The following is a 112,509-nucleotide window of genomic DNA, read 5'->3' on the forward strand; positions in this document are numbered from 1 at the left end:
GGGCGGGCACTGTTCGGGGTGTTGAAGCAGAACCGCTGGGCGTGTCAGTCAGGCGGGTTGGCCGTAAACCACCGGGTGCGGGTAGCAGGCGGGACGGCGGGGCTGGGTAAGCGTGACCGCAGTATAGCTACCGGGTCACGGTCCATACCAGTACCTTGCTGGCGCAGTTGTCTTCTGTTTCGAGGATTTCCAGGCGGTAGCGGCCGATTTTCAGGCACACCGCGCTGGCCGGTATGCTTTCCAGGGCTTCGGTGACCAGCCCGTTGAGGGTTTTCGGCCCGCCATCGCAGGGCAGGTGCCAACCCAGGGTGCGGTTGATCTCGCGCAGGGAGGCTACGCCGTCGATCACGCAGGTGCCGTCGGCCTGCTTGTGCACATGGGGGTTGTCCAGGCTCTGCTCGTCTTCGAACTCACCCACGATCTCTTCAAGGATGTCTTCCAGGGTGACGATGCCCAGCACCTCGCCGTACTCGTCCACCACCACGCCCAGGCGCCGTTGCTGCTTGTGGAAGTTGAGCAGTTGCAGGTTCAGGGGCGTGCTTTCGGGGACGAAGTACGGCTCGTAGCAAGCGTCACGCAGCGCTTGCAGGGTCAGGCCACCGTGGGGCAGCAGGTGGCTGATCAGCTTGGTATTGAGGACCGCCTCGACCTGGTTGATATCGTTGTGATAGACCGGCAGGCGGGTGTGACGGCTGACAATCAGTTGTTCGCTGATACGTTCGATCGGGTCATCGAGGTTGATGCCGTCTACCTCGTTGCGCGGCACCAGGATGTCGTTGACGGTGATCTTGTCCAGTGACTGCATGCCGTCCAGCAGGCCCCGGCGAGGTGCGTCGTGTTCGTCGTCTTCATCGAAGAGAGCCGCTTGCTGCGGGTGCAGCGCCACGGCGGCGGGTTGCATGCGAAACGGGCGCAGCAACAGCTTTGCGCAGCCATCGAGTAGCCAGGCCAGTGGCTGTAGCACCGCCAGTGGCATCTGCAGCAGGCTGGCACCCAGGCTCACGAACGCCTGCGGGTTGCGGCGGGCAAGCCGGCGCGGCAGGTATTCGGCGAACACCAGCAGGGCAGCGGCGGCAGCCAGGCCTGCCAGCCAGAAGCCATGGTCACCGCCCTCGCGCAGGCCGATCAGGCAGGCGAGGGCGAGCACCAGCAGCTTGCCCAGGCTGGCGCACAACACCAGCGCCGGGCCGGGCAGGGCGGGCTGCCCGTCCCCCTCGGCCTGCTGTGTGGCCGGGTGTGTGCGGGCGGCCTCGACGGCAGTGAACAGGGCGGACCACAGCAGTGCCAGTGCCGAAGTGCCGAGTAGCGGTGCGTACGGCAGGATGTTCATGGGTGGCCGTCAGATGTGCAGGATGAATTCACGGACCAGCTTGCTGCCGAAATAGGCCAGCATCAGCAGGCAGAAACCTGCCAGCGTCCAGCGAATGGCCTTGTGGCCACGCCAGCCCAGGCGGGTTCTGCCCCACAGCAGCACACTGAACACCACCCAGGCCACGCAGGCCAGCAGCGTCTTGTGCACCAGGTGCTGGGCGAACAGGTTGTCCAGGAACAGCCAGCCAGAAATCAGCGACAGCGACAGCAGGCACCAGCCTGCCCAGAGAAAGCCGAACAGCAGGCTTTCCATGGTCTGCAAGGGCGGGAAGTTGCGAATCAGCCCGGACGGGTGCTTGTTTTTCAGCTGGCGGTCCTGCACCAGCAGCAACAGCGACTGGAACACCGCGATGGTGAACAGCCCATACGCCAGGATCGACAGCAGGATGTGCGCAAGAATGCCGGGTTCTTCGTCGATCAGCGGCACCGTGCCGGGTGGCGCGAATTGCGCCAGCAGCGCGGTCACAGCCCCCAGGGGGAACAGCAGCACCAGGAGGTTTTCCACGGGGATGCTGATGCAGGCCAGCAAGGTCAGGGCGATGACCGCCACTGCGATCAGGCTGGCTGCGCTGAAGAAGTCCAGGCTCAGGCCCAGCGGCGTGATCAGCTGGAAGAACAGCGCGCCACCCTGGGCGAGCACGGCAATTGTGCCCAGCAGGGCAGGCAGGCGTTTGTCGGCCTTTCGGCCCTTGGCCAGGGCCGAGCCCTGGTAGATGGCCGCAACGGTGTACAGCACGGCAGCGATCAGGTTGGGGATGAGGCTGGGAGAGGAGAACATAAGTCCTGGTTGGCGAGCCCTAAAGAGACGGAGTTTGGCATAGCCCGCTGCAAGCTGCACCTTTGAGCTGCAAGCTTTGAGCTACAAGCTGCAAGAAAAAGCAGCCGTCACGCGCGCCAGCTCCTTCTTGTGGCTTGTAGCTTATCGCTTGCGGTTCGCAAGCCAGACGGGCGAGCGGCAAGCTTTAAGCTGCAAGCTGCAAGCTGCAAGAAAAAGCAGCCGTCACGCGCACCAGCTCTTTCTTGTGGCTTGTAGCTTGTGGCTTGCCGCTCGGAAGCCGAGGTGTGCGGCGGCGCTGCACTTCGCTATAATCGCCGCCTTGCTGCGCCTGGCGGGTCTGTATTTGCTCTCCCGGCGCCTGACAAACCTCGGCTTCTACTGGGCCTGAAAGGATCACCATGTTCGAAAACCTGACCGACCGCCTGTCACAGACGCTGCGCCATGTTACCGGCAAGGCCAAGCTGACCGAAGACAACATCAAGGACACGCTGCGCGAAGTGCGCATGGCCCTGCTCGAGGCCGACGTTGCCCTGCCGGTGGTGAAGGATTTCGTCAACAGCGTCAAGGAGCGTGCGGTCGGCACCGAGGTGTCGCGTAGCCTTACCCCGGGGCAGGCCTTCGTCAAGATCGTTCAGGCCGAACTCGAAAGCCTGATGGGCGCAGCCAACGAAGATCTCGCGCTCAATGCGGCCCCGCCCGCCGTGGTGCTCATGGCTGGCCTGCAGGGCGCGGGCAAGACCACCACCGCCGGCAAGCTGGCGCGTTTCCTCAAGGAGCGCAAGAAGAAGAGCGTGATGGTGGTGTCTGCCGACGTTTACCGCCCGGCAGCGATCAAGCAGCTCGAAACCCTGGCCAATGACATCGGGGTGACCTTCTTCCCCTCCGATATCAGCCAGAAGCCGGTGGCTATCGCCGAAGCGGCCATCCGTGAAGCCAAGCTGAAGTTCATCGACGTGGTCATCGTCGATACCGCCGGCCGCCTGCACATCGACGCCGACATGATGGGCGAGATCAAGGCCCTGCACGCTGCAGTGAAGCCGATCGAGACCCTGTTCGTGGTCGACGCCATGACCGGCCAGGACGCCGCCAACACCGCCAAGGCCTTCGGCGAAGCACTGCCGCTGACCGGTGTTGTACTGACCAAGGTGGACGGCGATGCCCGCGGTGGTGCGGCGCTGTCGGTGCGCGCCATCACCGGCAAGCCGATCAAGTTCATCGGCATGGGCGAGAAGAGCGAAGCGCTCGAACCGTTCCACCCAGACCGTGTGGCTTCGCGCATCCTCGGCATGGGCGACGTGCTCAGCCTGATCGAGCAGGCCGAACAGACCATCGACAAGGCCAAGGCCGACAAGCTGGCCAAGAAGCTGAAGAAGGGCAAGGGCTTCGACCTCGAAGACTTCCGCGACCAGCTGCAACAGATGAAGAACATGGGCGGCCTGGGTGGCCTGATGGACAAGCTGCCGAGCATCGGTGGCGTCAACCTGTCGCAGATGGGCGGTGCTCAAGGAGCGGCCGAGAAGCAGTTCAAGCAGATGGAGGCGATCATCAACTCCATGACCCCTGCCGAGCGTCGTGACCCCGACCTGATCAGTGGTTCGCGCAAGCGCCGCATCGCGCTGGGTTCCGGCACCCAGGTGCAAGACATCGGCCGCCTGATCAAGCAGCACAAGCAAATGCAGAAGATGATGAAGAAATTTTCCGCCAAGGGCGGTATGGCCAAGATGATGCGCGGCCTGGGCGGCATGCTGCCAGGCGGCGGCATGCCGAAGCTGTAAACCCTGTTCAGAGCGCCTGGCCCTCATTGGGCAGGCGCCCAGAACCTCCGCCTTGGCGGGGGCAACGGCCGCGCAAGGCGCGGCTTATAACGGCAAATCCGGACGGCGTGGCAAGGCCAGGCCGAAAAAGGCATTTGCAAATGTCCGTGTATTCCCTGAGAATATGCGGCCTTTTGGGCACCCGTGTGCCTATTTGGCATTCAGATTTGCAGTACAAACTGCAGCACCGACTATAGGAACGATGTTCACATGGTAACCATTCGTCTGGCCCGTGGCGGCTCGAAAAAGCGCCCTTTCTACCACCTGACCGTGACCAACTCGCGTAACGCCCGTGACGGCCGTTTCGTTGAGCGCGTTGGCTTCTTCAACCCGATCGCATCGGGCGCCGAAGTCAAGCTGTCGGTCAACCAAGAGCGTGTCACCTACTGGCTGAGCCAGGGCGCACAGCCGTCTGAGCGCGTTGCTCAGCTGCTGAAGGACGCTGCCAAGGCTGCCGCCTGAGCAGTATGAACGCGACGCCAGAAAAGGCTGACGACCTCATCGTCGTTGGCAAGATTTTTTCGGTTCACGGCGTTCGCGGCGAGGTGAAGGTGTACTCCTTTACCGATCCGATTGAAAACCTGTTGGATTATCCCGGCTGGACGCTTCGGCACGAAGGCAAGGTAAAGCAGGTCGAGCTGGTCAGCGGTCGTGGCTCCCAAAAGGGCCTGGTCGTGAAGCTTAAAGGCCTCGATGATCGTGATGAAGCCCGGCTTCTCAGCGGTTACGAAATCTGCATTGCGCGGAGCCTTTTGCCCAACCTGGCTGCCGACGAGTACTACTGGTACCAGTTGGTAGGTCTGAAGGTCATCAACCAGGACGAACAGCTGTTCGGCACGGTCGATCACCTGTTGGAGACCGGTGCGAACGATGTAATGGTGGTCAAACCCTGCGTAGGCAGCCTGGATGATCGCGAGCGTCTGTTGCCCTATACGGCGCAATGCGTGCTCAACGTCGACCTGGAAGCAGGCGTGATGCGGGTTGAATGGGATGCGGACTTCTAGACGATGGGTAACCTTCGCGTAGACGTCATCACGTTGTTCCCCGAGATGTTCTCGGCCATCACGGAGTACGGCATTACCAGCCGCGCGGTGAAACAGGGGTTGCTTCAGGTGACTTGCTGGAACCCGCGGGACTACACCACAGATCGTCACCATACGGTAGATGATCGGCCGTTTGGCGGTGGTCCGGGCATGGTGATGAAAATCAAGCCTCTGGAAGATGCACTGGTCAACGCCAGGCAGGCAACCGGAGCAGCGGCGAAGGTGATCTACCTCTCGCCACAAGGCCGCAAGCTGACTCAGCAGGCGGTCAAAGGCCTGGCCGAACAGGAATCGTTGATCCTGATCGCCGGTCGTTATGAAGGCATTGACGAGCGCTTTATCGAGGCTCATGTCGATGAGGAGTGGTCGATTGGCGACTATGTGCTTTCCGGTGGCGAGCTGCCGGCCATGGTACTGATCGATGCGGTTACACGGCTGCTGCCCGGAGCTTTAGGGCATGTGGACTCGGCGGAGGAAGATTCTTTCACCGACGGTCTGCTGGATTGCCCGCACTACACCCGGCCTGAGGTGTATGCGGATCAGCGTGTTCCCGACGTGTTGCTAAGTGGCAACCATGCACACATCCGGCGTTGGAGAATGAAGCAGTCCCTTGGTAGGACCTTCGAACGACGCGCCGATCTTCTGGAAAGTCGCTCACTTTCTGGAGAAGAGAAGAAGCTGCTCGAGGAATACCTCCGCGAGCGGGACGATAGTTAAACGTATCGATGGTGGATCGCGTATCCATCTTAGGAGCACAGCATGACCAACAAGATCATCCAGCAGCTCGAAGCAGAGCAGATGAGCAAGGAAATCCCGACCTTCGCACCAGGCGACACCGTTGTCGTCCAGGTTAAAGTGAAGGAAGGTGAGCGTTCCCGTCTGCAGGCGTTCGAAGGCGTTGTTATCGCCAAGCGCAACCGCGGCCTGAACAGCGCCTTCACCGTGCGCAAGATCTCCAGCGGTGTGGGTGTTGAGCGTACTTTCCAGACCTACAGCCCGCAAATCGACAGCCTGGCCGTGAAACGTCGTGGTGACGTGCGTAAAGCCAAGCTGTACTACCTGCGCGACCTGTCCGGCAAAGCCGCTCGCATCAAGGAAAAACTGTCCTGAGTACAGTTTGCCCGGTGGCAAACGCCGCCTAGCGAGAAAAAAGCAGCCTTCGGGCTGCTTTTTTGCTTTTTGTAATCCTGTTGGCTCCCTGTATCGACGGGTGAAGACAACCCGCCAGCCGCTGTGAAACACTAGCCCCTTCTTTGTAACCCAGCAGCCCCCGAATGCCCGCCCTGGACCACCCCCTGATCGACGCGTTTCTCGATGCCTTATGGCTGGAAAAAGGCCTGTCTGATAACACCCGGGTTTCCTACCGAAGCGATCTGGCCCTGTTCAACGGCTGGCTGCAGGAGCGTGGCATCAGCCTGCCCGACGCTGGGCGCGAACTGATTCTCGACCACCTGGCCTGGCGCCTGGACCAACGCTACAAACCGCGTTCCACTGCACGCTTTCTGTCTGGCCTGCGAGGCTTTTACCGGTACTTGCTGCGGGAGAAGCAGGTGGCCGTGGACCCGACGCTGCAGGTGGACATGCCGCAGCTGGGCAGGCCGTTGCCCAAGTCTCTGTCCGAGGCAGATGTCGAGGCCCTGCTGCAGGCCCCCGACCTGGGGGAGGCCATCGGCCAGCGCGACCGGGCCATGCTTGAGGTGCTGTATGCCTGTGGCCTGCGTGTGACCGAACTGATCAGCCTGGCCCTGGACCAGATAAACCTCCGCCAGGGTGTGCTGCGGGTGATGGGCAAGGGCAACAAGGAGCGCCTGGTGCCCATGGGGGAGGAGGCGGTGGTATGGCTTGAGCGCTACCTGCGCGATGGCCGCGACGAGCTGCTCAATGGCCGGCCCAGCGATGTGCTTTTCCCGAGCCTGCGCGGTGAGCAGATGACTCGCCAGACCTTCTGGCACCGTATCAAGCACCATGCTCGGGTGGCCGGGATCGACAAGCCGCTGTCGCCCCATACCCTGCGCCACGCGTTTGCCACCCACCTGCTCAACCACGGTGCCGACCTGCGTGTGGTACAGATGCTGCTGGGCCACAGCGACCTGTCCACCACCCAGATCTACACCCACGTGGCCAAGGCACGCCTTCAGCAGCTACATGCCCAGCACCACCCCCGTGGATGAATGTTTTTCATGTTCCGCTGGCCGGCACCCTGCAGGGCCCTTAAACAGGGGCGTGATGTGGTAGGCTTGGCCGGTTTGCACCAAGGACCGCACGGTCGCCGCGTTTTCCCGCAGGTGACGCCCTCCGGTCCCTGTCCGCCCTCAGGAGTTCCCATGCGCGTGACCCAGTTTTTTGCCGCCGCCGCGATGGCGCTGGCCAGCACTTTCGCCGCTGCTGCGGCCACCGACAGCAATGCCGGTGCCGAGCAGGCTATTCGCAAGTCGTTGCAAAACCTTGAATTGGAAGTGCCTGTAGAAAGCGTTGCCAGCAGCCCGCTCAGTGGCCTGTATGAAGTCAAGCTGCAGGGTGGCCGTGTGCTGTATGCCAGTGCCGATGGCCAGTTCGTGATGCAGGGCTATCTGTTCCAGATCCAGGACGGTAAGCCGGTCAACCTGACCGAGAAAACCGAGCGCATGGGCATTGCCAAGCTCATCAATGGCATTCCGGCTGCCGAGATGGTGGTTTACCCCGCCAAGGGCGAAACCAAATCGCACATCACCGTGTTCACCGACACCACCTGCCCGTACTGCCACAAGCTGCACGCCGAGGTGCCCGAGCTGAACCGTCGGGGCATCGAGGTACGCTATGTGGCGTTCCCGCGTCAGGGGCTGAACTCGCCAGGCGACCAGCAACTGCAGGCCGTGTGGTGTTCCAGTGACCGTCGTGCGGCCATGGACAAGATGGTGGAAGGCAAGGAAATCAAGGCGGCCAAGTGCGCCAACCCGGTCAGCAAGCAGTTCCAGCTGGGCCAGTCGATCGGTGTCAATGGCACACCAGCCATCGTGCTCGAGAGCGGGCAGGTCATTCCGGGCTACCAGCCGGCACCGCAAGTGGCCAAGCTGGCACTGGCCAAGTAATTCAGTTCAATGCGCCGTCGTCATGGGGTGACGGCATGTTTCACGGTCGGCAAGGGTGTCGACCGTTCTATGGGGAGTTCACAGTGAAACCGGTCAAAGTAGGCATCTGTGGGTTGGGGACCGTCGGTGGCGGAACCTTCAATGTACTTCAGCGCAACGCCGAGGAGATTGCCCGCCGTGCCGGGCGCGGTATTGAAGTGGCACAGATTGCCATGCGCTCGCAGAACCCGAACTGCCAGATTACCGGTACCCCCATTACCGCTGACGTGTTCGAAGTTGCCTGCAACCCGGAGATCGACATTGTCATCGAACTGATCGGCGGCTACACCGTGGCCCGTGACCTGGTGCTCAAGGCCATCGAGAACGGCAAGCACGTGGTCACCGCCAACAAGGCGCTGATCGCTGTCCATGGCAACGAAATATTCGCCAAGGCCCGCGAGAACGGTGTGATCGTGGCCTTCGAGGCCGCCGTGGCGGGTGGCATCCCGGTGATCAAGGCCATCCGCGAAGGCCTGTCGGCCAACCGCATCAACTGGCTGGCCGGCATCATCAACGGCACCGGCAACTTCATCCTCACCGAAATGCGTGAGAAAGGCCGCGCCTTCCCCGACGTGCTGGCCGAAGCCCAGGCCCTGGGTTATGCCGAAGCCGACCCCACTTTCGATGTGGAAGGGATCGACGCCGCGCACAAGCTGACCATCCTGGCGTCCATCGCGTTCGGTATTCCGCTGCAGTTCGACAAGGCCTACACCGAAGGCATCACCCAGTTGACCACTGCCGACGTGAACTATGCCGAAGCCTTGGGCTACCGCATCAAGCACCTGGGCATGGCGCGCCGCACTGCAGAAGGCATCGAGCTGCGGGTGCACCCCACGCTGATCCCGGCCGACCGCCTGATCGCCAACGTCAATGGTGTGATGAACGCCGTGATGGTGAACGGTGATGCTGCCGGGTCCACCCTCTACTACGGCGCCGGCGCCGGCATGGAGCCGACCGCTTCATCGGTGGTCGGCGACCTGGTGGACGTGGTGCGTGCCATGACGTCCGACCCGGAAAACCGCGTGCCGCACCTGGCCTTCCAGCCAGATTCGCTGTCGGCCCACCCGATCCTGCCGATCGAAGCCTGCAAGAGCGCCTACTACCTGCGCATCCAGGCCAAGGACCACCCGGGCGTACTGGCCCAAGTGGCCAGCATCCTCTCGGAGCGTGGCATCAACATCGAGTCGATCATGCAGAAGGAAGCCGAGGAGCAGGACGGCCTGGTGCCGATGATCCTGCTGACCCACGGTGTGGTCGAGCAGCGCATCAACGACGCCATTGTCGCCCTGGAGGCGCTCCAGGACGTCGTTGGTAACGTGGTACGTATCCGCGTCGAACAGCTCAACTAAGCGGCAAGCCTCAAGCTGCAAGCTGCAAGTAAAAGCAGGGCGGTGTTGAGGCTTCAATAGAGTACATTTGCGGTAAAGGTGAGAAGCAGAGCTAGGGAGCAACGCCGGTCGGCTTGTTCTTGCAGCTTGCAGCTCACAGCTTGCCGCTCAAACTTTGCGGTAAAGGTGAGAAGCAGAGCGAGAGAGCAAAGCCAATCGGCTTGTCTTGTAGCTTGCAGCTCGCAGCTTGCCGCTCGTCAGAGTACATTTGCGGCAACGATGTGAAGCACAGCGCGAGAGCAACGCCAATCGGCTTGTCTTGCCGCTTGCAGCTCACAACTTGCCGCTCAAACCAAAGGTTTGCCCCATGCGCTATATCAGTACCCGTGGCCAGGCACCGGCCCTCAACTTCGAAGACGTGCTGCTCGCAGGCCTCGCCACCGACGGCGGCTTGTATGTGCCTGAGAACCTGCCACGTTTCACCCAGGAAGAAATCGCTTCCTGGGCCGGCCTGCCGTATCACGAACTGGCATTCCGCGTAATGCGCCCGTTCGTCCAGGGCAGCATCGCCGACGCCGACTTCAAGAAGATCCTCGAAGAAACCTACGGTGAGTTCGCTCACGCTGCCGTGGCACCACTGCGCCAGCTGAACAGCAACGAGTGGGTGCTGGAGCTGTTCCACGGCCCCACCCTGGCGTTCAAGGACTTCGCCCTGCAACTGCTTGGTCGCCTGCTCGACCATGTGCTGGCCAAGCGCAACGAGCGTGTGGTGATCATCGGCGCCACCAGTGGCGATACTGGCTCTGCGGCCATCGAAGGCTGCCGCCGTTGCGACAACGTCGACATCTTCATCCTGCACCCGCACCAGCGTGTGTCCGAAGTGCAACGTCGGCAGATGACCACCATCTTTGGCGAGAACATTCACAACATCGCCATCGAAGGCAACTTCGACGACTGCCAGGAAATGGTCAAGGCAAGCTTCGCCGACCAGTCGTTCCTCAAGGGCACTCGCCTGGTGGCTGTGAACTCGATCAACTGGGCGCGGATCATGGCCCAGATCGTCTACTACTTCCATGCAGCCCTGCAGCTTGGCGGCCCGGCGCGTTCGGTAGCGTTCTCTGTGCCCACCGGCAACTTCGGCGACATCTTCGCGGGTTACCTGGCACGCAACATGGGCCTGCCGATCAGCCAACTGGTGGTGGCTACCAACCGCAACGACATCCTGCACCGCTTCATGAGCGGCAACCAGTACGTCAAGGAAACCCTGCACGCCACGCTGTCGCCGTCGATGGACATCATGGTTTCGTCCAACTTCGAGCGCCTGCTGTTCGACCTGCACGGTCGCAACGGGGCAGCGATTGCCGAACTGATGGCCAACTTCAGGCAGGGTGGCGGTTTCTGCGTGGAACAGGACCGCTGGACCGAAGCGCGCAAGCTGTTCGATTCACTGGCCGTGACTGACGAGCAGACCTGCCAGACCATCGCCGATGTATTCGCCAGCACCGGCGAAGTGCTTGACCCACACACGGCCATTGGTGTGAAAGCGGGCCGCGAGTGCCGTCGCAGCCTGGACACGCCGATGGTGGTGCTGGGCACGGCGCACCCGGTCAAGTTCCCCGAGGCTGTCGAGCAGGCCGGCGTCGGCAAGGCGCTGGAGCTGCCGGTGCACCTCAGCGACCTGTTCAGCCGCGAGGAGCGCTGCACGGTACTGGCCAATGACCTGAAGGCTGTCCAGGCCTTCGTCAGCCAGCACGGCAACCGCGGCAAGCCGTTGTAACCCTCGGCGCATCGGGGCTGCCAGTCAGCCCCGAAGCCTCAGGTATTTCCTGGGGTGGTTTCAGACGCGTCCTATTCTGGCTGGCCTTCGTCCAGCCTAGATTAGCCGGTCCTCTCAACAGGAGCGGCTCATGTACCAGCCCCATGTGTTGATTCACCAGGCACGCCCATCGCATCAGATTCTTCTGCACCAGGCGCTCAATGCCCAAGGCATCTTCCAGGTTCGCATCAGCGAGAACACTGCCGAACTTAACGCTTGTCTGTCGGCCGTGCGGTGCCCTGACCTGGTGATCGTCGATCACGCCATGCCCACCCGCACCGGCTTGGCCCTGCTCAAGAAACTGCCCGCCTCCTGCCCGGTGGTGTTTGTGGGCAGCGCTGGGCCAAGGCGGCGCGACCTGGCCCAGGAAGCCCGAGGCGTGGGTTTGCGGGTGCTGGCTGAGCTGCCATGGCCGGTATCGACGCCAGCCTTGCAAAACGCGCTGCAAACCCTGCAGCAGCGCCCATGGCGGGGTATTCAAACTGTCACAAACACACCGCATGCTCACTGAAACGGCCACGGCGTGACGAACTTTACGCTGCGCGCGCTGGTCTGCTTTCAGTACCCCCACCACCCAGCGAGTGTTCCGGATGGAAAGAATCTGCAGACTGCTCAACCAAGCACTGGCCCCTTACCAGGCTCAACTCAGCCTCGCCGATGAACGCGGCAACCGCCAGCTGACTGTTCACGATCACCTGGCCGGCATTACCTTGCAGCGCACGGTCAGCGAGTTCCAGTTGCAGGAACAGCGCCTGCTGGTGGACCTGGTGGATGGCCTGCACCGTGACCTGCAGATCGCCGAAGGGCGTTTGCAGCCCTGTGTGATTGCAGCCCTGCAGCAACGTCAGCAGCCCCAGGGAACCTTTGCCTGAGGTGTTCATCGAATGTTTCAGTGCAGCCAGCCAATGCTTCGCTCCCGTGTTGGCTGATACTGCCCCGTAAAGCCCAAGGGCTTTCGCTTGACCCCGGACGTACCTCCCCCGCGTCCGGGGTTTCTTTTTGCCTGCGGTTCACCGGGCTTCAAGGGGTGGCTGATGCTCAGTGAAGAACTGCCTGCTCTGTTCGAGATAGTCTTCCTGTTCCACAGGGGCCAGCCATCGAGCGTACGCACGGGGCAGCACTTCGCGGCGCAATGCTGGTAGCAACTGGTCGATACGCGCCACCGCAGCGCGTCCCAACGGGGTATCCGAACAGCCTACATGCAGGAACTGATAGGGGTTCACCCCCTGGATGGGATGGAACTGATAATCCGCCAGCGACCCGCCTTGCTGCTGGATCAGGTAGCGCACTTCAGGCCAGTAACCCAATACCAGGCGCAACCGCCCCAGGTGTTGCATCTGCAACAGGTTGGCGGTGGCTTCGGTGCCGTAGTGTCGGCTAAGGGCCGCGTCGGGCAACTGGCGTAGCGTGTGGTCGATCAGCGTGCCATAGCTGCGCTCGGCAACCACGCCCAGCTTGAGTGAGGTGCGGCTCATCAGCCCCAGCAGGTCCACGGCATCGCCGTCGAGGTAGGGCGCAATCAGCGGTTGGCTTTCCTTCAGTGACACCAGGCCACTGGTACGCACGCCTAGCATCGGGATGGAGAAATGCACGTAACGGGCACGTTCGGCTGTCCACAGCAGCATCGGGTCGCAAGTGAAGGTGGCTGGGTCCTGCAGCATCTGGATGCCACGGGCACGGTTGACCCGCAGAACATCATGGTCGTATTCGGGCATGTGTTCGATCAATTGCGGGAGCAGCTGGTCGATAACGCCGTGGCCTGTTTCCGGGCCCTCGAATACGGTAAAGGGCGGCAGGTCGCGCACCAGCCACAGCAGGCGCTCACGCGCTGCGGCCGGCTGGCAGAGCAGCGTGGGCAGCAAGCCGCACAGCAGGGCGAGCCTGGCCAGGCTGCCCCTGCAGCAGGGGCGGGCCAGGATCAGACCGCGCCTGCCTGGCGCAGGCCGGCGATGGCTACCGCGTCGTAGCCCAGCCGGACAAGCACTGCATCAGTATGTTCACCCAGGGCAGGCCCCACCCATTCGGCAGCGCCTGGGGTGTCCGACAGTTTTGGCACGATGCCCGGCATACGGAACGCCTTGCCGTCGGGCAGTTTGGCCTGCAGAAACATCTCGCGCGCCAGGTATTGCGGGTCGTTGAACATGTCTTCGGCCGAATAGATGCGGCTTGCCGGCACCTCGGCGGCAGTCAGCACCTGCATCAGCGTATTCAGGGGCAAGCCGTTGGCCCACCGGTCGATTACCCCATACAACTCATCGCGGCGCAGGTCGCGGCCATCATTGGTCGCCAATGCAGGGTCTTCGGCCAGGTCGTTACGGCCAATGGCCTGCATGAAGCGCTTGAAGATCGCATCGCCATTGGCGCCGATCTGCACGTGCTTGCCGTCTGCGCTGGTGTGGATGGAGGAGGGGGTGATGCCCGGCATGATGTTGCCGGTCCGCTCGCGGATAAAACCGAATATGTCGAATTCCGGCACCATGCTTTCCATCATGGCGAAAATGGCTTCGTACAGCGCCACATCCACGACCTGGCCTTCGCCGCCATTCACTTCGCGGTGGCGCAGGGCCATGAGCGCGCCGATCACGCCCCACAGTGCCGCGATCGAATCGCCAATCGAAATACCCGTGCGCACCGGCGGGCGGTCGTCGAAGCCAGTGATGTAGCGCAAGCCACCCATGGATTCACCCACCGCGCCAAAGCCGGGCTGGTCTTTCATCGGCCCGGTCTGGCCAAAGCCGGACAGGCGCACCATGACCAGCCGAGGGTTCAGCGCATGCAGCACATCCCAGCCCAGGCCGAGCTTTTCCAGTACGCCCGGGCGGAAGTTCTCGATGAGGATGTCTGCGTCGGCCAGCAGTTGCTTGAGAATATCGAGGCCCTGAGGGTGCTTCAGGTTCAGGGTGAGCGACTGCTTGTTGCGTGCCTGCACGAACCACCACAGCGACGTACCCTCATACAGCTTGCGCCACTTGCGCAGCGGGTCACCGCCATCGGGCGATTCCACCTTGATCACTTCGGCGCCGAATTCGGCGCAGATACGCGAGGCGAACGGCCCGGCGATCAGGGTGCCGAGCTCGACCACCTTGAGGCCGGCGAGGGGTTTGCTGGGCGTCGACATGGGGCATCCGTGGCAGCTGAAAACAGCCGTGGTTTTATCACAGCTCCTGAGCGGCAGATACTGCCGCGGCACAACAAGGTGTCGGATCGGTTAGACTGGGCAACTTTTATTTCGAGCAAGAAGCCCTGCGACCATGGCCCAGCCGTCCACCACCTACAAATTCGAACTGAACCTGACCGACCTCGACCGCAACGTCTACGAGAGCGTCAAGCAGACCATTGCACGGCACCCTTCGGAAACCGAAGAGCGCATGGCGGTTCGTTTGTTGGCGTACGCGCTGTGGTACAACGAGAACCTGGCGTTCGGCCGTGGCCTCTCGGATGTAGACGAACCGGCGCTGTGGGAAAAAAGTCTGGACGACCGCGTGCTGCACTGGATCGAGGTGGGCCAGCCCGACGCCGAGCGCCTGACCTGGTGCTCGCGCCGTACCGAGCGCACCAGCCTGCTGGCCTACGGCAGCCTGCGCGTGTGGGAAGGCAAGGTGGTGGGCGCGGTCAAGAACCTGAAAAACCTCAGCATCGCTGCGGTGCCCCAGGAAGTGCTGGAAACCCTGGCCACCGACATGCCGCGCAGCATCAAATGGGATGTGATGATCAGTGAAGGCACCGTGTTTGTCACCGACGACCGTGGCCAACACGAAGTGCAGTTGCAGTGGCTGCTCGGGGAGCGTGGCTGAACCACCCCATGCGTATCGAACCTCGCCCGCTGCCGCCCGCCCTGCCTTTTCTCGGTAACCTGCCGCCGTTGCTCACCCGCCTGTACGCCGCCCGTGGCGTGCAGAGCGAGGCCGAGCTGGACAAGAGCCTGGCGCGCCTGTTGCCTTATCAGCAGCTCAAAGGCATCGAGGCCGGTGTCGATTTGCTGGTGCACGCCATCGACCAGCGCCAGCGTATTCTCATCGTCGGTGACTTCGATGCCGATGGCGCCACGGCCAGTACCGTCGGCGTGCTGGGCCTGCGCTTGCTGGGGGCCGCCCACGTCGATTACCTGGTGCCCAACCGCTTCGAGTACGGCTACGGGCTGACCCCGGAAATCGTCGAAGTGGCACTGCAACGCCAGCCTGAATTGCTGATCACCGTAGACAACGGCATTTCCAGTGTCGAGGGTGTCGCTGCCGCCAAAGCCGCTGGGCTGAAGGTACTGGTCACTGACCATCACCTGCCCGGTGAGCAGTTGCCAGAAGCCGATGCCATCATCAACCCCAACCAGCCCGGCTGCACGTTCCCCAGCAAGGCGCTGGCCGGTGTGGGGGTGATCTTCTATGTACTCATGGCTCTGCGTGCACGGTTGCGCAGCCTCGGGCGTTACGCAACGCAGCCGCAGCCCAACATCGGTGAAATGCTCGACCTGGTCGCGCTGGGCAGCGTGGCTGATGTGGTACCGCTGGATGCCAACAACCGCATCCTGGTTTACCAGGGCCTCGAGCGTATCCGCGCTGGCCGTGCCCGGCCGGGGTTGAAGGCCATTCTCGAAGTGGCCCGCCGCGACCACCGGCGCATCACCTCCACCGACCTGGGCTTCATCCTCGGCCCACGGCTGAACGCTGCCGGGCGCCTGGATGACATGAGCCTGGGGATCGAATGCCTGCTGTGCGAAGACGCGGCCCTGGCCCAGGACATGGCCCAACAGCTGGACGGCCTGAACCAGGACCGCAAGTCCATCGAACAGGGCATGCAGCGCGAGGCCCTGGCCCAACTGCGGGACCTGCCGGTGGAGTCGATGCCTTACGGGCTGTGCCTGTTCGATGCCGAGTGGCACCAGGGCGTGATCGGCATCCTGGCGTCACGCCTGAAGGAGCGCTACCACCGGCCTACCATCGCCTTCGCCGATGCGGGGGAGGGTGTGCTGAAGGGGTCTGCCCGTTCGGTTCCAGGCTTTCACATCCGCGATGCGCTGGATGCCGTTGCTGCCCGCCATCCGCAGTTGATCAGCAAGTTCGGCGGCCACGCCATGGCCGCTGGGCTGTCTCTGCCAGAGGGGAATTTCCCGGCGTTTGCCGAAGCGTTCGATGAAGAAGTACGGCGCCAGTTGTGTGAAGACGACCTCACCGGCCGTTTGTTGTCCGATGGCAGCCTGGCGGTAGAGGAGTTCCACCTGGACCTGGCCAAGGCCCTGCGCAATGCCGGCCCTTGGGGGCAGCATTTCCCCGAGCCGTTGTTCCATGGGGTGTTCCAACTGGTGGAGCAGCGCGTGGTGGGTGAGCGCCACCTGAAAGTGGTGCTCAAGAGCGAGTGTGGCACCGTGCGCCTGGATGGCATCGCCTTTGGCATTGACCGCGAGGTCTGGCCGAACCCGACCGTTCGCTGGGTGGAACTGGCCTACAAGCTGGACGTGAACGAGTTTCGTGGCAATGAAAGTGTGCAGTTGATGATCGCCCACATGGAGCCGCGCTGAGGGTTGCTGGGGTTGCCGTGGTTTTTTTGGGGGTGCTCGATCTGGAAAACGACATCCCTCTCAAGCCAGGCACCCATGACCACCCAAATCCCATGGAACCTACCCCCCACCCAATCTGGTCTAGTCTGAACATTGACCGGCATCGGGCCAAGGATCGATCTGCGAGTGCCCGAGCCGGATCACCCTAGGAGTCCTTGGGAGGTGCCCTCATGAGCCTGCTGCTCGAGCCTTACACCCTGCGTCAGTTGACCTTGCCAAACCGCATTGCGGTATCGCCGATGTGCCAGTATTCCTCTGTCGATGGCCTGGCCAACGACTGGCACCTTGTCCACTTGGGCAGCCGTGCCGTGGGCGGGGCGGGGCTGGTGTTCAGCGAAGCCGTGGCGGTCACGGCGGATGGCCGCATTACCGCCGAAGACCTCGGCCTGTGGAACGACGCCCAGATCCCCCCGCTGCAACGCATCACGCGTTTCATCACCGCCCAAGGCGCCGTGCCGGGTATTCAACTGGCCCATGCCGGGCGCAAGGCCAGCACTCACCGGCCGTGGTTGGGCAAGCACGGCAGCGTCAAACCTGAAGACGATGGCTGGCAGCCCGTGGGGCCATCCCCCATTGCCTTTGACCCCGAGCATACCGCCCCCCGCGAACTGAGCCGCGATGAAATCCAGGGTGTAGTTGACGCGTTCGTCGCCGCGACCCAGCGTGCCTTGGAAGCGGGTTTCAAGGTCGTTGAGGTTCACGCCGCCCACGGTTACCTGCTGCACCAGTTCCTGTCACCGCTGAGCAACCAGCGCCAGGACGACTACGGCAGCTGTTTCGAAAACCGTATTCGCCTGACCCTGCAGGTCGTAGAGGCGGTGCGCAAGGTGTGGCCTGCGGAGCTGCCGCTGTTCGTAAGGGTGTCGGCCACCGACTGGGTGGAGGACGGCTGGAACCCGGACGAGACGGTCGAGTTGGCCCGCCGCCTGCGCGTGCTGGGCGTAGACCTGATCGACGTGTCATCTGGCGGTACCTCGAGCCATGCCGAAATCCCGACCGGCCCGGGTTACCAAACCCGCTTTGCCGAGCGCGTGCGCAAGGAATCGGAGATGGCAACCGGCACCGTCGGCATGATTACCGAACCCGCCCAGGCCGAACACATTCTGCGTACGGGCCAGGCCGATATCATCTTCCTCGCCCGTGAACTGCTGCGTGACCCCTACTGGCCACTGCACGCCGATGACGACCTGGGCGGCAACAAGGCCACCTGGCCCGCCCAGTACCAGCGGGCCACCAGCCGTGCGAATCCGATTCATGAGTCGGACTTGCGTGATTAGCACTGTTGCCCTCGCTCGCGTGTCGTAGGAGCGACCAAAGGTCGCGATGGGCTGCACAGCAGCCCCTGCAATGTCGGCTGTAGGGCCGAGTTGCCGGGGTTGCGTTGCGCCTTCATCACGAATTCAGTGCTTGATCATCACATGCCGCACGCAGGTGTAATCCTCCAGCCCGTACATCGACATGTCCTTCCCATACCCTGAATGCTTCTGCCCGCCGTGGGGCATTTCGCTGACCAGCATGAAGTGGGTATTCACCCACGTGCAGCCATATTGCAGCCGCGCCGCCAGGCGGTGGGCGCGGCCGGTGTCGCGGGTCCACACGGATGAGGCAAGCCCGTAGTTGGAGTCGTTGGCCCATGCCAACGCCTGCGCCTCGTCAGTGAAGCGGGTGACCGACACCACTGGGCCGAACACCTCGTGGCGCACGATCTCGTCATCCTGCTGAGCATCGGCCAGCACCGTTGGCTCGAAGAAGAAGCCATCCCCGGCAACGACCTTGCCGCCCGTGACCAGGCGGATGTGCGGCTGCGCGATGGCGCGCTGTACCAGGCCGGCTACCTTGTCGCGATGCTGGGCGCTGATCAGCGGGCCCAGCTCTGTACCCTCCGCATCCTGCAGACCCTGCTTGAGGCTGGCCACCGCCGCACCCAGGCGTTCGACGAAACGCTCGTAGATACCGTCCTGCACATACAGGCGGCAGGCCGCGGTGCAGTCCTGGCCGGCATTGTAGAAGGCGAACGTGCGGATGCCGTCGATGGCGGCGTCGATGTCGGCATCGTCGAACACCAGCACCGGGGCTTTGCCGCCCAGCTCCATATGGGTGCGTTTTACGCTGTCGGCGGTGGCTCCGATGATGTGAGCCCCGGTGGCGATCGAGCCCGTCAGCGAAACCATGCGCACCAGCGGATGAGTGACCAGCGGGTTGCCCACCGTCTGGCCGCGGCCAAACACAATGTTCAGCACCCCTGGTGGCAGCAGCGTCTTGGCCAGCTCACCCAGGCGCAAGGCCGTAAGCGGGGTCAGCTCCGATGGCTTGATCACCACGGTGTTACCCGCAGCGAGTGCCGGGGCGACCTTCCAGGCCAGCATCATCAACGGGTAGTTCCACGGCGCGATCGAGGCCACCACCCCCAGTGGGTCACGGCGGATCATCGACGTGTGGCCTGGCAGGTACTCGCCGGCAGCCAGGCCACCCAGGCAGCGCGCGGCACCGGCAAAATAGCGGAATACGTCGGCAATCGCGGGGATCTCGTCGTTGCGGGCAGCGCCCAGCGGTTTGCCGCAGTTCTGCGATTCCAGCCCGGCCAGCTCGTCACCGTTGGCCTCGATGGCATCTGCCAGTGCCAGCAGGGCCTGCGCGCGGTCCTTGGGGCAGGCCTGCGACCAACGGTCGAAAGCCTGATGCGCAGCACGCACCGCGCTATCCACCTGGGCTTCGCTGGCTTCCTGGATTTGCGCCAGGGCTGTGCCCTTGGCAGGGTCCAGCACGGTCCAGGCCGGGCCTTCGCCGGCAACCAGCTGGCCATTGATCAGCATCTGGGTTTGCATGGGGGTTCCTCCGGGTTCATTTGCCGCTGCCCGCTACGGCGTCGCCGCCCCGGGTCAGGTAGTAGGCGCCAAGAATGGGCAGCATGGTCACCAGCATCACCAGCATGGCAACCACGTTGGTCACGGGTACGTCACGTGGGCGGCTGAGTTGGTTCAGTAGCCAGATGGGCAGGGTTCGCTCATGGCCCGCGGTGAAGGTGGTCACGATGATTTCGTCGAACGAGAGGGCAAAGGCCAGCATGCCGCCTGCCAGCAGCGCGGAGCCCAGGTTGGGCAGGATGATGTAGCGGAACGTCTGCCAACCGTCCGCGCCCAGGTCCATCGAGGCTTCTATCAGGCTTTGCGAGGTGCGCCGCAGGCGCGCGATCACATTGTTGTAGACGATCACCACGCAGAAGGTGGCGTGGCCGACCACGATGGTGAACACACCCGGTTCGATACCCAGGCTGCGGAACGCCGAAAGCAAGGCGATGCCGGTGATGATGCCGGGCAGGGCGATAGGCAGTATCAGCACCAGCGAAAGGCTTTCCTTGCCGAAAAAGCTGCGCCGGTACAGCGCCGCCGAAGCCAGCGTGCCAAGCACCAGCGCAATCAGCGTGGCCAGGCAGGCCACCTGCAGGGAGAGGCTGATTGCATCCAGCACGTCGGGCCTGGCCAGCGCCACGGTGAACCACTTCAGGGTCAGGCCCCGGGGCGGAAAGCTGAACGCTGCATCTTCGGTATTGAAGGCGTACAGCAGAATGATCAGGATGGGAAAGTGCAGGAACAGCAGCCCGCCCCAAGCGGCCAGGCGCAGGCCCCAGGGCGCCTTGTCAGAGTGCATCGAAGGCCCCCATGCGCTTGACCACAGCGAGGTAGACGGCGATCAGCACAATGGGCACCAGGGTGAACGCCGCAGCCATGGGCATGTTGCCGATGGCACCCTGCTGGGCATAGACCATGCTGCCGATGAAGTAGCCGGGCGGGCCCACCAGCTGTGGCACGATGAAGTCGCCGAGGGTGAGCGAGAAGGTGAAGATCGAGCCGGCGGCGATGCCGGGTATCGACAGCGGCAGGGTCACCTGCATGAACGTTTGCAGCGGCCTTGCCCCCAGGTCGGCCGAGGCTTGCAGCAGCGACGGCGGCAGGCGCTCCAGCGCGGCCTGGATCGGCAGGATCATGAATGGCAGCCAGATATAGACGAACACCAGAAAACGCCCCAGGTGGGACGTGGACAACGTGCTGCCACCTACCCCTGGAATGCCCAGGATGGCCTGCAGCAGGCCGTCCAGAGCCAATTGCTGGGTGAACCACTGGGCCACACCGCCCTTGGCCAGCAGCAGGGTCCATGCGTAGGTCTTGACGATGTAGCTGGCCCACATGGGCATCATCACTGCAATGTAAAAAAACGCCTTGGTCTTGCCGCGGGTGTAGCGGGCCATGTAATAGGCAATAGGGAAGGCCAGCACCGCACTTGCCAGTGATACGGCGACTGCCATGGTCACTGTGCGCACGATGATGTCGAAGTTGGACGGGTTGAACAGCGCTGCGAAATTGGCCAGGGTCAGCGTGGGCGTCACTGCCATGGTGAAGTCATCGAACGTGTAGAAACCTTGCCACAGCAGGTTCAGCAGCGAGCCTAGGTAGATGGCACCGAACCACCCCAGGGGCGCAACCAGCAGCAGCGCCAGGTACAGGTTGGGTCGCTGGTACAGCACGTTGGACAAGGTGCGCAGTGGGGTCATGTCAGTACGCCTCGGTGTCCTGCAGCTGGGTCATGGCCTCTTGCGGCCAGTGCGCTTGCACGCGTTGCCCCGGCTGCCAGGCCTGGGGCGTAGCCTGCCAGCTGTCATTGGCCTGGCTGACCGCCAGCAGCTGGCCGCTGTCCAGCTGTACTTCGAAGCGCGTGGCACTGCCCTGGTACTGGATATCGCGCAGCAAGCCTTCGACCTGAACATGGCGGCTGTCGGGCCCGGCGGCGCCCAGGCGGATGTGTTCGGGGCGGATGGAGAAGGGCGCAGGGCTGCCGCTGAGGGCTTCGGCCAGCGGGCCACGCACCACGTTGGAGGTGCCGACGAAGGACGCCACGAAGGGGGTGGCCGGGTTCAGGTAGAGGTTGCGCGGCGTGTCCACCTGTTCGATACGGCCACGGTTGAACACCGCCACCCGGTCGGACATCGACAGCGCCTCGGTCTGGTCATGGGTCACGAACACGAAGGTGATGCCCAGTTGCCGTTGCAGGTTCTTCAGCTCGACCTGCATCTGTTCACGCAGCTTGAGGTCCAGCGCCCCCAGCGGCTCGTCCAGCAGCAGCACCCGTGGGCGGTTGACCAGCGCCCTGGCCAGCGCCACCCGCTGGCGTTGGCCGCCCGACAGCTGGGCAGGCTTGCGTGCGCCGTAGCCGGCCAGGGCGACCATGGCCAGGGCGTTTTCGGCACGGCTATGGCGCTCGGCCTTGGGCGTGCCCTTTACCTTCAGGCCGTAGGCCACGTTGTCCAGCACGTTCATGTGCGGGAACAGGGCGTAGTCCTGGAAAACCGTATTGACGTCTCGCTGGTACGGCGGCACGCCAGCGGCTTCCAGCCCATGGATGCGGATGGAGCCGCTGCTGGGCTGTTCGAAGCCCGCAATCAACCGCAGGCACGTGGTCTTGCCAGAGCCCGAGGGCCCGAGCAGGGAGAAAAATTCCCCTTCGGCGATGTCGATGCTGACCTGGTCGACTGCCTTGACCTCGCCGAAGGTGCGGGAAACCTGGGTGAACTGGACGGCTAGGGGCATGCGTGGGCTCCCGGCATCAATGTTTTCTGTGCTGTTCCCTTCGCGGGCTTACCCGCGAAGAGGCCGGCACAGGCATTCAGAAAACCTCAGCGTCCGCCCATGATCGCGATGTAGTCCTGGGTCCAGCGGCTGTAGGGCACGAACTTGCCGCCCTGCGCCTGTGGGGTTTTCCAGAAGGCAATCTTGTCGAAGTTATCGAAACCATTGGTCTTGCAGCCTTCAGCGCCCAGCAGCTGGCTGCCGGTGCAGGCAGCCGGTACGGCGGGTAACGAGCCGAACCAGGCGGCCACATCGCCCTGCACCTTGGGTTGCAGTGACCAGTCCATCCACTGGTAGGCGCAGTTGGGGTGCTTGGCCTCGGTGTGCAGCATGGTGGTGTCCGCCCAGCCGGTCGCACCCTCCTTGGGAATCGTCGAGGCGACTGGCTGGTTGTCGGCTTTCAGGCCGTTGACCATGTAGCCCCATGAGCTTGAGGCGACCACGCCTTCGTTTTTCACGTCGCTCATCTGCACCGTGGCGTCATGCCAGTAACGATGCACCAGCGGATGCTGCTGGCGCAGCAGTTCCAGCACCGCCTGGTACTGCGGTTCGGTGAGTTCGTAGGGGTCGGCGATGCCCAGTTCGGGCCTGGCTGATTTCAGGTACAGCGCGGCATCGGCGATGTAGATAGGCCCGTCGTACGCTTGCACGCGGCCTTTGTTGGGCTTGCCGTCAGGCAGGTCCTGCGGGACGAACACCACCCCCCAGGTAGTGGGCGGTTGGGGGAAAACACGGGTGTCGTAGAGCAGCACGTTGGGGCCCCACTGATAGGGTGTGCCATAGACCTGCTTGTCGACCACGTACCAGCCACCGTTCTGCAAACGCGGGTCGATGTGCTTCCAGTTGGCAATCAGTGCGGTATTGATCGGCTGTACCCGCTTGCCGGCAATCAGGCGCAGCGAGGCATCACCGGAAGCGGTCACCAGGTCATAACCGCCCTTGGTCATCAGGCTGACCATTTCGTCCGAGGTGGCGGCGGTCTTGACGCTGACCTTGCAACCGGTCTGCTGCTCGAAACCGGTTACCCAGTCGTAGGCCTTGTCGCTTTCACCGCGCTCGATGTAGCCAGGCCAGGCGACGATGTCCAGGCGCCCTTCGCCCGGGCCCAGCGCCTTGAGCGGTTCGCCGGCCTGCAGGCCGGCGCTGGCGAGCAGGGCGGTCGACAAGGCGCCGAGCCATGCGGTCTTGTGCACTGACATGGTGTTCCCTCTTGTGGAGTTCTTGTTCGGGAGGTGCTGGCGATATCGAGTCTAGTTGGCTTTTTGCCGGTCAATGCAACATCCGGATGCAAATCCGCTGTGGCGAGTTGTAGGGCAAGTCTTACTCTGGCTGTTCATTTCCTTTATGTGGAGACGCACCGATGAATACTCGGGGCCTGCTGGATCAACTGCTCAAATCGGGTCAGCAACTGCTCGAAAAACAGGCGGGCGGTGGTAAGCCTGGGGCTGGCGCCGGTGGCCTGGGCGGGCTGCTGTCGGGCGCCGGTGGCGGGTTGCTGGGCGGGGGCGCGCTGGGGGTACTGCTGGGCAGCAAGAAGGCCCGCAAGTTCGGTGGCAAGGCCCTGACCTATGGTGGCTTGGCTGCGCTCGGTGTACTGGCGTACAAAGCCTACGGCAACTGGCAGGCCAGCCAGCAGGGTGCTGCGGTGCAGCCGCAGACCGTAGACCGTGTACCACCCGCTGAAGTGGAGCAGCACAGCCAGGCGGTGTTGCGGGCGCTGGTGGCAGCCGCCAAGTCCGACGGCCACGTGGACGACCGGGAGCGGGCGCTGATCGAAGGCGAGTTCACCCGCCTGGACAATGACGGCCAGCTGCAGCAATGGCTGCATGCGGAGCTGAACAAGCCGCTGGACCCGGCAGAAGTGGCCAGCGCCGCGCAAACGCCGGAGATAGCCGCAGAAATGTACCTGGCCAGCCTGATGATGGTCGACCAGGAGAACTTCATGGAGCGTGCCTACCTGGACGAGCTGGCTCGCCGTCTGGGCCTGCAGCCGGGGCTGCGCGAAGAGCTTGAAAAGCAGGCCCGGCAGGCTGCCGCCCAGGCCTAGGCAACACGGCCGCCTCAGTGAGGTGGCATTTTGCGGCCACTGCCCGCATTTGAGCCGCAAAACTGTAGGGCGCCTGGGCTATACTTCGACGATTTTTCCCGCTCGTAGTGAATTCCTGAGGGCTGAATGTGAAGAACTGGACGTTGCGCCAACGGATCCTGGCAAGCTTTGCCGTGATCATCACCATCATGCTGTTGATGATCGTGGCAGCCTACTCGCGGTTGGTGACCATCGAGACTGCCGAGGAAGCGGTGGGCACCAACAACATTCCAGGCGTCTACTACAGCTCGATGATCCGCAGTGCGTGGGTGGACAGTTATGTCACCAGCCAGCAACTGGTGGGGCTTTCCGACCGCCGCGAACTGTCTTCGGCCGACCTCGAGCTGTTCAAAAGCTTCGAAGACCGGCTCAAGCAGCACATGGCCAGCTATCAGAGCACCATCCGTAGCGGTGAGGACCAGGCGCGCTTCGAGGCCTTCGTCCAGCTGGAGCAGACCTACGTCGGTGAAATCGGCCAGGTGCTCGATGCTTACCGCCAGCGCAACTACGCCGAGGCCCAGCGCCTGATCACCGACGTCCTGACCCCGACGTGGGTAGAGGGTCGCAAGCACCTGAACGAAGTGATCGAACAGAACCGCTTGTCTGCCGATGCGGCAACCCGCGAGATCGTCAGCGCCGTGGCCACCGCCAAAGGCAGCATGGTGGTGTCGCTGTTGATGGCCATTGCGGCCGCCGGCATTTGTGGGTGGCTGCTGCTGCGTGCCATCACCGCCCCCATGAAACAGATCGTCACCGCCCTGGACAAGCTGCGCTCGGGTGACCTGAGCATGCGCCTGAACCTGGCGCGCAAGGACGAATTCGGCGCCATCGAAGGCGGCTTCAACGAGATGGCGGAATCGTTGGCCAACTTGGTCGCCCAGGCTCAGCGCTCGTCGGTGCAGGTCACCACGTCGGTAACCGAAATCGCTGCCACTTCCAAGCAGCAGCAGGCCACGGCCACCGAGACGGCCGCCACTACCACCGAGATTGGTGCCACGTCCCGTGAAATTGCCGCCACCTCGCGTGACCTGGTGCGCACCATGACCGAGGTGACCTCCGCCGCCGACCAGGCATCGAGCCTGGCCGGCTCCGGCCAGCAGGGGCTGGCGCGCATGGAAGACACCATGCACCAGGTGATGGGGGCGGCCGACCTGGTCAACGCCAAGCTGGGCATTCTCAACGAGAAGGCCAGCAACATCACGCAGATGGTGGTAACTATCGTCAAAGTGGCTGACCAGACCAACCTGCTGTCGCTCAACGCCGCCATTGAAGCGGAAAAAGCCGGCGAATACGGCCGTGGTTTTGCGGTGGTAGCGACCGAAGTGCGGCGCTTGGCCGACCAGACAGCCGTCGCCACCTATGACATCGAGCAGATGGTGCGCGAGATCCAGTCGGCAGTGTCGGCTGGGGTCATGGGCATGGACAAGTTCTCCGAAGAAGTGCGCCGCGGCATGTTCGAAGTGCAGCAGGTGGGTGAGCAGCTCAGCCAGATCATTCACCAGGTGCAGGCCCTGGCACCCCGCGTGCTGATGGTCAACGAGGGCATGCAGGCCCAGGCCACGGGCGCCGAGCAGATCAACCAGGCACTGGCCCAGTTGAGCGATGCCAGCACCCAGACGGTGGAATCGCTGCGCCAGGCCAGCTTTGCCATCGATGAGCTGAGCCAGGTGGCTGCCGGCCTGCGCGGCGGCGTATCGCGCTTCAAAGTCTGACCGCGATGATCGACATGCAACCGCGCGCGGCGCAGGCGGACCACGACAAGGGCACGTTGTATTTGCTGTTTCACATCGATGACCAGCGTTTTGCCCTGAACGTGCATGAAGTGGTCGAGGTGCTGCCGCGCCTGCCGCTCAAACCGGTGCTGCATGCGCCAGCCTGGGTTGCCGGCATTCTTGCCCACCGGGGGCGGCTGGTGCCGGTGGTCGACCTGACCGCCCTGTGCATCGGCCGGCCTGCCGTGCAGCGCACCAGTACCCGCCTGGTACTGGTGCACTACCGTGCCGGCCTGCAGCTTGGCCTGGTGCTCGAGCACGCTACCGAAACCTTGCGTTGCCACCCTGGCGAGTTCAAACCCTATGGCGTACACAATGCGCCAGCGCCCTACCTGGGCCCGGTCCGCCAGGATGACCAGGGCATGCTGCAGCGCATCGAGGTCGGTGACCTGCTGCCTGAGACCGTGCACCAGTTGCTGTACGTGGATGAGCCAAGCGGGGCGTCGACATGAACGAGCAACACTTCTTCAACTTCCTGCGCGAACGTATTGGCCTGGACGTGGACTCGGTGGGGGCGCCGATGGTGGAGCGAGCCCTGCGCCAACGGTGCACTGCACTGCAGGCCAACGGGCTGGATGACTACTGGCTGCGCTTGCAGCAGTCGCACGACGAGCAACAGGCGCTGATCGAAGCGGTGATCGTGCCGGAAACCTGGTTTTTCCGTTATCCGGACTCTTTCACCGCCCTGGCCAGCCTGGCCCATAAACGCCTGGCCGAACTCGCCGGGGCACGGCCCCTGCGGTTGCTGAGCCTGCCGTGTTCCACGGGTGAAGAACCCTACTCGCTGGCAATGGCGCTGATCGATGCCGGTGTGGCGCCCCCGTCATTTTTGATCGACGGCATGGACATCAGCCCTATTTCGGTGACCAAAGCCAACCAGGCGACCTATGGGCGCAATGCCTTCCGGGGCAATAACCTGGGCTTTCGCGAGCGACACTTCGAAGCCCAGGAAGACGGCCATCGCCTGCACGAGCGCGTACGCCAGCGGGTAAGCCTGCAGGTAGGCAATGTGCTGGACCCCGCGTTGGCCAGCCGCGACGGGCTGTACGACTTTGTTTTCTGCCGCAACCTGCTGATCTACTTCGACGTGCCGACCCAGCAGCGGGTATTCGAAACCCTCAAGCGCCTGCTGCACCCCCAGGGCGTGCTGTTCATCGGCCCCGCTGAAGGCAGCCTGCTGGCGCGCATGGGCATGCGCCCCTTGGGCATACCCCAGTCCTTTGCTTACGTGCGCCAGGAAGAAACCCTCCCGGCGCTGCCATCCGTCGCTGATGGAAAAAGCGCGCGGAGCGTTCCCGTGCCCCCTCGCAGCCCCTCGGCGCTGTACATGCCCGGTAAGTCGCCGCCCTCGGCGCCCCTGCCTCGCCCGCTGCGTGCAGCCGTCGCTGGCGCGCCGGCACGCTCCCTTCAGGGCGAAGCCAGCACAGATACCGAACGCGAGTTGCTGGCCAGTATCGCCCGCTGCGCCAACGCCGGCGACAGCCAGCAGGCCCGCAGCGAATGCCAGCGTTACCTGCGTCAGTTCGCCCCAAGCGCACAGGTGTATTACTGGCTGGGGCTGCTCAGTGACACCGAAGGCGATGCGCCGCAAGCCCTGACGCATTATCGCAAAGCCCTGTACCTGCAACCCCAGCACCCGGAGGCCTTGGTGCACCTGGCCGCGCTGCTGGCCGCCCAGGGTGACCTGGCCGGCGCCAGGCGCCTGCAGGACCGCGCCGTGCGTGCGGGTCGGGAGCCTGGCCAATGAACAACGAGTCCTCGATCAACCTGCTCGCTGAAACCGATGTCACCATCGATGATTGCTGGAACCGCATTGGTGTGCACGGCAACAAGCAGTGCCCGCTGCTGCAGCGGCACATTCACTGCCGCAACTGCGAAGTGCACGCTGCTGCGGCCACACGCTTGCTGGACCGCTATGCACTGCTGCAAGACCGTGAGGCTGCCCAGCCTGCCCCTGCTGAAGACCGCGCCGGCCGGTCCATGCTGCTGTTTCGCCTGGGCGATGAATGGCTGGCATTGCCAACCGCCTGCCTGGCTGAAGTTGCGCCCCTGCAAGCCATTCACTCGCTGCCCCATCAGCGTTCACGGGTGCTGTTGGGGGTGGCCAACGTGCGTGGTGCCCTGGTGCCTTGCCTGTCACTGGCCGAGTTGCTGGGGGCATCGGCGGGTGCGGGTGAGCAGCGCGGTAGCCGGGCTACCCCGCGCATGCTGACGCTGGCGGCAGACGGCGGGCCGGTGGTGATGGCCGTCGAAGAGATCGACGGCATTCACCGCCTCGACCCTGGCCTGCTGGGCAGCGCCCAGGACGCAGTACGCTTCACGGCTGCGGTACTGCAGTGGCGGGGGCGCAGCGTGCGTGTGCTGGACGAACAACAATTACTGTCTGCGGTGCAGCGGAGCCTTTCATGACCCCAGAGCAAATGCGCGATGCATCGTTGCTCGAACTCTTCAGCCTGGAGGCCGATGCCCAGACGCAGGTGCTGAGCGCTGGCCTGATGGCCCTGGAACGCAACCCCACCCAGGCTGACCAGCTCGAAGCCTGCATGCGCGCCGCCCACTCCCTAAAGGGCGCGGCGCGTATCGTCGGGGTGGATGCCGGCGTCAGCGTTGCCCACGTGATGGAGGATTGCCTGGTCGCTGCCCAGGAAGGCCGCTTGCGCCTTACCGCCGAGCATATCGACGCCTTGCTGCAGGGCACTGACCTGCTGATGCGCATCGCCACGCCTGGCGATGCCGGGGCGCAGGGCAGCGTACCGGGCTTCCTGGCGCAGATGGCCGCGTTGCTTGACCCGGGGGCTGCCCTGCCGGTGGCGGCGGTTGCACCGGTTACGCCGCCCCCTGAGCCATCGCCTGCGCCACTGGCTGTGGCCATGGAACCGCCGGTGCCCGAAGTCGCCCCGCGGCGCAAAGCCGGGCGGCGTGAAGGTGAGGGCGCAGAGCGGGTGCTGCGGGTAACCGCCGACCGGCTCAACAGCCTGCTTGATCTGTCCAGCAAGTCGCTGGTGGAAACCCAGCGGCTCAAGCCCTACCTGGCCACTCTGCAACGCCTCAAGCGCCTGCATGGCCAGGGCATGCAGGCCCTCGACGGCCTGCGCCTGCAACTGGAAGCCAGCGGCCTGGGCAGCGAGGTACTCGACGCCCTGGCGCAGACCCAGCGCGTGCTGGGCGAAACCCAGCAGACCCTGCGCGAGCAGGCAGCGGACCTGGATGAATTCGGCTGGCAGGCCAGCCAGCGCGCACAACTGCTGTACGACAACGCCCTGGCCTGCCGCATGCGCCCGTTTGCCGATGTGCTGGCCGGCCAGAGCCGCATGGTCCGCGACCTGGGCCGCTCACTCGGCAAGCCGGTGCGCCTGGTGGTGGAGGGCGAGAAAACCCAGGTTGATCGCGATGTGCTGGAAAAGCTCGAGGCACCGCTGACCCACTTGCTGCGCAATGCCGTGGACCACGGCATTGAATCGCCCGAACGCCGCCTGCTGCTGGGCAAGCCCGAGGAAGGTTTGATTCGCCTGCGCGCCTCACACCATGCCGGCATGCTCAGCCTGGAACTGCTGGACGACGGTGCCGGCATCGACCTGGACCGCCTGCGTGCCAGTATCGTCGAGCGGGCCTTGTCACCGGTTGAAACCGTACTGCGCATGAGCGACGACGAACTGCTCACGTTCCTGTTCCTGCCCGGCTTCAGCCTGCGTGACAAAGTTACGGAAGTGTCGGGCCGCGGCGTCGGGCTGGACGCTGTGCAGCATATGGTCCGTGAGCTTCGTGGCGCCATCGAGCTGACCCAGACTGCGGGGCAGGGCTGTCGTTTCCACCTGCAGGTGCCCCAGACCTTGTCGGTTGTACGCAGCCTGGTGGTAGAAGTAGGCGGCGAGGCGTACGCCTTCCCGCTGGCCCACATCGAACATGCGCTGGAAGTGACCGCCGAGGAGATCGTGCAGATCGAGGGCCGGCAGCATTTCTGGCACGAAGGCCGACACGTTGGCCTGGTGGCGGCCAGCCAATTGCTCAACCGCCCGCCGGCCCAGGCCGACCAGGGCAGCCTGCGCGTGGTGGTGATCCGCGAGCGTGAACAGCTCTACGGGGTGGCGGTGGAGCGCCTGATTGGCGAGCGGGTGCTGGTGGTAATGCCGCTGGACCCGCGCCTGGGCAAGGTACAGGACATTTCTTCGGGCGCTCTGCTGGACGATGGTTCAGTGGTGCTGATTGTGGACGTGGAAGACTTGTTACGCTCCGTGGACAAGCTGCTGAGCACCGGCAGTCTCGAACGGGTCGAACGCGGTAGCGGCGGGGCGGCAGGGGTGGCTCGCAAGCGTATTCTGGTGGTGGACGATTCGCTGACCGTGCGCGAACTGCAGCGCAAGCTGCTGGGCAACCGCGGCTATGATGTCGACGTGGCAGTGGACGGCATGGACGGCTGGAATGCGCTGCGCGGCGACGACTTCGACCTGCTGATCACCGATATCGACATGCCGCGCATGGACGGCATCGAGCTGGTCACCCTGGTGCGGCGTGACCAGCGCCTGCAGTCATTGCCGGTGATGGTGGTGTCGTACAAGGACCGCGAGGAAGACCGACGGCGTGGTCTGGATGCCGGGGCCGACTACTATTTGGCTAAGGCCAGTTTCCACGACGATGCGTTGCTGGATGCTGTGGTCGAGCTGATTGGAGGTGCTCAGGGATGAAGATCGCCATCGTCAATGACATGCCCCTGGCCGTTGAGGCCTTGCGCCGGGCGATCGCCCTGGAGCCTGCCCACGAAGTGGTCTGGGTGGCCAGCAACGGTGCCGAAGCTGTCCAGCACTGTGCCGAGCGCCTCCCCGACCTGATCTTGATGGACCTGATCATGCCGGTGATGGATGGCGTGGAGGCAACCCGGCGGATCATGGCCGACACCCCTTGTGCCATCGTCATCGTCACGGTCGACCGTAAGCAGAATGTGCACCGGGTGTTCGAGGCCATGGGCCACGGCGCGCTGGATGTGGTGGACACGCCAGCGCTTGGCGCTGGGGACGCGCGCGAGGCGGCAGCACCGCTGTTGCGCAAGATCCTCAACATCAGTTGGCTGATCGGCCAGCAGCGCCCGCCTGCACCGCGGCACGTGGCCGCACCGCTACGGGAAGTGTCCCAGCGCCGCGGCCTGGTGGCCATTGGCTCCTCAGCCGGTGGGCCGGCTGCCCTTGAGGTGCTGCTCAAGGGCTTGCCGCCGGCGTTTCCGGCCGCCATCGTGCTGGTTCAGCACGTGGACCAGGTGTTTGCTGCAGGCATGGCCGAATGGCTCAGCAGCGCGGCCGGGCTGCACGTGCGGCTGGCACGCGACGGCGAGCCACCGCAGCCCGGTGAAGTGCTGTTGGCCGGCACGAACCACCATCTGCGCCTGCTCCAGAACGGCCAACTGGCCTACACTGCCGAGCCGGTGAATGAAATCTACCGCCCTTCCATCGACGTGTTCTTCGAGAGCGTGGCGCGTTACTGGTCTGGGGATGCGGTGGGGGTACTGCTCACAGGTATGGGGCGCGACGGTGCGCAAGGTTTGAAAATGATGCGCCAGCAAGGGTTTCTGACCATCGCCCAGGACCAGGCAAGCAGTGCGGTCTATGGCATGCCCAAGGCTGCTGCGGCAATTGATGCCGCAGTGGAAATCCGCCCGCTCGAACGCATCGCCGGGCGCTTGATGGAAGTTTTCGCAAAATGACGAAGTGTATTGAATCACGCCGCCAGGCCGGCAGTGATCGGGTGAACAGGCATGAATGATTTACCGATCGAAGGTTTCGCGAGCACCGACGAGAATTCGGCGATGGTGCTGTTGGTGGACGATCAGGCAATGATCGGCGAGGCCGTGCGGCGGGGGTTGGCCAATGAGGACAATATCGACTTCCATTTCTGTGCCGACCCGCACCAGGCGGTGTTGCAGGCGATGCGGATCAAGCCCACGGTCATTCTGCAGGACTTGATCATGCCTGGCCTGGACGGGTTGACGCTGGTGCGCGAGTACCGCAGCAACCCGGCCACCCAGGACATCCCGATCATCGTCCTGTCGACCAAGGAAGACCCGTTGGTCAAGAGTGCTGCATTTGCCGCAGGCGCAAACGATTACCTGGTCAAGCTGCCAGACACCATCGAGCTGGTGGCGCGTATTCGCTACCACTCGCGCTCCTACCTCACGCTGCTTCAGCGCGACGAAGCCTACCGTGCCTTGCGTGTCAGCCAGCAGCAGCTGCTGGATTCGAACCTGATGCTGCAGCGGTTGATGAACTCCGACGGTTTGACCGGGCTGTCCAATCGCCGGCACTTCGATGAATACCTTGAGCTGGAATGGCGCCGGGCCATGCGCGAGCAGCAACAGCTGTCGCTGCTGATGATCGACGTGGACTATTTCAAGGCCTTCAACGACAGCTTCGGCCACCTGGCAGGTGACGAGGCCTTGCGCCGGGTGGCCGAGGCCATTCGCAGTTCGTCGTCGCGCCCCAGCGACCTGCCGGCCCGCTATGGCGGCGAGGAATTTGCGCTGGTGCTGCCCAACACCTCACCGGGCGGTGCAAGGCTGGTTGCCGAGAAGCTGCGCCAGACGGTGCTGGCCCTGGGCATTCCCCACACCGCACCCGAGGCCGGCTCGCACCTGACCGTAAGCGTGGGCCTGGCCACCCAGGTACCGGCAATCGGCAGCCATTGCCGGCAGCTGATATCCGCCGCCGACAAAGGCCTTTACCAGGCCAAGAACGGCGGCCGCAACCAGGTTGGTATCGCCTGAACCCGCGCGCCTGCCGCCCGGTAGGCGCAAGCAGACGCGCGATGCGCCGCAACCGCGGCGCCTGGCCCACCACCGCTACCCCGTTACGGCAAACCGCATACTCGGTTATACTCGCAGGCTTTTCACCGAATTCGCACGAGTAGCCCGCCCATGGAAATCCAACCGATCCTGAACACCATCAAGGACCTCACCGAGCGTTCCCAGTCCATTCGGGGGTATCTTTGACTACGATCACAAGCATGACCGCCTGATCGAAGTCAACCGCGAGCTGGAAGACCCCAACGTCTGGAACAAACCCGAGTACGCGCAGGCCCTGGGCCGCGAGCGCGCCATGCTGGCCCAGGTGGTGGAAACCCTGGACAAGATGGCCAACGGGCTGTCCGACTGCAAGGACCTGCTCGACATGGCCGTCGAGGAGGGTGACGAAGGCGCCGTGAGCGATGTCGAGACCGAGCTGCAGGCCCTGGAGGAATCCCTGGCGCAACTTGAGTTCCGTCGCATGTTCAGCGGCGAGATGGACATGAACAACGCCTACCTCGATATCCAGGCCGGTTCTGGCGGTACCGAGGCGCAGGACTGGGCCAACATCCTGCTGCGCATGTACCTGCGCTGGGCCGACAAGCGTGGGTTCGACGCCACCATCATCGAGCTGTCCGAAGGTGAAGTGGCGGGCATCAAGGGCGCCACCGTGCATATCAAGGGCGAATACGCGTTTGGCTGGTTGCGTACCGAAATCGGCGTGCACCGCCTGGTGCGCAAAAGCCCGTTCGACTCCGGCGCCCGTCGCCATACGTCGTTCTCGGCCGTGTTCGTGTCGCCGGAAATCGACGACAAGGTTGAAATCGAAATCAACCCGGCCGACCTGCGTGTCGACACCTATCGCTCGTCCGGCGCCGGCGGGCAGCACGTGAACACCACCGACTCGGCGGTGCGTATCACCCACGTGCCAACCAATACCGTGGTGGCCTGCCAGAACGAACGCTCCCAGCACGCCAACAAGGACACCGCCATGAAAATGCTGCGGGCCAAGTTGTACGAGCTGGAGATGCAGAAGCGCAACGCCGCCTCGCAAGCACTCGAGGACAGCAAGTCGGACATCGGCTGGGGGCACCAGATCCGCTCCTACGTGCTGGACGACTCGCGCATCAAGGACTTGCGCACCGGTGTCGAGCGCAGCGACTGCCAGAAGGTGCTCGATGGCGACCTCGACCAGTACCTCGAAGCCAGCCTCAAGCAGGGGCTGTAAGCCGAACACCACCGCCGCGATACCCGGCCACTGGCCGGGGTCGCGTGCCCTGCCCGACAAGGGCAACGAATACCTGATGGAAAGACTGACGACATGAGCGACCTGAAGACCGAATCGCAAGACCTGCAACAGGAAGAAAACGCCCTGATCGCCCTGCGCAAGGAAAAACTTGCCGCGGAGCGCGCCAAAGGCAACGCCTTCCCCAACGACTTCCGTCGCGACAGCTACTGCAACGACCTGCAGAAGCAGTACGTGGACAAGACCAAGGAAGAGCTGGAAGCAGCCGCGATCCCGGTCAAGGTAGCTGGCCGTATCATGCTCAACCGCGGCTCGTTCATGGTTATCCAGGACATGACCGGCCGTATCCAGGTCTACGTCAACCGCAAGACCCTGCCTGAGGAAACCCTGGCGGCGGTCAAGACCTGGGACCTGGGCGACATCATCAGCGCCGAGGGTACCCTGGCCCGCTCGGGCAAAGGTGATCTGTACGTCGAAATGACCAACGTGCGCCTGCTGACCAAGTCGCTGCGCCCGCTGCCAGACAAGCACCACGGCCTCACCGACACCGAGCAGCGCTACCGCCAGCGCTATGTCGACTTGATGGTCAACGAGGAAACCCGCCACACCTTCCGTGTGCGTTCCCAGGTGATCTCGCACATTCGCAAGTTCCTCATCGAGCGTGACTTCCTCGAGGTGGAAACGCCGATGCTGCAGACCATCCCAGGTGGTGCGGCCGCCAAGCCGTTCGAAACCCACCACAATGCCCTGGACATGGCCATGTTCCTGCGCATCGCGCCTGAGCTGTACCTCAAGCGCCTGGTGGTGGGTGGCTTCGAGAAGGTCTTCGAGATCAACCGCAACTTCCGCAACGAAGGCGTCTCGACCCGGCACAACCCCGAGTTCACCATGCTCGAGTTCTACCAGGCATATGCCGACTACCGCGACAACATGGACCTCACCGAAGAGCTGTTCCGCGAGCTTGCGCAGCTGGTTCTGGGCAGTACCGATGTGCCGTACGGTGACAAGGTGTTCCACTTCGGCGAGCCGTTCGTTCGCTTGTCGGTGTTCGACTCGATCCTCAAGTACAACCCTGAGCTGACTGCAGCAGACTTGCAGGACGTGGACCGCGCCCGCGACATTGCCAAGAAGGCCGGCGCCAAAGTGCTGGGCCACGAGGGCCTGGGCAAATTGCAGGTCATGATTTTCGAAGAGTTGGTCGAGCACAAGCTGGAGCAGCCGCACTTCATCACCGAATACCCGTTCGAGGTGTCGCCGCTGGCACGCCGCAACGACCAGAACCCCGCCGTTACCGACCGCTTCGAGCTGTTCATTGGTGGCCGCGAGATTGCCAACGCCTACTCCGAGCTGAACGACGCCGAAGACCAGGCCGAGCGCTTCCTGGCCCAGGTGGCGGAAAAGGACGCCGGTGACGACGAAGCCATGCACTACGATGCCGATTTCGTGCGCGCGCTGGAGTACGGCATGCCGCCGACTGCAGGTGAGGGCATCGGTATCGACCGCCTGGTGATGCTGCTGACCAATTCGCCATCGATTCGTGACGTGATCCTGTTCCCGCACATGCGCCCGCAGGGCTGAGTCTGCTGCATACAGGTATGTCATTTGGGGCCGCTTTGCGGCCCCATTTGCGTTCTATGACGAGCCAACGGCATGTTCCCACCGAACATTTGGTATTGTCTGCGACACCCCAGTTCCCGAGGTTATCCCGTGACACCTGCCATGCCTGACCAGGGCGCCGCCGGCATCGCCACCGCCGTCGCCGAGAGCGTGCAATACCAAGGACGCAAAACTGCCCGCCTGGGCAGCGAACAGCGCCGTCAGCGCATCCTCGACGCTGCCATGCGCATCGTGGTGCGCGATGGCGTGCGCGGCGTGCGTCATCGCGCCGTCGCCGCAGAAGCCGGTGTGCCCCTATCGGCCACGACCTACTATTTCAAGGACATCGAAGACCTGCTCGCCGATTCTTTCGCCCAGTATGTCGAGCGCAGCGCCGCCTACATGGCCAAGCTGTGGGCCAACACCGAAGGGGTGCTGCGCCAGTTGCTCGCCCAGGGTGATGGCAGCCCGCAGGCACGCGCGCGGCTGGCCAACGAAGTGGCAGCCATGACCGCTGACTACGTGCAGCGCCAGTTGCTCAACCGGCGTGACTTTCTCATGGCCGAGCAGGGGTTTCGCCAAGAGGCGCTGCTGTGCCCCCGGCTGGCCGCGCTGGTGCGCGCCCACGAGCAGATCCTGCTGCACGGAACGCGGCAACTGCTGCAGGTTGTTGGCTCGCGCCAGCCCGAACAGGATGCGCAGATGTTGACGGCGATTATCGAGCAGATGGAATATCAGGGCCTGCTCAAGGGCGCTGATGCGCAAGCCGATGGGCAGATGCTCGCTATGCTTACCCGATACCTGCAACTGGTGCTGGCATCGGCCTGAGCATGGGTCGTCACTCAAGGAGAACCTGATGAAAGCCTGGCGTGTGGTGCTGTTGACGCTGTCATTCCTGATGCTGGGCGGTTGTCTGGTGACATTCCCACAGCCTTTGCCTGGTAACCAGGCGGCGCCCAAAGGGCTGCTGGGCAAGTGGCACAGCAAGGATGCCTGGGGTGAGCCATTGCAACTGGTGATCAGCCGCAGCGGTGCGGATGCCTACAAGGCGGTGGCCACAGCCAAGGGCAAGGCCCCCGAGGAGTACATCTTTACCGTGTCGCGCCACGGCAACCGCTGGTACCTGTCGGCCCGTGTGCCGCACACGCTGGGCGGCAACTTCGTCATCGGCGGCTTCGATATCGTCGATGGCAAACAATTGGTGGTCTATGACCTGGACCTCCAGCAGGTTCAGCAGGCCGTGGACAGCAAGGAGCTGAGCGGCCACAGCACCGAGGTGCCGCAGGATAATGGCGAGGGTGTGTTGGTCGACAGCCCGCCGGCCCGCGTGTTTGCCTACCTGGAGGACCCCGCCAATTCCGACCTGTTCGTGGAAGCCGCGCGGTTCCAGCGATCCGGCAAGTGACGCGTTGCCCTCTTCGCGGCTAAAGCCTCGCGCATCTGCCAGCAGTGTCACCCCCGGCCCCGCAGAAGGAGTACCCGTTGGACGAATACCAACAAACCATACGTACCCTGTCCGATCGCATCGTCGCGGCACAAACCCCCATCCGGGTGCTGGATGCGGTGAAGTGGGACGACGGCATCCGCCAGGGGTTCTTCGAAGCCAAGGGCAAGGAGCCCCCAGCCGTTGACCGTGCCTACTACCACGCGCGGCCGCTGGGCTTTGACTCTAGCGCGGTCAAGGCAGAGTTCCAGGCCATCGAGCGTGACATCATCCGTCAGCTCGGCCAGTTCAGCCCGGTAGGGCAGATCATGAAGCGCATGTGCCGCGAGTACCGCATGGTGGTGCGAATGCTCGAGGCCCGTGGCACCGAGGACTTCGGGCTGATTTCCCAGGAGTTGTACGGCGCGGCGTCCGACGTGTTCCACGCCGGCGACCCGACCTTGGCCGACCTCGGCCTGATGCTCTCGGATTACCTGAACAACATTGATGGCCGTGGCGACCTCAAGGACGAACCCAAGAACCTGACCGCCAAGGAAGCCGTGGCCATTTTGCAGCGGCGCTTGAACACCGTGTTTGGTGAGGCCGAGAGCACCATCCGGGTATTCGAGTCCGATGGCATCGTCGCCGACGCCGCAGCGGGCGCCGACTATATCAAGGTGCGCGCCGACGCCATGTTCAATGCCCGTGACGTGCGGGCGCTGGAAGTGCATGAGGGGCTGGTGCATGTGGGCACAACGCTCAACGGCCTGAACCAGCCCATCTGTACCTTCCTGGCCAAGGGCCCGCCTTCTTCGACGGTGACCCAGGAGGGCCTGGCCATTTTGATGGAGGTGATCGCCTTCGCATCCTACCCCAGCCGCCTGCGCAAGCTCACCAACCGCACCCGGGCCATCCATATGGTTGAGGAGGGCGCCGACTTCATGCAGGTGTACCGCTTCTTCCATGAGCAGGGCTTCGACATGGCGCAGAGCTACAGCAACGCCAGCCGTGTGTTCCGTGGCTCGGTGCCGGATGGGCTGCCATTCACCAAGGACTTGTCCTACCTCAAGGGCTTCATCATGGTTTACAACTACATTCAGTTGGCCGTGAAGAAGGGCAAGCTGGAACAGATCCCCTTGCTGTTCTGCGGCAAGACTACCCTCGAAGACATGCGCACCTTGCGCCAGCTGGTCGAGGAAGGCCTGGTGGAGCCGCCCAAGTACCTGCCGGAGCAATTCCGCGACCTTAACGCGTTATCGGCCTGGATGTGCTTTTCCAACTTCCTCAACCACCTGAGCCTGGACCGTATTGAAACCGACTACGCCAACATTCTGTAGCGTGCGCCGCCTGCTTGCCGTGGTCATCGCCATGCTGGCCCTGAACGGCTGCAGCAGCCTGCTGTTCTATCCCGAGCGTGGCCAGGCATTCACCCCGGAGCGTGCCAAGCTTGCATACCAGGATGTCACCCTGGTTGCGGCCGACGGTGTGCGGTTGCACGGTTGGTGGCTGCCTGCCAAAGCGGGTGTGCCGGTCAAAGGCACGGTGCTGCACCTGCACGGCAATGGCGGCAACCTGCCCGGGCACCTGGGGGGCAGTTACTGGCTGCCGGAGCAGGGCTACCAGGTGTTGCTGATCGACTACCGCGGCTATGGCTTGTCGGAAGGCAAGCCCCGGTTGCCGGAGGTGTACCAGGACATCGCTGCTGCCATGGCCTGGCTCGACCAGGCGCCGGAGGTCAAGGGCAAGCCGTTGGTGCTGCTCGGCCAAAGCCTTGGCGGCGCCATGGCCATTCACTACCTGGCCGCGCACCCCGAGCAGCGCCAACGCTTCAGTGCACTGGTGTTTGACGGCGTGCCGGCCAGCTACCGCGCGGTGGGCCGTTACGCGTTGAGCACGTCCTGGATGACCTGGCCGCTGCAGGTGCCGTTGTCGTGGCTGGTGCCGGACAGCGACAGCGCAATCAACGCCATCGAGCAGCTGACCAGCCCGCCCAAGCTGTTCTTCCACAGCATCGACGATGACCTGGTGCCGATGGACAACGTGATCCGCCTGTACCAGCACGCGCCGCCACCCCGGGTGTTGCAGCTGACCCGGGGCGGGCACGTGCAAACGTTCGCCGACCCCACCTGGCGCGAAGTGATGCTGCGTTTTCTGGATGACCCCAGCCACTTCAGCAGCCTGAGGCGGCTGGCCGAGCTACCGAATTCCCCTGACGAGAAGGCCCCGCAATGAGTGAAGAACGCAACGCCATACCGCTGATCCTTACTGGTGTTGGCACGATCATCGTGACGGTTGGGGCCTTGTGGTACTACGGTTACCTGCACTTTGCCAAACCGCAGGATGCCTTGTTGCTGCAGGATTTCACCATGCTCAAGACCGTACCCGGCGAAGACTACAAAGTCTCGCTGGAGCCGGCGTTGCAAGTAGCGCAGTGCGTAGATGGCGTGCTGGTGCTGTTCGATACCCAGCAGAAGGGCCTGACGGGCGTACTGGTGGATAACCGCAAACGCGCGGTGAGGTGCATGGGCGAAGAAACGCCTCAGCAGGTGCAGTGAAAGTGTGGCGGTGGTCAAGCGGTTGTGAGCGTGTTCGCAACAAAAGGTAAGAAGAGGCGGACTTTTTCGAGATTCATCGCTTCGTGAGGGTACGCCCTTCAGGTGTTTGACACCGTGGGCGGCGTTGCCAGCTCAACCTCTGCCCCTTGTGATCGCATTAGTTCGATGACCTTTACGAGCTCATCGTGGGTCAATGCGAGCATGGCGGCCATGTAGAAATGCATCTGCATACCAAGCTCTCGTGGCGTGGCCCCGCCCGTATACTTGCGCCACTGAGCACCCTGTGCCAAGCCAGCGAGATCGGCCATCTGAGGGCTGGTAAAATTCAGCTCACGCTTGATCCGTGCAAGATCGCCTGCAGATGGCGGACCGTATTTTTGAATTCGTTTCATGGGTATATAGATAGACGCGAGGCGCTGAGGCCAGCATCGTTCAGGAGAACAGAGTGAAGGCCAGCCAGCTCATCGCGAGCGCAAATACAGCGCCAGCCGTGGCGGACACGATCATCTTGAGGGTGTCATGTTGAGCGCTCTCGCGAATTTCACTGCTCAATAGGGCCAAATTTTCCCGCATTTGCCGGATAGCTTGATCGTGGCTCATATTCTTCCTCGCTTGGGGTTCAACGCCTTGCCTGTTGCAAGCCCCAGGGTTAGCGATACTTTCGCCCGGATGAGCATAAAGCTCAAGCCCGATAGGCGGAAGTATGGGTGAGGGAAGCCCGTTTTTCAGAGCTTGTGAACAAATGCAGCAGCGGTGACTATCACCGTCACCAAGCCGCCGACTGCTACGAACGGGTAAAAAATTGTTTCCCGCTTGATTTTCTGCGTTTCGGCTATCAGCTTTCTTGCTTCAGATGTCAGTTTGTGGACTTCGGCCTGCAATCTATCAAACTCTAATTCTTCTCTGTCATTCATAAAACATCCGCCCGAGCCCAAGGTCGCACGCAGTGCCAACGGTAGCTATCATGATGTACCCTTAAGGTACGGCTTGCAACTGCTGCGGGCCTGAATGAAAAAATCCGATACCAGTAAGCTGATATCGGATTTTTTGAAGCCCGGCCGGGGCCCTGTGCTCAAGCGGCGGGCATCAGCGCTCAGCGAGGCTGGTTCCCACAGCCGAACGCGTGTTAGCGCATCGACGAGCGCGGTGCTACCGGCTGGTTGTCGTTGGAGATGGTGACTTCTACGCGACGGTTCTGGGCACGGCCAGAGTTGCTGGAGTTATCCGCTACCGGGTACTCCTTGCCATAGCCCTGCGACACGATGCGAGCCGGGTCTACGCCTGCGCGAACCAGTGCCATGCGCACGCTGCCAGCGCGGCGCTCGGACAGCGACTGGTTGTAGTTGGCCGAACCGACGCTGTCGGTGTAGCCCTCTACGATCACCTTGCGCTCAGGGTTTTCCTGAAGGAACTGGGCCAGCTTGGTGATGTTCGGGTAAGCGTTGCTTTTCAGCTCGGCCTTGTTGAAGTCGAACAGCACGTCGCCGAAGGTCACCAGGGTGCCACGGTCGGTTTGCTTGGCGTTCAGGCTCTGCTGCAGCTTGGCGATCTGGGCGTCACGGGCGTCCAGTTTGGCCTGGGCGCGCTGGGCAGCGGCGTTTTTCAGGTCACCTTCTGCGGTGCGCAGGGCGATGGTCTGCTTGGCCACTTCGACGCGCTGGTTGGTCAGGTAGGCCAGCTGGTCGACCTTCTTGTCGTCTTCACGGTCCATGTAGGCCTTGTCGGCCTTGTTCAGCCAGTCCTGGGCATCCTTGGTTTCAAGGGCTGCCACTTTGCTGGCTTGCGGATCGCTCTGCAGCGACGAGAAGTTGGTGCGTGCCGCTTCCAGGTTGGCGTTCGGGTCGTGGGAGCAGGCTGCCAGACCAACGCTGAGGGCCAGAAGAGCGGGAATCATGACGTGTTTGCGCATAGTGTTCATCCTTTGATCGAATACGAAGGCTAGGGTTGGCGGGGCAGGGCTCACTGAGCGCTGCGCAGGCCTTCCTCACGTACGTCCTGAACGCCCTGACGGGCATCCTGCACGGCCTTCTGGGCCTTGGCCGCCTGGGCCTTGCGTTCGGCGAGGCGAGCGTCCCATTCGGCCTGCTCGGCCAGACGCTTGGCTTCGTCGTACTTCTTGTCATGCATGGCGATTTCGGCCTGCTTGAACTTGTCCTGTGCTGCTTTCATTTCGACAGCAGCGTACTCGGTGCCCCCTGCGCTCACGGCAGCGTTCACGGCGGACTGGGTTACCGCGTACTGCTCGGTCGGCGGGTTGCCTGCACAGCCGGCCAGGACCAGGCTACTGCCCAGGGCCAGCGCGGCCAGCTTGAACCCGCGCACGTGAGAGGATGACGGTTTGAAAGTGCGGGTTTTCATGGTGGTCAGCTCCATTGGATCACTCCTGATAATGACGATGTCCGTAGCAGTCCATCGCTCATCCCCCCCAACCGTTTCCGTACGCTTCAGCTGAATGACGCACAAGTACCGGTGTGCAGGGTTTTAGCGTGATGGCTATTGGCTCCGACTGGAACATTTTTCGAATAGTTCAGAAAAATCTCCCTCGGTTGGCCAACAATTTCTGACTGGTTGGTCAGCGCCCAGGCCCGGGCAAGTCCCGCCTGGGCGGGTGCGCTCGCCAATTTCCGGTACAACGGGCTGTGTCATTGCTCGCCGTCGCCAGGCTTGGCGCGTGCGTGCAGGTGATGGCGTGATAGCGCCAGAAACCTGGGGGTAGGGCCCACATCCTCGTACAGCGGGTCGCCTTCCTCATCGGTGGCGATCACCTGGTGGCCCTGCACGTAAGGGAAGCTGGCTTCCAGTTCCTCAAGGGCCGCAGCTACCAGTTCGCCGAGCAGTTCCTCGGCGGTGCGTTTGGGGTACATGTCGATCAATGCGGCCAGACGCGCTTCGGACTCCAGGTCCAGGTGCAACACATGTTCTGTGCGGCTGAGGGCGCCGGCGGCATTTTGTTCCCAGTGCTGGGCGAGTTCACGTATTTTCATGGTGGCCTCTGGTAACGCCTGTCAAAAGGCATGCAGTGCATGGGAGTGTCGTGGCTTCACTTTAGTTTGCTTTGGCCGAAGGTGGCTTGCCTTTGCGCCCTGGCTGTAGGCACTCTTGATGCAACCACGGCCTTCACCGGCTGTGCGCGAAGCCTTACCAGGGATGCAAGGCGCCTGAGCTGCGCCACAGAGAGGGCCAATGACCGATATCGATGTGCGTTTGCGTGAAGATGTCCATGTGCTGGGCGAGCTGCTGGGTGAGACCATTCGCCAGCAGCATGGCGAAGCGTTTTTGCAGAAGATCGAAGCCATTCGTCACAGCGCCAAGGCCGATCGCCGCAGCGCGGGCGAACAGCTCAGTTCAACACTCGGCGACCTGGCAGAGGATGACCTGCTGCCGGTGGCCAGGGCCTTCAACCAGTTTCTGAACCTGGCCAACATGGCCGAGCAGTACCAGCTGATCCGCCGTCGTGATGGCGACCAGCCCGAACCCTTCGAGGCGAGGGTGCTGCCAGAGTTGCTGGCCCGTCTGAAACAAGCTGGCCATGGCAACCAGGCCTTGGCCGACGAGGTCGCTGCGCTGGATATCCAGCTGGTGCTGACCGCGCACCCTACCGAGGTGGCACGCCGCACCCTCATCCAGAAATACGACGCCATTGCCGGGCAACTGGCTGCTCAAGACCACCGTGACCTGACCCCTCAGGAGGCCGAGCAGGTGCGTGAACGGCTGCGCCGGCTGATTGCCGAGGCCTGGCACACCGAAGAAATCCGCCGCACACGCCCTACACCTGTCGATGAAGCGAAGTGGGGCTTTGCCGTCATCGAGCATTCGCTCTGGCAGGCAATTCCCAGTCACCTGCGCAAGGTCGACAAGGCCTTGCACGATGCCACAGGCCTGCGCTTGCCGCTCGACGCCGCGCCAATCCGCTTTGCGTCGTGGATGGGCGGTGACAGGGATGGCAACCCCAATGTCACTGCCGCGGTTAGCCGCGAAGTGCTGCTGCTGGCCAGGTGGATGGCCGCCGACCTGTTCCTGCGCGACATCGACGCGCTGGCAGCGCAGTTGTCCATGCAGCAGGCCAGCAATGCCTTGCGCGAGCGTGTCGGGGACAGCGCTGAACCTTACCGTGCACTGCTCAAGCAACTGCGCGACCGCCTGCGGGCCACGCGCGCCTGGGCACATGCCGCCCTTGCGGGCAGCCAGCCGCCCGGCGCCGAGGTGCTGGTTGATAACCGTGACCTCATTGCGCCTTTGCAACTGTGCTACGACTCCCTGAACGAATGCGGCATGGGGGTGATTGCCGATGGCCCGCTGCTGGATTGCCTGCGCCGGGCCGTTACCTTCGGCCTGTTCCTGGTACGCCTGGACGTGCGTCAGGACGCTGCCCGCCACCGCGATGCCTTGAGTGAAATCACTGAGTACCTCGGCCTTGGGCGTTATGCGGACTGGGACGAAGACCAGCGCATCAGCTTCCTGCAGGATGAACTGAAGAATCGCCGGCCGTTGCTGCCCGGGCATTTCACGCCTGGGGACGACACCGCCGAAGTGCTTGCCACTTGCCGGGAGATCGCAGCCGCGCCAGGCGCTTCGCTGGGGTCTTACGTGATCTCGATGGCTGGCGCAGCCTCTGATGTGCTGGCCGTGCAACTGCTGCTCAAGGAAGCCGGCCTGACCCGCCCGATGCGTGTGGCGCCGCTGTTCGAAACCCTGGCGGACCTAGACAACGCCGGCCCGGTGATACAGCGCCTGCTGGGGCTGCCCAGTTACCGTGACAGCCTGCACGGCCCACAGGAAGTGATGATCGGTTATTCCGATTCAGCCAAGGATGCTGGCACCACGGCCGCCGCCTGGGCGCAGTACCGCGCCCAGGAGAGCCTGGTGCGCATCTGCGCCGAGCATGAGGTTGAGCTGCTGCTGTTCCATGGCCGAGGCGGCACGGTAGGGCGCGGTGGTGGCCCTGCACACGCCGCCATCCTGTCGCAGCCGCCTGGCTCGGTCGCCGGCCGGTTCCGTACTACCGAGCAAGGGGAGATGATCCGTTTCAAGTTCGGCCTGCCGGGCATCGCCGAGCAGAACCTCAACCTGTACTTGGCCGCGGTGCTGGAGGCGACCCTGCTGCCCCCGCCGCCGCCGCAACCCGCCTGGCGCGAGGTGATGGACCAATTGGCCGCCGACGGCGTCAAGGCCTACCGCGCAGTGGTGCGCGAGACGCCGGACTTCGTCGAGTATTTCCGTCAGTCCACCCCAGAGCAGGAACTGGGCCGCCTACCGCTGGGCAGCCGCCCGGCCAAACGCCGCGCCGGGGGTATCGAAAGCCTGCGGGCCATTCCGTGGATTTTCGGGTGGACCCAGACCCGCCTGATGCTACCGGCATGGCTGGGCTGGGAAACCGCCCTGAACAATGCACTGGCCAGTGGGCAAGGGGCGATGCTGGCGCAGATGCGTGAGCAATGGCCGTTTTTCCGCACCCGCATCGACATGCTCGAGATGGTGCTGGCCAAGGCCGATGCGCAGATCGCCGAGGCCTACGACGAACGTCTGGTGCAACCTGAACTGCTTCCTTTAGGTGCGCATTTGCGCGACCTATTGTCGCAGTCGTGCCAGGCGGTACTGACCCTGACCGGGCAACCGGTGCTACTGGCACACAGCCCGGAAACCCTCGAATTCATCAGCCTGCGCAACACCTACCTGGACCCGCTGCACCGGCTGCAGGCCGAGCTGCTGGCGCGCTCGCGCGCCCGCGAAGCCGCGCTGGACAGCCCGTTGGAGCAGGCCTTGCTGGTGACAGTGGCGGGGATTGCAGCGGGGCTGCGCAACACCGGTTGAGGCTGTAGGGGGAGTGCCCACGCGCACATTGCTGCGCCTTGTGCGCGGGTGCTGGCAGCCGGGTTGCGACGGGCGCAACCGCCTGCAGGGTTGGCCTCAAGTGGCGCATTCCTGCAACTTTGGGACGCTTGTCTGGCTGCCGGGCGCTGTGTATCTTGAGCAGCCCTCTGGCCGCTTTATGGCCATACCGATATTTCCGGACTTGGCCCTGGTCGCCGAATCCATTGAATTCCATAAAAAAATTTGAGGAGCACAAGATGCGCGTAATTCTGCTGGGAGCTCCCGGGGCCGGTAAAGGTACTCAGGCAAAGTTCATCACCGAAAAGTTCGGTATTCCGCAGATTTCCACCGGTGACATGCTGCGTGCCGCCGTCAAGGCGGGCACCCCACTGGGCCTGGAACTGAAAAAAGTCATGGATGCGGGCCAGCTGGTGTCCGATGAACTGATCATCAACCTGGTCAAGGAGCGCATCGCCCAGCCTGACTGCGCCAACGGCTGCCTGTTCGACGGCTTCCCGCGCACCATCCCGCAGGCCGAGGCCATGGTCAAAGCCGGCGTGGCCATCGACGCCGTGGTCGAAATCGCCGTGGATGACGAAGAGATCGTTGGCCGCATGGCTGGCCGCCGTGTGCACCTGGCTTCGGGCCGCACCTATCACATCCAGTACAACCCGCCGAAAGTGGAAGGCAAGGACGATGTGACAGGCGAGGACCTGATCCAGCGCGACGACGACAAGGAAGAGACGGTGCGCCATCGTCTGTCGGTCTACCACAGCCAGACCAAGCCGCTGGTGGAGTTCTACCAGAAGTTGTCCCAGGCAAACGCCGGCAAGCCGAAGTACAGCCACATCGAGGGCGTGGGTTCGGTCGAGGCAATCACTGCCAAGGTGCTGACCGCGCTGAGCTGAGCCGATCAGGTTGGGCGCCCCGTGCGCCCAGCCTCACCATAACGTTCCCCCGCCCGCTGTCGCTGCTTTATACTGCTGCGTTCTCCCAAGCACCTGGAAACCCGTTCGATGACCACCCTGTTGGCCCTGGATACCGCTACCGAAGCCTGTTCCGTTGCGCTGCTGCATGACGGCAAGGTAACCAGCCACTACGAAGTCATCCCCCGTATGCACGCGCAAAAGCTGCTGCCGATGATCAAGCAGCTGCTGGCCGAGTCCGGGGTAGCGCTTGGCGCGCTGGATGCCATCGCCTTTGGCCGTGGCCCGGGTGCCTTTACCGGTGTGCGCATTGCCATCGGTGTGGTGCAGGGCCTGGCGTTCGCACTCGAGCGCCCGGTGCTGCCGGTGTCCAACCTCGCCGCCCTTGCCCAGGGGGCCCTGCGCGAGCAGGGCGCACAACAGGTGGCGGCCGCCATCGATGCGCGCATGGATGAAGTGTACTGGGGCTGCTACCAGGCCTGCGCAGGTGAAATGCGCCTGGTGGGCGCCGAAGCGGTGTTGCCGCCCGAGCAGGTGGCATTGCCTGAGGGCAGCACCGGCCAATGGTTCGGCGCCGGGACCGGGTGGGGTTATGCCGACCGGCTGGCTGTGCCCGTGCAGGCCAGCAACGCCACTGCCTTGCCCGGTGCGCAAGACGTGCTGAGCCTGGCCAGCTTCGCCTGGGCGCGTGGGGAGGCCATTGCAGCTGACCAGGCGCAACCGGTGTACCTGCGCGACAATGTGGCGACGCCCAAGAAGGCCTGATGCTACTCGTCGGTTATTACCGATAGCGCTATAACTCTTTGCTCGAAATGTGGTCAAGTTATCAATCGGGCATTAGTAACAAGTGCCCGATGCTGCTAGATTGCCATCACTGGCCCTGAGTGCTCTCCCATGCGTATCGACGGTTTCTCCTCGCAGTCTTACCCAATCAAGCGCCCGCCGCGCAAGGCTGGGGTGCGCGAAGCATCCGTGGATGATGCGGAAGTGGTTGAGGAGCAACTTGCCCAGGAGCCTACCCCCCGCCGTCGTTCTGCATTGCCTGCCCGCCAGCAGGACATGGTGTTCCCCCGCGCCCGTGACAGGCGCACCGCCACGGCGCTGGCCAGCTACCTGAGTACTGCCGGTTTCACCGATTGGGACATGGAAGTGCTGGGGCTGGACCTGTACATTTGACGGATGATTCCGTCGCCATTGCCTTACTACCTGGGTTGCCCGTCGTGGAGCGAAAGCGCCTGGCGTGAGTACCTGTACCCTGCCGATGCGAGCAGCAACGAGATGCTCGGCCTGTACAGCCAGGTATTCAACGCCGTTGAGGGCAACACCACGTTCTACGCCAGGCCTGCGCCCGCGACTGTCGCCCGCTGGGCCCAGGTGATGCCAGAGCATTTCCGTTTTACTGCCAAGTTCCCACGGGATATCAGCCACGAGGGTGACCTGCGTGACCAGCTGGAGCCTGCGTTCGACTTCACCCGGCTGATGGCCCCGCTGGGGCGTCGCGTTGCGCCGTACTGGTTGCAGTTGCAGGCCTCCTTCGGCCCAGCGCGGCTGGCGGAACTGGACCAGTTTCTGCAGCAGATCGGTGTGCCCGTGGCGGTGGAGGTGCGTCACCCCGCGTTTTTCGCGAAAGGCGAGGAAGAACGCGCACTCAACCGGTTATTGCATGCCTGCGGCGTGGAACGTGTGTGCCTGGACCCGCGAGCCTTGTTCAGCTGCACCTCCCGCGACCCCGCGGTGCTGCATGCCCAGGCCAAGAAGCCCAAGGTACCGCCGCGCCCGGCAGCCTTCAGCCAGCATCCCCAGGTGCGCTTCATCGGCCACCCGCAACTGGAGGCCAATGAGCCCTTCCTGACGCCGTGGGTGGAAAAGGTTGGCGCCTGGATCGAAGAAGGGCGCAGCCCGTACATCTTCCTGCACACCTCGGACAACCGCCTGGCTGCGGCGCTGGCGCAGCGTTTTCATCAACGGCTGATGCAGCGCCTGCCGGGGCTGGCGGCACTGCCGGAATTGCCACGCGCACCTGAGGTCGAACAACTGGGTCTACTCTGACCCTTTCTGACTGCCGGAGTGTAACCATGGATGTACAAACCCTGCGAGCCGAAGCCTTCAAGGCTCTGCATGAGCGCGATGGCGCCTTCGTCATCCCCAACCCCTGGGACGCAGGTTCGGCCAGGTTGTTGGCCAGCCTGGGTTTCGAGGCGCTGGCCACCACCAGTGCAGGCCTGGCCTTCAGCCTTGGGCGGCCCGACGCAGAGGGGGCGCTGGGCCTGGATGAGGTGCTGGATAACGCCGGCGAGATCGTTGATGCCACCCCGTTGCCGGTGGCTGCCGACCTGGAGAACGGCTTCGGTGACCTGCACGAAGCCTGTGCCCTGGCCATCCAGCGTGCCGCCGAGGCCGGCTTGGTGGGGGGTTCCATCGAGGATGCCAGTGGCCAGCAGGCGTCGCCCATCTACGACATGGGGCTGGCAGTCGAACGGGTGCGCGCTGCGGTGCAGGCGGCCCGCGGGTTGCCGTTCCCGTTTACCCTGTGTGCTCGTGCTGAGAACCTGCTGCACGGGCGCCAAGACCTGGATGACACCATCCAGCGCCTGCAAGCCTATGCCGAGGCGGGGGCCGATGTGCTCTATGCCCCGGGCCTGCGTACCGCCGAGGAAATACGCGCGGTAGTGCAGGCCTTGGCGCCGCGGCCTGTCAACGTGCTGATGGGCATGAGCGGCGTGTCGCTGAGCGTCAACCAGTTGCAGGACCTGGGGGTACGCCGCATCAGCGTAGGCTCGTCCATGGCCCGGGCGGCCTTCGGCGCCTTGCACCGCGCAGCGGTGGAGATTCGTGAGCAGGGCATGTTCAGCTACGGCGAACACGCGTTGCCGTTCGAACAGCTCAACGACCTGTTCCGCCGCTGATGCGCCTGTTGCTGGGGTTGCTGGCCGGTGGGCTATTGCTGGCAGCCCTGGCCTGGCAACTGGGCTGGCGCCTGCCGGCCCAGTGGAACCCTTTGGCACCGCTGGATGTGCGCCAGCCGCCCAATTTGCTGACCGCCTACAAACTGTCGCGCCTGCGCGATGACCCGGTACTGTGCCGCCAGGCGCTGGAAACCAGCCAGTTGCGCTACCGTGCGCAGGCCGACAGCCCCGCGCCGGCCAACTGCCCCTTGCGCAACGTTTGGCGTATCGAGGGTGGGGAAGCGCGGCTGAGCAGCAGCTTTCTGGCCACATGCCCTTTGGCAGTGGCTTATGCGCTGTTCGAGCGCCATGGCTTGCAGCCGGTCGCGCAGCGGGTACTGGGCCAACCCGTGGCGCAGGTCGATCACTTGGGCAGTTTTGCCTGCCGCAACGTTTACCACCGCAAGGAAGGCAGGCTGAGCCAGCATGCCACGGCCAACGCCTTCGATATCAGCGGCTTTCGCCTACAGGATGGCCAGCGCATCGTGCTGGCCCGTGACTGGCAGGCGGGCGGGCAGAAGGCAGCGTTCTTGCGCGAGGTGCAACAGGCTGCCTGTGAGCAGTTCAGTACGGTACTGGGCCCGGAGTACAACGCGGCGCACCGTAATCATTTCCATGTAGACATGGGCCGCTGGCAGATCTGCCGCTAGCCTCAGGCGTGGGCGCGAACGTTGTTGAGCACCACCGGGCGCGCCCAGTGGATATCGAACGCCAGGTCGCTCTGCTGAATCGCCAGGGTGGATTCGTCGTAGGGCTCGGGCGCCGGGTCCAGTAGATGCGTTTCGAATTCGGCGATGGGCAGGAACAGCGGGCGCGGTGCAGGCCCCGGGCGGGGCTCGGCAACAGGGTGGCCCTGGCTCATGACCACCGGGCGCAACCAGCTGTTGTCCATGTCCAGCTGGCGCTGCTGCTCGATCAGGTCGATAGCGCTGTAGGGCTCGGGTGCAGGTGGCAACAGCTTGGCTTCCAGTTCGGCCTTGGGCAGGAACAACGGCTCTGGCGGTGCCACTACAGTGTCTAACACCGGGCAGGCGCGCTGGGCATCGATCAGGGCCAGGGCACGGGCACCCCCCACAGGTTCTCCACTGTCCTTGTCGTGCTGTTCCAGCGCCTGGCTGAAGCCATCAACCGGCAGCGCTTGCTGTTCGGCCATGGCCCGGGCAAAGAAATCCTGCCACAGGTGGCTGACGCCCCCGAGTGCCTGGGTGTTGTGCTGACTGTAGTTGCCGACGGGCGACAAATAGGTCAAGCCGATGGGAAGAGTTTCTGACATGGCAGCCGCGCGCGTTGTGCTCTGGCAGAATAGCGGGATATTGCCTGTATCGGCCGTGGTGGCCGGTTCATTAAGGGTAGCGTTGGTTTTTTCAGGTGTAGACGATGCAAGAGCAAGGTGTGGTGATAAGGGTCGAGGCAATGGCTGGCGAGTACGCCGAGCAGGCCCAGGTGTGGGCCGAGCGCCTGGGCCTGCCGCTGCAGCAGGATGAGGCCGAATTTGCGGTGCAAGTCGGGGCCGATGGTTTGCAGATCCAGCAATTGGGCCCCCACGCGCCCGGACCGGTGCGGGTGGACTTTGTAGAGGGCCAGGCCGCCCATCGGCGCCAGTTCGGCGGTGGCAACGGGCAGATGATTGCCAAGGCCGTAGGCATTGCCCAGGGCATACGGCCGCAGGTACTGGACGCCACTGCTGGCCTGGGCAAGGATGCGTTCGTGCTGGCCAGCCTGGGCTGCCGGATGACCCTGATCGAGCGCCAGCCACTGATCGCCGCGTTACTGGAAGATGGCCTGGCGCGGGCGCAGCGGGATGAAGAGGTGGGGCCGATTGTAGCGCGCATGCGCCTGCTGACGGGCAACGCCATCGAGCGCATGCGCGGCTGGGAAGGCGAGCCGCCACAGGTGATCTACCTCGACCCCATGTTCCCGCACCGCGACAAGAGCGCGCTGGTGAAGAAGGAAATGCGCGTGTTCCGCCCATTGGTTGGTGACGACCTGGACGCCCCGGCCCTGCTTGAAGCCGCCTTGGCGCTGGCCAGCCACCGGGTGGTGGTGAAGAGGCCGCGCAAGGCGCCCATCATTGAGGGGCCAAAACCAAGCCACAGCCTTGAGGGCAAGTCCAGCCGGTATGATATTTATCCAAGAAAGGCCTTGAAGGCCTGACCATGACAGGGGGGGCTCGCGTCAGCTTTCAGGCCGATACGCCCGCAGGAACAAGCCCACCACCCCGCGTACATGTGCCTCGGCCTCATCAGTATCCAAGGGGCCTGAGCAGCCCAGCAGTAATCGGTAATCCGGCGCACCTTTGATCAGGCAAAAGAAGTGTTCTGCTGCATGCATGGGGTTGTCGATGTGCAGCAACCCGCGTTCGTGTATGCGCCGCAGCAGCGCTTCCATCTCCGCCAATACCCGTTTGGGCCCGGCCTCATAGAAATACTGGCCAAAGCTCGGGTCCAGGCTGCCTTGGGCCACGATCAGGCGGCTGAGTTTGACCGCTTCGTCACTGCTGATCAGCGCCTGGAAGCCGCGGCCGATCGTCAGTAGCACATCGTCTACACGTGCGCCCTCGGGGTAGTCAAACAACTGGTCGGGCAGTTGTACCTGGCAGGTAGCCATAACGGCGGACGTGAACAAGGTCTGCTTGTCGGTGAAATGGCTATAGACGGTAAGCTTCGAAACGCCTGCTGCCGCAGCCACCGCATCCATGCTGGTGCTGGCGTAACCAAGGCTGAGGAACAGCGCCTTGGCCGCCTCGAGGATCGCCTCGCGCTTGGCCAGGTCCTTGGGGCGACCTGGGCCGGTGGGTGCGTCATTGGACATGGTGGTCTGCATCTGCTGAAAAGTTGCCTATCTTAATACGTCTGAGGGGCCGACAGCCCACTCATCCCGTTCGTTCAAAAAGCCTCCCTGCCTCTTCCCGGTGAACATCCGCTGATTTAATATACTCGCCAGTACAAATATTCGATCCTGCACGCCGCGAAAGGATTCCAGATGCTGCGCCATGCCATCCCCCTCGCCATGCCCGTTGCCTTGCTGCTGCTTGCCGCGTGCAGCCAGGAGCCCGCCCCGCCACCCGCTGTGCGCCCAGCACTGGTCACCCAGCCGCAGCCGGCTGAAGCGGCAGCCGACAGCTACCCTGGCGAAGTCCGGGCCCGGCTGGAGCCTGCGCTGGCCTTTCGCATCGGCGGCAAGGTCAACCGCCGGCTGGTGGAGGAGGGGCAGCGGGTCAAGGCCGACCAGCCGCTGGCCGAGCTCGACCCCCAAGACGTACGCCTGCAACTGGAAGCCAACCGTGCCCAATTAGCCGGGGCCGAAGCCAACCTGGCGCTGGTGCGCACCGAGCGTGACCGTTACCAGAAATTGCTGGACCGGCAGATGATCAGCCATTCCCAATACGACAATGCGGAAAACCTCTACCGCGCCGGCCTTGCCCGCCTCAAGCAGGCCAAGGCCGAGGTCGATGTGGCCGGCAACCAGGCGGACTACGCCGTGCTGCGCGCCCCCCAGGCGGGGGTTGTGGCCAGGCGTCAAGTGGAAGTTGGCCAGGTGGTCGCTGCAGGCCAGACCGTCTTCACCCTGGCCGCTGACGGTGAGCGTGAAGTGGCCATCGCCCTGCCTGAACAGCAGTTCGCCCGGCTGAAGGTGGGCCAGCCGGTCAGCGTGGAGCTGTGGTCGAACCCCGGCCAGCGCTTTGCTGGGCGCATCCGGGAGCTGTCGCCTTCGGCCGATGCCCGCTCGCGCACCTTCGCCGCGCGCATCGCGTTCACCTCCGCTGCCGTGCCCGCCGAGCTGGGCCAGAGCGCGAGGGTGTTCATCGCGCACCCGGGGCAAGTGCCGTTGTCGGTGCCACTGTCGGCCGTTACCGCAGAAAACGGCCAGGCCTACGTCTGGCGGGTGAACAGCGAAAGCCGGCTGGAGCGCGCCGTGGTGCAGCTGGGGCCCTACGGGTCAGAAAGCGTGCCGGTACTGGCGGGGCTTGCGGCGGGTGACTGGGTGGTGGCAGCGGGTGGTCATGTACTGCGCGAGGGCCAGCAGGTCCGCCCGGTGGACCGTAATAACCGGGTTGTGAACCTGACGGTCAAGGAGTAAGTCCCCATGGGGTTCAACCTGTCTGCATGGGCGTTGCGCAATCGCCAGATCGTGCTGTTCCTGATGATTCTGCTGGCCGCGATCGGCGCGCTGTCCTACACCAAACTGGGGCAAAGTGAAGATCCGCCCTTTACCTTCAAGGCCATGGTCATCCGTACCCTGTGGCCGGGCGCGACCGCCGAAGAGGTCTCGCGGCAAGTCACCGAGCGCATCGAGAAGAAGCTGATGGAAACAGGCGAGTACGAGCGGATCGTCTCGTTCTCGCGCCCCGGTGAGTCACAGGTCACCTTCATGGCGCGGGACTCGCTGCATTCCAAGGACATCCCTGAGCTGTGGTACCAGATCCGCAAGAAGGTCGCGGACATTCGTCACACCCTGCCACCGGAAATCCAGGGGCCGTTTTTCAATGACGAGTTCGGTACCACCTTCGGCAATATCTACGCACTGACCGGTGAAGGGTTCGATTATGCGGTGCTCAAGGACTATGCCGACCGCATCCAGATTCAGCTGCAGCGGGTGAAGGATGTGGGCAAGGTCGAGCTGCTCGGCCTGCAGGACGAAAAGGTCTGGATCGAACTGTCCAACCTCAAGCTGGCCACGTTGGGTATACCCCTGCAGGCCGTGCAACAGGCTCTGCAGGAGCAAAACGCAGTCAGCACCGCAGGCTTCTTCGAAACGCCCAGCGAACGCTTGCAGTTGCGCGTGAGTGGGCGTTTCGACAGCGTCGAGCAAATCCGCCAGTTCCCTCTGCGCGTGGGTGACCGCACCCTGCGCATTGGCGATGTGGCCGAGGTGCACCGGGGCTTTAACGCCCCCCCCGCGCCGCGTATGCGCTTCATGGGTGAGGATGCCATTGGCCTGGCCGTGTCGATGAAGGACGGCGGTGACATCCTGGTGCTGGGCAAGGCCCTGGAAAGCGAGTTCGAGCGGCTGGCGCGCAGCCTGCCGGCGGGCATGGAGCTGCGCAAGGTTTCCGATCAGCCTGCGGCGGTGAAAGCCGGTGTCGGAGAATTCGTCCAGGTGCTGATCGAGGCATTGGTCATCGTGCTGCTGGTCAGTTTCTTCTCCCTGGGCCTGCGTACCGGGCTAGTGGTGGCCCTGGCCATCCCGCTGGTGCTGGCCATGACGTTCGCTGCCATGTACTACTTCGGCATCGGCCTGCACAAGATATCCCTGGGCGCGCTGGTACTGGCGTTGGGGCTGCTGGTGGACGACGCGATCATTGCCGTGGAAATGATGGCGATCAAGATGGAGCAGGGCTACGACCGCCTCAAGGCCGCCAGCTATGCCTGGACCAGCACCGCGTTCCCGATGCTCACCGGCACACTGATCACGGCGGCGGGTTTTCTGCCCATTGCGACGGCCGCCTCCAGCACTGGCGAGTACACCCGTTCGATCTTCCAGGTGGTCACCATCGCCCTGCTGGCTTCGTGGGTAGCCGCCGTGGTGTTCGTACCGTATCTGGGGGAGCGCCTGCTGCCGGACCTGGCCAGGCAGCGTGAAGCGCGCCATGGCGAGGATGGTTTTGCGCCCGACCCCTACGCCACACCCTTCTATCGGCGGGTGAGGCGGGTGGTGGAGTGGTGCGTGCGCCGGCGCAAGACAGTTATCCTGCTAACCCTTGCCGCCTTCGCCGGAAGCATCCTGCTGTTCCGTTTCGTGCCGCAGCAGTTCTTCCCCGCGTCGGGGCGCCCAGAACTGATGGTCGACCTGAAGCTGGCCGAGGGGGCGTCCCTGGCCAACACCGCCGAGAAGGTGAGGCAGCTCGAAGCGCTGCTGCGCCAGCAGCAGGGCATCGACAATTACGTGGCTTACGTGGGCACCGGCTCGCCGCGCTTCTATCTGCCGCTGGATCAGCAGCTGCCGGCGCCGAGCTTTGCCCAGTTCGTGGTGCTGGCCGAATCCATGGAGGCCCGCGAGCGCCTGCGCAACTGGCTGATCGACACCGTGGACCAGCAGTTCCCGGACGTGCGCGCCCGGGTCACGCGCCTGGAAAACGGCCCGCCTGTGGGCTACCCGGTACAGTTTCGGGTCACCGGGGAGCATATCGAGACCGCGCGCGAGCTGGCACGGCAGGTGGCCGAGAAGGTGCGCGAAAACCCCCATGTGGTCAATGTGCACCTTGATTGGGAAGAGCCCAGCAAGGCGGTGTTCCTGGAAATTGACCAGGACCGCGCGCGGGCACTGGGCGTGAGCACTGCGCAGCTGTCCAGCTTCCTGCGAAGCTCGCTGACCGGTACCACGGTCAGCCAGTACCGCGAGGACAACGAACTGATCGAGATCCTGTTGCGCGGCACCGCGCAGGAGCGTGGCGAACTGGGCAACCTGGCCAGCCTGGCCTTGCCCTCTGAAAATGGCCACAGCGTGGCGCTGTCACAGGTGGCGACCCTGGCCTATGGCTTCGAGGAAGGCATCATCTGGCACCGCAACCGCTTGCCGACGGTCACCGTGCGTGCCGATATCTACGACAAGCAACAACCCGCGACCCTGGTGAAGCAGATTGAGCCGACGTTGCAGGGCATCCGGGCCAGCTTGCCCGAGGGTTACCTGCTGGAGGTGGGCGGCACGGTCGAGGATGCTGAGCGTGGGCAAAAGTCGGTGAACGCGGGTATGCCGTTGTTCATCGTGGTGGTGCTGAGCCTGTTGATGATTCAGCTGCGCAGTTTCTCGCGCACGGTCATGGTGTTTCTCACCGCGCCGCTTGGGTTGATCGGGGTAACCCTGTTCCTGCTGGTGTTCCGCCAGCCGTTCGGCTTCGTCGCCATGCTCGGCACCATTGCCCTGGCGGGGATGATCATGCGCAATTCGGTGATTCTGGTGGACCAGATAGAGCAGGACATCGCCGCCGGCCTTGGCCGTTGGCAAGCAATCATCGAGGCCACGGTGCGACGTTTCCGCCCCATTGTGCTCACTGCGCTGGCGGCCGTGTTGGCGATGATTCCGTTGTCGCGCAGCGTGTTCTACGGGCCGATGGCGGTGGCGATCATGGGGGGGCTGATTGTGGCTACTGCCTTGACCTTGCTGTTTCTGCCAGCGCTGTATGCGGCGTGGTTCAGGGTCAGGAAAAGCGACTAGGCAACATCGCTACAGTTCGTGATGACGAAGCGCAGCGGCGAAGGGGCTGCAAGGCAGCCCCGACACTTCGGAATCACAGTGCGCCAAACACCTTCTTGGCCAGGCTGGTGGCCGCCTGTGCAGGGTTCTGGCGGATGCTCTGCTCTTGTTTGCCGATCATCTCGAACAGGCCGTCCAGTGCCTTTTCCGTCACGTAACTTTCGATATTGGGGTCGTTTTTTACCAGGCCCAGGCCTTTGGCCTGCGCAGCGAAGGCGTTGTACTGCTGGACCACACCCACCTGGTCGGTGGCTTGCTTGACGATGGGCAGGAACTTGGCACGGATCTGCTCGCGGCTACTTTTGTTCAAGTACTGAGTGGCAGCGTCTTCACCACCGCTGAGGATGCCTTTGGCGTCGGTCACGGTCATGTTCTTCACCGCGTTGACCAGAATGGCCTGCGCCTGTGGCACGGCGGCCTCGGCGGCCTTGTTCATGCTGGTTTCCAGGGCCTCGACCTGCTCACCTTTGCCGAACATCTTCATGGCCTTGGCCGCTTTGCCCAGGTTGCCGGGCAGTTCGATGCGCACATCGGGGTTGTTGTTGAAACCGCCGGATGCGCTGAGCTGCTTGACGGCCAACTGTGCCCCTTGGGTGAGCGCATCTTTGAGGCCGCCGGTGGCGTCCTTCTGGCTCAGGTCGGACAAAGACAGCGCCAGGGCGCTGGCCGACAGCAGCAGGCCGGCGCACAGGGTGGTTAGACGCAGTGGGGTACGCAACATAGGGGGCTTTCCTTACACAGAGAATGAATGTTCATAGCGCCGAGGTGCTCAAGCCGTCATCGCGGTGCAGTGCCACCTGGCGGATCGAAAGGCGCAGTTCGGCCGATAGCACGCGCTTGGCCACCGCTTCGGCCACGTCGCCCAGCTTGTCGTGATAGCCCAGTTTGCCTTGCCCATCGGCGCGCAGCACGCCTTCCGTGATAAGGGTCTGGATGAAATGGCGGAACAGCGTCTTGTCGAAAAACTCCGGCGCGTTCAGGCCATGCAGAATCGACAGCCGCTGGGCCATCATCACGCACAGGTCTTCCAGGGCTTCGGCGCTCAAACTGTGCTGGCCGCTGTTGAGCAGCAGCGAAGTGGCCATGTAGAAGCGCTGCAGGGTCTGGGTGATGCTGCGCGCCAGCAGGGTCAGCAAGACGAACTGTCGCGAGCTGGGCGACGGGCGTATGTACACGTCATTGTCCTGGCGCAGCAGGCCTTGCTCCACCAGCGCCGCAAGCCACTGGTCAAGCGCCTCGTCCAGCTGTTCAGGCGACCAACGCAAGAACAGCTCGGCCTGCAGGTAGGGGTACAGCGCGTGCACATACTGGCCCAACAGCTCGCGGTTCATCCGTGAGTTGCTGAGGAAGAAGCTTGCCAGCAGGGCCGGCAGGGCAAAAATATGCAGCACGTTGTTGCGGTAATACGTCATCAGTACCGCGTTGCCTTCGTCCAGGTAAAGGATGCGGCCCAGTGCGTCCTTCTGCTCGGCCACCAGGTCCATGCCGCGCACGTGCTCGATCAAGGCCTGGCCATCGCCCTCGGGCAGCGTGGTATGGGGCGAGTAGGGCACCTGGCGCAGCAGTGCCAGGTACAGGTCGAGCACGCGAACCAGCGCCCGTTCGTCCAGCGCCAGGCGGCTGGTAGACAGCAGCGCCAGCGCCACCAGGTTGACCGGGTTGATGGCCGCCGCGCCGTTCAGGTGCCTGGCCACGGTTTCGCCCAGGCGGGTGGTGGTTTCGTTGAGCCAGGCCGGGCGGAATTGCGGCGCATGGTCCTGTTCGCGCCAGCCGGGCTGCTGCTCATCCAGAAAACCTGCAAGCTTGATAGGTTCGCCGAAGTTTACCGATACCTGGCCGAAGCGCTGACGGAGTGCGCCGAACACCTTGAAGATGTCGAATATCGACTCTTTTTTCTTGCTGGCGCCGCGCAGTTCGCCCAGATACGTGCGGCCCTCGAGCACGCGTTCATAGCCGATGTACACCGGGACGAACACGATCGGCGTACGGGATGACCGCAAAAAGCTGCGCAAGGTAATGGCCAGCATGCCGGTGCGGGGCTGCAGCATGCGCCCGGTGCGTGAGCGCCCGCCTTCGACGAAGTATTCCACCGGGAAGCCCTTGGTGTAGAGCGTATGCAGGTATTCGTTGAACACGGCGGTGTACAGCGGGTTGCCCTTGAACGTGCGGCGCATGAAGAACGCGCCGCCCCGGCGCAGCAGGTTGCCGACCACGGGCATGTTCAGGTTGATGCCGGCGGCGACGTGGGGCGGCGTCAGGCCGTTGCGGAACAACAGGTACGACAGCAGCAGGTAGTCGATGTGGCTGCGGTGGCAGGGCACGTAGATCACCTCATGACCCGGCGCGATGCCTTGCACCTGCTCGATATGGTTGACCTTGATGCCGTCATAGATCCTGTGCCAGAACCAGCTGAGTACCACCTCAAGGAAGCGTATGGCGGTGTAGGTGTAGTCCGAGGCAATTTCGTTGCCGTAACGCAAGGCCTGGGCTTCTGCCTTGGCCTGCGGGATGTTCTCGCGCTGGGCTTGCTCGGCGATGGCCTGGCGCACCAGGGGCGCATGGACCAAACCTTTGACCAGGTTGCGCCGGTGCGAGATATCCGGCCCGATGACGGCAGTGCGCAGGTTGCGAAAATGCACGCGCATCAGGCGCTGGGCCAGGCGTACGGTTCGCTCGTGGCCTTTGTTCTGCTCTACCAGTTCGCGTAGGTGGATGGGGGCCGAGAACTGCACCCGCGTCTTGCGCCCCAGAATCAGCACTGTCAGCAGCCGGCGCAGGCGCCCGGTCACGGCCCAGCTGTCGGCGAACAGCAGCTTCCACGGGCTCGACTCGCTGGCAGGTGTCTGACCCCAGAACACGCTGACGGGAATGATCTGCGCGTCCTCTTCGGCGTGTTGGCTGACTGCCGCGACCAGTCGCTCCAGCGTGGGGGGGGCACCGCTTTTGTCATGGCGCCCGAGCCAGTCGGGTTCGGGGGTGAGGTAAAAGAACGCGGCGGGTTCATGCAGCCCGCCGACGGCCACCGGCAGCACCGGGCGTGGCAGCCCGGCCTTGGTGCATTCATGGTCCAGCACCACCAGGTCGGTCAATGCCGGAGAGGGCAGGGCATAGAACACCGGGCGGCTGCGGTCGAGCTTGAGGCTCAGGGACGACTGGTTGATGGTTTCGGAGCGCACCCACAGGTACAACAGGCGACGCAGGCCGCCGAAAATCAGGCGGCGCAGGGGGGAACGGGTCATGGGGTGTGTGCCCTGGGTGAAGGGTTCGAGGGGTATTCAGCCATTTAGTCTGCCGTATACGCGCAAGTTCAGCAAAAACCGCCGAACGGCGCCATGGTCATCAAAATTTTTTGTTCTGGGTCATAAAATCGGCCTGCCACTTGCAGGATATTCGCCCAAGCGGCGTCGACCCAGGCATGCGTTCATGGGTCGGCAAGGTGACGTTCACAATAAAAATCCGGAGTAGTTCAGATGTCGTCTCGTGAGACTGGGAATGTAAAGTGGTTCAACGATGCCAAGGGTTACGGCTTCATTCAGCGCGAGGGGGGCGCGGATGTGTTTGTCCACTATCGGGCGATCCGCGGTGAGGGGCATCGTACCCTGGTCGAAGGGCAACGCGTGGAATACGCCTGCATCGAGGGCCAGAAAGGCTTGCAAGCCGAGGACGTGGTAGGCCTCTGAGCCACGCAATGCAGGGTTTTTGGCGCAAGCGGGCTTGCCGGTGTGACCGGCAGGCCAGGCTTCACGACAGGCGTGGTGCAGTCAGGTACGCCAGGTGATTTCTTCTTCACCGTCGGCACTGATGCGCACCCACCGGTCGGCATCTTCCTCGCCGTCTTCCTCTACCCAGCCGCCCGGTGCGCAACGTACTTCCACGCCCAGTGCAGCGAAAGCAGCGCGGGCGCAGGCCACATCATCGGCCCACGGCGTCTGGTCGCTTTCCAGGTAAAGGCTGTTCCATTTCCCCACAGCTTTGGGTAACCAGGTGACCGGAATGTTACCGGCCTGGCATTTGAAGGTCTGGCCTTTCTGCTGCCAGTCACTGCAAGGGGCTATTGCCTGGGTCAGCCACTGGGCAAGCTGCTTGTGGTCGACGTCCGCGTCCCTCAGGTAGATCTCGATATCAGGTTGGCGCATGAAGGCTCCGGGTGTGCTCAGTCTTGGCGCACGAAATAGTCGTACCGCATGGACACTGTAACGTCGAATGGCGCGGGGTGCTCGATCACCTGCGCGCGTTTGTCGGCACTGGCGCGCCAGCCGTGTGGGGTCATGGCCAACAGGTCGGCGCGGGCCTGGGGGGCAACCAGGCTCAGGCGGAACTCCAGGGTTTCGCCATAGGCATGGGCCATGCCAGGGGGCACCAGGCCAAGGTGCTTGTCGTCGGCATAGGGCCGCACTTCATCGTAAAGCGCCTGGCGCAGTTCCATCAGGTGGCCGCTGGTGGGGCCTACGCGCATCAGGCCACCACCGGGGCTGAGTACGCGCCTTGCTTCGGCCCAGTCCAGCGGGCTGAACACGCTGGCCACGAACTGGCAGCTTTGGTCTGCCAGCGGCACCCGGGCCATGCTGGCGACCATCCAGGTCACGGATGGGGCACGCCGGCACGCCCGCTTTACCGCTTCACGGGAGATATCCAGGGCATAGCCCTGGGCATCCGGCAGCGCCTGGGCAAGCTGGGCCGTGTAGTAGCCCTCGCCACAGCCGATATCCAGCCAGGCGCCGGGTTGCCGCTCGCTGGCCAGCTCCGCCAGGCGTTTGGCGACCGGCGCATAGTGGCCGGCGTCGAGGAAGTTGCGACGGGCCTCGACCATGGCCTGGTTGTCACCCGGGTCACGGCTGTTCTTGTGCTGCACCGGCAGCAGGTTCAGGTAGCCTTGGCGGGCGCGGTCGAAGCGATGCCCGGCAGGGCATACCACGCCATCGTCCAGCTGGCTGAGCGGCGCCTGGCAGAGTGGGCAGGTGAGCATCAGGCCAGCAACCTTACCAGGGTGTGGTAATAGATCTCGGTCAGCAGGTCGAGGTCGCTGGCCAGGATTCGCTCGTCCACCTGGTGAATGGTAGCGTTGACCGGGCCGAGCTCCACCACCTGGGTGCCCATGGTGGCAATGAAGCGGCCATCCGAGGTGCCGCCGCTGGTGGAGGGCACGGTGTCACGGCCGGTGACGCCCTTGATGCTGGCCGCCACGGCATCGAGCAGTTCGCCTGGCTCGGTGAGGAACGGCAGCCCCGACAGTGCCCACTCAACCGACCAGTCCAGCTGGTGCTTGTCGAGAATCGCCGCTACCCGCGCTTGCAGGCCTTCTACCGTGGATTCGGTGGAAAAACGGAAGTTGAACAGGGCGTAGAGTTCGCCCGGCACCACGTTGGTGGCACCGGTGCCGGAATTGAGGTTGGAGATCTGGAAGCTGGTGGGTGGGAAGAAGGCATTGCCTTCGTCCCAGTGCTCGGCGGCCAGCTCCGCCAGTGCCGGTGCGGCCAGGTGAATGGGGTTACGCGCCAGGTGTGGGTAGGCCACATGGCCTTGCTTGCCGCGCACGGTCAGCTTGGCACCGAGCGAGCCGCGCCGGCCGTTTTTCACCACGTCGCCCAGCAGGCGGGTGCTGGACGGCTCGCCGACGATGCACCAGTCCAGGCGCTCGTTACGCGCCTGCAGGCGCTCGACCACCGCCTTGGTGCCGTGGTGGGCCGGGCCTTCTTCGTCGCTGGTGATCAGGAACGCCACCTTGCCGCGGTGGTTCGGGTAGTCCTGCACGAAGCGTTCGCTGGCGATCACCATGCAGGCCAGGCTGCCCTTCATGTCGGCAGCACCGCGGCCGCAGAGCATGCCGTCAGCATCGATCAGTGCATCGAACGGTTCATGCTGCCATTGCTGCACCGGCCCGGTCGGCACCACGTCGGTATGGCCAGCGAAGCACAGCACCGGGCCTTCCTGGGTACCGTGGGTGGCCCAGAAATTGTCGACGTCTTCGATGCGCATGGGCTCAAGGTGGAAACCCACGGCGCCCAGGCGGTGCATCATCTGCGCCTGGCAATCGGCGTCAACGGGGGTGACCGAGGGGCGCCGGATCAGGTCGCAGGCCAGTTGAAGGGTAGGCGAGAGGTCGGCGTGGGCCGTCATGGGTAACTCCGGGGCAAGGCAAGGCGGGGAAATCTGAGGGGCGTTATCTTATATCAAATGGTGTCAGCCTTCACTGCCCGATCGCCTCGGCCCGTCGTGACGACGAACTGCGGCGATCGGGCTGCAAAACAGCCCCCAATCTCAACCTTCCTGCGCCTGCACGGCCTTTTCCTCAGGCTTGGGCAGCGACGAGAGGAACGCCATCACCAGCGCCGCCAGATACGGCAGCGACTGCACCAGCAACATCGCCACCCAGAAACGCATGTCCGAGCTTGGCAGCCCCTGCACCAGGTAGATGCCCAAGGCTGCGCCCCACAACAGCACCATGATGAACAGCTCCTCCCGTGCCTCGGAAATGGCCACCAGCAACCCATGGCTGTCGGCGTTCTTTGGCGTGCGGAAGAACGGCATGCTGCTGGTGAAGAAGCCATACAGCACGGCCTTGGCGATGGTGTGCGACAGCGCCAGCCCGGCCAGCGCAGCGGCAAAGGCGTCCTTGAGGTTAACCCCGACTGCGCGGCGATACAGGAAGATGATCTTGCCCACTTTGAAGAAGAACAGCGCCAGCGGCGGGATGGCGAAGATCATCAGCGGCGGGTCCACCCGGTGCGGCACGATGATCATGGCCGCCGACCACAGCAGCGCGCCGACGGTGAAGAAGATGTTCATGCCATCGGCGATCCAGGGCAGCCAGCCGGCCAAAAAGTGGTAGCGCTGGCCGCGTGTCAGTTCGCTGCCCTTGCCGCGCAGCAGGGCGCCCGCGTGGTGCTTGATGATCTGTATGGCCCCATAGGCCCAGCGGAAGCGCTGCTTTTTGAAGTCGATGAAGGTGTCGGGCATCAGGCCCTTGCCGTAGCTGTTATGGGCGTAGGCTGCCGAAAGGCCTTTTTCGAAGACCCGCAGGCCCAGTTCGGCGTCCTCGCAGATGCACCATTCGGCCCAGCCCAATTCGTCCAGCACACTGCGCCGGGTCATGGTCATGGTGCCATGCTGGATGATGGCGTCCCGGTCGTTGCGGGTGACCATGCCTATGTGGAAAAAGCCTTTGTACTCGCTGTAGCACAGCTTCTTGAACGCGCTCTCGTGCTGGTCGCGGTAGTCCTGGGGTGATTGCACCACGGCAATCTTCGGGTCGGCGAAGTGCGGCACCATGTGCTTGAGCCAGTTGCGGTCCACGCAGTAGTCCGAGTCGATCACGGCAATCACTTCGGCGTCCTTGGCCGTGTGCGGAATCAGGTAGTTCAGGGCGCCGCCCTTGAAACCGGCAAGCGGTGCCACGTGGAAGAACCTGAAACGTTCGCCGAGCTTTTCACAGTGGGCTTTTAGCGGCTCCCACACAGCCGGGTCCTTGGTGTTGTTGTCGATCACCAGCACTTCGTAGTCGGGATAGTCCAATGCGGCAAGGGCATCGAGGGTCTGTTTGACCATCTCTGGCGGTTCGTTGTAACACGGCACATGCACCGAGACCTTGGGCCGGTAGGGGCTGTCGCCCTGCACCGGCAGGAATTCGCGGCGGCGTTTGTGGATCCACACCGCCTCGGCCAGTTCGTGGGCTTCGGTAAGCAGCACGATGAACACGCCCAGCGCCCCGAGGGCCAGCAGCACGCCTACCGTCAAACTGAACCAGGTGCTGTATTGCTGGCTGTAGTCGTAGGCAATCCATACCAGCACCGACCCGCACAGGAAAGTGATGAAGGTGAGGAAGGTGCGCCCCCGCTGGCGCAAGGCAGAACCGTCGATGAACAGCACCATCAAGGCGATCAGTGCCAGCACCACCGAGGCTACCGCCAAGGCGCGCCACTGCGGGATCGCCACCACCGGGCCCTCGAAGTTGAATTTCTGCTGGCGCTCGGCATTGAACACGCCCCAGTAGGCGCCTACCGACCCTTCGTCACTGGCTTTCCACGGCTGGTCGTAGGCCTCGATGACGAAGTAGTTGAAGCCTCGACGGTTGAGGGTGTTGACCAGGGTGCGCAGGTAGATCGCCTGGTCGGCCTGGGTGGCGTCGGCGCCACCGCGCATGCGGCCATTGCTGGGCCAGCCGACCTCTGACAGCAGCAGGGGTTTGCGTGGGAACTGGTGCTTGAGCTCACGGGCCCGGTCCAGCACGAATTCCACCGAGTCCTTCATGGGCACGAATTCCCAGTACGGCAGGATGTGCGCAGCGATCAGGTCGACATGCTTGGCCAGCTGCGGGTTCTGCTTCCAGATGTGCCACTGTTCACTGGTGGTCACCGGCACTTTAACGGCAGCGCGCACTCGGTCCAGGTACTTGATCAGGTTTTCCGGGGTGACCTCTTCGCGGAACAACGCCTCGTTGCCGACCACCACACGCACGACGCTGCGCGAGGTATTGGCCAGCTCGATGGCGGTGGCGATTTCCCGCTCGTTGCGCTCCAGGTCAGGGCTGATCCAGATGCCCAGGGTGACCCGCAGGCCAAACTCCTCGGCCAGCTTCGGGATATCGGCCTGGGTGCCTTCCACCGTGTAGATACGAATGCTGTCGGTTAGCTTGCTCAACTGCTCCAGGTCCTGGCGCATTTCGTTGTCGTCGGGGTACTGGCCTTTCTGCGGGCTCTCCCCCAGGCGGAACGGCGAGTAGGAGAAGCCGGAGATCTGCTCAGGCCACGCAGGCGCCGAAACGGGGCGGTTGATCAGCGCCCAGAAGCCGGTGAACAACGCGGCGATGGCCAGGACCACAACCAGGTTCAGGCCGAATTTACGTGAAGACATTGTCGTCCATATGTGTCGAGGTGATAGGACATTAAAGCAGGGTTGATAGGATCTTTCCTAACGGTGCAGGCTGAGGGCAGGCTCGCTTATACTGCGCGCCGGTTTTTTGGGGGTTGAGCATGAGTACAGAGGATCCACGCTTCGCCGGTGTCGCCCGGTTGTATGGCGACCAGGGGTTGCAACGCCTGCAGCAGGCCCACGTGGCGGTGGTGGGGGTTGGCGGCGTAGGCTCGTGGGTGGCCGAGGCGCTGGCACGCAGTGGGGTGGGCGAGCTTACCCTGTTCGACCTGGACGATGTCTGCGTCAGCAACACCAACCGCCAGGCCCATGCCCTGGAAGGGCAGGTAGGGCGTGCCAAGGTGGACGTCATGGCCGAGCGCCTGCGCGCGATCAACCCGGCGTGCAAGGTACATGCGGTGGCCGATTTCGTCACCCGTGACACTATGGTGGAATACATCACCGAGCACCTGGATTGCGTGATCGACTGCATCGACAGCGTAATGGCCAAGGCGGCGCTGATCGCCTGGTGCCGCCGCCGCAAGATCGCCGTGGTCACCACCGGTGGCGCGGGCGGGCAGATCGACCCAACCCAGGTGCAGATGGCCGACCTCAACAAGACCTTCAACGACCCGCTGGCCTCGCGGGTGCGCTCAACCCTGCGCCGCGATTACAACTTCTCGCGCAATGTCAGCCGCAACTACGGTGTGCCTTGTGTGTTTTCCAGCGAACAACTGCGTTATCCCAAAGGGGATGGCAGTGTGTGCCTGCAGAAAAGCTTCGTGGGTGAGGGCGTGCGGCTGGACTGCGCCGGTGGCTTTGGTGCGGTGATGATGGTGACAGCCACCTTCGGCATGGTGGCGGCGAGCAAGGCGGTGGAAAAGCTGGTAGCCGGCGCCCGCCGCCCCTCCGAGCGCCCCGCCACGTAGGTGGCGATCAGCGGCCAGAGGCCAGTTCCGCCATCCGCTGCACCACCGCATGCAGCCCGTTGCTGCGCGAGGGCGACAGCTGGCGCTCCAGGCCCAGCTGGCTGAACCAGTCGCGCAGGTCGAGCCCCGCCAGGTCTGCAACCGCCAGGCCTTGCACCCGCACCAGAAGCAAGGCCAGCAGGCCTCGCAACAGGCGTGCATCACTGCTGGCCTTGAACCGCCAACGCCCATCCACCTGCTCTGCCACCAGCCACACCAGGCTTTCGCACCCATGCACCCGGTTGGCTTCGGTCTTGTCGGCGGCTGTCAAAGGCTCCAGCCGGTCGCCCCATTGCATCAGCAAGCGGGCCCGCTGCTCCCAGCCCTTGCCTTGGGCAAACGTATCCAGCGCCTGCTGCGCCTGCTCCGGCAAGCTCATCGAAGCAGCTCCAGTGCCTGATCCAGCGCGCTGAAGAACCGTTGCAGGTCGTCACCGTCGTTGTACATCCCCAAGGAAACACGGATGGCACCGTCCAGCCCAAGCCTGTTGAGCAGGGGCATCGCACAGTGGTGGCCGGCCCGTACGGCGATACCCTGCTCGGTCAGCAGGTGGGCGATGTCAGCATGGTGGACGCCCTCTACCACGAAGCTGGCCAGTGCCGTGTCGGGCGCACCCACCAACCGTATGCCATCGCGCTCGGCCAGGCCGCGCAGCAGATGCTGGTGCAAGGTGGCCTCGTGGGCCTTGATCGCCGAAGCGTCCAGGCTACCCAGGTAGCCGAGGGTTGCCCCAAGGCCGATCACCCCGGCGATAGGCGGCGTACCGGCCTCCAGCCCCAGCGGTGCAGGGCGGAAGCTGGCGCTTTGATAGTCGGCCAGTTGCACCATTTCACCGCCGAACTGCCAATGCTTCAGCAGGGGTAGCGCCTGGCTGCGCCCGTACAGCACCCCGACGCCATCGGGGCCGTAGAGCTTGTGGCTGGAGAACACGTAGAAGTCGCACCCCAACCGCTGCACATCGTGCTGGCCATGCACCACGCCCTGGGCACCGTCCACCACCGTTATCGCGCCCTGCGCACGGGCATGGGCCAACAGTGCTGGCAGCGGCTGCCAGGTGCCCAGCACGTTGGACAACTGGCTGACAGCCAGCACGCGGGTGCGCGGGCCGATCAGTTGCAGCGCCTGCTCCAGGTCGATATGACCACTCGCATTCACCGGCAGTACCACCAGGCGCAGGTTGCGGCGTTGGGCCAACTGCTGCCAGGGCAGCAGGTTGGCATGATGTTCAAGGGCACTGATGGCGATTTCTTCGCCCGCTTCAAGGCGATGCGCCAGGCCATATGCCAGCAGGTTGAGCGCTGATGTCGCACCGTGCGTGAACACAATCTGGCTGGCCTGCTCGGCATTGAGCCAGGCCGCCACCTTGTTGCGGCTGGTCTCGAACGCCTGGGTTGCCAAGGCACCGGGCAGGTGCTGGGCCCGGTGCACATTGGCCGCACCGTTGCCGTAATAGTGGGCCAGGGCATCGAGTAGCGCCTGGGGTTTTTGGGCGGTAGCGGCGCTGTCCAGGTAAGTCTGGTGCTGGCGTTGCAGAGCGGCGATGGCGGGGAAGTCGGCACGCCAGGGGGAGGGCTGGAGCATGTTCGCGGGGCCTGGAATGAAAATCGGGTCTGGCGCATGTGCACCAGACCCGATCTTAACACTTCAAACCTTGTCAGGTTTTCAGTTGTGCGCGTGCAGCGCCTCGTTCAGCTCGATGGCCGACTTGTGGGTCTTGCATTCCACTGCACCGTTGAGCGAGTTGCGACGGAACAGGAGGTCGGTCTGCCCGGCCAGGTCGCGGGCCTTGACCACCTTGACCAGCTCGTTGTTCTCGTCCAGCAGGTTCACCTTGGTACCTGCGGTGATGTAGAGGCCGGCTTCGACGGTGTTGCGGTCGCCGAGCGGAATGCCGATACCCGCGTTGGCGCCGATCAGGCAGCCTTCGCCTACCTTGATGACGATGTTGCCGCCACCCGACAGCGTGCCCATGGTCGAGCAACCGCCGCCCAGGTCTGAGCCCTTGCCAACGAACACGCCCGCCGAGACGCGGCCTTCGATCATGCCCGGGCCTTCGGTGCCCGCGTTAAAGTTGACGAAGCCTTCGTGCATGATGGTGGTGCCTTCACCGATGTAGGCGCCCAGGCGCACACGGGCGGTGTCGGCGATGCGCACGCCGGCAGGTACCACGTAGTCGGTCATTTTCGGGAACTTGTCTACCGAAAACACTTCCAGCAGCTCACCCTTCAGGCGCGCTTCCAGTTGCAGCTCGGCCAGCTCGGCCAGGTCGACTGCGCCCAGGTTGGTCCAGGCCACGTTCGGCAGCAGTGGGAAGATACCCGCCAGGCTCACGCCGTGGGGTTTGACCAGGCGGTGCGACAGCAGGTGCAGCTTGAGGTATGCCTCAGGCGTGGAGGCCAGGGCGGCGTCTTCGGCCAGCAGCGTGGCGACCAGCGGCTTGTGGCTCTCGGCCAGGCGGGTCAGCAGTGCCGCTTGGGCTGCGTCCACGCCCCGCACGGCTTCGGCCAGTTGTGCGGCTTGGGCATTGCTGAAGGCGATCGCCTGGTTGCCGCCTTCATAGCCCAGTACCGGGGCGATGGCTGCGACCAGTTCAGCGCTCGGGTTGAGCAGGGGTTGTGCGTAGAACACTTCCAGCCAGGCGCCCTGGCGGTTCTGGGAGCCGACACCGAAAGCCAGGCTGAACAGAGTATTGGACATGGAATTACCTCGTGCGAAATAGGGGGTGGTCAGGCCAGGGCCGCTGCGTACAGGTCGGGCTTGAAGCCGACCAACGTACGCGCGCCAAGGTCCAGCACCGGGCGTTTGATCATCGACGGCTGAGCCAGCATCAACTCGACGGCCTTGGCCTGGTCGAGGTCTGCCTTGCTGGCGTCATCCAGCTTGCGGAAGGTGGTGCCGGCACGGTTGAGGATGACTTCCCAGCCGTGTTCGCCACACCAGCGGTTCAGGCTGTCACGGTCGATACCTTGGGTCTTGTAGTCATGGAATTCGTAGACGATGCCCTGGTCGTCGAGCCAGGTTCGTGCTTTTTTCATGGTGTCGCAGGCTTTGATGCCGTAGAGCGTGTAGGTCATTGTGCACATTGGGGTCACAGGCTACCCCAACCTCTCCGTTTATCATGTTAACCACGGGATTATGCGGGAACGGTTCTACAAGTGCCACGGGTGGGAACGTGATGGGCTGGGCAGCGCTGGCCGCACCCGCTGTAATCCTGGGGAACGAATCGACCCTGCTGTCACCGAAGCATCATCATGTTACATATTCAATAGTCTTTTACGACCATGGTGCAGCGGTTTTGCCATTCAGGGCACCGCTAACATATTGTTTCAAAGGCGATGTTTCGCCTTTTGTCGTCGTTACTGTTCAAAAGGAAACCCGAACGGATGCAGTCCGCTTATACCGTCCTCATTCTGCTGACACTGGTCAGTGTGTCGAAGCTGGTCGGCCGCATGGTTCCACTCCCCCTGCCACTGGTGCAGATCGCGGCCGGTGCCTTGCTGGCCTGGCCCACCCTTGGGCTGCACGTGGCGCTGGACCCAGAACTGTTCCTGTTCCTGTTCTTGCCGCCGCTGCTGTTCGCAGATGGCTGGCGCATCCCCAAGCGTGAACTGTGGCGCATGCGCGGGCCGGTGGTAGCGCTGGCCGTCGGGCTGGTGTTGTTCACCGTGGTCGGGGCGGGTTACTTCATCCACTGGCTGCTGCCGAGTATCCCGCTGGCAGTAGCGTTCGCCCTGGCGGCGGTGCTTTCGCCGACCGACGCCGTGGCTGTTTCGGCCATCACCCAGGACCGTTTGCCCACGCCGCTGATGCACATGTTGCAGGGCGAGGCGCTGATGAACGATGCCTCAGGCCTGGTGACCTTCAAGTTCGCCCTGGCAGCGGCGATTACCGGTGTGTTCTCGCTGGCAGACGCCAGCTTCAGCTTCGTATTAGTGGCCTTGGGCGGGCTGGCAGTGGGGGTGGCCCTCAGCTGGCTGGTAGGCCGCTTGCGCGCCTGGATGATCGCCCGTGGCTGGGACGACCCTGCCACCCATGTGGTGTTCATGCTGCTGTTGCCTTTCGCGGCCTACGTTCTGGCAGAGCGCCTGGGGGTATCGGGTATTCTGTCGGCTGTGGCGGCAGGCATGATGCAGAGCTGGCTGGACCTGCTGCCTCGCCAAACCAGCACCCGCCTGCTCAACCGCAGCGTCTGGTCGCTGCTGGAATTCGCCTTCAACGGCCTGATTTTCCTGCTGCTGGGCCTGCAATTACCGGACATCATAAAGGCGGTGGTCAGCCACGAAGCAACGCTGTGGCCGACCCTGGCCTGGCGCTGCCTGGACGTGGTGGCGATCTTTGCCGCGCTGATCCTGCTGCGGTTCATCTGGGTGCAGAGTATCTGGCGCGCTATCGGCGTTATCCGCCACTGGCGTGGCAAGCCGGCACTGGTGCTGATGCCCACCGCGCGGTCCTGCTGGCTGCTGACGGTGGGCGGCGTGCGGGGTGCGGTGACGCTGGCCGGCGTTATGTCCATCCCGCTGCTGATGGGGGCGGGCAAGGCATTCCCTGAGCGGGACCTGCTGATCTTCATTGCCGCGGGTGTCATTTTACTGTCACTGATCAGCGCCTGCATCGCGCTCCCTTTGTTGCTGCGCGGCGTGACCAAGAGCCCGGACGAGCGTTTGCATCAGGAGGTGCAGGAGGCCTGGCGGCGCACCGCCGAGGCCGCGATCCACGCCTTGGAAGCAGAAGAGGTCATTGACAGCAGTGCACCCCAGGACGCCGCCCAGGCCACCTTGGCGACGGAGCTCAAGGCCCGGCTGATGGCCGAATACCGTGATGAGCTGGCCAGCTACAACGACAGCGCCGAAGCCAAGGCGCTGGCCGAGCAGATGGATCAGCTGGAGCGGCGGTTGCGCTTGCGCGCACTGCGCGCCCAGCGGCTTGAACTGTATAGCCTGCATCGCCAGCACCTGGTAGGTGATGAGGTGGTGCGCCAGGTGCTGGGGGAACTCGACATGAGCGAGGCGAACCTGGGGCACGTTCGATAGCCGTACGGGTCAGCGTGGGTAGGCTTCACGCATGAATGAAAGGTCCTTTTCAGTCAGTTCGGCGTTGATGCCCACCTGCCAGCCGTTGGTTGTCAGGAAGGGTTCTACCGGGTAGTGCATCACCGAATGTGGATCGTAGCCAATGTTGACGAGGTCGGCGGACGGGCGTTTGTCGAACACCTGCTTGCGAACTTCTTCTTCGCTTGCCCCGCCCAACTCTCTGGCGTAGTACTGCATGGCCCGGTCATTCCATGGGATGTCCGCTTCCGGGTGCTGATGTTCGTGGTCCAGGCCGAAGATATGGCCGAATTCGTGCAGCACCGTGAATTCGAACAGCTCTTCACCGGGTTCGAAGCACAACATCAGGTTGGGCGAGCCACTCTCGAGGATATTGGTGCCCAGGTGCGTACCGTTCAGGTAAGCCTCGGGGGCACAGCAAATCCTGATCTCGGCGCTCTGGTCATTATCTTCGACCCGCTCCATGAGCAGGTTGGCGCTCGACAGGTCGATCCAGGAACGGCCCAGCTCGTAGATGCGGGCCTTTAGCGCTTCGCTGCCCTTGCTAACGAACGAGACCTTGAGCAAGCGCCCTGGCTTCCACAGTTTGCCGGTGGGGCCCATGGAGCGGGTACGCATACCGCTGGGTGGCCCATTGCGCGGATTCTCCGTCAAGGCCAGCTGGCGCGCTTTATATGGGTTGACTGAGTCCAGGCGTAGCGGGAGTTTGGCTGTAATCATGGTGACTCCAGAGAGTAGGGGAGTCACCATGGTGCGGGTGGCCGAGCGGGTATCAGTGGTAGCTATGTATCTATAGCGACGCAACGGCGGGCCTTTACTCCGGCAAGGTGCTTGTCAGCTCCCAAGGAAAGCCCGAATCCGCTCTGCCGCCTCGATGCATTCTGCCAGCGGCGCTACCAGCGCCATGCGTACACGCCCTGCGCCCGGGTTTACGCCATGTACCTCGCGGGACAGGTACGAACCCGGGACCACCGTCACATGCTGGGACGCAAACAAGTCGCGGGTGAACGCGGCATCATCACCGGGCACCTTTGCCCACAGGTAGAAGCTGCCATCGGGGCGTTGCACGTCCATGACCGGCTGAAGAATGTCCAGCACAGCGTCGTACTTGGCCCGGTATTGGTCGCGGTTGGCCCGCACATGAGCTTCGTCCTGCCAGGCGGCGATGCTGGTCATCTGGGTTTGTACCGGCATGGCGCAGCCGTGATAAGTGCGATACAGCAGGAAGGGCTTGATGATGTCGGCATCGCCCGCGACAAAGCCTGAACGCAGGCCCGGCAGGTTGGAGCGCTTGGACAGGCTGTGGAACACCACGCAGCGCTTGAAGTCGCTGCGCCCCAGTTCGGCACAGGCGGTCAGCAGCCCAGGGGGTGGCGCCTCTTCGTCGAAGTACAGCTCGCTGTAACACTCGTCGGCGGCAATTACGAAGTCGTGTTCGTCAGCCAGCGCGATCAGCTTTTTCAGGGTGTCGATGGGCACCAGGGCGCCGGTTGGGTTGCCTGGGGAGCACAGGAACAGCACCTGGCAGCGCTGCCAGACCTCTGCCGGCACGGCATCGAAATCGGGGTTGAAACCGTTGTCTTCCAGGCATGGCAGGTAATGCGGGGTCGCACCGGCGAGCAGGGCGGCACCTTCGTAGATTTGATAGAACGGGTTGGGGCTGACCACCAAACCGTCATCGCTGCGGTTCACCACTGCCTGGGTGAAAGCGAACAACGCTTCGCGGGTGCCATTGACCGGCAGGATGTGGCGGTCGGCATCCAGCCAACCGGCTGGCACGCCAAAGCGCTGCTCGCACCATTGGCCGATTGCCTGGCGCAAGGCGGGCAGGCCCAGGGTGCTGGGGTACACCGCCAGCTTGTCGAGGTTGTCTGCCATCGCCTGTGCCACGAACGCCGGCGAGGTGTGCTTGGGTTCGCCGATCGACAGGGCGATTGCACGTTTGCCCGCCGCAGGTGAAACGCTGGCCAGCAGGGCGCGAAGCTTTTCGAAGGGGTAGGGCTGGAGCTGGGTCAAGGCATGGTTCATTGGCGCAAGGTCTCGTCAATCATCTGGTCGTCAAAAAGTCACGCGTGCAGGGGGTGTGCTGGCTTGGCCGGCTTGCAACTGCTGCACGATGGCCTCCTGCAGGCGGCTGCACAGCTGTGGGTCGGACAGTGGCTGGTTGTCGGCATCGGTGATGAAGAACACGTCTTCCACCCGTTCGCCCAGCGTGGCGATCTTGGCGTTTTGCAGCGACAGGTCGAACTCGAGGAAAATGCGCCCCAACCGGGCCAGCAGCCCCGGGCGGTCGGGGGCGGTGATCTCAAGGATGGTGACTGGCCGCTGGGCATCGTTGAGGATGGTCACAAGGGGCGGGAAATCGAAGTGCTTGAGCTGGCGCGGCACCCGGCGCTGGATGATGGTCGGGTAGTCTTCCGGGTTGCGCAGCGCCTCGGTGAGGCCATCGCGAATCTGCCGGACCCGCTGTGGGTTGTCGCCGATCGCGCCGCCGTCGTTGTCCAGCACGATATAGGTGTCGAGGGTGAACTGGCTGCTGGAGGTGATGATGCGCGCATCATGAATGTTCAGGTTCAACTGCGACATCGCCGCCACGGTCACCGCGAAGAAGTCGTGTTGGTCGGGGGCGTAGATGAAAATCTGCGTGCCACCCTCGAATTCGCGTTGGGTGGTTTCCTTGATCAGCACCAGTGGCCCGCCGTCAGCAGGCTGCTGCAGGATCGCATCGCTGTGCCAGGCAACGTCGGCTGCATTGTGCTTGAGGAAGTAGTCATCGCCCAACTGCGACCACAGCTGCTCGACGTCGTCCGGGTCGATACCCTGGCGCACCAGGATATCCAGGGCAGCGGACTGGGTCTGGCGGATCTGCTCTTCACGGTCCAGCGGGTTTTCCAGGCCGCGGCGCAAGGCACGCTTGGTTTCGGTGTACAACTGGCGCAGCAAGCTGGCCCGCCACGAGTTCCACAGGCTGGGGTTGGTGGCGTTGATATCGGCCACGGTCAGCACATACAGGTAGTCCAGGCGCGTTTCGTCGCCCACGTGCAAAGCGAAATCGTGGATCACCTGCGGGTCTGACAGGTCCTTGCGCTGGGCCGTGGTGGACATGACCAGGTGGTTCTGCACCAGCCAGACGATCAGCCGGCTGTCCCAGGCGGGCAATTGATGGCGCTCGCAGAACGCCTGGGCATCCACTGCGCCCAGCTCGGAGTGGTCACCCTGGCGACCCTTGCCAATGTCGTGATAAAGACCGGCTAGGTAAATGAGCTCAGGCTTGGGCAGGCGCCCCATGAGCTTGCTGGCCAGCGGGAATTTCTCGGACACCGGCGTGTACTGCAGTTTACGCAGGTGCTTGATGAGGTTGAGCGTGTGGGCGTCGACCGTATAGATGTGGAACAGGTCGTGCTGCATCTGCCCGACGATCAGGCCGAACTCCGGCAGGTAGCGCCCGAGGATGCCGTAGCGGTTCATGCGCCGCAGGTTGCGGTGGATACCGATTTCACACTTGAACAGCTCGATGAACAGGCTGGTGTTGCGGATATCGGTACGGAAACTCTCGTCGATCAGGTGCCGGTGCTCGCGCAGCAGCCGCACGGTATCTGCCCGCACGCCCTTGATGTCGGGGTGCTGGGCCATCAACACGAACATTTCCAGCATGGCGAACGGGGTACGCCGGAACACATTGGGGCGCACGGCCTCGATGTAGCCGTCATGCAGGCGGAACCGCGCATTCAGCGGTTGGGTGGTACCACTGTCGTCATCGGCCAGGATCACTTCTTCGAAGTGCTGGATGATCAGGTCACACAGCTGGCTGATGCTCATTACCACCCGGTAGTACTGCTGCATGAACTGCTCGATGGCGCGCTTCGGGTTGTCATCGCTGTAGCCCAGCAGGGCGGCGATGCTGCGCTGATGGTCAAACAGCAGGCGGTCTTCGGCGCGGCCGGCCAGCATGTGCAGGGCATAGCGCACCCGCCACAGGAAGTCCTGGGACGAGGCCAGAAGCTCGTTTTCGCTTTCCAGCAGAAACCCTTCGCCGGCCAGGGCGTGCAGGTTGAGTGTGCCGTACTGGCGGCGTGCTACCCACAGCACCGTCTGGATGTCGCGAAGGCCTCCGGGCGAACCCTTGACGTTGGGCTCCAGGTTGTACTCGGTGTCGTTGTACTTGTGGTGGCGCGCCTGGAGTTCGGCGCGCTTGGCCAGGAAGAACTCCCGGCTTGGCCACATGTGCGCGGTGCTGGTGACCTCGAGCATGCGCTGGCGCAAGGCCTCGGGGCCGGTGATGGTGCGGCTTTCCATCAGGTTGGTGATGACCGTGAGGTCGGCGCGGGCCTGTTCGGCGCACTCATCGACGGTGCGCACGCTCTGGCCCACTTCCAGGCCGATGTCCCACAGCAGCGTGAGAAACCGCTCAATGGCATCGCGGTACTGTTCATGTTCTGCCGCGCCCAGCAGTATCAGCAGGTCGATATCCGAATGCGGGTGCAGTTCGCCGCGCCCGTAACCGCCTACGGCGACCAGTGCGATGCCGCTGTGGTCACCCCAGTCGAACTGGTTCCAGGCCTGTTGCAGCACGTTGTCCACCAGCCAGGCGCGTGCTTCGATCAGCGGGCGAATGGCGCTGCCGGCGCGAAAACGCTTGTCCAGCACCTCGCCGGCCTGGCGAATGGCCTTCTTGAAGGCAGCCACAGGGCTGGCCTTCAGGGCAAGTTCTGCCTGGAACTGGCCGCGGTCGAACAGTTCGGGGTCCACCTGTGGCATCGGGTCACGCTCCTGTGGTGTGGGCTGTGCCTGTTCAGGCCGAGAGGCGCGCGATGGTGTCGTCCTTGCGCAGGGTGAAGATTTCGTAGCCCGTGGCGGTGACCACCAGGGTGTGTTCCCACTGCGCCGAAAGCTTGCGGTCCTTGGTGATGGCGGTCCAGCCGTCGCCCAGTACCTTGGTGTCGGCCTTGCCCTGGTTGATCATCGGCTCGATGGTGAAGGTCATGCCTTCTTTAAGCTCCATGCCCGTGCCGGCACGGCCGTAGTGCAGAATCTGCGGCTCTTCGTGGAACACCTTGCCGATGCCGTGGCCGCAGAACTCGCGCACCACGGAAAAACCATTCTTTTCAGCGTGCTTCTGGATCACTTCGCCGATATCGCCCAGGCGGCAGCCTGGCTTCACCAGTTCGATGGCCTTGTACAGGCATTCCTGGGTGACGCGTGACAGCCGTTCGGCCCACTGCGGCACGGTACCCACATGGAACATGCGGCTGGTGTCGCCGTGGTAGCCGTCCTTGATCACGGTGATGTCGATGTTCAGCGTGTCACCGTCCTTGAGTGGTTTGTCGTTGGGGATACCATGACAGACCACGTGGTTGATGGAGGTGCAGATCGACTTGGGGTAGCCCTTGTAGTTGAGCGGCGCCGGAATGGCCTGCTGCACGTTGACGATGTAGTCGTGGCACAGGCGGTCGAGGGTTTCGGTGGTGACGCCGGGCTTGACGTGCTCTTCGATCATTTCCAGCACCTCGGCAGCCAGACGGCCGGCGATGCGCATCTTCTCGATGTCTTCTGCAGTCTTGATGGTGACGGTCATTACAGGCTCTCTTCACTGCGCCGCACGCGGCGCGCTAAAACAGGAAAGGCGTCATTCTAACAGAGCTGCGGGGTTCAGGCTGTTTCAGTCATGGCAGGGCGCCTGCAGCGCGGGGGCAGTTTTCAGGTTCCGTTTGCCCGCGCACTGTGGTATAACATGCGCCGCTTTCGGGCCCAGGCCCGTCTGCACACAAACCCACACACGTGTCGACACGATGGCCTGGGTGCCCCGAGTTGCAGAACTCGCGGGTTGGTCATTGGGATACGTGGAGGCCCAACCCGACTTATCAAGGAACTATCATGTCCCAAGTCAACATGCGCGATATGCTGAAGGCCGGTGTGCACTTCGGCCACCAGACCCGTTACTGGAACCCGAAAATGGGCAAGTACATTTTCGGCGCGCGCAACAAGATCCACATCGTCAACCTGGAAAAAACCCTGCCGATGTTCAACGACGCACTGTCGTTCGTTGAGCGCCTGGCCCAGGGCAAGAACAAGATCCTGTTCGTCGGCACCAAGCGTTCCGCCGGCAAGATCGTCGCCGAGCAAGCTGCTCGTTGCGGTTCGCCGTACGTTGACCACCGTTGGTTGGGCGGCATGCTGACCAACTACAAGACCATCCGCGCTTCGATCAAGCGTCTGCGCGACCTGGAAACCCAGGCCGATGACGGCACCTTCGCCAAGCTGACCAAGAAAGAAGCCCTGATGCGCTCCCGCGATCTGGAAAAACTGGACCGCAGCCTGGGTGGCATCAAGGACATGGGTGGTCTGCCTGACGCTCTGTTCGTCATCGACGTTGATCACGAGCGCATCGCGATCACCGAAGCCAACAAACTGGGTATCCCGGTTATCGGCGTTGTCGATACCAACAGCAGCCCGGAAGGTGTTGACTACATCATCCCAGGTAACGATGACGCCATTCGCGCTATCGAGCTGTACATGACTTCCATGGCTGACGCTGTGATCCGTGGCCGCAACAACGTTGCTGGCGGCACCGAAGTCTACGCTGAAGAAGCGGCTGCACCGGCTGCCGAGTAATAGACGCTAGCGTCGACTTGGCACGCAAAAAGGGGGCTCTGCCCCCTTTTTGCCACCTTGAAATCCTGCTGTCAGCGATGGCCCCGCATCATGGGCCGGCTGAACACAACAGCGGATTCGCAGAATTGAACGCCCGTGAGCAACGGGTGGAATGGTTGAAAAACTTTCCAAGAGGATTTTGAAATGGCAGCAATTACTGCAGCGCTGGTAAAAGAACTGCGCGAGCGTACCGGCGAAGGCATGATGGATTGCAAGAAGGCCCTGGAAAAGGCCGACGGCGACATCGAAAAAGCCATTGACGACATGCGTGCCTCCGGCGCCATCAAGGCCGCCAAGAAGGCTGGCAACGTGGCTGCTGAAGGCGCTATCGCCGTCAAGACCGACGGCAAAGCCGCCGTTCTGCTGGAAGTGAACTCGCAGACCGACTTCCTGGCCCTGCAAGACGACTTCAAGAACTTCGTGGCCGAAAGCCTGGAAGAAGCCTTCGCCCAGAAGCTGACCGACGCAGCCCCGCTGATCGCCTCGCGTGAAGCTGCCCGTGAAGCCCTGGTCGCCAAGTGCGGCGAAAACGTCAACATCCGCCGTCTGGTGCGTGTTGAAGGTGACGTGGTAGGTGCCTACCTGCACGGCAACAAGATTGGCGCCGTTGTTGTTCTGCAAGGCGGTGACGTCGAGCTGGCCAAGAACATCGCCATGCACGTTGCAGCGTCGAACCCTGAGTTCCTGGACTCGTCGGAAATCTCCGCTGAAGCCATCGAGCGTGAGAAGGGTGTGTTCCTGCAACTGAACGCCGACAAGATCGCCGGCAAGCCGGAAAACATCGTTGAGAACATGATCAACGGCCGTATTTCCAAGTTCAAGGCTGAAGCCTCGCTGAAAGAGCAGGCCTTCGTCATGGATCCAGAAGTCAAAGTGGGCGCCCTGGCTAAAAAAGCCGGTGCAGAAATCGTTTCCTTCACCTACTTCAAGGTCGGCGAAGGTATCGAAAAGCCGGTTGACGACTTCGCTGCCGAAGTGGCTGCTCAAGTAGCTGCTGCCAAGCAGTAAGACAGCCCCGTCTGTCGCCCCGAAGAGGCTGCCCGCTCACGCGCGCAGCCTCTTTGTCAAAACGGCGAGGGGTTCATCGAACCCTGCCGCCGCTGGCGCCTACCCGGTGCCACGCTACAGTTAGCAGGCTGCAAACAGCCCGCACGAATTTTCTACAGTACGCCGCAGGAGAGACTCGCAATGGCTCAGCAGGTGAGTGGTCGCCAACCTCGCTATAAACGCATTTTGCTCAAACTTAGCGGCGAGGCCCTGATGGGCTCGGAAGACTTCGGGATCGACCCGAAGGTGCTCGATCGCATGGCCCTTGAAGTGGGCCAGCTGGTTGGGATCGGTGTTCAGGTGGGCCTGGTCATCGGTGGTGGCAACCTGTTCCGCGGCGCCGCACTGAGCGCTGCCGGCATGGACCGCGTTACCGGCGACCACATGGGCATGCTGGCCACGGTGATGAACGCCCTGGCGATGCGCGATGCCCTGGAGCGTTCGAATATCCCGGCGCTGGTCATGTCGGCCATTTCCATGGTGGGTGTCACCGACCACTACGACCGCCGCAAAGCTATCCGTCACCTCAACTCCGGGGATGTGGTAATTTTCTCCGCCGGTACCGGCAACCCGTTCTTCACCACCGACTCCGCAGCCTGTCTGCGCGCCATCGAAATCGATGCCGACGTGGTGCTGAAGGCGACCAAGGTCGATGGTGTGTACACTGCTGACCCATTCAAGGACCCGCATGCCGAGAAGTTCGATCGCCTGACCTATGACGAGGTTCTGGATCGCAAGCTGGGTGTGATGGACCTGACCGCAATCTGCCTGTGCCGTGACCACAAGATGCCATTGCGGGTATTCAACATGAACAAGCCTGGCGCCCTGCTGAATATCGTGGTGGGCGGCGCTGAAGGCACTTTGATCGAGGAAGGCCAAGCATGATCAACGACATCAAGAAAGACGCTCAGGACCGCATGGGCAAGTCCCTGGAGGCCCTGGCGCGCAACCTGGCGGCCATCCGCACAGGTCGCGCCCACCCAAGCATCCTGGACAGCGTCAAGGTGCCTGCCTGGGGTAGCGAGATGCCGCTGAACCAGGTTGCTGCGATCAGCGTCGAAGACGCCCGCACCTTGAAGATCGTCGCCCATGACAAGAACCTGAGCGCGGCTATCGAGAAGGCTATCCTTACCTCGGACCTGGGCCTGAACCCGTCGAGCGCTGGCACCACCATCCGTGTGCCGATGCCTGCCCTGACCGAAGAAACTCGCAAAGGCTATACCAAGCAGGCCAGCGGCGTGGCCGAGGATGCCAAGGTAGCCGTGCGTAACGTGCGCCGCGATGCCCTGGCAGACCTGAAAAAGCTGACCAAGGACAAGGAAATCAGCGAGGACGAAGAGCGTCGCGCGGCCGATGAAATCCAGAAGCTGACCGACAAGTTCGTTGCTGAAGTCGATGCTGCGTTCAAGGCCAAGGAAAAGGACCTGATGGCCGTCTGAGGCCAGGTTTTTTTTGATGGAAAAGACCAAGCCAGCGGTACCGTCTTCGGTGCCGCGTCACGTCGCGATCATCATGGACGGCAACAACCGCTGGGCGAAACGCCGCCTGTTGCCGGGGGTTGCCGGCCACAAGGCCGGAGTGGACGCCGTTCGTGCGGTCATCGAAGTGTGCGCCGAGGCGGGTGTCGAGGTGCTCACGCTGTTCGCCTTCTCCAGCGAAAACTGGCAGCGCCCGGCCGAGGAGGTCGGTGCCCTCATGGAGCTGTTCTTCTCGGCGTTGCGCCGGGAGGCCAGGCGGCTGAACGAGAACAACATCAGCCTGCGCATCATTGGCGACCGCTCGCGGTTCCACCCTGAGTTGCAGGCCGCCATGCGCGAGGCCGAGGCACTGACTGCCGGTAACAACCGTTTCATCCTGCAGATCGCGGCCAACTATGGCGGGCAGTGGGATATCGCCCAGGCGGCCCAGCGGCTGGCGCGAGAGGTGCAGGCCGGGCATCTGCGCCCTGACGACATCACCCCGGGCCTGCTGCAAACCTGCCTGTCCACGGGCGATCTGCCGTTGCCCGACTTGTGCATCCGCACGGGTGGCGAGCACCGCATCAGCAATTTCCTGCTTTGGCAGCTGGCCTACGCCGAGCTGTATTTCTCCGACCTTTTCTGGCCGGACTTCAAACACGAGGCCATGCGTAAGGCATTGGCCGATTTCGCTTCGCGCCAGCGCCGCTTTGGTAAGACCAGCGAGCAGGTCGAGGCTGGAGCTCGTGCTTAATGCTTAAACAACGCATCATTACCGCGCTGATCCTGTTGCCGATAGCGCTGGGTGGGTTCTTCCTGCTCGAAGGGGGCGACTTCGCCCTGTTCATCGGCCTGGTGGTAACGCTCGGTGCGTGGGAGTGGGCGCGCCTGGCCGGGCTGATGGCCCAGCCCCTGCGTATCGCCTATGCCTTGGTTGTTGCCGGGGCGCTGATGCTGCTCTATGTGTTGCCGGAACTGGCCCCTTGGGTGCTCGGTGCAGCGGTGATCTGGTGGGGGCTTGCTACCTGGCTGGTACTCACCTACCCGCGCACCAGTGAGCTGTGGGCCAGTGCCGCCTGCCGGTTGCTGATCGGCCTGCTGGTGTTGCTGCCAGCCTGGCAGGGCCTGGTGCTGCTCAAGCACTGGCCATTGGGCAACTGGCTGATCCTGTCGGTGATGGTGCTGGTGTGGGCGGCGGATATCGGTGCCTATTTCTCTGGCCGAGCATTCGGCAAGCGCAAGCTGGCCCCGCACGTTAGCCCGGGCAAAAGCTGGGAGGGCGTCTATGGTGGCCTGGCGGTGAGCCTGGTCATCACGCTGGCCGTTGGCATCAGCCGTGAGTGGGGGGTGGGCCAGGTGCTGCTGGGCCTGGTCGGTGCTGCGCTGGTGGTGATGGCATCGGTGGTGGGTGACCTGACCGAGAGCATGTTCAAGCGCCGCTCGGGCATCAAGGACAGCAGCAACCTGCTGCCGGGCCACGGTGGTGTGCTGGACCGTATCGACAGCCTGACTGCTGCCATTCCGCTGTTCGCCGTGCTGCTGTGGGCTGCTGAATGGGGTGTGATGTGAGTGCTGTGCAGCGGATCACCGTGCTCGGTGCTACCGGCTCTATCGGCCTGAGTACGCTGGATGTGATCGCGCGGCACCCGGACCGCTACCAGGTGTTCGCGCTCACCGGGTACTCACGCATCGACGAGCTGCTTGAGCTGTGCGTGCGCCATCGCCCGGTGTTTGCGGTGGTGCCGGAGGCTGAGGCCGCTGCTCGGTTGCGCAGCGGCCTGGCGGCTGCCGGGTGTGCCACTGAAGTGCTCGAGGGCGAGGCAGGGCTTTGTCAGGTGGCCTCGGCTTCGGAGGTTGACGCCGTGATGGCGGCTATCGTCGGCGCCGCTGGGCTGCGCCCCACCCTGGCGGCGGTAGAGGCGGGCAAGAAGGTGTTGCTGGCCAACAAAGAAGCGCTGGTGATGTCGGGCGCCCTGTTCATGGACGCAGTCAGGCGCTCCGGCGCGGTACTGCTGCCCATCGACAGCGAGCACAACGCGATATTCCAGTGCATGCCGGCCGATTACGCACGGGGCCTCGGCGCCGTGGGTGTTCGCCGCATCCTGCTGACCGCATCGGGTGGGCCGTTCCGTGAGACGCCCGCCGAGGCGCTGCTCGAGGTTACCCCCGAGCAGGCCTGTGCACACCCGAACTGGTCCATGGGGCGCAAGATTTCCGTAGACTCGGCCAGCATGATGAACAAGGGCCTGGAGCTGATCGAGGCGTGCTGGTTGTTCGATGCCGCGCCGGCCGACGTCGAAGTGGTGGTGCACCCGCAGAGTGTCATCCATTCGCTGGTCGACTACGTCGACGGTTCGGTGCTGGCGCAGCTGGGTAACCCGGACATGCGTACGCCCATCGCCAATGCCCTGGCCTGGCCAGAGCGGATAGCGTCAGGGGTTGCCCCGCTGGATCTGTTCAGCATCGCCCGCCTGGACTTCCAGGCGCCGGACGAGCTGCGTTTCCCCTGCCTGCGCCTGGCGCGTCAGGCTGCAGAAGCGGGCCACAGCGCCCCGGCTGTGCTCAATGCGGCCAACGAAGTGGCGGTCGAGGCATTTCTGGCCCGCCGTATCCGCTTCCCGGATATCGCGAGTATGATCGAACAGGTCCTGGACCAGGAGCCGGTCGTGCCACTGCCGTCACTGGCTGCGGTGTTTGCCGCGGACCAGCGCGCCCGCGAGCTGGCCCGCGAATGGCTGAGGCGTCACGGGCGCTGATACCAGTTTGCCCAGGTAACGAGGGGCCGGTGTAGGCCGGCCCGCTGCACATCATTCGGAGATGGACATGACAGCGCTCTACATGATTATCGGCACCCTCGTTGCCCTGGGTGTACTGGTCACCTTCCACGAATTCGGCCACTTCTGGGTAGCGCGGCGCTGCGGTGTAAAAGTGCTGCGCTTTTCGGTCGGCTTCGGTATGCCGCTGGTGCGCTGGCATGACCGCCATGGCACCGAGTTCGTGGTGGCGGCCATCCCGCTGGGCGGCTACGTGAAAATGCTCGACGAACGCGAGGGTGATGTGCCGCCCTCGCTGGCAGGGCAATCGTTCAACCGTAAACCGGTGGGGCAGCGCATTGCGATCGTGGCTGCTGGCCCGATTGCGAACTTCCTGTTGGCAATCCTGTTCTTCTGGATTCTGGCCATGCTGGGTAGCCAGCAGATACGCCCGGTGATCGGGGCCGTAGACGCGGGCAGCCTGGCGGCCTCTGCCGGGCTGGTTGCCGGGCAGGAAATCGTTTCTATCGACGGCAAACCGACCAACGGCTGGTCGGCGGTCAACCTGCAGCTGGTGCGCCGGCTGGGTGAAAGTGGCACGTTGCAAGTGGGCGTGCGGGACGAGGGCGCCAGCGCAGAACAGCAACGTCAGGTGAAACTCGACAGCTGGCTGAAAGGCGCTGATGAGCCCGACCCGATCCAGTCGTTGGGCCTACACCCCTGGCGGCCGGCCATCGTGCCGGTATTGGCCGAAATCGACAGCAAGGGCCCGGCAGGGGCCGCAGGCCTGAAAACCGGTGACACCTTGCTGAGCATCGATGGCAAGCCGGTGGCTGAATGGCAGCAAGTGGTCGACAGCGTGCGTGCCCGCCCCGATGCCAAGGTGGTGGTGCGCGTGCAGCGCGACGGCGCCGTGCTAGACCTGCCGGTCACCTTGGGCCGCAAGGGCGAGGGCAGTGCGGCTGCGGGGTACCTGGGGGCTGGGGTGAAGGGTGGCGAGTGGCCGGCATCGATGCTGCGTGAGGTGCGCTACGGCCCGCTGGAGGCGGTTGGCGAGGGCTTGTCGCGCACCTGGAACATGAGCGTGCTGACGCTGCAGTCCCTGAAGAAAATGCTGTTCGGTGAGCTCTCGGTAAAAAACTTGAGTGGACCGATAACCATTGCTAAAGTGGCGGGCGCTTCAGCCCAGTCCGGCGTAGGGGATTTCCTGAATTTCCTGGCCTACCTGAGCATAAGCCTGGGGGTTCTTAACCTGCTGCCCATCCCGGTACTGGATGGGGGGCATTTGCTGTTCTACCTGGTCGAATGGGCGCGCGGTCGCCCGCTGTCGGACCGGGTACAAGGTTGGGGGGTCCAGATCGGTATCAGTTTGGTCTTGGGGGTGATGCTGCTCGCCCTGATCAACGATCTGGGTCGACTATAAAAGCTTCGCTCAATTGCGAAACCTGTCGTTCATGACGGCAGGTTGTTTATTGCCAGTTGGAATAAAAGGACTTCATGAAACGTCTGCTGCTAACTGCGGTCCTCTCCGCACTGATGATCGCTGAAGTTCACGCCGAGTCCTTCACCATCTCCGATATTCGAGTCAACGGCCTGCAGCGGGTTTCCGCCGGCAGCGTCTTTGGCGCCTTGCCGCTCAACGTGGGCGACCAGGCCGATGACCGTCGTCTGGTGGAATCTACCCGCTCGCTGTTCAAGACCGGGTTCTTCCAGGACATCGAGCTGAACCGTGATGGCAATGTTCTGATCATCAACGTGGTCGAGCGCCCGTCGGTGTCGAGCATCGAGATCGAAGGCAACAAGGCGATCAGCACCGACGACCTGATGAAAGGCCTGAAACAGTCGGGCCTGGCCGAAGGTGAAATCTTCCAGCGCGCCACCCTTGAAGGTGTGCGTAACGAGCTGCAGCGCCAATACGTGGCCCAGGGCCGCTACTCGGCCGAGGTCGATGCCGAAGTGGTGCCGCAGCCGCGCAACCGTGTGGCGCTGAAGATCAAGATCAACGAAGGCACCGTCGCTGCCATTCAGCACATCAACGTCGTTGGCAACAACGTGTTCGATGACGAAACCCTGCAGCAGCTGTTCGAACTGAAAACCACCAACTGGCTGTCGTTCTTCAAGAACGACGACAAGTATGCCCGCGAAAAACTGTCCGGTGACCTGGAGCGTCTGCGTTCCTACTACCTGGACCGCGGCTACATCAACATGGACATCGCCTCTACCCAGGTGTCCATCACGCCAGACAAGAAGCACGTCTACATCACCGTCAACATCAACGAAGGTGAGAAGTACACCGTTCGTGACGTGAAGCTGTCCGGTGACCTGAAGGTGCCGGAAGATCAGGTCAAGTCGCTGCTGCTGGTGCAGCCGGGCCAGGTGTTCTCGCGCAAGGTCATGACCAGCACGTCCGAGCTGATCACCCGCCGCCTGGGTAACGAAGGCTACACCTTCGCCAACGTCAACGGCGTACCGCAGCCGAACGACCAGGACCACACGGTCGACATCATGTTCGTGGTAGACCCGGGCAAACGCGCCTACGTCAACCGCATCAACTACCGTGGCAACACCAAGACCGAAGACGAAGTGCTGCGCCGCGAGATGCGCCAGATGGAAGGCGGCTGGGCTTCGACCTACCTGATCGACCAGTCCAAGACTCGCCTTGAGCGCCTGGGCTTCTTCAAGGATGTGAACGTCGAGACCCCGCCTGTGCCGGGTACCGATGACCAGGTCGATGTGAACTACAGCGTTGAAGAGCAGGCGTCCGGTTCGATCACCGCCAGCGTCGGTTTCGCCCAGAGTGCGGGCCTGATCCTGGGTGGTTCGATCAGTCAGACCAACTTCCTGGGTACAGGTAACAAGGTATCCGTTGGCCTGACCCGTTCCGAATACCAGACCCGCTACAACTTCGGCTTCGTGGACCCCTACTTCACTGCCGACGGCGTGAGCCTGGGTTACAACGCCTTCTACCGCAGCACCAACTACGATGATCTCGATGTCGACGTGGCGAGCTACGCGGTGGACAGCATGGGTGCCGGCGTCAGCCTGGGTTACCCGATCAGCGAAACGTCGCGCCTGACCTATGGTTTGAGCGTGCAGCAGGACAAGCTGAAAACCGGTAAATACACGGTTGATGAGATCTTCGATTTCATTGAAAAGGAAGGCAAAAGCTTCACCAACTTCAAAGCGTCGATCGGATGGTCTGAATCCACGCTGAACAAAGGTGTACTGGCGACCCGTGGCCATTCCCAGAGCCTGACCCTGGAGTCGACCATCCCAGGCAGCGACCTGTCGTTCTACAAACTGGACTACCGTGGCCAGCTGTTCAAACCGCTCAGCCAGAACTACACCCTGCGTTTGCACACTGAGCTGGGCTACGGTGACGGCTTCGGCGGTACTTCTGGCTTGCCGTTCTACGAGAACTACTACGCAGGTGGCTTCAACTCTGTGCGCGGTTTCAAAGACAGCAGCCTTGGCCCACGTAGTACACCTAGCACCGGCAAAAATGGCACTCTCAAAGACCCAGACCAAGACCCGCTACCCTTCGGCGGCAACGTCCTGGTGCAGGGCGGCGTAGAACTGCTGTTCCCGATGCCGTTCATCAAGGATCAGCGTTCCCTGCGGACCTCGGTGTTCTGGGATGTGGGTAACGTGTTCGACACCAATTGCGGCAAGAAGCCCGATTGCGCCAAGGTTGGCTTCTCCGACATGGCCAGTTCGGTCGGTGTGGGTGTGACGTGGATCACCGCCCTGGGCCCGCTGAGCTTCAGCCTGGCGATGCCGATCAAGAAGCCGGACGATGCCGACACCCAGGTGTTCCAATTCTCTCTGGGCCAGACCTTCTAAGGTCGGCCCTTGCTTAACGACAACGGTTTATCCAGGAGTTCATCGTGCGCAAGTTGACCCAAATGGCCGTAGTGGCCGCGGCGCTGGTCGCCACCCCGGCTTTCGCCGAAATGAAGGTTGCCGTTCTGAACTATCAGATGGCCCTGCTTGAATCGGACGCCGCCAAGAAGTACGCCGTGGATGCCGAGAAAAAGTTCGGCCCGCAGCTGACCAAGCTCAAGAGCCTGGAAAGCAGCGCGAAGGGCATCCAGGATCGCCTGATCAAGGGCGGCGACAAGATGCAGCAGCCCGAGCGTGAGCGCCTGGAGCTTGAATTCAAGCAGAAAGCCCGTGACTTCCAGTTCCAGTCCAAGGAGCTCAACGAAGCCAAGGCCGTGGCCGACCGTGACATGCTCAAGCAACTCAAGCCCAAGCTGGACGGCGCGGTGGAAGAGGTCATCAAGAAAGGTGGCTTTGACCTGGTGCTCGAGCGCGGCGCGGTCATCGATGTCAAACCTCAGTACGACATCACCCGCCAGGTTATCGAGCGCATGAACCAAGCCCGTTGATATGACCCTGACCATGACGCTTGGCCAGTTGGCCGAGGCCCTCGGGGCCACCCTGAAGGGCCCCGGTGACCTGAACATCACCGGCCTGGCCACCTTGCAGGAGGCCGGCCCCGGCCAGCTGAGCTTTCTCGCCAACCCGCAGTACCGCAAGTACCTGGACAACTGCCAGGCGGCTGCCGTGCTGCTCAAGGCGGCGGATGCAGAAGGCTTTGCCGGCCACGCGCTGATCGTGGCGGACCCGTACCTGGCGTACGCACGCATTTCCCACCTGTTCGACCCAAAACCCAAGGCTGTGGCGGGTGTTCATCCCAGCGCCGTGGTGGCCGGGGATGCTCAGGTGGATGCCAGTGCCTGTATCGGGCCTTTTGCAGTCGTTGAAAGCGGGGCGTGCATCGGCGCCAACGTCACCATTGGTGCCCATTGCGTGGTCGGTGCTCGTTGCGTCATCGGCGAGGGCGGTTGGCTGGCCCCGCGGGTCACGTTGTACCACGACGTCACCATCGGCAAGCGGGTGGTTATCCAGTCGGGTGCGGTGATCGGCGGTGAAGGCTTCGGCTTTGCCAACGAAAAAGGCGTATGGCGCAAGATCGCCCAGATTGGCGGCGTGAGCATCGGCGATGATGTTGAAATCGGCGTCAATACGGCGGTCGACCGTGGCGCGCTGTCCGATACCGTGATTGCCGATGGGGTCAAGCTGGACAACCAGATCCAGATTGCCCACAACGTGCACGTTGGTGAGCACACGGCCATGGCTGCCTGTGTGGGTATTTCCGGCAGTACGCGCATCGGCAAGCACTGCACCATTGCCGGGGGCGTTGGCATGGTAGGCCATATCGATGTCTGTGATAACGTTTTTGTGTCTGGCATGACCATGGTCACCCGCTCCATCACCGAGCCGGGCGCCTATTCATCCGGCACTGCCATGCAGCCACTGGCTGACTGGCGCAAGAGCGCCGCGCGTATCCGCCACCTGGACGACATGGCCAAGCGCCTCCAGCAGCTGGAAAAACGCGTCGATACCGTGACCTCAGGTGGCCAGCCGACATCAGAAGGCTGATACCATTTTCTGAGCAAGAGTGAACAGTCGCTAGCTGGCTCCTCTTTGGATTGCAAAAGGAGCGTGTGGTCAGCACCTGCGCTCCCTATTCTTATTACAGGCTTCCCCCCCGAAATGATGGACATCAACGAGATTCGCGAATACCTGCCTCACCGTTACCCGTTCCTGCTGGTGGACCGTGTTACGGATCTGGACTACGAGGCCCAGAGCATTCGTGCCTACAAGAATGTCAGCATCAACGAGCCGTTCTTCAACGGCCATTTCCCGGCGCACCCCATCATGCCGGGCGTTCTGATCATCGAAGCCATGGCCCAGGCGGCCGGTATCCTGGGTTTCAAGATGCTGGATGCCAAGCCGGCCGACGGCACGCTGTACTACTTCGTCGGCTCCGACAAGCTGCGCTTCCGCCAGCCGGTGCTGCCGGGTGACCAACTGGTGCTGGAGGCGAAGTTCCTCAGCCGCAAGAGCATGATCTGGAAGTTTGAATGCCGTGCCCTGGTGGACGGCAAGCCTGTATGCTCGGCAGAGATCACCTGCGCGGAACGCTCCCTATGAATTTGATTGATCCTCGGGCCATTATCGATCCATCGGCCAGACTGGCCGATGGCGTCGAGGTCGGCCCCTGGTCGATCGTTGGCCCCGATGTCGAAATCGGGGAGGGCACGGTCATCGGCCCGCATGTTGTGCTCAAAGGCCCGACCCGTATCGGCAAGCACAACCGTATCTTTCAGTTTTCGTCGATTGGCGAAGACACCCCGGACCTGAAGTACAAGGGCGAGCCGACCCGCCTGGTGATTGGCGATCACAACGTGATCCGCGAGGGTGTGACCATTCACCGCGGCACCGTGCAGGACCGCGCCGAAACCACCGTGGGCGACCACAACCTGATCATGGCCTATGCCCACATCGGCCATGACAGCGTCATCGGCAGCCACTGCATTCTGGTCAACAACACGGCGCTGGCAGGCCATGTGCACGTGGGCGACTGGGCGATCCTGTCCGGTTTCACACTGGTGCACCAGTATTGCCACATCGGTGCCCACGCGTTTTCCGGCATGGGCACCGCCATTGGCAAAGATGTGCCGGCATTCGTCACGGTGTTCGGCAGCCCGGCTGAAGCCCGCAGCATGAACTTCGAGGGCATGCGCCGCCGCGGTTTCAGCGACGAGGTGATCCACGTGCTGCGCCGCTGCTACAAGATCGTCTACCGCCAGGGCCTGACTGTCGAAGATGCCCTGCGCGAGTTGCAGGCACCGGCTGCGCAGTACCCTGAGGTCGAACTGTTCCGTCAGTCGATCGTGAGCTCTGCCCGCGGCATCACCCGCTGATATGGCCCAGCTTTGCATAGCCTTGGTCGCGGGTGAGGCCAGCGGCGACATTCTTGGCTCGGGCTTGATGCGCGCACTCAAGGCGCGTCACCCCGATGTGCGCTTCATCGGTGTCGGTGGCCCGCTCATGGAAGCCGAGGGCCTGCAGTCCTACTTCCCCATGGAGCGCCTTGCGGTGATGGGGCTGGTGGAAGTGCTGGGCCGTCTGCGCGAGCTGCTCAAGCGCCGCAAGCTGCTGATCCAGACCCTGATCGAGCAGAAGCCGGATGCGTTCATCGGCATCGACGCCCCTGATTTCAACCTGACGATCGAACTCAAGCTGCGCCAGGCCGGTATCAAGACCGTGCACTATGTGAGCCCGTCCGTGTGGGCCTGGCGTCAGAAGCGTGTACTGAAGATTCGCCAGGGCTGCGACCTGATGCTGACGCTGCTGCCCTTCGAGGCGCGCTTCTATGAAGAGCAGGGCGTACCGGTGCGGTTCGTCGGCCACCCGCTGGCCGACACCATTCCTTTGGAGTGCGACCGCGCTGCTGCCCGTGCCGCCCTCGGCTTGGGTAACGGGCCGGTGGTTGCGCTGATGCCAGGCAGCCGTGGCGGGGAAGTGGGTCGCTTGGGCGCGTTGTTCCTGGATGCAGCCCAGCGCCTGAGCGAACGGGTGCCGGGAGTACGCTTTGTGCTGCCCTGCGCCAATGCTAGCCGCCGCGCCCAGGTCGAGCAGATGCTGAGCGGCCGCCAGCTTGCATTGACGCTGCTTGACGGCCAGTCGCACCAGGCCCTGGCGGCCTGTGACGCGGTGTTGATCGCTTCGGGCACCGCTACCCTGGAGGCATTGCTGTTCAAACGTCCAATGGTGGTAGCCTATCGCCTTGCCCCGCTGACCTATTGGATACTCAAGCGCCTGGTAAAAAGCCCCTACGTGTCGTTGCCCAACCTGCTGGCCCAGCGTGAGCTGGTGCCTGAGTTGCTGCAGGACGCAGCCACCAGCGAAGCGCTGGCCGCCACGCTGGCACCACTGGTACGCGATGGCAGCCTGCAGACCGAGCGCTTCGACGAAATTCACCGCACCTTGCGTCGCGACGCCTCCAACCAGGCCGCCGACGCGGTGCTGGCTTTGCTCGAGAGGCGTTGAGATGCAGATAGGGCTGGACTTCAACCTGGTCGAAGACCTGGTTGCCGGTGTCGATGAAGTGGGCCGTGGCCCGTTGTGCGGTGCAGTGGTCACGGCGGCAGTGATCCTTGACCCATTACGCCCGATCCTGGGCCTTAACGACTCGAAAAAGCTGACTGAAGCCCGCCGTGAGGCGCTGTTCGACGAAATCTGCGAAAAGGCCCTGAGCTTTTGCATTGCCCGCGCTGAAGTCGAGGAAATCGACCGCCTGAACATTCTGCACGCCACCATGCTGGCCATGCAGCGTGCAGTCGAGGGCTTGCACATCACCCCCAACATGGCCCTGATCGACGGCAACCGCTGCCCACGCCTGGCCGTACCCTGCGCACCCGTTGTGCAGGGGGATGCCAAGGTGCCGGCCATTGCCGCTGCCTCTATCCTGGCCAAGGTGAGCCGCGACCGGGAGATGGCTGCCTTCGAGCTCATTTACCCGGGCTACGGCATGGGCGGGCACAAGGGCTACCCGACGCCTGTGCACCTCGAAGCGCTCGCGCGCCTGGGGCCTACGCCCATTCATCGTCGCTCGTTTGCCCCCGTGCGTGCGGCCTGGGAAGCGCGTGACGGCGTGGTCGATTCGCTGATCTGATCAGGGGCCAGCCGCGCGGCCCAACATCCCTTCGCAACTACGCTACAATTGCGCCCTTGTCGTTCAGCACTGCTACAGGATCTTCCATGTCGGTTCCCTTCGTTCACCTGCGCGTCCACTCCGAATTCTCGCTGGTAGACGGCCTGGTGCGGATCAAACCGCTGGCCAAGGCGCTGGCCGGGATGAACATGCCGGCAGTGGCCATTACCGACCAGAGCAACATGTGCTCGCTGGTCAAGTTCTACAAAACCGCCATGGGCGCAGGCATCAAGCCCATCTGCGGGGCCGACCTGTGGCTGGCCGGTGCAGACCCCGAAGCGCCGCTGTCGCGTATCTGTTTCCTGGCCATGAACCCCCAGGGTTACCGCAACCTCACCGAGCTGATTTCCCGTGGCTGGACCGACGGGCAGCGCAATGGCCTGGTGATTCTGCAACGTGAATGGATCGCCCCCGCCAGCGAAGGGCTGATTGCCCTGTCTGCCGGCCGTGAGGGCGACATCGGCATGGCGCTGCTGGCCGGTAGGCTCGATGAGGCCCAGGCCCTGCTGCAGGACTGGATGGGCATGTTCCCCGACCGGTTCTACGTTGAGCTGCAGCGTACCAACCGGCCTCGCGACGAAGAGTACGTGCATGCTGCCGTGGCCCTTGCCGACCGGTTGGGCGCGCCGCTGGTTGCCACCAACGATGTGAGGTTCATCAAGCAGTCCGACTTCGATGCCCACGAAACCCGGGTGTGTATCGGTGAAGGCTGGACCCTGGACGACCCGCGTCGCCCTCGGCTGTACAGCGACCAGCAGTACCTGAAGTCGGCCGACGAAATGGCGGCGCTGTTCAGCGACCTGCCGGACGCCATCGCCAACACCGTGGAAATCGCCAAGCGCTGCAATATCCAGGTGCAACTGGGCAAGTATTTCCTGCCGGACTTCCCGACGCCCAACGGCATGGGTATCGACGATTACCTGCGCCACGTGTCCCACGAGGGCCTCGAAGAGCGCCTGGCAGTGTTGTGGCCGAAGGACACCACGCCGGACTACGAAGAGAAGCGCCAGGTCTACCTGGACCGCCTGAAGTTCGAGCTGGATATCATCATCCAGATGGGCTTCCCCGGTTACTTCCTGATCGTGATGGACTTCATCAAGTGGGCCAAGAACAACGGTGTGCCCGTGGGCCCTGGCCGGGGTTCGGGTGCGGGCTCGCTGGTGGCCTACGTACTGAAGATCACCGACCTGGACCCGCTGGCCTACGACCTGCTGTTCGAGCGTTTCCTCAACCCTGAACGTATCTCCATGCCCGACTTCGACGTCGACTTCTGCATGGACGGCCGCGACCGGGTGATCGACTACGTGGCCGAAGCCTATGGCCGCAACGCGGTCAGCCAGATCATCACCTTCGGCACCATGGCGGCCAAGGCCGTGGTGCGGGATGTGGCGCGGGTGCAGGGTAAGTCTTACGGCCTGGCCGACCGCCTGTCGAAGATGATCCCGTTCGAAGTGGGCATGACCCTGGAAAAGGCCTACGAGCAGGAAGAGATCCTGCGCGATTTCCTCAAGGGGGACGAAGACGCCCGCGAAATCTGGGACATGGCGCTGAAGCTCGAAGGCGTCACCCGCGGTACCGGCAAGCACGCCGGGGGCGTGGTGATCGCGCCGACCAAGCTCACCGACTTCTCGCCCATCGCCTGTGATGAAGAAGGCGGCGGCCTGGTAACCCAGTTCGACAAGGATGACGTCGAGGCGGCCGGCCTGGTGAAGTTCGACTTCCTCGGCCTGCGTACGCTGACCATCATCAAGTGGGCGATGGAGATCATCAACCGCGAGCAGGCCAAGAAAAACCTGCCGGATCTGAACATCGACTTCATCCCGCTGGATGACCGCAAAACCTACGAGCTGCTGCAAAAAGCCGAAACCACGGCGGTGTTCCAGCTTGAATCCCGGGGCATGAAGGAGCTGATCAAGAAGCTCAAGCCCGACTGCCTGGAAGACCTCATCGCGCTGGTGGCGCTGTTCCGCCCGGGCCCGCTGCAATCGGGCATGGTGGATGACTTCATCAACCGCAAGCACGGCCGTGCCGAACTGGCCTACCCGCACCCTGACTACCAGTACGACGGCCTGCAGCCGGTGCTGGCGCCCACCTACGGCATCATCCTGTATCAAGAGCAGGTGATGCAGATCGCCCAGGTGATGGCTGGCTATACCCTGGGTGGCGCTGACATGCTGCGCCGGGCGATGGGCAAGAAAAAACCCGAGGAAATGGCCAAGCAGCGCGGCGGTTTCATCGAGGGCTGTGCCAATAACGGTATCGATGGCGATCTTGCGGGTAACATCTTCGACCTGGTGGAGAAATTTGCCGGCTATGGCTTCAACAAGTCGCACTCCGCCGCCTACGGGCTGGTGTCTTACCAGACTGCCTGGCTGAAAACCCACCACCCGGCTGCGTTCATGGCCGCGGTATTGTCTGCGGACATGCACAACACCGACAAGGTGGTGGTGCTGGTGGAGGAAGTGCGCAGCATGAAGCTGCGCCTGGACGCCCCGGACGTGAACTTCTCCGACTTCAAGTTCACCGTCAACAATGATGGGCGCATCGTTTATGGCCTGGGTGCGATCAAGGGGGTGGGCGAAGGGCCGGTAGAGGCAATCGTCGAGGCACGTGCCGAAGGTGGCCCATTCAAGGACATGTTCGATTTCTGCGAGCGCATCGACCTCAAGCGCGTCAACAAGCGCACCCTCGATGCCCTGGTGCGCAGTGGCGCCCTCGACCGGCTTGGCCCGCACTTCCACGACGAGATCAAGGCCTACCACGCCCACATCGACATCAACCGGGCCATCCTGCTGGGGGCACTGGGCGAAGCGATCAAAGCCGCCGAGCAGACTGCCCGCACGGCAGACAGCGGTCACATCGACCTGTTCGGTGGCATGTTCGATGCGGTGGATGCCGACGTCTATGCCAACCACCGCAAGGCGCGGCCCCTCACACTCAAGGAGCGGCTCAAAGGCGAGAAAGACACCCTTGGGCTGTACCTGACCGGCCACCCAATCGACGAGTATGAAGCCGAGATCCGTCGTTTTGCGCGCCAGCGCATCATTGACCTCAAGCCGTCACGCGATACCCAGACCATCGCGGGCATGATCATTGCCCTGCGGGTGATGAAGAACAAGAAGGGCGACAAAATGGGCTTCGTGACCCTGGACGACCGTTCCGGGCGCATCGAGGCATCACTGTTTGCCGATGCCTACATCACCGCCCAGTCCCTGCTGCAGACCGACGCCATGGTGGTGGTGGAAGGGGAGGTCAGTAACGACGACTTCTCGGGCGGCTTGCGCCTGCGGGTGAAGCAGGTCATGACCCTGGAAGACGCCCGTACCAAACTGGCCGAGAGCCTGCGCCTGAAAGTGGCGCACGAGGCGCTCAAGGGCGACCGGCTGAAATGGCTGGGCGAGCTGATCACCCGCCACCGAGGTGCCTGCCCGATCACCCTGGAGTACACCGGCAGTGACGCCAAGGCCATGCTGCAGTTTGGCGAGCAGTGGGCAATCGACCCGGCCGATGGGTTGATTCAGACACTGCGTGACCAGTTCGGGCGTGAGAACGTCTTTCTGCAATATCGTTGAACCGACCAAATTTAATCTCGACCTGAATGCGCCTGATCCCTTAAGGTATGGCGCCAAACGGATCAACCGGCCGGCCGCCTGGCCGTAGACCCAAGACGGATGACTATGAACCCGAATTTTCTCGATTTCGAACAGCCGATTGCCGACCTGCAAGCCAAGATCGAAGGCCTGCGCCTGGTAGGCAACGACAATTCGCTGAATATCAGCGATGAAATTGCCCGTCTGCAAGACAAGAGCAATACCCTGACCGAAAGCATCTTCGGCAACCTCACCAGCTGGCAGATCGCTCGCCTGGCGCGTCACCCACGTCGTCCTTACACCCTGGACTACCTGGAACACATCTTCACCGAATTCGAAGAACTGCACGGCGACCGCCATTTCTCCGACGATGCTGCCATTGTTGGCGGCACTGCGCGCCTGGACGGCAAGCCGGTGATGGTGATCGGCCATCAAAAAGGCCGCGAAGTGCGCGAGAAGGTGCGCCGCAACTTCGGCATGCCACGCCCCGAGGGCTACCGCAAGGCCTGCCGCCTGATGGAAATGGCCGAGCGCTTCCGCATGCCGATCCTGACCTTCATCGATACCCCGGGTGCCTACCCTGGCATCGACGCCGAAGAGCGCAACCAGAGCGAAGCCATCGCCTGGAACCTGCGCGTCATGGCCCGCCTGAAAACCCCGATCATCGCCACCGTGATCGGTGAGGGTGGTTCCGGCGGCGCGCTGGCCATTGGTGTGTGCGACCAGCTGAACATGCTGCAGTACTCCACCTATTCGGTGATCTCGCCTGAAGGCTGTGCCTCCATTCTATGGAAGACTGCCGACAAAGCGGCTGACGCGGCTGAAGCCATGGGTATCACCGCCGAGCGCCTGAAGAGCCTGAATATCGTCGACAAGGTCATCGAGGAGCCGCTGGGCGGCGCCCACCGCGACCCGGCTGCCATGTCTGAAAGCATTCGTGCCGACCTGGTGCAGCAGCTGGACATGCTGGGCAAGCTCGATCACGACGCGCTGCTGGCGCGTCGCTACGACCGCTTGATGAGCTACGGCGTCTGATTATTCCGGCTGTCAGGTAATGGCACCGGCGTTGCCGGTTATCGCGGGTGACCCCGCCTCTACAGACAGGTATTGCCTTTAGGGGCGGGGTCACCCGCGAGTGGTTTCAGAGGCCCTGATGATCGACCCAACCCCCTGGGTAACCGCCCCTCACTGGTACATCGCCTTTTCGGGTGGCCTGGATTCCACCGTCCTTCTGCACTGCCTGGCGGCTTACGCCCGCCAGCATTCGTGCCCACCGTTGTGCGCCGTTCACGTTCATCATGGCCTGCAGGCGGCTGCCGATGCCTGGCCTGCCCATTGCCAGCGCACCTGCGACCACCTGGGTGTCGAACTGCGCGTTATTCACGTCGACGTCGTGCGCGGCGCCAGCCTGGAACAAGCCGCCCGCGATGCGCGTTACGCCGCCTTTGAAGCGCTCATGGGGCAGGGTGACATCCTGTTCACCGGGCAGCACCTGGATGACCAGGCCGAGACTGTGCTGTTTCGGCTGTTGCGCGGCGCAGGCCTGCGGGGGCTGGCGGCCATGGCCAAACAGCGCGCGCTGGGGCGGGGGGGGCTGGTCAGGCCGCTGCTGGGCTGCCCCCGGGAGCAGTTGCAAGACTATGCCAAGGCGCATGGCCTGGCCTGGGTTGAAGACCCTTCCAACAGCGATCTCCAGTACGCTCGCAACTACCTGCGTGCTGAAGTGGTACCGGTGCTTGAGCGGCGCTGGCCCCAGGCCGGCCAGAGCCTCGCCCGCGCCGCCGAGCACCTGGGCGAAGCCTTGGGCTTGCTCGAAGAGCTGGCCCGGGCCGACCTGGCATCGGCCGCGCAAGGGGCACCGGGCACCTGGCCAGGGCTGGACTCGCTGGCGCTGGCCAGCCTGGGGGCGCTGTCGCCCGCGCGGCAGCGTAACGCCTTGGAATACTGGCTCAGCAGCCGTACCCGACTGCCCGATACGCGTCATTGGGCCGGGTGGGCAGATTTGCGCGACGCCGCAGCCGATGCCCAGCCCGTGTGGCGGCTTGCCGATGGGCAGCTGGTGCGCAGTCAGGGGCGTATCTGGTGGCTCAGTGGTGAATGGTTACGACAGCCTGCAGGCGGCCTGAGCTGGGCCGGTGCCGGGGCGCCTCTGGCGTTGCCTGGTAACGGCTGCGTGCGACTTGTTGGCGCAGCTGCGCTGGCAGGCCTGCGCATTGCCTACCGCCAAGGTGGCGAAGTGCTGGACGTGCCCGGGCGGGGGCGGCGTGACCTCAAGCGCCTGCTCAACGAGCTGCAAGTGCCGCACTTCCTGCGCGCACGCCTGCCGTTGCTGTACCAGGGCGAGCAGCTGCTGGCGGTCGCCAACCTGCCAGGCCTGGGGCGGGGCGATTGCCGGCTGCACTGGGTACTGCCGAGCAGCGCGCAAGGTTTGAGCTGATGGGTACATTCGGGTAGACTACCCTCCCTTCTTGATACAGCTTCTGTGGGTTCCGCGAAAACACAGGGGTTGCCGATTACCAAGCAGTTTTTTGCTGGGCTGATTCTGAGAAATGACGAGCGAGCTCCATGCCGGGGATACCCCTGGTCTGTACAGACGCGGCAGTTTTTCGAGATGCACTGTGATTGACGCAGGTGATCGGAGGCTTCGGCCTTCCTTCGCTTTCTCCGGCGGCGCTGGCCGCCTTAACGCAGACTTCTAGGGTTTTTCATGACGCGCTACATATTCGTCACGGGCGGTGTTGTTTCTTCATTGGGGAAAGGCATTGCCTCGGCTTCCCTGGCGGCCATCCTGGAAGCGCGGGGCCTGAAGGTCACCATGCTCAAGCTGGATCCGTACATCAACGTCGACCCAGGCACCATGAGCCCGTTCCAGCACGGTGAAGTATTCGTCACCCAGGACGGCGCCGAAACCGACCTGGACCTGGGCCACTACGAGCGGTTCATCCGCACGACCATGACCCAGAACAACAACTTCACCACGGGCCGTATCTACGAGCACGTGCTGCGCAAGGAGCGCCGTGGTGACTACCTGGGTGCCACCATTCAGGTCATTCCGCACATTACCGACGAAATCAAGCGTCGCATCATCAAGGGTGCCGGCGATGCCGACGTGGCCCTGGTGGAAATCGGCGGTACCGTGGGCGATATCGAGTCGCAACCGTTCCTTGAGGCCATCCGCCAGCTGCGCGTCGAAGTCGGCTCCAAGCGCGCCATGCTGATGCACCTTACCCTGGTGCCGTACATCGCCACCGCGGGCGAGACCAAGACCAAACCGACCCAGCACTCGGTGAAGGAACTGCGCTCCATCGGCCTGCAGCCCGATGTACTGATCTGCCGCTCCGACCACCCGGTCGATGCCTCGTCGCGCCGCAAGATCGCCCTGTTCACCAACGTTGAAGAGCGTGCGGTCATCTCGCTGGAAGACGTAGACACCATCTACAAGATCCCAGGCGTGCTGCATGCCCAGGGCCTGGACGATTTCGTCGTCGAGCGTTTCGGCCTGCAGTGCAACGGTGCCGACCTGTCCGAGTGGGACAAGGTGGTGGACGCCAAGCTGAACCCTGAGCATGAAGTCACCATCGCCATGGTCGGCAAGTACATGGAGCTGCTGGATGCGTACAAGTCGCTGATCGAAGCGATGAGCCACGCCGGCATCACCAACCGTACCAAGGTCAACCTGCGCTACATCGACTCCGAAGACATCGAGAACCAGGGCACCAGCCTGCTCGAAGGCGCCGATGCCATCCTGGTGCCGGGCGGTTTCGGCCTGCGCGGCGTGGAAGGCAAGATCACCGCGGTGCAGTACGCCCGTGAGAACAAGGTACCGTACCTGGGCATCTGCCTGGGCATGCAGGTGGCCGTGATCGAGTTCGCCCGTAATGTGATGGGCTGGAAAGACGCCAACTCCACCGAGTTCGACCGCAACAGCGGCCACCCGGTCGTGGGCCTGATCACCGAGTGGGCTGATGCCACCGGCGCGGTCGAAACCCGCAGCGAAGCGTCCGACCTGGGCGGCACCATGCGCCTGGGTGCACAGGACTGCCAACTGGCAGCCGGCTCCAACGTGCACGACTGCTACGGCAAGGATGTGATCACCGAGCGTCACCGCCACCGCTATGAGGTGAACAACAACCTGCTGCCGCAACTGGTCGATGCTGGCCTGGTGGTATCCGGCCGTTCCGAAGACGGCGCGCTGGTGGAAGTGGTTGAGTCCAAGGATCACCCATGGTTCGTCGCCTGCCAGTTCCACCCGGAATTCACCTCCACCCCGCGTGACGGCCACCCGTTGTTCAGTGGTTTCGTGAAAGCGGCCCTCGCCCAGAAGAACAAGGCCTGATCCATGACCCAGAAGATCATCCGCGTCGGTAACATCGAGATCGCCAACGACAAGCCGTTTGTGCTGTTTGGCGGCATGAACGTGCTGGAATCCCGCGACCTGGCCATGAAGGTGTGCGAAGAATACGTACGGGTTACCGACAAGCTCGGTATCCCCTATGTGTTCAAGGCCAGCTTCGACAAGGCCAACCGGTCCTCGGTCAGTTCTTACCGTGGGCCTGGCATGGAAGAAGGGCTGAAGATCTTCGAAGAGATCAAGCGCACCTTCAATGTGCCGGTGATTACCGACGTGCATGAGCCCTACCAGGCCGAGCCGGTGGCCCAGGTTTGCGACATCATCCAGTTGCCTGCCTTCCTGTCGCGCCAGACCGACCTGGTGGTGGCCATGGCCCGCAGTGGCGCAGTGATCAACATCAAGAAGGCCCAGTTCCTCGCGCCTCAGGAAATGAAACACATCCTGGCCAAGTGCGAAGAGGCCGGTAACGATCAGTTGATCCTCTGCGAGCGTGGTTCGAGCTTCGGCTACAACAACCTGGTCGTGGACATGCTCGGCTTCGGCATCATGAAGCAGTTCCAGTACCCGGTGTTCTTCGACGTGACCCACGCCCTGCAAATGCCGGGTGGTCGCGCCGATTCCGCAGGCGGGCGCCGCGCCCAGGTCACCGACCTGGCCAAGGCCGGCATGAGCCAGGGCCTGGCGGGCCTGTTCCTCGAAGCCCACCCGGACCCGGACAACGCCAAGTGCGACGGCCCCTGTGCCCTGCGCCTGGATAAGCTGGAGCCATTCCTGGCCCAGCTCAAGCAACTGGACGACCTGGTGAAAAGTTTTCCGACGGTAGAAACCGCGTAAAGCGCGTTTCTCGGGTAAAGTAGCGCCCGACCCACCCCTGACCATTCGGTCAGGGGCTCCCTTCGCCGGGCCTGCCATCGCAAACCCTCCCGGCGAACGGCAAGAATTCCCTAAGCTGCGTTGTTTTCGTCAATTCTGGAGTGCTTACAACAATGGCAAAAATCGTCGACATCAAAGGTCGTGAAGTTCTCGATTCGCGTGGCAACCCCACCGTGGAAGCCGATGTACTGCTCGACAACGGCATCATCGGCAGCGCCTGTGCGCCGTCCGGTGCTTCCACCGGCTCGCGCGAAGCGCTGGAGCTGCGTGATGGCGACAAGAGCCGTTACCTGGGCAAAGGCGTGTTGAAGGCTGTCGCCAACATCAACGGCCCGATTCGCGAGCTGCTGCTGGGCAAGGACCCTTCCGACCAGAAGGCCCTGGACCATGCCATGATCGAACTCGACGGCACCGAGAACAAGGCCAAGCTGGGCGCCAACGCCATCCTCGCCGTGTCGCTGGCTGCCGCCAAGGCTGCCGCCCAGGACCAGGACCTGCCGCTGTACGCGCACATTGCCAACCTCAACGGCACCCCAGGCCAGTACTCCATGCCGGTGCCGATGATGAACATCATCAACGGCGGCGAGCATGCCGACAACAACGTCGACATCCAGGAGTTCATGGTCCAGCCGGTTGGCGCCAAGACCTTCTCCGACGGCCTGCGCATGGGCACCGAGATCTTCCACCACCTCAAGGCCGTGCTCAAGGCGCGTGGCTTGAACACTGCCGTGGGTGATGAAGGTGGTTTCGCGCCTAACCTGGCGTCCAACGAAGATGCCCTGGGTGCCATCGCTGAAGCTGTCGAAAAAGCCGGCTACAAGCTGGGTACCGATGTGACCCTGGCCCTGGACTGTGCAGCTTCCGAATTCTACGAAGACGGCAAGTACAACCTGTCGGGCGAAGGCAAGTCGTTCGACGCCGAAGGCTTTGCCGAGTACCTCAAGGGCCTGACCGAGCGCTTCCCGATCATCTCCATCGAAGATGGCCTGGACGAATCGGACTGGGCGGGCTGGAAGATCCTCACCGACAAGATCGGCAGCAAAGTGCAGTTGGTGGGCGACGACCTGTTCGTGACCAACACCAAGATCCTCAAGGAAGGCATCGAGAAGGGTATCGGTAACTCGATCCTGATCAAGTTCAACCAGATCGGCTCGCTGACCGAGACCCTGGAAGCCATCCAGATGGCCAAGGCTGCAGGTTATACCGCAGTCATCTCGCACCGCTCCGGCGAAACCGAAGACTCCACCATCGCCGACCTGGCCGTGGGTACCGCTGCAGGTCAGATCAAGACTGGCTCGCTGTGCCGCTCCGACCGCGTCTCGAAGTACAACCAGCTGCTGCGCATCGAAGAGCAACTGGGTGCCAAGGCGGTATACCGTGGTCGTGCCGAGTTTCGCGCCTAAGCAAGAGATGGTAAAAAGGCAGCAGCCGCCGCTGCAGGCACACGCGTACTGAATGTGCCTGTAGCCCAACGGGTTTCTGTTTACGAAGCCTGGCCTCGGCCAGGCTTTGTGCTATCCGAGCCCCTGAACCGACAGGGTCTTTCAACCTGGATATCTTGATGCGCAGTCCTTATTGGTTGTTCCTGGTCCTGCTTTTGCTGCTGGGTGGCCTGCAGTACCGCTTGTGGGTGGGCAATGGCAGCCTGGCGCAGGTGGCCGAGCTCAAGCAGCAGATCGAAGAGCAGCACGCCGAAAACGAGCGCCTGCTCGAGCGTAACCGCGTGCTCGATGCCGAAGTGCTGGAGCTGAAGAAGGGCATGGAGACCGTCGAAGAACGGGCTCGTCATGAATTGGGAATGGTCAAGGAGGGCGAGACCCTCTTCCAGTTGCCGCAGAAATGAACGCGCATCTACCGGCCTTCTGGGCCGTGATCCCTGCTGCCGGCGTGGGTGCCCGCATGGCTGCGGACCGCCCCAAGCAATACCTTGAGCTGGCCGGCAAGACTATTCTTGAGCACAGCCTCGACTGTTTCCTGGGCCACCCCACGTTAAGCGGGGTGGTGGTGAGTGTTGCCGGAGATGACCCCTATTGGCCTGGTCTGCCGTGTGCCAATGACGCGCGCATACGGCGCGCGGATGGCGGCCGTGAGCGTGCGGACTCGGTGCTGAATGCTTTGTTGCTGCTGCATGCCCAGGGGGCCTCGGACAGCGACTGGGTGCTGGTCCACGATGCGGCGCGGCCGAACCTTGCACGCAGCGACCTGGACAAGTTGTTGTCGGAGCTGGCAGACGACCCGGTGGGGGGGCTGCTGGCGATGCCGGCGCGCGACACCCTCAAGCGTGCCGACAGCAATGGCCGGGTGAGCGCTACCGTGGACCGTAGCACCATCTGGCAGGCTTACACGCCGCAGATGTTCCGCCTTGGGGCATTGCACCGGGCGTTGGCCGAGTGCCTGGTGTCTGATGTGGTAGTGACCGATGAGGCCTCGGCCATCGAATGGTCCGGCCAGGCGCCGCGGCTGGTCGAAGGGCGCAGTGACAACATCAAGGTCACGCGACCCGAAGACCTGGAATGGTTGCGTCAGCGCTGGGCGGGTAGGCGCTGATGGTCGCTCTCCTGTACCGGCCTCTTCGCGGGTAAACCCGCTCCCACAGGGTCTCCACTGGGTCTGAAATCTGTGAAGTACCTGTGGGAGCGGGTTCACCCGCGAAAAGGCCAGTATAAGCAGCACACCCCTTCAGCCGAAACGATACTCCGGCAACCCCGTCAACCCTTGCTTCAAGTAATCCACCAACCGCCGCACCTTCGGCGACAAGTGCCGTTGCTGTGGATACAGCGCCCACACTGCCGTATTCGGGGGCTGGTGTGCCTCCAGCAGTGACACCAGCGCCCCAGTGTTCAGGTGCTCCAGCACGTAGTAGTCCGGCAACTGGCACAACCCGATCCCCTGCAGCGCAGCATCCAGCACTGCCTGCCCGCTGTTGCAGCGCCAGTTGCCCTGCACCCGTTGGCTGAGCTCGCGCCCTTCCAACTGCAGCGCCCACACGTCCGAGCTGCCGATCAGGCAGTTGTGGCGGGCGAGCTCGGACACGCTGTGTGGCCTGCCGTAGCGTTCAAGGTAGGCGGGTGAGGCACACAGGTACATGCGTCGTGGCGCCAGGCGCGTGGCCACCAGGCGAGAATCGGCCAGGCGGCCCAGCCTTATCGCCAGGTCCATGCCGTGATGCACCAGGTCGAGGGTGTGGTTGCTCAGCTCCACGTCCACCCGCAACTGCGGGTACAGGGCCATGAAACGCGTCACCAGCGGCACGATGAACCGCTCGCCATACGCCACCGCGCAGGTCATGCGCAGCAGCCCCTTGGGCTCGCTGGCCAGGTCGCCCATGGCGCGCAGCGCTTCCTCGCGGCCGTCTTGCAGGCGCTGGCAATGCTGCAAAAAGGTCTGCCCCGCCTCCGTCAGCGTCACGCGGCGGGTACTGCGGTACAGCAGGCGTGTTTGTACGCGCTCTTCAAGGCGGGCGATCTGGCGGCTCACATGGGATGACGAAACCCCCAGGCGCTCGGCCGCCGCCGTGAACTGGCCAGACTCGGCCACCGCAACGAATTCGTCTATGCCTTCCCAACGGTTAAGCATTGATTGTCCCTGTGCAGCAATAATGTTTTGAGCTGAGGCTGATTATTCATCAAATGATGGTGAATTACACTGCAGGCCTTGTTCAAGACCTGTATGGAGACCTTTGATGATCAAGTCCCGCGCTGCCGTAGCCTTCGAAGCCAAGAAACCGTTGGAGATCGTCGAAGTCGACGTGGCCATGCCCAAGGCCGGGGAAGTGTTGCTGCGCGTTGTCGCCAGCGGCGTTTGCCATACCGACGCCTATACATTGTCGGGCGCCGACCCGGAGGGCATCTTCCCGTCGATTCTGGGCCATGAAGGTGGCGCAATCGTCGAAGCGGTAGGCGAGGGCGTCACCTCGGTTGCCGTTGGTGACCACGTGATCCCGCTGTACACCCCTGAATGCGGCAAGTGCAAGTTCTGCCTGTCGGGCAAGACCAACCTGTGCCAGGCCATTCGTGCCACCCAGGGCAAGGGCCTGATGCCAGACGGCACCACGCGTTTCTCGTACAAAGGCCAGCAACTGTTCCACTACATGGGCACTTCGACCTTCTCCGAGTACACCGTGCTGCCGGAAATCTCTGTGGCCAAGATCCAGAAAGAAGCCCCGCTGGAGAAGGTCTGCCTGCTGGGCTGTGGCGTTACCACCGGCATCGGCGCGGTGTTGAACACCGCCAAGGTCAAGCCGGGTGATACCGTCGCAGTCTTCGGCCTGGGCGGCATCGGCCTGTCGGCGATCATCGGCGCGGTCAAGGCCAAGGCCTCGCGCATCATCGCCATCGACATCAACCCGGCAAAGTTCGAGATCGCTCGCCAGCTGGGTGCTACCGATTGCATCAACCCGAAGGAGTACGACCGCCCAATCCAGGAAGTCATTGTCGACCTCACCGACGGCGGCGTGGACTTCTCCTTCGAGTGCATCGGCAATGTCCAGTTGATGCGCGCAGCGCTGGAGTGCTGCCACAAGGGCTGGGGGGAGTCGGTGATCATCGGCGTCGCCGGCGCCGGGCAGGAAATTGCCACCCGTCCGTTTCAGCTGGTTACCGGCCGGGTGTGGCGCGGTTCGGCGTTCGGTGGGGTGCGAGGGCGCAGTGAGCTGCCGAGCTACGTCGAGATGTCGCAGAACGGCGAGATTCCGCTGGACACCTTCATTACCCACACCATGGGCCTGGAAGACATCAACAAGGCGTTCGACCTGATGCATGAAGGCAAGAGCATTCGCAGCGTCATTCACTTCTGAGGTTTGCCATGAGCCTGGACAACATCTCCTGCCAGAAAAGCTTCGGCGGCTGGCACAAGCGTTACCGGCATCACTCCAAAGTGCTGGGCTGCGACATGGTGTTCGCTGTGTACCTGCCGCCACAAGCGGAGCAGGGCGCCAAGCTGCCGGTGCTGTACTGGCTCAGCGGCCTGACCTGCACCGACGAGAACTTCATGCAGAAGGCCGGTGCCCAGCGCCTGGCTGCGGAGCTCGGGTTGATCATTGTGGCGCCCGATACCAGCCCGCGTGGCGAGCAGGTACCGGGCGACCCCGACGGTGCCTGGGACTTCGGCCTGGGCGCCGGGTTCTACCTGAATGCTACCCAGCAACCCTGGGCCCAGCACTACCGCATGCATGACTATGTGGTGCAGGAGTTGCCCGCGCTGATCGAGGCACACTTCCCCGCGTCGGGGGAGCGCAGCATCAGTGGCCATTCCATGGGCGGGCACGGCGCGCTGGTATGCGCCTTGCGCAACCCGGGGCGGTATCGCGCGGTATCGGCGTTTTCACCCATCAGCAACCCCATGGATTGCCCATGGGGCGAGAAGGCGTTCAGCCGCTACCTGGGTGAAGACCGCGCCCGCTGGCGCGAGTGGGACGCCAGCGTGCTGCTGGCCGAAACCCCGGCCGGGCAGTGCCCACCGTTGCTGGTGGATCAGGGCGACCGCGATGACTTCCTGGAACAGCAGCTCAAGCCTGAAGCACTTGAGCAGGCTGCGCGCAAAGGCGGTCACGACCTGACCTTGCGCCTGCAACCTGGCTATGACCACAGTTATTACTTCATTGCCAGTTTCATCGAGGACCACCTGCGCCATCACGCCGCGGCATTGGGGCGCTAGCCTGCAAATACAGGTAGAATCACGCCCTGACTCATTCAGGGCGTTTTTCTATGCGTATTGGCCACGGCTACGATGTGCACCGTTTCTGCGACGGTGATTTCATTACCCTGGGCGGGGTGCGTATCCCCCACAAATACGGCCTTCTGGCCCACTCTGATGGCGACGTGCTGCTGCACGCCGTGAGTGATGCGCTGCTCGGTGCTGCGGCCCTGGGCGATATCGGCAAGCACTTCCCCGACACTGACCCGCAGTTCAAGGGCGCGGACAGCCGTGTGCTGCTGCGCCATGTGCTGAGTGTGGTCCAGGCCAAGGGCTGGAAGGTGGGCAACGTGGATGCCACCATCGTCGCCCAGGCGCCCAAGATGGCGCCGCATATCGACACCATGCGCCAACTGCTGGCCGACGACCTGCAGGTTGGCCTCGATCAGGTCAACGTCAAGGCCACTACCACCGAAAAACTGGGCTTCGCAGGCCGCGAGGAGGGGATCGCCGTGCATTCGGTTGCCCTGCTGCTGCCAGCATGACCGAACAGGAACTGCTGGGCCCGCGCGCATCGGGCGAACCCCTGGGCAGCGCCGTACTCAAGGCGGTAGCTGAAGACTTCCAGGTGGATGAGGTGCTGGATATTCCGTTGTCCGGGCAAGGCGAACACCTGTGGCTATGGGTGGAAAAGCGCGACCTCAACACCGAGGAGGCGGCTCGCCGCCTGGCCCGTGCTGCGGGTGTGCCAGCGCGTGCTATCAGCTACGCCGGGCTCAAGGACCGCCAGGCGCTGACCCGCCAGTGGTTCAGCCTGCACTTGCCTGGCAAGGCCGACCCGGACCTGTCGCGGGCCGAAGATGCCAGCCTGCGCGTGCTCAAGCAGGCGCGCCACCAGCGCAAGTTGCAGCGTGGCGCCCACTCCGCCAACGGTTTCACCTTGCGCCTCACGGCCCTCAAGGCAGATCACCAGGCCATCGATGCGCGTTTGGCGCTCCTCAAGCAGCAAGGGGTGCCCAACTACTTCGGTACCCAGCGCTTCGGTCACGGCGGTGGCAATGTGCAGGATGCCCTCGAGTGGGCGGCACGCAAGGCCTTGCCCGAGCAGCGCAACGTGCGTTCGCGGTTGCTCTCGGCCGGGCGCAGTTACCTGTTCAACCAGGCGCTGGCTGCGCGCGTGGCCCAAGGCAACTGGGACCAGGCGCAGGTAGGCGATTTGCTGGCCTTCACCGACAGCCGCAGTTTCTTCCCGGCGGGTGAGGCCGAATGCAGTGACCCACGGCTGGCGGTGCTCGACCTGCACCCCACCGGCCCGTTGTGGGGCGAAGGCGCGTCACCCGCTGCTGGCGCCTGCGCAGACCTGGAAAATGCCATCGCCGCGCGTCAGCCAGCACTCTGCCACTGGTTGTCGCAGGCGGGCATGGATCACGAACGGCGCATCATGCGGCTCCCTATTGGCGGCCTGACGTGGCATTATCCCGAGCCTGATATCCTGCAACTGGAATTCGTCCTTCCGGCCGGATGCTTCGCCACCGTAGTAGTGCGCGAAGTCGTGGATCTGGTGCCGGCAGGGCAGACGGACAGCCCATGCGTATTCTGATTTCGAACGACGATGGTGTTACTGCACCCGGCATCGCCGCGCTGCACGCTGCGCTGGCGGATTACGCCGAGTGCACGGTAATCGCCCCTGACCAGGACAAGAGCGGCGCCGGCAGTTCGCTGACGCTGGACCGCCCGCTGCATCCCGTGACCCTGGCCAATGGCTTCATCAGCCTCAATGGCACGCCCACCGACTGTGTGCACCTGGGGCTCAACGGCCTGTTGCCGCAAACGCCCGACATGGTGGTGTCAGGCATCAACCTGGGCGCCAACCTGGGCGATGACGTGCTGTACTCCGGCACGGTCGCAGCGGCGCTCGAGGGGCGTTTCCTGGGTGGCACATCGCTGGCGTTCTCGCTGCTGTCTCGCCAGCCCGACAATTTGCCGGCTGCCGCGCACATCGCCCGTCGTTTGGTAGAGGCACAGTCGCGCCTGGTGTTGCCACCGCGTACCGTGCTCAACGTCAACATCCCCAACCTGCCGCTGGAGCGCATCCGCGGCATCCAGCTGACCCGCTTGGGGCACCGGGCCCGGGCGGCGGCCCCCACCAAGGTGGTCAACCCGCGTGGCAAGGAAGGCTACTGGATCGCCGTGGCCGGTGACGCCGAGGATGGCGGCCCGGGTACCGACTTCCATGCGGTCATGCAGGGGTATGTGTCAATAACGCCGCTGCAGTTGGACCGCACCTTCAGTGATGCCTTCGAGCAGCTCGATGGCTGGCTGGAGGGGCTGCTTTGATGCGCGAGGACGATATGCTGCGGCGCGGTATCGGCATGACCTCCCAGCGCACCCGGGAGCGGCTTATCCAGCGCCTGTGCGAAGAGGGTGTATCGAACACCCAGGTGCTGGATGTCATCCGTCGCACGCCCCGTCACCTGTTCGTTGACGAGGCCCTGGCCCACCGGGCCTATGAAGACACCGCGCTACCGATCGGGCACAACCAGACCATCTCGCAACCGTTCATGGTCGCGCACATGAGCGAGTTGCTGCTTGAAGCCGGGCCGTTGGACAAGGTACTGGAGATCGGCACCGGCTCTGGCTACCAGACCGCCGTGCTGGCGCAACTGGTGGAGCGGGTTTTCTCGGTTGAGCGCATCAAGGTGCTGCAGGATCGCGCCAAGGAGCGTCTGGTTGAGTTGAGCCTGCGCAACGTGGTGTTCCGTTGGGGCGATGGTTGTGAGGGCTGGCCGGCATTGGCGCCCTACAACGGCATCATCGTGACGGCGGTGGCGCCGGAAGTGCCCCAGGCGTTGCTGGACCAGCTGGCACCCGGTGGGCGCATGGTGATCCCTGTGGGGCCTGCCGGCGAGGCTCAGCAGCTGATGCTGATCGTGCGTGAAGAACATGGCTTCTCGCGCCGGGTTCTGGGCGCGGTGCGTTTCGTGCCCTTGCTGAATGGGCCTGTGGCCTGAGCCGCCGGCCTTACCGGCGGGCTATTTTTACAACAGCAGCGAATTCTTGCCGCGTCGTCCTGTCTATCAGGCGGTACGCACAGGTTGCGCCGGGCTATGATCGGCCTTTGCAGCAGCGTGTTGCATCTGCCTGGGAATGCCGGCGAGCTTCGTTATAATTGCAATACTATTGCATTTCTTGTTCAAAGAAGATTTCGGCACCATGAGGGGAGCGCGGGTGGTTCACACAGTCTTTCGGCAGCGCAAGGACAGCTCGGCTTTCAAGCTCGTGGTGCTCGCCATGGCCCTGGGCGCGCTGCTGGTGGGGTGCTCCAGCAGCGGTAGCAACAACGCACGGGTGGTCGACCGCAACAGCGCTGCGCCCAAACGGCCTACGGTGACGTCCGGGCAATACGTGGTCAAACCGGGTGACACGCTGTTTTCCATCGCTTTCCGCTATGGCTGGGACTACAAAGAGCTGGCCGCCCGCAACGGTATCGCACCGCCCTACACCATACGCCCCGGCCAGGCCATTCGTTTCAGCACGGGTGCGTCGGGCAGCACAATAGTGGTTGCCAGCCCGTCTTCCTCCAGCCGTACCACCGTAACCCGGCGTCCGGTGGGCACCTCGCCGGCGGCCCCTGCCAGCACCACCAAAACCGTTACTACGACCACTGCCCCTGTGGTGGCTACGGTGCCCGCTGCAGAACGTGCGGTGGGTGGCTGGACATGGCCGGCCAACGGGGTGCTGATTGGAAAATTTGCTTCAAACGGTAGTTTGAATAAAGGCATTGATATCGCCGGTGATTTGGGACAGCCTGTTTTTGCTGCGTCGGGTGGTACAGTGGTCTACGCCGGGAGTGGTTTAAGGGGCTACGGCGAGTTGATCATCATCAAACACAGCGATACCTACGTCAGTGCCTACGGTCACAACCGCAGGCTGTTGGTTCGGGAGGGGCAGCAGGTCAAGGCAGGGCAGTCGATTGCTGAAATGGGGTCCACAGGCACAGACAGGGTGAAGCTGCATTTCGAGATTCGCCGCCAGGGCAAGCCCGTCGATCCTCTCCAGTTCCTGCCACGTCGTTGACCGTTGTACCGGCCTGTTTCCCGTGACGTAGAGGGGACAGGCTCCAGCGCTGCCAGGGATACAGGTGCCGCTTGAGTCTGAGTTCGAACTCAGCAAAGGACTATAACAATGGCTCTCAGTAAAGAAGCGCCGGAGTTTGACATCGACGATGACGTTCTCCTCATGGAGACGGGTATCGTTTTGGAAACGGATGTGGTGTCAGACGAACCTGCTGTATCCTCGGTTCGGACCAGGGCCAAGTCGGGCCCTTCGCTCAAACAACACAAGTACATCGATTACAGCCGGGCGCTCGATGCCACCCAGCTGTACCTCAACGAGATCGGCTTCTCGCCCCTGTTGTCGCCGGAAGAGGAAGTGCATTTTGCGCGGTTGTCGCAAAAAGGCGACCCTGCTGGCCGCAAACGCATGATCGAAAGCAACCTGCGCCTGGTTGTGAAAATTGCCCGCCGTTACGTGAACCGTGGCTTGTCGTTGCTCGATCTGATCGAGGAGGGCAACCTGGGGTTGATCCGTGCCGTTGAGAAATTTGACCCGGAGCGTGGTTTCCGCTTTTCCACCTACGCCACATGGTGGATTCGTCAGACCATCGAGCGGGCGATCATGAACCAGACCCGCACCATCCGCTTGCCCATCCACGTGGTCAAGGAGTTGAACGTTTATTTGCGTGCAGCCCGTGAGCTCACCCAGAAACTGGATCATGAGCCTTCGCCGGAAGAAATCGCTACCCTGCTGGAAAAGCCCGTTGCGGAGGTCAAGCGTATGCTCGGTCTCAACGAGCGGGTATCGTCTGTCGACGTCTCGCTGGGGCCGGACTCAGACAAGACCTTGCTCGATACGCTCACTGACGACCGCCCGACCGATCCTTTTGAACTGCTCCAGGACGATGATCTGTCCCAGAGTATCGATCAGTGGCTGGGTGAACTGACTGATAAACAACGCGAGGTAGTGGTGCGTCGTTTTGGCCTGCGTGGCCATGAGAGCAGCACGTTGGAAGATGTCGGGCTGGAGATCGGCCTGACCCGTGAGCGCGTTCGGCAGATCCAGGTAGAAGGGCTGAAGCGTCTGCGCGAAATCCTTGAGAAGAACGGCTTGTCCAGCGAGTCATTGTTTCGATAAGCAGCTGCTGCTTTACCCCTGAAACGCCCCGGTATGCCGGGGCGTTTTCGTAGGTGAGGTAATCGCTCGAATATTCCCCAACCCCTAACAGAGTCGCTCAACGCCTACAGGTTGCAGCTTGGCGTGTAAGTGTTTGCTTACTCGTCGCGTAAGCCATGTATGCGAGGGAGAGTAAATCATTGTCGTTTTCAGTCTGGATATTTTCGCAAGTGACTGAAAAACATGATTTTTTTGCCTGTTAGGAAATGTATCCAGGGCAACATCGTGAGAGGTTCGCCGGTTGCCTCCCTCAGCCGAATCGCTAGTATTCGAACTGTGCACACGGACATGCACAGGCCTTCAGGAAGAAAGCCAGGGACATCGCAAGACGCGATTTCATCAGGACGATGTTCAGGACAAGCAGGGACTACGGAAAAAAATGTGGGCGGGTCAAACCGCCCCTTTTTTTGCCCGCTAGAAAGCAAAAAAGGCCCTGCAAGGGCCTTTTTGTATTGCGCTGCTGCTTAGCGTTGCAAGTCGGCAATCTTGCCGGTCTTGCCATCCCATTCCTCTGCGTCGGGCAGGGCGTCCTTACGCTCGGTAATGTTCGGCCAGATCTCGGCCAGCTCGGCATTCAGCTCAATGAAGTTTTCCATGCCCGAAGGCACTTCGTCTTCCGAGAAGATGGCTTGCGCCGGGCATTCAGGCTCGCACAGGGCGCAATCGATGCACTCGTCCGGGTGAATGACCAGGAAGTTCGGGCCTTCGTAGAAGCAGTCCACCGGACAGACTTCCACGCA

107 protein-coding genes (1 of these 107 only partly in view) are annotated in these 112,509 nt (G+C 63.0%); 74 read left to right on the top strand and 33 right to left on the bottom strand.

Features of this window, described 5'->3' with window-relative positions:
* Positions 1-127 precede the first annotated feature (127 nt).
* Both IAE36_RS05535 and IAE36_RS05540 read right to left on the bottom strand, forming a co-directional pair.
* The gene (locus IAE36_RS05535) at positions 128-1,330 is read right to left on the bottom strand and encodes a transporter associated domain-containing protein (protein WP_201210961.1); all 1,203 of its coding nucleotides are present in this window, start codon (positions 1,328-1,330) and stop codon (positions 128-130) included.
* Between the two features lie 9 nt (positions 1,331-1,339).
* Entirely contained in the window at positions 1,340-2,149 is an 810-nt protein-coding gene (locus IAE36_RS05540) for a cytochrome C assembly family protein (protein WP_028634843.1), read from the bottom strand.
* Between the two features lie 76 nt (positions 2,150-2,225).
* Between IAE36_RS05540 and IAE36_RS05545 the strand changes: the two genes are divergently transcribed.
* The 12 genes from IAE36_RS05545 (at position 2,226) to IAE36_RS05600 (ending at position 12,129) form a co-directional block, all read left to right on the top strand.
* Positions 2,226-2,537 carry a hypothetical protein gene (locus tag IAE36_RS05545; RefSeq protein ID WP_201210963.1) on the top strand — a complete coding sequence of 104 codons (312 nt, stop codon included), beginning with the start codon at positions 2,226-2,228 and terminating at the stop codon, positions 2,535-2,537.
* Between the two features lie 10 nt (positions 2,538-2,547).
* Positions 2,548-3,924, top strand: a complete 1,377-nt coding sequence (gene ffh / locus IAE36_RS05550; RefSeq protein ID WP_201210965.1) for a signal recognition particle protein — start codon at positions 2,548-2,550, stop codon at positions 3,922-3,924.
* A gap of 249 nt (positions 3,925-4,173) precedes the next feature.
* The gene (rpsP, locus tag IAE36_RS05555; RefSeq protein ID WP_008094480.1) at positions 4,174-4,425 is read left to right on the top strand and encodes a 30S ribosomal protein S16; all 252 of its coding nucleotides are present in this window, start codon (positions 4,174-4,176) and stop codon (positions 4,423-4,425) included.
* A gap of 5 nt (positions 4,426-4,430) precedes the next feature.
* A complete protein-coding gene (gene rimM / locus IAE36_RS05560) occupies positions 4,431-4,967 on the top strand; it encodes a ribosome maturation factor RimM (protein WP_201210967.1) in 537 nt (178 codons plus the stop codon).
* 3 nt (positions 4,968-4,970) lie between these two features.
* On the top strand, positions 4,971-5,723 hold the full coding sequence (gene trmD, locus IAE36_RS05565) for a tRNA (guanosine(37)-N1)-methyltransferase TrmD (protein WP_028634846.1): 753 nt from the start codon (positions 4,971-4,973) through the stop codon (positions 5,721-5,723).
* A gap of 42 nt (positions 5,724-5,765) precedes the next feature.
* Complete coding sequence (gene rplS / locus IAE36_RS05570) at positions 5,766-6,116, top strand: 50S ribosomal protein L19 (protein WP_003252148.1); 351 nt, start codon at positions 5,766-5,768, stop codon at positions 6,114-6,116.
* Positions 6,117-6,280: 164 nt separating this feature from the next.
* Positions 6,281-7,177 carry a site-specific tyrosine recombinase XerD gene (gene xerD, locus IAE36_RS05575; protein ID WP_201210969.1) on the top strand — a complete coding sequence of 299 codons (897 nt, stop codon included), beginning with the start codon at positions 6,281-6,283 and terminating at the stop codon, positions 7,175-7,177.
* 153 nt (positions 7,178-7,330) lie between these two features.
* Positions 7,331-8,074: a thioredoxin fold domain-containing protein gene (locus IAE36_RS05580; RefSeq protein WP_028634848.1), complete on the top strand. Its 744-nt coding sequence runs from the start codon at positions 7,331-7,333 to the stop codon at positions 8,072-8,074.
* Positions 8,075-8,157: 83 nt separating this feature from the next.
* The gene (locus IAE36_RS05585; protein ID WP_028634849.1) at positions 8,158-9,462 is read left to right on the top strand and encodes a homoserine dehydrogenase; all 1,305 of its coding nucleotides are present in this window, start codon (positions 8,158-8,160) and stop codon (positions 9,460-9,462) included.
* Positions 9,463-9,808: 346 nt separating this feature from the next.
* Positions 9,809-11,218, top strand: coding sequence for a threonine synthase (thrC, locus tag IAE36_RS05590; protein ID WP_201210971.1), 1,410 nt, complete (start codon positions 9,809-9,811; stop codon positions 11,216-11,218).
* Between the two features lie 130 nt (positions 11,219-11,348).
* Entirely contained in the window at positions 11,349-11,768 is a 420-nt protein-coding gene (locus IAE36_RS05595) for a response regulator (RefSeq protein ID WP_201210973.1), read from the top strand.
* A gap of 79 nt (positions 11,769-11,847) precedes the next feature.
* Positions 11,848-12,129: a DUF3509 domain-containing protein gene (locus IAE36_RS05600; RefSeq protein WP_028634852.1), complete on the top strand. Its 282-nt coding sequence runs from the start codon at positions 11,848-11,850 to the stop codon at positions 12,127-12,129.
* Positions 12,130-12,267: 138 nt separating this feature from the next.
* On the opposite strand, the gene IAE36_RS05605 is transcribed toward IAE36_RS05600, so the two are convergent.
* Both IAE36_RS05605 and IAE36_RS05610 read right to left on the bottom strand, forming a co-directional pair.
* On the bottom strand, positions 12,268-13,146 hold the full coding sequence (locus tag IAE36_RS05605) for a TIGR02285 family protein (protein ID WP_201211183.1): 879 nt from the start codon (positions 13,144-13,146) through the stop codon (positions 12,268-12,270).
* Positions 13,147-13,175: 29 nt separating this feature from the next.
* Positions 13,176-14,375, bottom strand: a complete 1,200-nt coding sequence (locus tag IAE36_RS05610) for a CaiB/BaiF CoA transferase family protein (RefSeq protein WP_201210974.1) — start codon at positions 14,373-14,375, stop codon at positions 13,176-13,178.
* A gap of 133 nt (positions 14,376-14,508) precedes the next feature.
* Here IAE36_RS05610 and IAE36_RS05615 point away from each other — a divergent pair, with 133 nt between their 5' ends.
* The 3 genes from IAE36_RS05615 (at position 14,509) to IAE36_RS05625 (ending at position 18,085) form a co-directional block, all read left to right on the top strand.
* The gene (locus IAE36_RS05615; RefSeq protein ID WP_028634855.1) at positions 14,509-15,051 is read left to right on the top strand and encodes a YaeQ family protein; all 543 of its coding nucleotides are present in this window, start codon (positions 14,509-14,511) and stop codon (positions 15,049-15,051) included.
* 8 nt (positions 15,052-15,059) lie between these two features.
* Positions 15,060-16,769 carry a single-stranded-DNA-specific exonuclease RecJ gene (recJ, locus tag IAE36_RS05620; protein WP_201210975.1) on the top strand — a complete coding sequence of 570 codons (1,710 nt, stop codon included), beginning with the start codon at positions 15,060-15,062 and terminating at the stop codon, positions 16,767-16,769.
* Positions 16,770-16,978: 209 nt separating this feature from the next.
* The gene (locus IAE36_RS05625; protein WP_201210976.1) at positions 16,979-18,085 is read left to right on the top strand and encodes an NADH:flavin oxidoreductase/NADH oxidase; all 1,107 of its coding nucleotides are present in this window, start codon (positions 16,979-16,981) and stop codon (positions 18,083-18,085) included.
* A gap of 123 nt (positions 18,086-18,208) precedes the next feature.
* Here IAE36_RS05625 and IAE36_RS05630 read toward each other — a convergent pair whose 3' ends face one another.
* From IAE36_RS05630 to ydcS, 5 genes are all read right to left on the bottom strand, one after another.
* The gene (locus tag IAE36_RS05630) at positions 18,209-19,633 is read right to left on the bottom strand and encodes a gamma-aminobutyraldehyde dehydrogenase (RefSeq protein WP_201210977.1); all 1,425 of its coding nucleotides are present in this window, start codon (positions 19,631-19,633) and stop codon (positions 18,209-18,211) included.
* 16 nt (positions 19,634-19,649) lie between these two features.
* Positions 19,650-20,456 carry an ABC transporter permease gene (locus IAE36_RS05635; protein ID WP_201161851.1) on the bottom strand — a complete coding sequence of 269 codons (807 nt, stop codon included), beginning with the start codon at positions 20,454-20,456 and terminating at the stop codon, positions 19,650-19,652.
* Positions 20,446-21,357, bottom strand: a complete 912-nt coding sequence (locus tag IAE36_RS05640) for an ABC transporter permease (protein ID WP_201210978.1) — start codon at positions 21,355-21,357, stop codon at positions 20,446-20,448. Before IAE36_RS05640 ends, IAE36_RS05635 begins: the two co-directional genes overlap by 11 nt.
* 1 nt (position 21,358) lies before the next feature.
* Positions 21,359-22,390 (bottom strand): ABC transporter ATP-binding protein, encoded by a 1,032-nt coding sequence (locus IAE36_RS05645; RefSeq protein ID WP_201210980.1) that lies wholly within the window; start codon positions 22,388-22,390, stop codon positions 21,359-21,361.
* Positions 22,391-22,476: 86 nt separating this feature from the next.
* The gene (ydcS, locus tag IAE36_RS05650) at positions 22,477-23,628 is read right to left on the bottom strand and encodes a putative ABC transporter substrate-binding protein YdcS (RefSeq protein ID WP_201210982.1); all 1,152 of its coding nucleotides are present in this window, start codon (positions 23,626-23,628) and stop codon (positions 22,477-22,479) included.
* Between the two features lie 161 nt (positions 23,629-23,789).
* Here ydcS and IAE36_RS05655 point away from each other — a divergent pair, with 161 nt between their 5' ends.
* The 15 genes from IAE36_RS05655 to IAE36_RS05725 all read left to right on the top strand — a co-directional run bounded on the left by IAE36_RS05655 (position 23,790) and on the right by IAE36_RS05725 (position 39,873).
* On the top strand, positions 23,790-24,476 hold the full coding sequence (locus tag IAE36_RS05655; protein ID WP_028634864.1) for a tellurite resistance TerB family protein: 687 nt from the start codon (positions 23,790-23,792) through the stop codon (positions 24,474-24,476).
* Positions 24,477-24,604: 128 nt separating this feature from the next.
* A complete protein-coding gene (locus IAE36_RS05660; RefSeq protein ID WP_201161847.1) occupies positions 24,605-26,227 on the top strand; it encodes a methyl-accepting chemotaxis protein in 1,623 nt (540 codons plus the stop codon).
* 5 nt (positions 26,228-26,232) lie between these two features.
* Positions 26,233-26,739 carry a chemotaxis protein CheW gene (locus IAE36_RS05665; protein ID WP_028634866.1) on the top strand — a complete coding sequence of 169 codons (507 nt, stop codon included), beginning with the start codon at positions 26,233-26,235 and terminating at the stop codon, positions 26,737-26,739.
* Entirely contained in the window at positions 26,736-28,034 is a 1,299-nt protein-coding gene (locus IAE36_RS05670) for a CheR family methyltransferase (protein ID WP_201210984.1), read from the top strand. The genes IAE36_RS05665 and IAE36_RS05670 overlap by 4 nt, the downstream gene beginning before the upstream one ends.
* A complete protein-coding gene (locus IAE36_RS05675; protein WP_201210985.1) occupies positions 28,031-28,696 on the top strand; it encodes a chemotaxis protein CheW in 666 nt (221 codons plus the stop codon). Before IAE36_RS05670 ends, IAE36_RS05675 begins: the two co-directional genes overlap by 4 nt.
* Positions 28,693-30,969: a hybrid sensor histidine kinase/response regulator gene (locus IAE36_RS05680; RefSeq protein WP_060481798.1), complete on the top strand. Its 2,277-nt coding sequence runs from the start codon at positions 28,693-28,695 to the stop codon at positions 30,967-30,969. The genes IAE36_RS05675 and IAE36_RS05680 overlap by 4 nt, the downstream gene beginning before the upstream one ends.
* The gene (locus tag IAE36_RS05685; protein ID WP_201210986.1) at positions 30,966-31,979 is read left to right on the top strand and encodes a chemotaxis response regulator protein-glutamate methylesterase; all 1,014 of its coding nucleotides are present in this window, start codon (positions 30,966-30,968) and stop codon (positions 31,977-31,979) included. Before IAE36_RS05680 ends, IAE36_RS05685 begins: the two co-directional genes overlap by 4 nt.
* A 51-nt stretch (positions 31,980-32,030) precedes the next feature.
* Positions 32,031-33,035 (top strand): Wsp signal transduction system regulator diguanylate cyclase WspR, encoded by a 1,005-nt coding sequence (gene wspR, locus IAE36_RS05690; protein ID WP_028634871.1) that lies wholly within the window; start codon positions 32,031-32,033, stop codon positions 33,033-33,035.
* Positions 33,036-33,185: 150 nt separating this feature from the next.
* A protein-coding gene (gene prfB, locus IAE36_RS05695; protein ID WP_154660095.1) for a peptide chain release factor 2 occupies positions 33,186-34,281 on the top strand; the annotation gives its coding sequence in 2 pieces (ribosomal slippage) (positions 33,186-33,257 and positions 33,259-34,281; 1,095 coding nt in all).
* A 93-nt stretch (positions 34,282-34,374) separates the two neighbouring features.
* Positions 34,375-35,877, top strand: a complete 1,503-nt coding sequence (lysS, locus tag IAE36_RS05700) for a lysine--tRNA ligase (protein ID WP_028634873.1) — start codon at positions 34,375-34,377, stop codon at positions 35,875-35,877.
* Positions 35,878-36,018: 141 nt separating this feature from the next.
* Complete coding sequence (locus tag IAE36_RS05705) at positions 36,019-36,723, top strand: TetR/AcrR family transcriptional regulator (RefSeq protein WP_201211185.1); 705 nt, start codon at positions 36,019-36,021, stop codon at positions 36,721-36,723.
* 28 nt (positions 36,724-36,751) lie between these two features.
* A complete protein-coding gene (locus IAE36_RS05710) occupies positions 36,752-37,300 on the top strand; it encodes a hypothetical protein (protein WP_028634875.1) in 549 nt (182 codons plus the stop codon).
* 77 nt (positions 37,301-37,377) lie between these two features.
* Positions 37,378-38,655 carry a flavohemoglobin expression-modulating QEGLA motif protein gene (locus tag IAE36_RS05715; RefSeq protein WP_028634876.1) on the top strand — a complete coding sequence of 426 codons (1,278 nt, stop codon included), beginning with the start codon at positions 37,378-37,380 and terminating at the stop codon, positions 38,653-38,655.
* On the top strand, positions 38,627-39,550 hold the full coding sequence (locus IAE36_RS05720; protein WP_028634877.1) for an alpha/beta hydrolase: 924 nt from the start codon (positions 38,627-38,629) through the stop codon (positions 39,548-39,550). Before IAE36_RS05715 ends, IAE36_RS05720 begins: the two co-directional genes overlap by 29 nt.
* The gene (locus IAE36_RS05725; protein ID WP_028634878.1) at positions 39,547-39,873 is read left to right on the top strand and encodes a hypothetical protein; all 327 of its coding nucleotides are present in this window, start codon (positions 39,547-39,549) and stop codon (positions 39,871-39,873) included. Before IAE36_RS05720 ends, IAE36_RS05725 begins: the two co-directional genes overlap by 4 nt.
* 98 nt (positions 39,874-39,971) lie before the next feature.
* Here the strand turns inward: IAE36_RS05725 and IAE36_RS05730 are convergent, their stop codons facing one another.
* The 6 genes from IAE36_RS05730 to IAE36_RS05755 form a co-directional block, all read right to left on the bottom strand.
* Positions 39,972-40,265, bottom strand: a complete 294-nt coding sequence (locus tag IAE36_RS05730; protein ID WP_201210987.1) for an XRE family transcriptional regulator — start codon at positions 40,263-40,265, stop codon at positions 39,972-39,974.
* 40 nt (positions 40,266-40,305) lie between these two features.
* Entirely contained in the window at positions 40,306-40,473 is a 168-nt protein-coding gene (locus IAE36_RS05735) for a hypothetical protein (protein ID WP_201210991.1), read from the bottom strand.
* Positions 40,474-40,598: 125 nt separating this feature from the next.
* Positions 40,599-40,787, bottom strand: a complete 189-nt coding sequence (locus IAE36_RS05740) for a hypothetical protein (RefSeq protein ID WP_201210993.1) — start codon at positions 40,785-40,787, stop codon at positions 40,599-40,601.
* 212 nt (positions 40,788-40,999) lie between these two features.
* Positions 41,000-41,782 (bottom strand): OmpA family protein, encoded by a 783-nt coding sequence (locus tag IAE36_RS05745; RefSeq protein WP_028634879.1) that lies wholly within the window; start codon positions 41,780-41,782, stop codon positions 41,000-41,002.
* Between the two features lie 50 nt (positions 41,783-41,832).
* Positions 41,833-42,246 (bottom strand): DUF4398 domain-containing protein, encoded by a 414-nt coding sequence (locus IAE36_RS05750; protein WP_028634880.1) that lies wholly within the window; start codon positions 42,244-42,246, stop codon positions 41,833-41,835.
* Positions 42,247-42,515: 269 nt separating this feature from the next.
* Complete coding sequence (locus tag IAE36_RS05755) at positions 42,516-42,857, bottom strand: pilin assembly protein (RefSeq protein ID WP_201161839.1); 342 nt, start codon at positions 42,855-42,857, stop codon at positions 42,516-42,518.
* A gap of 199 nt (positions 42,858-43,056) precedes the next feature.
* Here IAE36_RS05755 and ppc point away from each other — a divergent pair, with 199 nt between their 5' ends.
* The 7 genes from ppc (at position 43,057) to IAE36_RS05790 (ending at position 50,205) form a co-directional block, all read left to right on the top strand.
* Positions 43,057-45,684: a phosphoenolpyruvate carboxylase gene (gene ppc / locus IAE36_RS05760; RefSeq protein WP_201211000.1), complete on the top strand. Its 2,628-nt coding sequence runs from the start codon at positions 43,057-43,059 to the stop codon at positions 45,682-45,684.
* A gap of 257 nt (positions 45,685-45,941) precedes the next feature.
* Entirely contained in the window at positions 45,942-46,592 is a 651-nt protein-coding gene (adk, locus tag IAE36_RS05765) for an adenylate kinase (protein WP_028634883.1), read from the top strand.
* A 108-nt stretch (positions 46,593-46,700) separates the two neighbouring features.
* Positions 46,701-47,375: a tRNA (adenosine(37)-N6)-threonylcarbamoyltransferase complex dimerization subunit type 1 TsaB gene (gene tsaB, locus IAE36_RS05770; RefSeq protein WP_201211010.1), complete on the top strand. Its 675-nt coding sequence runs from the start codon at positions 46,701-46,703 to the stop codon at positions 47,373-47,375.
* 129 nt (positions 47,376-47,504) lie between these two features.
* On the top strand, positions 47,505-47,786 hold the full coding sequence (locus IAE36_RS05775) for a hypothetical protein (RefSeq protein WP_028634885.1): 282 nt from the start codon (positions 47,505-47,507) through the stop codon (positions 47,784-47,786).
* A gap of 3 nt (positions 47,787-47,789) precedes the next feature.
* Entirely contained in the window at positions 47,790-48,659 is an 870-nt protein-coding gene (locus tag IAE36_RS05780; RefSeq protein WP_201161835.1) for a DUF72 domain-containing protein, read from the top strand.
* Positions 48,660-48,685: 26 nt separating this feature from the next.
* A complete protein-coding gene (locus IAE36_RS05785) occupies positions 48,686-49,516 on the top strand; it encodes an isocitrate lyase/PEP mutase family protein (protein WP_201211012.1) in 831 nt (276 codons plus the stop codon).
* Positions 49,516-50,205 (top strand): extensin-like domain-containing protein, encoded by a 690-nt coding sequence (locus tag IAE36_RS05790; RefSeq protein ID WP_201211014.1) that lies wholly within the window; start codon positions 49,516-49,518, stop codon positions 50,203-50,205. The genes IAE36_RS05785 and IAE36_RS05790 overlap by 1 nt, the downstream gene beginning before the upstream one ends.
* Positions 50,206-50,207: 2 nt before the next feature.
* Here IAE36_RS05790 and IAE36_RS05795 read toward each other — a convergent pair whose 3' ends face one another.
* Positions 50,208-50,828: an energy transducer TonB gene (locus tag IAE36_RS05795; RefSeq protein ID WP_201211016.1), complete on the bottom strand. Its 621-nt coding sequence runs from the start codon at positions 50,826-50,828 to the stop codon at positions 50,208-50,210.
* Positions 50,829-50,932: 104 nt separating this feature from the next.
* On the opposite strand from IAE36_RS05795, the gene IAE36_RS05800 reads away from it, so the two are divergent.
* The gene (locus IAE36_RS05800) at positions 50,933-51,709 is read left to right on the top strand and encodes a class I SAM-dependent methyltransferase (protein WP_201211018.1); all 777 of its coding nucleotides are present in this window, start codon (positions 50,933-50,935) and stop codon (positions 51,707-51,709) included.
* A gap of 21 nt (positions 51,710-51,730) precedes the next feature.
* Here IAE36_RS05800 and IAE36_RS05805 read toward each other — a convergent pair whose 3' ends face one another.
* A complete protein-coding gene (locus tag IAE36_RS05805; RefSeq protein ID WP_201161830.1) occupies positions 51,731-52,378 on the bottom strand; it encodes a TetR/AcrR family transcriptional regulator C-terminal domain-containing protein in 648 nt (215 codons plus the stop codon).
* 159 nt (positions 52,379-52,537) lie between these two features.
* Here IAE36_RS05805 and IAE36_RS05810 point away from each other — a divergent pair, with 159 nt between their 5' ends.
* On the top strand, positions 52,538-53,635 hold the full coding sequence (locus IAE36_RS05810) for an efflux RND transporter periplasmic adaptor subunit (RefSeq protein ID WP_201211021.1): 1,098 nt from the start codon (positions 52,538-52,540) through the stop codon (positions 53,633-53,635).
* A 6-nt stretch (positions 53,636-53,641) separates the two neighbouring features.
* Positions 53,642-56,710, top strand: a complete 3,069-nt coding sequence (locus IAE36_RS05815) for an efflux RND transporter permease subunit (RefSeq protein WP_201211024.1) — start codon at positions 53,642-53,644, stop codon at positions 56,708-56,710.
* Between the two features lie 73 nt (positions 56,711-56,783).
* Here IAE36_RS05815 and IAE36_RS05820 read toward each other — a convergent pair whose 3' ends face one another.
* The gene (locus tag IAE36_RS05820) at positions 56,784-57,470 is read right to left on the bottom strand and encodes a DUF4197 domain-containing protein (protein ID WP_201211026.1); all 687 of its coding nucleotides are present in this window, start codon (positions 57,468-57,470) and stop codon (positions 56,784-56,786) included.
* A 31-nt stretch (positions 57,471-57,501) separates the two neighbouring features.
* Entirely contained in the window at positions 57,502-59,988 is a 2,487-nt protein-coding gene (gene plsB, locus IAE36_RS05825) for a glycerol-3-phosphate 1-O-acyltransferase PlsB (RefSeq protein ID WP_201211037.1), read from the bottom strand.
* Positions 59,989-60,219: 231 nt separating this feature from the next.
* Between plsB and IAE36_RS05830 the strand changes: the two genes are divergently transcribed.
* On the top strand, positions 60,220-60,429 hold the full coding sequence (locus tag IAE36_RS05830) for a cold-shock protein (RefSeq protein WP_028634906.1): 210 nt from the start codon (positions 60,220-60,222) through the stop codon (positions 60,427-60,429).
* Between the two features lie 81 nt (positions 60,430-60,510).
* Here IAE36_RS05830 and IAE36_RS05835 read toward each other — a convergent pair whose 3' ends face one another.
* The 4 genes from IAE36_RS05835 to IAE36_RS05850 form a co-directional block, all read right to left on the bottom strand.
* Positions 60,511-60,885 carry a hypothetical protein gene (locus IAE36_RS05835; RefSeq protein WP_028634907.1) on the bottom strand — a complete coding sequence of 125 codons (375 nt, stop codon included), beginning with the start codon at positions 60,883-60,885 and terminating at the stop codon, positions 60,511-60,513.
* Positions 60,886-60,902: 17 nt separating this feature from the next.
* Positions 60,903-61,715, bottom strand: a complete 813-nt coding sequence (locus IAE36_RS05840; RefSeq protein ID WP_201211040.1) for a putative RNA methyltransferase — start codon at positions 61,713-61,715, stop codon at positions 60,903-60,905.
* Entirely contained in the window at positions 61,715-62,866 is a 1,152-nt protein-coding gene (dapE, locus tag IAE36_RS05845; RefSeq protein ID WP_201211053.1) for a succinyl-diaminopimelate desuccinylase, read from the bottom strand. Before dapE ends, IAE36_RS05840 begins: the two co-directional genes overlap by 1 nt.
* 141 nt (positions 62,867-63,007) lie before the next feature.
* Complete coding sequence (locus IAE36_RS05850; protein WP_201161824.1) at positions 63,008-65,599, bottom strand: glycosyltransferase; 2,592 nt, start codon at positions 65,597-65,599, stop codon at positions 63,008-63,010.
* A 119-nt stretch (positions 65,600-65,718) separates the two neighbouring features.
* Here IAE36_RS05850 and tcdA point away from each other — a divergent pair, with 119 nt between their 5' ends.
* The gene (tcdA, locus tag IAE36_RS05855; RefSeq protein ID WP_201211056.1) at positions 65,719-66,525 is read left to right on the top strand and encodes a tRNA cyclic N6-threonylcarbamoyladenosine(37) synthase TcdA; all 807 of its coding nucleotides are present in this window, start codon (positions 65,719-65,721) and stop codon (positions 66,523-66,525) included.
* 7 nt (positions 66,526-66,532) lie between these two features.
* Here the strand turns inward: tcdA and IAE36_RS05860 are convergent, their stop codons facing one another.
* From IAE36_RS05860 to IAE36_RS05875, 4 genes are all read right to left on the bottom strand, one after another.
* Complete coding sequence (locus tag IAE36_RS05860; protein ID WP_201211059.1) at positions 66,533-66,943, bottom strand: SufE family protein; 411 nt, start codon at positions 66,941-66,943, stop codon at positions 66,533-66,535.
* Positions 66,940-68,145: a cysteine desulfurase gene (locus IAE36_RS05865; protein ID WP_201211062.1), complete on the bottom strand. Its 1,206-nt coding sequence runs from the start codon at positions 68,143-68,145 to the stop codon at positions 66,940-66,942. Before IAE36_RS05865 ends, IAE36_RS05860 begins: the two co-directional genes overlap by 4 nt.
* 81 nt (positions 68,146-68,226) lie before the next feature.
* Positions 68,227-69,261, bottom strand: coding sequence for a 2,3,4,5-tetrahydropyridine-2,6-dicarboxylate N-succinyltransferase (gene dapD, locus IAE36_RS05870; protein ID WP_028634914.1), 1,035 nt, complete (start codon positions 69,259-69,261; stop codon positions 68,227-68,229).
* A gap of 29 nt (positions 69,262-69,290) precedes the next feature.
* Positions 69,291-69,638, bottom strand: a complete 348-nt coding sequence (locus IAE36_RS05875) for an ArsC family reductase (protein ID WP_060481766.1) — start codon at positions 69,636-69,638, stop codon at positions 69,291-69,293.
* 309 nt (positions 69,639-69,947) lie between these two features.
* Here IAE36_RS05875 and IAE36_RS05880 point away from each other — a divergent pair, with 309 nt between their 5' ends.
* Positions 69,948-71,594, top strand: coding sequence for a Na+/H+ antiporter (locus tag IAE36_RS05880; RefSeq protein WP_201211064.1), 1,647 nt, complete (start codon positions 69,948-69,950; stop codon positions 71,592-71,594).
* Positions 71,595-71,603: 9 nt separating this feature from the next.
* Here IAE36_RS05880 and IAE36_RS05885 read toward each other — a convergent pair whose 3' ends face one another.
* The 4 genes from IAE36_RS05885 to map all read right to left on the bottom strand — a co-directional run bounded on the left by IAE36_RS05885 (position 71,604) and on the right by map (position 77,187).
* Complete coding sequence (locus tag IAE36_RS05885) at positions 71,604-72,332, bottom strand: hypothetical protein (protein ID WP_201211066.1); 729 nt, start codon at positions 72,330-72,332, stop codon at positions 71,604-71,606.
* 114 nt (positions 72,333-72,446) lie between these two features.
* Positions 72,447-73,640, bottom strand: coding sequence for a succinyldiaminopimelate transaminase (gene dapC / locus IAE36_RS05890; protein ID WP_201211068.1), 1,194 nt, complete (start codon positions 73,638-73,640; stop codon positions 72,447-72,449).
* Positions 73,641-73,670: 30 nt separating this feature from the next.
* Positions 73,671-76,370 carry a [protein-PII] uridylyltransferase gene (locus tag IAE36_RS05895; protein ID WP_201211070.1) on the bottom strand — a complete coding sequence of 900 codons (2,700 nt, stop codon included), beginning with the start codon at positions 76,368-76,370 and terminating at the stop codon, positions 73,671-73,673.
* 34 nt (positions 76,371-76,404) lie between these two features.
* Entirely contained in the window at positions 76,405-77,187 is a 783-nt protein-coding gene (gene map, locus IAE36_RS05900; RefSeq protein WP_201211072.1) for a type I methionyl aminopeptidase, read from the bottom strand.
* Between the two features lie 299 nt (positions 77,188-77,486).
* On the opposite strand from map, the gene rpsB reads away from it, so the two are divergent.
* The 23 genes from rpsB (at position 77,487) to ispD (ending at position 103,450) form a co-directional block, all read left to right on the top strand.
* A complete protein-coding gene (gene rpsB / locus IAE36_RS05905; RefSeq protein WP_028634979.1) occupies positions 77,487-78,224 on the top strand; it encodes a 30S ribosomal protein S2 in 738 nt (245 codons plus the stop codon).
* A gap of 183 nt (positions 78,225-78,407) precedes the next feature.
* Complete coding sequence (gene tsf, locus IAE36_RS05910; RefSeq protein ID WP_028634980.1) at positions 78,408-79,271, top strand: translation elongation factor Ts; 864 nt, start codon at positions 78,408-78,410, stop codon at positions 79,269-79,271.
* A gap of 180 nt (positions 79,272-79,451) precedes the next feature.
* Positions 79,452-80,195: a UMP kinase gene (pyrH, locus tag IAE36_RS05915; RefSeq protein ID WP_028634981.1), complete on the top strand. Its 744-nt coding sequence runs from the start codon at positions 79,452-79,454 to the stop codon at positions 80,193-80,195.
* Positions 80,192-80,749 (top strand): ribosome recycling factor, encoded by a 558-nt coding sequence (gene frr / locus IAE36_RS05920; RefSeq protein ID WP_028634982.1) that lies wholly within the window; start codon positions 80,192-80,194, stop codon positions 80,747-80,749. Before pyrH ends, frr begins: the two co-directional genes overlap by 4 nt.
* Positions 80,750-80,765: 16 nt before the next feature.
* Positions 80,766-81,521: a polyprenyl diphosphate synthase gene (gene uppS, locus IAE36_RS05925; RefSeq protein ID WP_028634983.1), complete on the top strand. Its 756-nt coding sequence runs from the start codon at positions 80,766-80,768 to the stop codon at positions 81,519-81,521.
* Complete coding sequence (locus IAE36_RS05930; RefSeq protein ID WP_060481761.1) at positions 81,521-82,336, top strand: phosphatidate cytidylyltransferase; 816 nt, start codon at positions 81,521-81,523, stop codon at positions 82,334-82,336. The genes uppS and IAE36_RS05930 overlap by 1 nt, the downstream gene beginning before the upstream one ends.
* Positions 82,333-83,523, top strand: coding sequence for a 1-deoxy-D-xylulose-5-phosphate reductoisomerase (gene ispC, locus IAE36_RS05935; RefSeq protein ID WP_028634985.1), 1,191 nt, complete (start codon positions 82,333-82,335; stop codon positions 83,521-83,523). Before IAE36_RS05930 ends, ispC begins: the two co-directional genes overlap by 4 nt.
* Before the next feature lie 67 nt (positions 83,524-83,590).
* Entirely contained in the window at positions 83,591-84,943 is a 1,353-nt protein-coding gene (gene rseP / locus IAE36_RS05940; RefSeq protein ID WP_028634986.1) for an RIP metalloprotease RseP, read from the top strand.
* Positions 84,944-85,017: 74 nt separating this feature from the next.
* Positions 85,018-87,363, top strand: coding sequence for an outer membrane protein assembly factor BamA (gene bamA, locus IAE36_RS05945; protein ID WP_201211074.1), 2,346 nt, complete (start codon positions 85,018-85,020; stop codon positions 87,361-87,363).
* Between the two features lie 44 nt (positions 87,364-87,407).
* Entirely contained in the window at positions 87,408-87,911 is a 504-nt protein-coding gene (locus tag IAE36_RS05950) for an OmpH family outer membrane protein (RefSeq protein WP_028634988.1), read from the top strand.
* Position 87,912: 1 nt separating this feature from the next.
* Positions 87,913-88,968, top strand: coding sequence for a UDP-3-O-(3-hydroxymyristoyl)glucosamine N-acyltransferase (gene lpxD / locus IAE36_RS05955; protein WP_201161750.1), 1,056 nt, complete (start codon positions 87,913-87,915; stop codon positions 88,966-88,968).
* A 114-nt stretch (positions 88,969-89,082) separates the two neighbouring features.
* A complete protein-coding gene (gene fabZ, locus IAE36_RS05960) occupies positions 89,083-89,523 on the top strand; it encodes a 3-hydroxyacyl-ACP dehydratase FabZ (RefSeq protein WP_028634990.1) in 441 nt (146 codons plus the stop codon).
* Positions 89,520-90,296, top strand: coding sequence for an acyl-ACP--UDP-N-acetylglucosamine O-acyltransferase (gene lpxA / locus IAE36_RS05965; RefSeq protein ID WP_028634991.1), 777 nt, complete (start codon positions 89,520-89,522; stop codon positions 90,294-90,296). Before fabZ ends, lpxA begins: the two co-directional genes overlap by 4 nt.
* 1 nt (position 90,297) lies before the next feature.
* Positions 90,298-91,425, top strand: coding sequence for a lipid-A-disaccharide synthase (lpxB, locus tag IAE36_RS05970; RefSeq protein WP_201211076.1), 1,128 nt, complete (start codon positions 90,298-90,300; stop codon positions 91,423-91,425).
* Position 91,426: 1 nt separating this feature from the next.
* Positions 91,427-92,050, top strand: a complete 624-nt coding sequence (rnhB, locus tag IAE36_RS05975) for a ribonuclease HII (protein ID WP_201211079.1) — start codon at positions 91,427-91,429, stop codon at positions 92,048-92,050.
* Positions 92,051-92,136: 86 nt separating this feature from the next.
* On the top strand, positions 92,137-95,661 hold the full coding sequence (dnaE, locus tag IAE36_RS05980) for a DNA polymerase III subunit alpha (RefSeq protein ID WP_201211082.1): 3,525 nt from the start codon (positions 92,137-92,139) through the stop codon (positions 95,659-95,661).
* A 105-nt stretch (positions 95,662-95,766) separates the two neighbouring features.
* Complete coding sequence (locus IAE36_RS05985) at positions 95,767-96,714, top strand: acetyl-CoA carboxylase carboxyltransferase subunit alpha (RefSeq protein ID WP_060481756.1); 948 nt, start codon at positions 95,767-95,769, stop codon at positions 96,712-96,714.
* 118 nt (positions 96,715-96,832) lie between these two features.
* Positions 96,833-98,116, top strand: a complete 1,284-nt coding sequence (gene tilS / locus IAE36_RS05990; RefSeq protein ID WP_201211096.1) for a tRNA lysidine(34) synthetase TilS — start codon at positions 96,833-96,835, stop codon at positions 98,114-98,116.
* A gap of 270 nt (positions 98,117-98,386) precedes the next feature.
* A complete protein-coding gene (locus IAE36_RS05995) occupies positions 98,387-100,015 on the top strand; it encodes a CTP synthase (RefSeq protein ID WP_028634997.1) in 1,629 nt (542 codons plus the stop codon).
* Positions 100,016-100,018: 3 nt separating this feature from the next.
* Positions 100,019-100,864: a 3-deoxy-8-phosphooctulonate synthase gene (gene kdsA, locus IAE36_RS06000; RefSeq protein ID WP_028634998.1), complete on the top strand. Its 846-nt coding sequence runs from the start codon at positions 100,019-100,021 to the stop codon at positions 100,862-100,864.
* 152 nt (positions 100,865-101,016) lie between these two features.
* Entirely contained in the window at positions 101,017-102,306 is a 1,290-nt protein-coding gene (gene eno, locus IAE36_RS06005; RefSeq protein WP_028634999.1) for a phosphopyruvate hydratase, read from the top strand.
* Between the two features lie 158 nt (positions 102,307-102,464).
* Positions 102,465-102,746, top strand: a complete 282-nt coding sequence (gene ftsB / locus IAE36_RS06010) for a cell division protein FtsB (protein ID WP_028635000.1) — start codon at positions 102,465-102,467, stop codon at positions 102,744-102,746.
* Positions 102,743-103,450 (top strand): 2-C-methyl-D-erythritol 4-phosphate cytidylyltransferase, encoded by a 708-nt coding sequence (gene ispD, locus IAE36_RS06015; protein ID WP_201211099.1) that lies wholly within the window; start codon positions 102,743-102,745, stop codon positions 103,448-103,450. The genes ftsB and ispD overlap by 4 nt, the downstream gene beginning before the upstream one ends.
* Positions 103,451-103,582: 132 nt before the next feature.
* On the opposite strand, the gene IAE36_RS06020 is transcribed toward ispD, so the two are convergent.
* Positions 103,583-104,479, bottom strand: coding sequence for a LysR substrate-binding domain-containing protein (locus IAE36_RS06020; RefSeq protein ID WP_060481753.1), 897 nt, complete (start codon positions 104,477-104,479; stop codon positions 103,583-103,585).
* A 106-nt stretch (positions 104,480-104,585) separates the two neighbouring features.
* Between IAE36_RS06020 and IAE36_RS06025 the strand changes: the two genes are divergently transcribed.
* The 8 genes from IAE36_RS06025 to rpoS all read left to right on the top strand — a co-directional run bounded on the left by IAE36_RS06025 (position 104,586) and on the right by rpoS (position 111,730).
* On the top strand, positions 104,586-105,698 hold the full coding sequence (locus IAE36_RS06025) for an S-(hydroxymethyl)glutathione dehydrogenase/class III alcohol dehydrogenase (RefSeq protein ID WP_060481752.1): 1,113 nt from the start codon (positions 104,586-104,588) through the stop codon (positions 105,696-105,698).
* Positions 105,699-105,706: 8 nt separating this feature from the next.
* Positions 105,707-106,558 (top strand): S-formylglutathione hydrolase, encoded by an 852-nt coding sequence (fghA, locus tag IAE36_RS06030; RefSeq protein ID WP_201161743.1) that lies wholly within the window; start codon positions 105,707-105,709, stop codon positions 106,556-106,558.
* A 50-nt stretch (positions 106,559-106,608) separates the two neighbouring features.
* Positions 106,609-107,082, top strand: coding sequence for a 2-C-methyl-D-erythritol 2,4-cyclodiphosphate synthase (gene ispF, locus IAE36_RS06035; RefSeq protein ID WP_060481750.1), 474 nt, complete (start codon positions 106,609-106,611; stop codon positions 107,080-107,082).
* Positions 107,079-108,137 carry a tRNA pseudouridine(13) synthase TruD gene (gene truD / locus IAE36_RS06040; RefSeq protein ID WP_201211101.1) on the top strand — a complete coding sequence of 353 codons (1,059 nt, stop codon included), beginning with the start codon at positions 107,079-107,081 and terminating at the stop codon, positions 108,135-108,137. The genes ispF and truD overlap by 4 nt, the downstream gene beginning before the upstream one ends.
* On the top strand, positions 108,125-108,874 hold the full coding sequence (surE, locus tag IAE36_RS06045; protein WP_201161741.1) for a 5'/3'-nucleotidase SurE: 750 nt from the start codon (positions 108,125-108,127) through the stop codon (positions 108,872-108,874). The genes truD and surE overlap by 13 nt, the downstream gene beginning before the upstream one ends.
* Before the next feature lie 35 nt (positions 108,875-108,909).
* Positions 108,910-109,548, top strand: a complete 639-nt coding sequence (locus IAE36_RS06050) for a protein-L-isoaspartate(D-aspartate) O-methyltransferase (RefSeq protein ID WP_161629595.1) — start codon at positions 108,910-108,912, stop codon at positions 109,546-109,548.
* Between the two features lie 217 nt (positions 109,549-109,765).
* Complete coding sequence (locus tag IAE36_RS06055; RefSeq protein ID WP_201211187.1) at positions 109,766-110,614, top strand: peptidoglycan DD-metalloendopeptidase family protein; 849 nt, start codon at positions 109,766-109,768, stop codon at positions 110,612-110,614.
* A 108-nt stretch (positions 110,615-110,722) separates the two neighbouring features.
* Positions 110,723-111,730: an RNA polymerase sigma factor RpoS gene (gene rpoS, locus IAE36_RS06060; protein WP_028635010.1), complete on the top strand. Its 1,008-nt coding sequence runs from the start codon at positions 110,723-110,725 to the stop codon at positions 111,728-111,730.
* A gap of 503 nt (positions 111,731-112,233) precedes the next feature.
* Here rpoS and fdxA read toward each other — a convergent pair.
* Positions 112,234-112,509, bottom strand: partial view of a ferredoxin FdxA gene (gene fdxA, locus IAE36_RS06065; RefSeq protein WP_060481748.1) — the 3' portion only. The gene runs 48 nt beyond the window's last position; 276 of the gene's 324 nt are visible here — the last part of the coding sequence; its start codon lies off the right edge, out of view; its stop codon occupies positions 112,234-112,236.

Source organism: Pseudomonas sp. S36 (assembly GCF_016647875.1).
GTDB classification, from domain to species: Bacteria; Pseudomonadota; Gammaproteobacteria; order Pseudomonadales; family Pseudomonadaceae; genus Aquipseudomonas; species Aquipseudomonas parafulva.

What these genes read in the sequence shown, in the direction of transcription:
- IAE36_RS05535 (WP_201210961.1), bottom strand. Translation starts at nt 1,330, where the DNA reads ATGAACATCCTGCCGTACGCACCGCTACTCGGCACTTCGGCACTGGCA.
- IAE36_RS05540 (WP_028634843.1), bottom strand. Translation starts at nt 2,149, where the DNA reads ATGTTCTCCTCTCCCAGCCTCATCCCCAACCTGATCGCTGCCGTGCTG.
- ffh (WP_201210965.1), top strand. Translation starts at nt 2,548, where the DNA reads ATGTTCGAAAACCTGACCGACCGCCTGTCACAGACGCTGCGCCATGTT.
- rpsP (WP_008094480.1), top strand. Translation starts at nt 4,174, where the DNA reads ATGGTAACCATTCGTCTGGCCCGTGGCGGCTCGAAAAAGCGCCCTTTC.
- rimM (WP_201210967.1), top strand. Translation starts at nt 4,431, where the DNA reads ATGAACGCGACGCCAGAAAAGGCTGACGACCTCATCGTCGTTGGCAAG.
- trmD (WP_028634846.1), top strand. Translation starts at nt 4,971, where the DNA reads ATGGGTAACCTTCGCGTAGACGTCATCACGTTGTTCCCCGAGATGTTC.
- rplS (WP_003252148.1), top strand. Translation starts at nt 5,766, where the DNA reads ATGACCAACAAGATCATCCAGCAGCTCGAAGCAGAGCAGATGAGCAAG.
- xerD (WP_201210969.1), top strand. Translation starts at nt 6,281, where the DNA reads ATGCCCGCCCTGGACCACCCCCTGATCGACGCGTTTCTCGATGCCTTA.
- IAE36_RS05580 (WP_028634848.1), top strand. Translation starts at nt 7,331, where the DNA reads ATGCGCGTGACCCAGTTTTTTGCCGCCGCCGCGATGGCGCTGGCCAGC.
- thrC (WP_201210971.1), top strand. Translation starts at nt 9,809, where the DNA reads ATGCGCTATATCAGTACCCGTGGCCAGGCACCGGCCCTCAACTTCGAA.
- IAE36_RS05595 (WP_201210973.1), top strand. Translation starts at nt 11,349, where the DNA reads ATGTACCAGCCCCATGTGTTGATTCACCAGGCACGCCCATCGCATCAG.
- IAE36_RS05600 (WP_028634852.1), top strand. Translation starts at nt 11,848, where the DNA reads ATGGAAAGAATCTGCAGACTGCTCAACCAAGCACTGGCCCCTTACCAG.
- IAE36_RS05610 (WP_201210974.1), bottom strand. Translation starts at nt 14,375, where the DNA reads ATGTCGACGCCCAGCAAACCCCTCGCCGGCCTCAAGGTGGTCGAGCTC.
- IAE36_RS05615 (WP_028634855.1), top strand. Translation starts at nt 14,509, where the DNA reads ATGGCCCAGCCGTCCACCACCTACAAATTCGAACTGAACCTGACCGAC.
- recJ (WP_201210975.1), top strand. Translation starts at nt 15,060, where the DNA reads ATGCGTATCGAACCTCGCCCGCTGCCGCCCGCCCTGCCTTTTCTCGGT.
- IAE36_RS05625 (WP_201210976.1), top strand. Translation starts at nt 16,979, where the DNA reads ATGAGCCTGCTGCTCGAGCCTTACACCCTGCGTCAGTTGACCTTGCCA.
- IAE36_RS05630 (WP_201210977.1), bottom strand. Translation starts at nt 19,633, where the DNA reads ATGCAAACCCAGATGCTGATCAATGGCCAGCTGGTTGCCGGCGAAGGC.
- IAE36_RS05635 (WP_201161851.1), bottom strand. Translation starts at nt 20,456, where the DNA reads ATGCACTCTGACAAGGCGCCCTGGGGCCTGCGCCTGGCCGCTTGGGGC.
- IAE36_RS05640 (WP_201210978.1), bottom strand. Translation starts at nt 21,357, where the DNA reads ATGACCCCACTGCGCACCTTGTCCAACGTGCTGTACCAGCGACCCAAC.
- IAE36_RS05645 (WP_201210980.1), bottom strand. Translation starts at nt 22,390, where the DNA reads ATGCCCCTAGCCGTCCAGTTCACCCAGGTTTCCCGCACCTTCGGCGAG.
- ydcS (WP_201210982.1), bottom strand. Translation starts at nt 23,628, where the DNA reads ATGTCAGTGCACAAGACCGCATGGCTCGGCGCCTTGTCGACCGCCCTG.
- IAE36_RS05655 (WP_028634864.1), top strand. Translation starts at nt 23,790, where the DNA reads ATGAATACTCGGGGCCTGCTGGATCAACTGCTCAAATCGGGTCAGCAA.
- IAE36_RS05665 (WP_028634866.1), top strand. Translation starts at nt 26,233, where the DNA reads ATGATCGACATGCAACCGCGCGCGGCGCAGGCGGACCACGACAAGGGC.
- IAE36_RS05670 (WP_201210984.1), top strand. Translation starts at nt 26,736, where the DNA reads ATGAACGAGCAACACTTCTTCAACTTCCTGCGCGAACGTATTGGCCTG.
- IAE36_RS05675 (WP_201210985.1), top strand. Translation starts at nt 28,031, where the DNA reads ATGAACAACGAGTCCTCGATCAACCTGCTCGCTGAAACCGATGTCACC.
- IAE36_RS05680 (WP_060481798.1), top strand. Translation starts at nt 28,693, where the DNA reads ATGACCCCAGAGCAAATGCGCGATGCATCGTTGCTCGAACTCTTCAGC.
- IAE36_RS05685 (WP_201210986.1), top strand. Translation starts at nt 30,966, where the DNA reads ATGAAGATCGCCATCGTCAATGACATGCCCCTGGCCGTTGAGGCCTTG.
- wspR (WP_028634871.1), top strand. Translation starts at nt 32,031, where the DNA reads ATGAATGATTTACCGATCGAAGGTTTCGCGAGCACCGACGAGAATTCG.
- lysS (WP_028634873.1), top strand. Translation starts at nt 34,375, where the DNA reads ATGAGCGACCTGAAGACCGAATCGCAAGACCTGCAACAGGAAGAAAAC.
- IAE36_RS05705 (WP_201211185.1), top strand. Translation starts at nt 36,019, where the DNA reads ATGCCTGACCAGGGCGCCGCCGGCATCGCCACCGCCGTCGCCGAGAGC.
- IAE36_RS05710 (WP_028634875.1), top strand. Translation starts at nt 36,752, where the DNA reads ATGAAAGCCTGGCGTGTGGTGCTGTTGACGCTGTCATTCCTGATGCTG.
- IAE36_RS05725 (WP_028634878.1), top strand. Translation starts at nt 39,547, where the DNA reads ATGAGTGAAGAACGCAACGCCATACCGCTGATCCTTACTGGTGTTGGC.
- IAE36_RS05730 (WP_201210987.1), bottom strand. Translation starts at nt 40,265, where the DNA reads ATGAAACGAATTCAAAAATACGGTCCGCCATCTGCAGGCGATCTTGCA.
- IAE36_RS05735 (WP_201210991.1), bottom strand. Translation starts at nt 40,473, where the DNA reads ATGAGCCACGATCAAGCTATCCGGCAAATGCGGGAAAATTTGGCCCTA.
- IAE36_RS05740 (WP_201210993.1), bottom strand. Translation starts at nt 40,787, where the DNA reads ATGAATGACAGAGAAGAATTAGAGTTTGATAGATTGCAGGCCGAAGTC.
- IAE36_RS05745 (WP_028634879.1), bottom strand. Translation starts at nt 41,782, where the DNA reads ATGCGCAAACACGTCATGATTCCCGCTCTTCTGGCCCTCAGCGTTGGT.
- IAE36_RS05750 (WP_028634880.1), bottom strand. Translation starts at nt 42,246, where the DNA reads ATGGAGCTGACCACCATGAAAACCCGCACTTTCAAACCGTCATCCTCT.
- IAE36_RS05755 (WP_201161839.1), bottom strand. Translation starts at nt 42,857, where the DNA reads ATGAAAATACGTGAACTCGCCCAGCACTGGGAACAAAATGCCGCCGGC.
- ppc (WP_201211000.1), top strand. Translation starts at nt 43,057, where the DNA reads ATGACCGATATCGATGTGCGTTTGCGTGAAGATGTCCATGTGCTGGGC.
- adk (WP_028634883.1), top strand. Translation starts at nt 45,942, where the DNA reads ATGCGCGTAATTCTGCTGGGAGCTCCCGGGGCCGGTAAAGGTACTCAG.
- tsaB (WP_201211010.1), top strand. Translation starts at nt 46,701, where the DNA reads ATGACCACCCTGTTGGCCCTGGATACCGCTACCGAAGCCTGTTCCGTT.
- IAE36_RS05775 (WP_028634885.1), top strand. Translation starts at nt 47,505, where the DNA reads ATGCGTATCGACGGTTTCTCCTCGCAGTCTTACCCAATCAAGCGCCCG.
- IAE36_RS05780 (WP_201161835.1), top strand. Translation starts at nt 47,790, where the DNA reads ATGATTCCGTCGCCATTGCCTTACTACCTGGGTTGCCCGTCGTGGAGC.
- IAE36_RS05785 (WP_201211012.1), top strand. Translation starts at nt 48,686, where the DNA reads ATGGATGTACAAACCCTGCGAGCCGAAGCCTTCAAGGCTCTGCATGAG.
- IAE36_RS05790 (WP_201211014.1), top strand. Translation starts at nt 49,516, where the DNA reads ATGCGCCTGTTGCTGGGGTTGCTGGCCGGTGGGCTATTGCTGGCAGCC.
- IAE36_RS05795 (WP_201211016.1), bottom strand. Translation starts at nt 50,828, where the DNA reads ATGTCAGAAACTCTTCCCATCGGCTTGACCTATTTGTCGCCCGTCGGC.
- IAE36_RS05800 (WP_201211018.1), top strand. Translation starts at nt 50,933, where the DNA reads ATGCAAGAGCAAGGTGTGGTGATAAGGGTCGAGGCAATGGCTGGCGAG.
- IAE36_RS05805 (WP_201161830.1), bottom strand. Translation starts at nt 52,378, where the DNA reads ATGCAGACCACCATGTCCAATGACGCACCCACCGGCCCAGGTCGCCCC.
- IAE36_RS05810 (WP_201211021.1), top strand. Translation starts at nt 52,538, where the DNA reads ATGCTGCGCCATGCCATCCCCCTCGCCATGCCCGTTGCCTTGCTGCTG.
- IAE36_RS05815 (WP_201211024.1), top strand. Translation starts at nt 53,642, where the DNA reads ATGGGGTTCAACCTGTCTGCATGGGCGTTGCGCAATCGCCAGATCGTG.
- IAE36_RS05820 (WP_201211026.1), bottom strand. Translation starts at nt 57,470, where the DNA reads ATGTTGCGTACCCCACTGCGTCTAACCACCCTGTGCGCCGGCCTGCTG.
- plsB (WP_201211037.1), bottom strand. Translation starts at nt 59,988, where the DNA reads ATGACCCGTTCCCCCCTGCGCCGCCTGATTTTCGGCGGCCTGCGTCGC.
- IAE36_RS05830 (WP_028634906.1), top strand. Translation starts at nt 60,220, where the DNA reads ATGTCGTCTCGTGAGACTGGGAATGTAAAGTGGTTCAACGATGCCAAG.
- IAE36_RS05835 (WP_028634907.1), bottom strand. Translation starts at nt 60,885, where the DNA reads ATGCGCCAACCTGATATCGAGATCTACCTGAGGGACGCGGACGTCGAC.
- IAE36_RS05840 (WP_201211040.1), bottom strand. Translation starts at nt 61,715, where the DNA reads ATGCTCACCTGCCCACTCTGCCAGGCGCCGCTCAGCCAGCTGGACGAT.
- dapE (WP_201211053.1), bottom strand. Translation starts at nt 62,866, where the DNA reads ATGACGGCCCACGCCGACCTCTCGCCTACCCTTCAACTGGCCTGCGAC.
- IAE36_RS05850 (WP_201161824.1), bottom strand. Translation starts at nt 65,599, where the DNA reads ATGTCTTCACGTAAATTCGGCCTGAACCTGGTTGTGGTCCTGGCCATC.
- tcdA (WP_201211056.1), top strand. Translation starts at nt 65,719, where the DNA reads ATGAGTACAGAGGATCCACGCTTCGCCGGTGTCGCCCGGTTGTATGGC.
- IAE36_RS05860 (WP_201211059.1), bottom strand. Translation starts at nt 66,943, where the DNA reads ATGAGCTTGCCGGAGCAGGCGCAGCAGGCGCTGGATACGTTTGCCCAA.
- IAE36_RS05865 (WP_201211062.1), bottom strand. Translation starts at nt 68,145, where the DNA reads ATGCTCCAGCCCTCCCCCTGGCGTGCCGACTTCCCCGCCATCGCCGCT.
- dapD (WP_028634914.1), bottom strand. Translation starts at nt 69,261, where the DNA reads ATGTCCAATACTCTGTTCAGCCTGGCTTTCGGTGTCGGCTCCCAGAAC.
- IAE36_RS05875 (WP_060481766.1), bottom strand. Translation starts at nt 69,638, where the DNA reads ATGACCTACACGCTCTACGGCATCAAAGCCTGCGACACCATGAAAAAA.
- IAE36_RS05880 (WP_201211064.1), top strand. Translation starts at nt 69,948, where the DNA reads ATGCAGTCCGCTTATACCGTCCTCATTCTGCTGACACTGGTCAGTGTG.
- IAE36_RS05885 (WP_201211066.1), bottom strand. Translation starts at nt 72,332, where the DNA reads ATGATTACAGCCAAACTCCCGCTACGCCTGGACTCAGTCAACCCATAT.
- dapC (WP_201211068.1), bottom strand. Translation starts at nt 73,640, where the DNA reads ATGAACCATGCCTTGACCCAGCTCCAGCCCTACCCCTTCGAAAAGCTT.
- IAE36_RS05895 (WP_201211070.1), bottom strand. Translation starts at nt 76,370, where the DNA reads ATGCCACAGGTGGACCCCGAACTGTTCGACCGCGGCCAGTTCCAGGCA.
- map (WP_201211072.1), bottom strand. Translation starts at nt 77,187, where the DNA reads ATGACCGTCACCATCAAGACTGCAGAAGACATCGAGAAGATGCGCATC.
- rpsB (WP_028634979.1), top strand. Translation starts at nt 77,487, where the DNA reads ATGTCCCAAGTCAACATGCGCGATATGCTGAAGGCCGGTGTGCACTTC.
- tsf (WP_028634980.1), top strand. Translation starts at nt 78,408, where the DNA reads ATGGCAGCAATTACTGCAGCGCTGGTAAAAGAACTGCGCGAGCGTACC.
- pyrH (WP_028634981.1), top strand. Translation starts at nt 79,452, where the DNA reads ATGGCTCAGCAGGTGAGTGGTCGCCAACCTCGCTATAAACGCATTTTG.
- frr (WP_028634982.1), top strand. Translation starts at nt 80,192, where the DNA reads ATGATCAACGACATCAAGAAAGACGCTCAGGACCGCATGGGCAAGTCC.
- uppS (WP_028634983.1), top strand. Translation starts at nt 80,766, where the DNA reads ATGGAAAAGACCAAGCCAGCGGTACCGTCTTCGGTGCCGCGTCACGTC.
- IAE36_RS05930 (WP_060481761.1), top strand. Translation starts at nt 81,521, where the DNA reads ATGCTTAAACAACGCATCATTACCGCGCTGATCCTGTTGCCGATAGCG.
- rseP (WP_028634986.1), top strand. Translation starts at nt 83,591, where the DNA reads ATGACAGCGCTCTACATGATTATCGGCACCCTCGTTGCCCTGGGTGTA.
- bamA (WP_201211074.1), top strand. Translation starts at nt 85,018, where the DNA reads ATGAAACGTCTGCTGCTAACTGCGGTCCTCTCCGCACTGATGATCGCT.
- lpxD (WP_201161750.1), top strand. Translation starts at nt 87,913, where the DNA reads ATGACCCTGACCATGACGCTTGGCCAGTTGGCCGAGGCCCTCGGGGCC.
- fabZ (WP_028634990.1), top strand. Translation starts at nt 89,083, where the DNA reads ATGATGGACATCAACGAGATTCGCGAATACCTGCCTCACCGTTACCCG.
- lpxA (WP_028634991.1), top strand. Translation starts at nt 89,520, where the DNA reads ATGAATTTGATTGATCCTCGGGCCATTATCGATCCATCGGCCAGACTG.
- lpxB (WP_201211076.1), top strand. Translation starts at nt 90,298, where the DNA reads ATGGCCCAGCTTTGCATAGCCTTGGTCGCGGGTGAGGCCAGCGGCGAC.
- rnhB (WP_201211079.1), top strand. Translation starts at nt 91,427, where the DNA reads ATGCAGATAGGGCTGGACTTCAACCTGGTCGAAGACCTGGTTGCCGGT.
- dnaE (WP_201211082.1), top strand. Translation starts at nt 92,137, where the DNA reads ATGTCGGTTCCCTTCGTTCACCTGCGCGTCCACTCCGAATTCTCGCTG.
- IAE36_RS05985 (WP_060481756.1), top strand. Translation starts at nt 95,767, where the DNA reads ATGAACCCGAATTTTCTCGATTTCGAACAGCCGATTGCCGACCTGCAA.
- tilS (WP_201211096.1), top strand. Translation starts at nt 96,833, where the DNA reads ATGATCGACCCAACCCCCTGGGTAACCGCCCCTCACTGGTACATCGCC.
- IAE36_RS05995 (WP_028634997.1), top strand. Translation starts at nt 98,387, where the DNA reads ATGACGCGCTACATATTCGTCACGGGCGGTGTTGTTTCTTCATTGGGG.
- kdsA (WP_028634998.1), top strand. Translation starts at nt 100,019, where the DNA reads ATGACCCAGAAGATCATCCGCGTCGGTAACATCGAGATCGCCAACGAC.
- eno (WP_028634999.1), top strand. Translation starts at nt 101,017, where the DNA reads ATGGCAAAAATCGTCGACATCAAAGGTCGTGAAGTTCTCGATTCGCGT.
- ftsB (WP_028635000.1), top strand. Translation starts at nt 102,465, where the DNA reads ATGCGCAGTCCTTATTGGTTGTTCCTGGTCCTGCTTTTGCTGCTGGGT.
- ispD (WP_201211099.1), top strand. Translation starts at nt 102,743, where the DNA reads ATGAACGCGCATCTACCGGCCTTCTGGGCCGTGATCCCTGCTGCCGGC.
- IAE36_RS06020 (WP_060481753.1), bottom strand. Translation starts at nt 104,479, where the DNA reads ATGCTTAACCGTTGGGAAGGCATAGACGAATTCGTTGCGGTGGCCGAG.
- IAE36_RS06025 (WP_060481752.1), top strand. Translation starts at nt 104,586, where the DNA reads ATGATCAAGTCCCGCGCTGCCGTAGCCTTCGAAGCCAAGAAACCGTTG.
- fghA (WP_201161743.1), top strand. Translation starts at nt 105,707, where the DNA reads ATGAGCCTGGACAACATCTCCTGCCAGAAAAGCTTCGGCGGCTGGCAC.
- ispF (WP_060481750.1), top strand. Translation starts at nt 106,609, where the DNA reads ATGCGTATTGGCCACGGCTACGATGTGCACCGTTTCTGCGACGGTGAT.
- truD (WP_201211101.1), top strand. Translation starts at nt 107,079, where the DNA reads ATGACCGAACAGGAACTGCTGGGCCCGCGCGCATCGGGCGAACCCCTG.
- surE (WP_201161741.1), top strand. Translation starts at nt 108,125, where the DNA reads ATGCGTATTCTGATTTCGAACGACGATGGTGTTACTGCACCCGGCATC.
- IAE36_RS06050 (WP_161629595.1), top strand. Translation starts at nt 108,910, where the DNA reads ATGACCTCCCAGCGCACCCGGGAGCGGCTTATCCAGCGCCTGTGCGAA.
- rpoS (WP_028635010.1), top strand. Translation starts at nt 110,723, where the DNA reads ATGGCTCTCAGTAAAGAAGCGCCGGAGTTTGACATCGACGATGACGTT.